At 60.5% G+C, this 115343-nt stretch carries 100 protein-coding genes, 2 tRNA genes and 3 pseudogenes (1 of these 105 running past the window's edge); 47 read left to right on the top strand and 58 right to left on the bottom strand.

Annotated features, from left to right (window positions below):
• From cydB to N554_RS0113285, 3 genes are all read right to left on the bottom strand, one after another.
• Positions 1-768, bottom strand: the 5' portion of a protein-coding gene (gene cydB, locus N554_RS0113295; RefSeq protein ID WP_029583916.1) for a cytochrome d ubiquinol oxidase subunit II. Its footprint begins 240 nt before the window's first position; the window shows 768 of its 1008 coding nt (coding positions 1-768); it begins with the start codon at positions 766-768; the stop codon falls past the left edge of the window.
• Positions 769-773: 5 nt separating this feature from the next.
• Positions 774-2201 carry a cytochrome ubiquinol oxidase subunit I gene (locus N554_RS0113290; RefSeq protein WP_036053077.1) on the bottom strand — a complete coding sequence of 476 codons (1428 nt, stop codon included), beginning with the start codon at positions 2199-2201 and terminating at the stop codon, positions 774-776.
• A gap of 492 nt (positions 2202-2693) precedes the next feature.
• A complete protein-coding gene (locus N554_RS0113285; protein WP_029583914.1) occupies positions 2694-3800 on the bottom strand; it encodes a mandelate racemase/muconate lactonizing enzyme family protein in 1107 nt (368 codons plus the stop codon).
• Between the two features lie 281 nt (positions 3801-4081).
• On the opposite strand from N554_RS0113285, the gene N554_RS0113280 reads away from it, so the two are divergent.
• Positions 4082-4909 carry an FkbM family methyltransferase gene (locus N554_RS0113280; RefSeq protein WP_029583913.1) on the top strand — a complete coding sequence of 276 codons (828 nt, stop codon included), beginning with the start codon at positions 4082-4084 and terminating at the stop codon, positions 4907-4909.
• Positions 4910-5108: 199 nt separating this feature from the next.
• A complete protein-coding gene (locus N554_RS0113275; protein ID WP_245283590.1) occupies positions 5109-5414 on the top strand; it encodes a hypothetical protein in 306 nt (101 codons plus the stop codon).
• Between the two features lie 670 nt (positions 5415-6084).
• Here N554_RS0113275 and N554_RS43010 read toward each other — a convergent pair.
• Positions 6085-6348 carry a hypothetical protein gene (locus tag N554_RS43010; protein ID WP_371259486.1) on the bottom strand — a complete coding sequence of 88 codons (264 nt, stop codon included), beginning with the start codon at positions 6346-6348 and terminating at the stop codon, positions 6085-6087.
• 170 nt (positions 6349-6518) lie between these two features.
• Here N554_RS43010 and N554_RS43005 point away from each other — a divergent pair, with 170 nt between their 5' ends.
• A complete protein-coding gene (locus N554_RS43005; protein ID WP_051677480.1) occupies positions 6519-7568 on the top strand; it encodes an OmpA family protein in 1050 nt (349 codons plus the stop codon).
• Between the two features lie 247 nt (positions 7569-7815).
• Here N554_RS43005 and N554_RS0113265 read toward each other — a convergent pair whose 3' ends face one another.
• The 7 genes and pseudogenes from N554_RS0113265 to N554_RS43000 all read right to left on the bottom strand — a co-directional run bounded on the left by N554_RS0113265 (position 7816) and on the right by N554_RS43000 (position 15461).
• A complete protein-coding gene (locus N554_RS0113265) occupies positions 7816-9573 on the bottom strand; it encodes an alkaline phosphatase (RefSeq protein ID WP_029583910.1) in 1758 nt (585 codons plus the stop codon).
• Positions 9574-9697: 124 nt separating this feature from the next.
• Entirely contained in the window at positions 9698-10927 is a 1230-nt protein-coding gene (locus N554_RS0113260; RefSeq protein WP_029583909.1) for an argininosuccinate synthase, read from the bottom strand.
• A gap of 103 nt (positions 10928-11030) precedes the next feature.
• On the bottom strand, positions 11031-11840 hold the full coding sequence (locus N554_RS0113255; protein ID WP_036053071.1) for a phosphatase PAP2 family protein: 810 nt from the start codon (positions 11838-11840) through the stop codon (positions 11031-11033).
• A 132-nt stretch (positions 11841-11972) separates the two neighbouring features.
• Positions 11973-12494 carry a hypothetical protein gene (locus tag N554_RS0113245; protein WP_029583907.1) on the bottom strand — a complete coding sequence of 174 codons (522 nt, stop codon included), beginning with the start codon at positions 12492-12494 and terminating at the stop codon, positions 11973-11975.
• Between the two features lie 64 nt (positions 12495-12558).
• Entirely contained in the window at positions 12559-13776 is a 1218-nt protein-coding gene (gene rlmN, locus N554_RS0113240) for a dual-specificity RNA methyltransferase RlmN (protein ID WP_029583906.1), read from the bottom strand.
• An 84-nt stretch (positions 13777-13860) separates the two neighbouring features.
• The gene (locus N554_RS0113235; protein ID WP_245283592.1) at positions 13861-14415 is read right to left on the bottom strand and encodes an invasion associated locus B family protein; all 555 of its coding nucleotides are present in this window, start codon (positions 14413-14415) and stop codon (positions 13861-13863) included.
• Positions 14416-14622: 207 nt separating this feature from the next.
• Positions 14623-15461, bottom strand: a pseudogene (locus N554_RS43000) (SDR family oxidoreductase).
• A 208-nt stretch (positions 15462-15669) separates the two neighbouring features.
• On the opposite strand from N554_RS43000, the gene N554_RS0113225 reads away from it, so the two are divergent.
• On the top strand, positions 15670-16644 hold the full coding sequence (locus N554_RS0113225; protein ID WP_029583904.1) for an NADPH:quinone oxidoreductase family protein: 975 nt from the start codon (positions 15670-15672) through the stop codon (positions 16642-16644).
• Between the two features lie 36 nt (positions 16645-16680).
• Here the strand turns inward: N554_RS0113225 and N554_RS0113220 are convergent, their stop codons facing one another.
• Entirely contained in the window at positions 16681-17337 is a 657-nt protein-coding gene (locus N554_RS0113220) for a winged helix-turn-helix transcriptional regulator (protein WP_051677479.1), read from the bottom strand.
• Between the two features lie 281 nt (positions 17338-17618).
• Here N554_RS0113220 and N554_RS0113215 point away from each other — a divergent pair, with 281 nt between their 5' ends.
• From N554_RS0113215 to N554_RS0113205, 3 genes are all read left to right on the top strand, one after another.
• The gene (locus tag N554_RS0113215) at positions 17619-18776 is read left to right on the top strand and encodes an acyl-CoA dehydrogenase family protein (RefSeq protein WP_029583902.1); all 1158 of its coding nucleotides are present in this window, start codon (positions 17619-17621) and stop codon (positions 18774-18776) included.
• 304 nt (positions 18777-19080) lie between these two features.
• Complete coding sequence (locus N554_RS0113210; protein ID WP_029583901.1) at positions 19081-19929, top strand: SEL1-like repeat protein; 849 nt, start codon at positions 19081-19083, stop codon at positions 19927-19929.
• A gap of 20 nt (positions 19930-19949) precedes the next feature.
• A complete protein-coding gene (locus N554_RS0113205; protein WP_029583900.1) occupies positions 19950-21128 on the top strand; it encodes a TAXI family TRAP transporter solute-binding subunit in 1179 nt (392 codons plus the stop codon).
• Positions 21129-21143: 15 nt separating this feature from the next.
• Here the strand turns inward: N554_RS0113205 and N554_RS0113200 are convergent, their stop codons facing one another.
• A complete protein-coding gene (locus tag N554_RS0113200) occupies positions 21144-21527 on the bottom strand; it encodes a YkvA family protein (RefSeq protein ID WP_029583899.1) in 384 nt (127 codons plus the stop codon).
• Between the two features lie 94 nt (positions 21528-21621).
• Positions 21622-21927 carry a 4a-hydroxytetrahydrobiopterin dehydratase gene (locus N554_RS0113195; protein WP_029583898.1) on the bottom strand — a complete coding sequence of 102 codons (306 nt, stop codon included), beginning with the start codon at positions 21925-21927 and terminating at the stop codon, positions 21622-21624.
• A 172-nt stretch (positions 21928-22099) separates the two neighbouring features.
• Here N554_RS0113195 and N554_RS0113190 point away from each other — a divergent pair, with 172 nt between their 5' ends.
• Positions 22100-23548, top strand: coding sequence for a TAXI family TRAP transporter solute-binding subunit (locus N554_RS0113190; RefSeq protein WP_029583897.1), 1449 nt, complete (start codon positions 22100-22102; stop codon positions 23546-23548).
• A gap of 306 nt (positions 23549-23854) precedes the next feature.
• Positions 23855-25426, top strand: a complete 1572-nt coding sequence (locus N554_RS0113185) for an alkaline phosphatase D family protein (protein ID WP_029583896.1) — start codon at positions 23855-23857, stop codon at positions 25424-25426.
• Between the two features lie 42 nt (positions 25427-25468).
• Here N554_RS0113185 and N554_RS0113180 read toward each other — a convergent pair whose 3' ends face one another.
• Positions 25469-25867: a response regulator gene (locus tag N554_RS0113180; protein ID WP_029583895.1), complete on the bottom strand. Its 399-nt coding sequence runs from the start codon at positions 25865-25867 to the stop codon at positions 25469-25471.
• A gap of 200 nt (positions 25868-26067) precedes the next feature.
• Here N554_RS0113180 and N554_RS0113175 point away from each other — a divergent pair, with 200 nt between their 5' ends.
• The 3 genes from N554_RS0113175 (at position 26068) to N554_RS0113165 (ending at position 30244) form a co-directional block, all read left to right on the top strand.
• Positions 26068-26832 carry a Crp/Fnr family transcriptional regulator gene (locus N554_RS0113175; protein ID WP_029583894.1) on the top strand — a complete coding sequence of 255 codons (765 nt, stop codon included), beginning with the start codon at positions 26068-26070 and terminating at the stop codon, positions 26830-26832.
• 243 nt (positions 26833-27075) lie between these two features.
• Entirely contained in the window at positions 27076-28902 is a 1827-nt protein-coding gene (gene typA / locus N554_RS0113170; protein WP_029583893.1) for a translational GTPase TypA, read from the top strand.
• 88 nt (positions 28903-28990) lie between these two features.
• The gene (locus tag N554_RS0113165) at positions 28991-30244 is read left to right on the top strand and encodes a flavin monoamine oxidase family protein (RefSeq protein ID WP_029583892.1); all 1254 of its coding nucleotides are present in this window, start codon (positions 28991-28993) and stop codon (positions 30242-30244) included.
• On the opposite strand, the gene N554_RS0113160 is transcribed toward N554_RS0113165, so the two are convergent.
• The 4 genes from N554_RS0113160 to N554_RS0113145 form a co-directional block, all read right to left on the bottom strand.
• Positions 30234-31133: an HNH endonuclease gene (locus N554_RS0113160; RefSeq protein WP_029583891.1), complete on the bottom strand. Its 900-nt coding sequence runs from the start codon at positions 31131-31133 to the stop codon at positions 30234-30236. The genes N554_RS0113165 and N554_RS0113160 overlap by 11 nt on opposite strands.
• A gap of 88 nt (positions 31134-31221) precedes the next feature.
• Positions 31222-31632, bottom strand: a complete 411-nt coding sequence (locus tag N554_RS0113155; RefSeq protein ID WP_029583890.1) for a thiol-disulfide oxidoreductase DCC family protein — start codon at positions 31630-31632, stop codon at positions 31222-31224.
• A 106-nt stretch (positions 31633-31738) separates the two neighbouring features.
• Complete coding sequence (locus N554_RS0113150; protein ID WP_029583889.1) at positions 31739-32209, bottom strand: DUF2269 family protein; 471 nt, start codon at positions 32207-32209, stop codon at positions 31739-31741.
• The gene (locus tag N554_RS0113145; protein ID WP_029583888.1) at positions 32206-33105 is read right to left on the bottom strand and encodes a dienelactone hydrolase family protein; all 900 of its coding nucleotides are present in this window, start codon (positions 33103-33105) and stop codon (positions 32206-32208) included. Before N554_RS0113145 ends, N554_RS0113150 begins: the two co-directional genes overlap by 4 nt.
• Positions 33106-33386: 281 nt before the next feature.
• On the opposite strand from N554_RS0113145, the gene N554_RS0113140 reads away from it, so the two are divergent.
• From N554_RS0113140 to N554_RS35785, 3 genes and pseudogenes are all read left to right on the top strand, one after another.
• Positions 33387-33896, top strand: coding sequence for a GNAT family N-acetyltransferase (locus N554_RS0113140; protein ID WP_029583887.1), 510 nt, complete (start codon positions 33387-33389; stop codon positions 33894-33896).
• A gap of 100 nt (positions 33897-33996) precedes the next feature.
• Positions 33997-34527, top strand: coding sequence for an inorganic diphosphatase (ppa, locus tag N554_RS0113135; protein ID WP_029583886.1), 531 nt, complete (start codon positions 33997-33999; stop codon positions 34525-34527).
• A 164-nt stretch (positions 34528-34691) separates the two neighbouring features.
• Positions 34692-36172: pseudogene (locus N554_RS35785) on the top strand (M20 family peptidase).
• A 45-nt stretch (positions 36173-36217) separates the two neighbouring features.
• Here N554_RS35785 and folD read toward each other — a convergent pair.
• Genes folD through N554_RS0113115 form a run of 3 tightly spaced genes read right to left on the bottom strand, consistent with a single transcriptional unit; the run spans position 36218 to position 37751 of the window.
• The gene (gene folD, locus N554_RS0113125) at positions 36218-37102 is read right to left on the bottom strand and encodes a bifunctional methylenetetrahydrofolate dehydrogenase/methenyltetrahydrofolate cyclohydrolase FolD (protein ID WP_029583885.1); all 885 of its coding nucleotides are present in this window, start codon (positions 37100-37102) and stop codon (positions 36218-36220) included.
• Between the two features lie 18 nt (positions 37103-37120).
• Positions 37121-37441 carry a DUF167 domain-containing protein gene (locus N554_RS0113120; protein WP_029583884.1) on the bottom strand — a complete coding sequence of 107 codons (321 nt, stop codon included), beginning with the start codon at positions 37439-37441 and terminating at the stop codon, positions 37121-37123.
• 19 nt (positions 37442-37460) lie between these two features.
• Positions 37461-37751, bottom strand: coding sequence for a YggT family protein (locus N554_RS0113115; RefSeq protein WP_029583883.1), 291 nt, complete (start codon positions 37749-37751; stop codon positions 37461-37463).
• Between the two features lie 185 nt (positions 37752-37936).
• On the opposite strand from N554_RS0113115, the gene N554_RS0113110 reads away from it, so the two are divergent.
• A tRNA-Ala gene (locus N554_RS0113110) sits at positions 37937-38012 on the top strand.
• 125 nt (positions 38013-38137) lie between these two features.
• On the opposite strand, the pseudogene N554_RS41985 reads toward N554_RS0113110, so the two are convergent.
• From N554_RS41985 to N554_RS0113080, 6 genes and pseudogenes are all read right to left on the bottom strand, one after another.
• Positions 38138-38307, bottom strand: a pseudogene (locus N554_RS41985) (enoyl-CoA hydratase); the annotation flags it as partial.
• Positions 38308-38638: 331 nt separating this feature from the next.
• The gene (locus N554_RS0113100) at positions 38639-39421 is read right to left on the bottom strand and encodes an SDR family NAD(P)-dependent oxidoreductase (RefSeq protein WP_029583882.1); all 783 of its coding nucleotides are present in this window, start codon (positions 39419-39421) and stop codon (positions 38639-38641) included.
• A gap of 268 nt (positions 39422-39689) precedes the next feature.
• On the bottom strand, positions 39690-40169 hold the full coding sequence (locus N554_RS0113095) for a tellurite resistance TerB family protein (protein WP_029583881.1): 480 nt from the start codon (positions 40167-40169) through the stop codon (positions 39690-39692).
• A 250-nt stretch (positions 40170-40419) separates the two neighbouring features.
• Positions 40420-41832, bottom strand: a complete 1413-nt coding sequence (locus N554_RS0113090) for an adenylate/guanylate cyclase domain-containing protein (RefSeq protein ID WP_029583880.1) — start codon at positions 41830-41832, stop codon at positions 40420-40422.
• 47 nt (positions 41833-41879) lie between these two features.
• The gene (locus N554_RS0113085) at positions 41880-43259 is read right to left on the bottom strand and encodes a cytochrome P450 (RefSeq protein ID WP_029583879.1); all 1380 of its coding nucleotides are present in this window, start codon (positions 43257-43259) and stop codon (positions 41880-41882) included.
• A 147-nt stretch (positions 43260-43406) separates the two neighbouring features.
• Positions 43407-44780, bottom strand: coding sequence for a hydrolase (locus N554_RS0113080; protein ID WP_029583878.1), 1374 nt, complete (start codon positions 44778-44780; stop codon positions 43407-43409).
• Between the two features lie 149 nt (positions 44781-44929).
• On the opposite strand from N554_RS0113080, the gene N554_RS0113075 reads away from it, so the two are divergent.
• Entirely contained in the window at positions 44930-46615 is a 1686-nt protein-coding gene (locus tag N554_RS0113075; RefSeq protein ID WP_029583877.1) for an MFS transporter, read from the top strand.
• A 27-nt stretch (positions 46616-46642) separates the two neighbouring features.
• Here the strand turns inward: N554_RS0113075 and N554_RS35780 are convergent, their stop codons facing one another.
• Complete coding sequence (locus N554_RS35780; protein WP_036053064.1) at positions 46643-46858, bottom strand: hypothetical protein; 216 nt, start codon at positions 46856-46858, stop codon at positions 46643-46645.
• A 177-nt stretch (positions 46859-47035) separates the two neighbouring features.
• Positions 47036-47314 carry a hypothetical protein gene (locus N554_RS0113060; protein WP_029583876.1) on the bottom strand — a complete coding sequence of 93 codons (279 nt, stop codon included), beginning with the start codon at positions 47312-47314 and terminating at the stop codon, positions 47036-47038.
• A 405-nt stretch (positions 47315-47719) separates the two neighbouring features.
• Here N554_RS0113060 and N554_RS0113055 point away from each other — a divergent pair, with 405 nt between their 5' ends.
• The gene (locus tag N554_RS0113055) at positions 47720-48766 is read left to right on the top strand and encodes a polysaccharide deacetylase family protein (protein WP_029583875.1); all 1047 of its coding nucleotides are present in this window, start codon (positions 47720-47722) and stop codon (positions 48764-48766) included.
• Positions 48767-48954: 188 nt separating this feature from the next.
• Here N554_RS0113055 and N554_RS0113050 read toward each other — a convergent pair whose 3' ends face one another.
• The 5 genes from N554_RS0113050 to N554_RS0113020 form a co-directional block, all read right to left on the bottom strand.
• Complete coding sequence (locus N554_RS0113050; protein ID WP_029583874.1) at positions 48955-49296, bottom strand: hypothetical protein; 342 nt, start codon at positions 49294-49296, stop codon at positions 48955-48957.
• Positions 49297-50777: 1481 nt separating this feature from the next.
• A tRNA-Thr gene (locus tag N554_RS0113035) sits at positions 50778-50853 on the bottom strand.
• Positions 50854-50953: 100 nt separating this feature from the next.
• Entirely contained in the window at positions 50954-52669 is a 1716-nt protein-coding gene (locus tag N554_RS0113030; protein ID WP_029583871.1) for a heme biosynthesis protein HemY, read from the bottom strand.
• 7 nt (positions 52670-52676) lie between these two features.
• Positions 52677-53813: a COG4223 family protein gene (locus N554_RS0113025; protein ID WP_029583870.1), complete on the bottom strand. Its 1137-nt coding sequence runs from the start codon at positions 53811-53813 to the stop codon at positions 52677-52679.
• Between the two features lie 173 nt (positions 53814-53986).
• On the bottom strand, positions 53987-54724 hold the full coding sequence (locus tag N554_RS0113020) for a uroporphyrinogen-III synthase (RefSeq protein WP_029583869.1): 738 nt from the start codon (positions 54722-54724) through the stop codon (positions 53987-53989).
• 229 nt (positions 54725-54953) lie between these two features.
• On the opposite strand from N554_RS0113020, the gene tsaD reads away from it, so the two are divergent.
• The 3 genes from tsaD to N554_RS0113005 all read left to right on the top strand — a co-directional run bounded on the left by tsaD (position 54954) and on the right by N554_RS0113005 (position 57516).
• On the top strand, positions 54954-56027 hold the full coding sequence (gene tsaD / locus N554_RS0113015; protein ID WP_029583868.1) for a tRNA (adenosine(37)-N6)-threonylcarbamoyltransferase complex transferase subunit TsaD: 1074 nt from the start codon (positions 54954-54956) through the stop codon (positions 56025-56027).
• 92 nt (positions 56028-56119) lie between these two features.
• Entirely contained in the window at positions 56120-57100 is a 981-nt protein-coding gene (locus tag N554_RS0113010; protein ID WP_029583867.1) for an NAD(P)H-dependent glycerol-3-phosphate dehydrogenase, read from the top strand.
• A 2-nt stretch (positions 57101-57102) separates the two neighbouring features.
• Complete coding sequence (locus N554_RS0113005) at positions 57103-57516, top strand: EVE domain-containing protein (RefSeq protein WP_029583866.1); 414 nt, start codon at positions 57103-57105, stop codon at positions 57514-57516.
• 99 nt (positions 57517-57615) lie between these two features.
• On the opposite strand, the gene N554_RS0113000 is transcribed toward N554_RS0113005, so the two are convergent.
• Positions 57616-58716 carry a DNA topoisomerase IB gene (locus N554_RS0113000; RefSeq protein WP_029583865.1) on the bottom strand — a complete coding sequence of 367 codons (1101 nt, stop codon included), beginning with the start codon at positions 58714-58716 and terminating at the stop codon, positions 57616-57618.
• Positions 58717-59107: 391 nt separating this feature from the next.
• Between N554_RS0113000 and acs the strand changes: the two genes are divergently transcribed.
• From acs to N554_RS0112980, 3 genes are all read left to right on the top strand, one after another.
• Positions 59108-61060, top strand: a complete 1953-nt coding sequence (acs, locus tag N554_RS0112990; RefSeq protein ID WP_029583863.1) for an acetate--CoA ligase — start codon at positions 59108-59110, stop codon at positions 61058-61060.
• 278 nt (positions 61061-61338) lie between these two features.
• Positions 61339-61851 (top strand): L,D-transpeptidase, encoded by a 513-nt coding sequence (locus N554_RS0112985; RefSeq protein ID WP_029583862.1) that lies wholly within the window; start codon positions 61339-61341, stop codon positions 61849-61851.
• Positions 61852-62130: 279 nt separating this feature from the next.
• Positions 62131-62436, top strand: coding sequence for a hypothetical protein (locus N554_RS0112980; protein WP_029583861.1), 306 nt, complete (start codon positions 62131-62133; stop codon positions 62434-62436).
• 19 nt (positions 62437-62455) lie between these two features.
• On the opposite strand, the gene N554_RS0112975 is transcribed toward N554_RS0112980, so the two are convergent.
• Positions 62456-62674 (bottom strand): DUF1674 domain-containing protein, encoded by a 219-nt coding sequence (locus tag N554_RS0112975; protein ID WP_029583860.1) that lies wholly within the window; start codon positions 62672-62674, stop codon positions 62456-62458.
• 191 nt (positions 62675-62865) lie between these two features.
• Between N554_RS0112975 and N554_RS0112970 the strand changes: the two genes are divergently transcribed.
• From N554_RS0112970 to purH, 3 genes are all read left to right on the top strand, one after another.
• On the top strand, positions 62866-64218 hold the full coding sequence (locus tag N554_RS0112970) for an RsmB/NOP family class I SAM-dependent RNA methyltransferase (RefSeq protein ID WP_029583859.1): 1353 nt from the start codon (positions 62866-62868) through the stop codon (positions 64216-64218).
• Between the two features lie 154 nt (positions 64219-64372).
• Entirely contained in the window at positions 64373-66088 is a 1716-nt protein-coding gene (locus tag N554_RS0112965) for a heparinase II/III family protein (protein WP_029583858.1), read from the top strand.
• 91 nt (positions 66089-66179) lie between these two features.
• Positions 66180-67772 carry a bifunctional phosphoribosylaminoimidazolecarboxamide formyltransferase/IMP cyclohydrolase gene (purH, locus tag N554_RS0112960; protein ID WP_029583857.1) on the top strand — a complete coding sequence of 531 codons (1593 nt, stop codon included), beginning with the start codon at positions 66180-66182 and terminating at the stop codon, positions 67770-67772.
• Between the two features lie 24 nt (positions 67773-67796).
• On the opposite strand, the gene N554_RS0112955 is transcribed toward purH, so the two are convergent.
• Complete coding sequence (locus N554_RS0112955; RefSeq protein WP_029583856.1) at positions 67797-69185, bottom strand: MFS transporter; 1389 nt, start codon at positions 69183-69185, stop codon at positions 67797-67799.
• A gap of 164 nt (positions 69186-69349) precedes the next feature.
• On the opposite strand from N554_RS0112955, the gene ggt reads away from it, so the two are divergent.
• Together ggt and N554_RS0112945 are read left to right on the top strand one after the other, a co-directional pair.
• Entirely contained in the window at positions 69350-71053 is a 1704-nt protein-coding gene (gene ggt, locus N554_RS0112950; RefSeq protein WP_245283591.1) for a gamma-glutamyltransferase, read from the top strand.
• A gap of 80 nt (positions 71054-71133) precedes the next feature.
• A complete protein-coding gene (locus N554_RS0112945; RefSeq protein WP_029583854.1) occupies positions 71134-72030 on the top strand; it encodes an SDR family oxidoreductase in 897 nt (298 codons plus the stop codon).
• Between the two features lie 78 nt (positions 72031-72108).
• Here the strand turns inward: N554_RS0112945 and N554_RS0112940 are convergent, their stop codons facing one another.
• Complete coding sequence (locus N554_RS0112940) at positions 72109-72774, bottom strand: glutathione S-transferase family protein (RefSeq protein WP_029583853.1); 666 nt, start codon at positions 72772-72774, stop codon at positions 72109-72111.
• 159 nt (positions 72775-72933) lie between these two features.
• Between N554_RS0112940 and N554_RS0112935 the strand changes: the two genes are divergently transcribed.
• The 3 genes from N554_RS0112935 (at position 72934) to panE (ending at position 75470) form a co-directional block, all read left to right on the top strand.
• Positions 72934-73569, top strand: coding sequence for a DUF2239 family protein (locus tag N554_RS0112935; RefSeq protein ID WP_029583852.1), 636 nt, complete (start codon positions 72934-72936; stop codon positions 73567-73569).
• A 177-nt stretch (positions 73570-73746) separates the two neighbouring features.
• A complete protein-coding gene (locus N554_RS0112930; RefSeq protein ID WP_029583851.1) occupies positions 73747-74373 on the top strand; it encodes a 2-hydroxychromene-2-carboxylate isomerase in 627 nt (208 codons plus the stop codon).
• Between the two features lie 176 nt (positions 74374-74549).
• Positions 74550-75470 carry a 2-dehydropantoate 2-reductase gene (panE, locus tag N554_RS0112925; RefSeq protein ID WP_029583850.1) on the top strand — a complete coding sequence of 307 codons (921 nt, stop codon included), beginning with the start codon at positions 74550-74552 and terminating at the stop codon, positions 75468-75470.
• A gap of 72 nt (positions 75471-75542) precedes the next feature.
• Here panE and N554_RS0112920 read toward each other — a convergent pair whose 3' ends face one another.
• Both N554_RS0112920 and N554_RS0112915 read right to left on the bottom strand, forming a co-directional pair.
• A complete protein-coding gene (locus N554_RS0112920) occupies positions 75543-76124 on the bottom strand; it encodes a c-type cytochrome (protein WP_029583849.1) in 582 nt (193 codons plus the stop codon).
• A 204-nt stretch (positions 76125-76328) separates the two neighbouring features.
• Positions 76329-77588: a PQQ-dependent sugar dehydrogenase gene (locus tag N554_RS0112915; protein ID WP_029583848.1), complete on the bottom strand. Its 1260-nt coding sequence runs from the start codon at positions 77586-77588 to the stop codon at positions 76329-76331.
• Positions 77589-78208: 620 nt separating this feature from the next.
• On the opposite strand from N554_RS0112915, the gene N554_RS0112910 reads away from it, so the two are divergent.
• The 4 genes from N554_RS0112910 to N554_RS35775 all read left to right on the top strand — a co-directional run bounded on the left by N554_RS0112910 (position 78209) and on the right by N554_RS35775 (position 82952).
• Positions 78209-79474 (top strand): tyrosine-type recombinase/integrase, encoded by a 1266-nt coding sequence (locus N554_RS0112910; protein ID WP_036053057.1) that lies wholly within the window; start codon positions 78209-78211, stop codon positions 79472-79474.
• Positions 79471-80199: a hypothetical protein gene (locus tag N554_RS0112905; protein ID WP_029583846.1), complete on the top strand. Its 729-nt coding sequence runs from the start codon at positions 79471-79473 to the stop codon at positions 80197-80199. Before N554_RS0112910 ends, N554_RS0112905 begins: the two co-directional genes overlap by 4 nt.
• Before the next feature lie 133 nt (positions 80200-80332).
• Positions 80333-80590 (top strand): helix-turn-helix transcriptional regulator, encoded by a 258-nt coding sequence (locus N554_RS38275; RefSeq protein WP_081851258.1) that lies wholly within the window; start codon positions 80333-80335, stop codon positions 80588-80590.
• Complete coding sequence (locus N554_RS35775; RefSeq protein WP_081851257.1) at positions 80583-82952, top strand: primase-helicase family protein; 2370 nt, start codon at positions 80583-80585, stop codon at positions 82950-82952. The genes N554_RS38275 and N554_RS35775 overlap by 8 nt, the downstream gene beginning before the upstream one ends.
• A gap of 681 nt (positions 82953-83633) precedes the next feature.
• On the opposite strand, the gene N554_RS39885 is transcribed toward N554_RS35775, so the two are convergent.
• Positions 83634-83972, bottom strand: a complete 339-nt coding sequence (locus N554_RS39885; protein WP_245283589.1) for a hypothetical protein — start codon at positions 83970-83972, stop codon at positions 83634-83636.
• Entirely contained in the window at positions 83941-84339 is a 399-nt protein-coding gene (locus tag N554_RS39880; protein WP_156041914.1) for a hypothetical protein, read from the bottom strand. The genes N554_RS39885 and N554_RS39880 overlap by 32 nt, the downstream gene beginning before the upstream one ends.
• A gap of 199 nt (positions 84340-84538) precedes the next feature.
• On the opposite strand from N554_RS39880, the gene N554_RS0112885 reads away from it, so the two are divergent.
• Positions 84539-85339, top strand: coding sequence for a hypothetical protein (locus N554_RS0112885; RefSeq protein WP_029583843.1), 801 nt, complete (start codon positions 84539-84541; stop codon positions 85337-85339).
• A 459-nt stretch (positions 85340-85798) separates the two neighbouring features.
• Here the strand turns inward: N554_RS0112885 and N554_RS0112880 are convergent, their stop codons facing one another.
• A complete protein-coding gene (locus N554_RS0112880; protein ID WP_029583842.1) occupies positions 85799-87055 on the bottom strand; it encodes a type 2 periplasmic-binding domain-containing protein in 1257 nt (418 codons plus the stop codon).
• A gap of 430 nt (positions 87056-87485) precedes the next feature.
• A complete protein-coding gene (locus N554_RS0112875) occupies positions 87486-89195 on the bottom strand; it encodes a hypothetical protein (RefSeq protein ID WP_029583841.1) in 1710 nt (569 codons plus the stop codon).
• 490 nt (positions 89196-89685) lie between these two features.
• Here N554_RS0112875 and N554_RS0112870 point away from each other — a divergent pair, with 490 nt between their 5' ends.
• From N554_RS0112870 to N554_RS0112850, 5 genes are read left to right on the top strand one after another with little or no spacing between them, the layout of a single operon-like run.
• On the top strand, positions 89686-90759 hold the full coding sequence (locus tag N554_RS0112870; protein WP_029583840.1) for a gluconate 2-dehydrogenase subunit 3 family protein: 1074 nt from the start codon (positions 89686-89688) through the stop codon (positions 90757-90759).
• Between the two features lie 34 nt (positions 90760-90793).
• The gene (locus N554_RS0112865; RefSeq protein WP_029583839.1) at positions 90794-92644 is read left to right on the top strand and encodes a GMC family oxidoreductase; all 1851 of its coding nucleotides are present in this window, start codon (positions 90794-90796) and stop codon (positions 92642-92644) included.
• Positions 92645-92648: 4 nt separating this feature from the next.
• Complete coding sequence (locus N554_RS0112860) at positions 92649-93908, top strand: cupin domain-containing protein (RefSeq protein ID WP_197033567.1); 1260 nt, start codon at positions 92649-92651, stop codon at positions 93906-93908.
• Between the two features lie 13 nt (positions 93909-93921).
• The gene (locus N554_RS0112855) at positions 93922-95223 is read left to right on the top strand and encodes a cupin domain-containing protein (protein WP_029583837.1); all 1302 of its coding nucleotides are present in this window, start codon (positions 93922-93924) and stop codon (positions 95221-95223) included.
• Positions 95224-95234: 11 nt separating this feature from the next.
• Positions 95235-97178: an alpha amylase C-terminal domain-containing protein gene (locus tag N554_RS0112850; protein WP_029583836.1), complete on the top strand. Its 1944-nt coding sequence runs from the start codon at positions 95235-95237 to the stop codon at positions 97176-97178.
• Positions 97179-97877: 699 nt separating this feature from the next.
• Here N554_RS0112850 and N554_RS38270 read toward each other — a convergent pair.
• Complete coding sequence (locus N554_RS38270; protein WP_081851256.1) at positions 97878-98609, bottom strand: pentapeptide repeat-containing protein; 732 nt, start codon at positions 98607-98609, stop codon at positions 97878-97880.
• 450 nt (positions 98610-99059) lie between these two features.
• On the opposite strand from N554_RS38270, the gene N554_RS41975 reads away from it, so the two are divergent.
• Positions 99060-99305 carry a hypothetical protein gene (locus N554_RS41975; RefSeq protein ID WP_245283588.1) on the top strand — a complete coding sequence of 82 codons (246 nt, stop codon included), beginning with the start codon at positions 99060-99062 and terminating at the stop codon, positions 99303-99305.
• 459 nt (positions 99306-99764) lie between these two features.
• Here the strand turns inward: N554_RS41975 and N554_RS37335 are convergent, their stop codons facing one another.
• Positions 99765-100229: a RidA family protein gene (locus N554_RS37335; RefSeq protein WP_051677477.1), complete on the bottom strand. Its 465-nt coding sequence runs from the start codon at positions 100227-100229 to the stop codon at positions 99765-99767.
• Positions 100230-100481: 252 nt separating this feature from the next.
• On the opposite strand from N554_RS37335, the gene N554_RS0112830 reads away from it, so the two are divergent.
• Positions 100482-101345, top strand: coding sequence for an FAD binding domain-containing protein (locus N554_RS0112830; protein ID WP_029583833.1), 864 nt, complete (start codon positions 100482-100484; stop codon positions 101343-101345).
• Here N554_RS0112830 and N554_RS0112825 read toward each other — a convergent pair.
• The 9 genes from N554_RS0112825 to N554_RS0112785 all read right to left on the bottom strand — a co-directional run bounded on the left by N554_RS0112825 (position 101319) and on the right by N554_RS0112785 (position 110454).
• Complete coding sequence (locus N554_RS0112825) at positions 101319-103712, bottom strand: xanthine dehydrogenase family protein molybdopterin-binding subunit (protein ID WP_051677475.1); 2394 nt, start codon at positions 103710-103712, stop codon at positions 101319-101321. The two genes, N554_RS0112830 and N554_RS0112825, sit on opposite strands and share 27 nt — an antisense overlap.
• Entirely contained in the window at positions 103712-104206 is a 495-nt protein-coding gene (locus N554_RS0112820; RefSeq protein ID WP_029583831.1) for a (2Fe-2S)-binding protein, read from the bottom strand. The genes N554_RS0112825 and N554_RS0112820 overlap by 1 nt, the downstream gene beginning before the upstream one ends.
• The gene (locus N554_RS0112815; protein WP_051677474.1) at positions 104203-104784 is read right to left on the bottom strand and encodes an amino acid synthesis family protein; all 582 of its coding nucleotides are present in this window, start codon (positions 104782-104784) and stop codon (positions 104203-104205) included. Before N554_RS0112815 ends, N554_RS0112820 begins: the two co-directional genes overlap by 4 nt.
• Positions 104785-105765: an amidohydrolase family protein gene (locus N554_RS0112810; protein ID WP_029583829.1), complete on the bottom strand. Its 981-nt coding sequence runs from the start codon at positions 105763-105765 to the stop codon at positions 104785-104787. It abuts the gene before it with no gap.
• Complete coding sequence (locus N554_RS0112805; protein ID WP_029583828.1) at positions 105765-106469, bottom strand: ABC transporter ATP-binding protein; 705 nt, start codon at positions 106467-106469, stop codon at positions 105765-105767. Before N554_RS0112805 ends, N554_RS0112810 begins: the two co-directional genes overlap by 1 nt.
• On the bottom strand, positions 106462-107190 hold the full coding sequence (locus tag N554_RS0112800; protein WP_029583827.1) for an ABC transporter ATP-binding protein: 729 nt from the start codon (positions 107188-107190) through the stop codon (positions 106462-106464). The genes N554_RS0112805 and N554_RS0112800 overlap by 8 nt, the downstream gene beginning before the upstream one ends.
• Positions 107187-108167, bottom strand: a complete 981-nt coding sequence (locus tag N554_RS0112795) for a branched-chain amino acid ABC transporter permease (protein WP_051677473.1) — start codon at positions 108165-108167, stop codon at positions 107187-107189. Before N554_RS0112795 ends, N554_RS0112800 begins: the two co-directional genes overlap by 4 nt.
• Positions 108168-108209: 42 nt before the next feature.
• Entirely contained in the window at positions 108210-109094 is an 885-nt protein-coding gene (locus tag N554_RS0112790) for a branched-chain amino acid ABC transporter permease (RefSeq protein WP_029583825.1), read from the bottom strand.
• Positions 109095-109164: 70 nt separating this feature from the next.
• Positions 109165-110454 (bottom strand): ABC transporter substrate-binding protein, encoded by a 1290-nt coding sequence (locus tag N554_RS0112785; protein WP_197033566.1) that lies wholly within the window; start codon positions 110452-110454, stop codon positions 109165-109167.
• Between the two features lie 97 nt (positions 110455-110551).
• On the opposite strand from N554_RS0112785, the gene N554_RS0112780 reads away from it, so the two are divergent.
• Both N554_RS0112780 and N554_RS0112770 read left to right on the top strand, forming a co-directional pair.
• Positions 110552-111466 (top strand): LysR family transcriptional regulator, encoded by a 915-nt coding sequence (locus tag N554_RS0112780; protein ID WP_029583823.1) that lies wholly within the window; start codon positions 110552-110554, stop codon positions 111464-111466.
• Between the two features lie 641 nt (positions 111467-112107).
• Positions 112108-112329 (top strand): hypothetical protein, encoded by a 222-nt coding sequence (locus N554_RS0112770; protein ID WP_029583822.1) that lies wholly within the window; start codon positions 112108-112110, stop codon positions 112327-112329.
• A gap of 62 nt (positions 112330-112391) precedes the next feature.
• Here the strand turns inward: N554_RS0112770 and N554_RS41970 are convergent, their stop codons facing one another.
• Positions 112392-112619 (bottom strand): hypothetical protein, encoded by a 228-nt coding sequence (locus tag N554_RS41970; protein ID WP_081851253.1) that lies wholly within the window; start codon positions 112617-112619, stop codon positions 112392-112394.
• A gap of 901 nt (positions 112620-113520) precedes the next feature.
• Here N554_RS41970 and N554_RS0112760 point away from each other — a divergent pair.
• Positions 113521-113724 carry a hypothetical protein gene (locus N554_RS0112760; RefSeq protein WP_029583820.1) on the top strand — a complete coding sequence of 68 codons (204 nt, stop codon included), beginning with the start codon at positions 113521-113523 and terminating at the stop codon, positions 113722-113724.
• Between the two features lie 1175 nt (positions 113725-114899).
• On the opposite strand, the gene N554_RS0112755 is transcribed toward N554_RS0112760, so the two are convergent.
• A partial coding sequence (locus N554_RS0112755) for an IS3 family transposase (RefSeq protein ID WP_029583819.1) occupies positions 114900-115343 on the bottom strand: 444 nt, incomplete at its 5' end.

The following is a 115343-nucleotide window of genomic DNA, read 5'->3' as shown; positions in this document are numbered from 1 at the left end:
GTGCGTCTCGTTCCGAAGCACGCGCATCATGACCCAAGTCGTCGCCACGACAAGCACGGGCACCGGCGAGAAGATGATGATGTTCGGAAATGAAAACCACCGTGTCGCGATGCTCGGATGCGTGAGCGGGGTCCACACGCTCACGATGACGATCGCCGCGACAAGGACGAGCGTCATCGTAGGCGCCAGCGCTTTCAGTCGGTGCTGCAGTTCGCCTTCGGTCTTCATGATGAGCCAGGTGCAGCCGAGCAGGGCATAGGCCACGATGAGGGCGACGCCTGTGAAGAGACTGAATGGACTCAGCCAGTCAAAACTGCCGCCGTCGTAGGAAGCCCCAGTCACCTTGAAGCCGTTGATGAAGGCGCCCAGCGCGACGCCTTGCGAGAAGGTCGCGATGTAGGAGCCCCAGGCGAAGGCCTTGTCCCAGAACGGCCTGTGCGTTTCGTCCGCCTTGAAGCGGAATTCGAAAGCCACGCCGCGCCAGATCAGACCCGCCAACATCAAGAAGATTGGAATGTAGAGCGCGCTGAGCAGTACGGAATAAGCAAGCGGAAATGCCGCCATCAGCGCGGCTCCTCCCAGAACCAGCCAGGTCTCGTTGCCATCCCAGACCGGCGCAACCGTGTTCACCATGGTGTCGCGATCGCCCCGGTCGCGAATGAACGGGAAGAGGATGCCGATCCCGAGATCGAACCCATCCATCACCACATACATCATCAATCCAAAGCCGATGATCACGGCCCAGATGACAGGAAGATCGATGCCCATCGTTCCTACCTCCTGCTGCCGCTCGGTAGTTCACTCGCCGCATCCACGCTGTCGGGGACGGCGGACAAAGGACGCGCCGGCCGACCGCTTTCCGGTTCGGGTGGATGCTCGCCATACGGCTGGGGGCCTTTCGCCACCAACTGCAACATGTACCGGATGCCCGTGCCGAAGACGGTCAGATACATGACGATGAACACGATCAGCGTTATCGAAAGTGCGAGCGCAGAGTGGTTCGATACCGCGTCCTTCGTCCGCATCACGCCATAGACCACCCAGGGCTGGCGGCCGATCTCGGTGGTGAGCCATCCGGCCAGGAGCGCCACCAGACCCGCTGGGCCCATCAGCACCGCAAAGCGCAGAAAAAGCTTCGAGCGGTAGAGCTCATGGCGCCAGCGTGCCCAGGCGCCCCAAAGGCCAAGCAGCAGCATGAGGAAGCCCAGCCCGGCCATGATCCGGAAGGTCCAGAAAACGATCGTGGAGTTCGGCCGGTCCTCGGGGGCGAACTCCTTCAAGCCGCGAATCTGGTCGTTCCAGCTATGGGTCAGGACGACGCTACCCAAGTGCGGAACCTGCAAGGCATAACGTGTCGTCTCAGCAGCCATGTCGGGCCAGCCAAACAGGATCAGCGGCACGCTCTCGCCGGGCTTGTTCTCCCAGTGACCCTCGACCGCGGCGATTTTCGCCGGCTGATGCTCGAGAGTGTTGAGGCCGTGTTGGTCACCGATGACGATCTGTATAGGCGTAACAATAAGCACCATCCACATGGCCATCGAAAACATCGTGCGCACGGCCGGCGTGTCACGCCGTTTGAGCAGGTGCCATGCGCCGGATGCTCCGACGATCAGCGCCACGGAGAGAAAGGCCGCTACCGTCATGTGCGCGAGGCGGTATGGGAATGAAGGATTGAAGATCACCTTCAGCCAATCGACGGGCACGACACGGCCATTGATGATTTCGAAGCCTTGCGGTGTCTGCATCCAGCTATTGGAGGCGAGAATCCAGGTTGCCGACATGAGCGTCCCGATCGCCACCATGACAGTGGCGAAGAAGTGCAGGCCCGGCCCAACCTTGTTCCATCCGAACAGCATCACGCCCAGGAATCCGGCTTCGAGGAAGAAGGCGGTCAACACCTCGTAGCTGAGCAGCGGACCCGTGATGGTTCCTGCGAAGGCCGAGTAATAGCTCCAGTTGGTACCGAACTGGTAGGCCATGACGATGCCGGAAACGACGCCCATGGCGAAGTTGACGGCGAAGACGTGCGACCAGAAATGATAGAGGTCGCGATAGGTGGTGTCTTTCTTCCACAACCACAGGCCTTCCAGCGTCACGAGATAGCTCGCAAGGCCGATGGTGATCGCGGGGAAGATGATGTGTGCTGATATCGTGAATCCGAATTGGATCCGCGCGAGTTCAAGTGCGGTCAGGCCGAACATGATTGCTTTCCTTCAGCGCTTGCGGCAGCGGCATCTGGGGTCCGTGCTGCGCCGAAGACCAGCGGCGCGGCTCGGACGGAGGCCGCGCTGACGATCGGTTTGCTCACGAAGTGCTCCTCTTCTTCGACGGCGAACGCAGGCTGCGATGTTGCTAAAGGCGATGGAAACTATCAGCCGATCCGTAGTGGCCGAGCATCCGCGCCACGATTGTAGGCACGCCGTCTTGTCGGCACATACTGACCTAGATCCTTGGATCAGCTTAATCTGATCAAGGCGAACGGCTCGACCCTACGGAGGGTTGTTTCGAATGTCGTGTTGGTTTGGGGTGGCCCATACCTTGGTTTAGTCGCGGTGGACTCGCTCCGGACGCTGATGGCTGCGTCGGCGTTCATGCCTCACTTGTTGGCGCTGCCGCGATGTCCATTCACGGCAGTTTCGACGCACGACACCGCCGACCGGCAAGTCGAGCACCGGGATGAAGCGCAATGCCGGTCATGAAACGCGGTAATGCTCGATGATCGCCTTGTCCGGCTCGTAGCCTAGCCCCGGCCCCTGGGGCACCGGGATGGCGCCATCAGCATCGACGTTGATGTGGTCGCCCCAAAGACAGGCAGCGCGGTTCATGTAAAACACTTCGACGAACGTGCCGTCATCGCGCAGAGACATAAGCTGCAGTGTCGCCAGAAAGCCCGGCCCGAAATAGGGGGAATGCGGCGCAAGCCTTACGCCCATTTGATCGGCCAACGCAGCGACCTTGAGGTATTCGCTAACACCGCCGACCTTGGTAACCGAGGGCTGTGCATAGCTCACGGCGCCGGCGCTCATCATTTGACGGAATTGATGGACCGTGCACGCGTTCTCGCCCGCCGCAAGATCGATCCCTCCTTCCGAGCGTACCTGCGCCAGGGTCGCAAAGTCCTCGGGTGGCCAGACCGGCTCCTCGAGGAACATCGGCGCGGCTGGCCGACAAGCGCGCGCGAAGGCAGTCGCCTCGGCTCCATCCATCGGGCAATTCATGTCAACCATCAGCGGGACCCCCGCGCCCATAGCCTCACGGGCCGCAAACACGGTCGGCGCGGTCGTCTCATGCAGCTTGATGGCCTTGTAGCCACCTCGCATCGCCGTCTCGCATTCGCGGGCGACAAGCTCCGGCGTCCCGATCCGAAGCAGGCTCGCATAGGCCGGAATCCGCGCCCGCCTGCTGGTGCCGATCAGGCGGTGCAATGGCACGCCCTTCACTCTTGCGGCAAGATCCCACAATGCGATGTCGAGCCCGGAGATCGCGAACATCGTGATGCCATAACGGCCGAACAGATGCAGGTTGCGCTGAATGCGATCCATGAAGGCGGGAATGGCCTCGGCATCGGGAACTTCGAGGCCTCGGGCCTGCGGCGCAATCATTTCATCGATCGCGGTGGCGGCAGATCGTGGACACACATAGCCAAAGGCATCGCCCCAGCCGGTGACTCCCGCGTCGGTGGAGACTTCGACGAGGACGATATCAAGCGCCGCTATGGCTGAGGCGCCTTGCCTGAAGCTCGCCACACCGGCGTCGTAGGGGATAGATACGTGATGCGCCTTGACGTTCGTGATCAGCATGATGTCAGCCTCCACGGTTCTCGAAAGTTAGCCCAGGACGATGCGGACAAGCCAGGCTAATCGCGTATGGATGCTCCGACAAAGGTAATGGGCGCAGCTCTAAACGATCGGCTCACACTCGCGGGGCCCGTCATCGCGCCGGCCAGGGCCGAATCCGTTGCCTTGCTGGCCGGGACGACGTCGAGTGTGTCGTTGGAGTCATCCGCAAAGTCGGCTATGCATGCGCCGCTTCCGCAAGTTTCCACGAGGATTTCTTGACGACACCGACACTGCCGCCTCGCATCGCCGCAGCCAACGATCCGGCGTCGCCCCCGTTCGGCGCGTTCGCGCCTACGCGCGCGCAGCAGGCGATCATCTCGCTTGCGCAACGCTCGCGGCTGAAGCGCGGCGCGTTCCGCCCGATGCTATCGCGGCTGGTCAACCTGTTGCGCGCGGGTCCGGTCGATGTCCAATATCAGGGCGCGTCGTTTCGATTTTATCACCAGGCCAGTGCCACCGAGCGCGGCGCCTTGTTCAATCCCGATTACAATCTCGAGGAGCTGGATTTTCTGCGCGCGCATACCGGCGTCGGCGGCGTGTTTGTCGATGTCGGCGCCAATGTCGGTACCTACGCCATGGTGCTGGCGCGCTACGTCGGCGCAAATGGAAAAGTGATCGCGATCGAGCCGCATCCCATCACCCATGCGCGGCTTGCGTTCAACCGAGCCGCCTCCGGCTACAGCCAGGTTACGCTGGTGGCCGTCGCCGCCGGCCCTTCCGACGGCGAGTTGATGATCGAGACCGACGGCGACAATCTCGGCGCTAGCCACATCGTCGCCGGCAAACTCTCGGGCAGTGCCATCAAGGTGCCGTCGTTGCGGCTGCAGCGCATTCTCGGCGACGCTGGGGTGGAGCGCGTCGATGCGCTGAAGATCGATGTCGAGGGTTACGAGGATCGCGTACTGACCGGTTTCTTCAAGCAAGCGCCGCCATCGCTGTGGCCGCGCGCGGTGGTGATCGAGCACCTGTCGCGCCACGAATGGTTAGAGGACTGCATTGCCGACATGCGCGCGGGCGGCTATGCCGAGACCGGCAAGACTCGCAGCAACACGCTCTTGGTGAAGCAATAACTGGTGTCTGAGACCTGAGGGAGGTTCTGATGATCGACCACGTCGGGTTTCCGATTACGATATCGAGGCGGTCTGCCACGCGCCGGGATGAATCGAATCGCTCTGATGGCGACACGATGTTCAAACCTACCGGGAACATTGGCGATGCCGCGCCGTTGATGCAGGTTGAAATTCTGGAAGAAATTCCGCAAAGGGCGACATGCCGATTGATCCGCCAGAAGAGCCGCCGATCAAGCCAGGAGAACCTTCGGAGCCGCCGCAGGAAAGCCCGCCGGGAAATCCACGGCCCGAGGTGCCGCCGCCGATGCAGGATCCCGGCGAACCACCGCGGCCTGATGAGTTGCCGGGCAACACGCCCGACGAATTGCCCGTGCGAGGTCCGCCAGGACCGCGCGCGCCTGATCCAACCGACGCTGAATCCACCGACGCTGAAATCGGCGATTTGCCGGCCTCTGAGCCCAACCTGAATCCGGGCGTATCAGACATGCCGCAGGGGAGAATATGAAAATTCGATTTCAAACAATCGTCTGAATGCGCAATGAACAACGGCTCGTCAAGGCCTTGCGTTTTCACAAATAAAAACAAGTTTGCTGTTAAGGGCCGCCACATTCCGGCCTAACGCTTATTCGTTGATCGACAAACCTTGTTGCCGAACATTTTCTCCGGGGACCACACCATCATGACAAAACTTCGCCTCGTGCTGCTTGCCACGACCGCTCTTACGGCGATGCACTTCGCAGCCTCTGCATCGCACGCGCAAACCGCGCCGTTGGTTGTCGCGCAGCGCGAGGCGCCGGGCGAAGTTGGTCCCGATGGAAGACCCAAGGCGCCACCGAAGGCTGCGCCGCCCGCGGCTCAGCCACCCGCACGTCCAGCGCCTCCCGCTGCCGCGCCCCCTCCTCCACCCCGGCCCGCGCCGCCGGCGGCAGCTCCTCCGCCGCGACCCGCGCCGCCGCCCGCTGCGGCTCCTCCGCCTCGCCCCACTCCGCCTCCTGCTGCGGCACCGCCACCGCGTCCGACGCCGCCGCCTGCTGCGGCACCACCGCCGCGTCCGGCCCCGCCGGCAGCGCAGCCGCCCGCTCAACCGAAGCAGCCGGCCCCGCCGAGCGCCGCGCCTCCAGTTCAGCAGCAGCAGAAGAGCACGCCCTCTCCGGTGCCGCCGCCGCCCGCGGGCGCTAGACAATTGCCTCCGGCAGGAGCCGCGCCTTCGGCACCCGGTCAGCCTCAGCCGAGGGTTGCACCAGGCGGACGGACGCCGCCTCCTTCGCCATCGCCCACTCCGCCAGCAGCAGCGCCGCAAACTCAAACCGCGCCGCCTGCAGCTGCGCCGCCGCCGGCGGGCGCGAAGCAATCGCCTTCACCATCGCCCACTCCGCCCGCCGCCGGTCCGCAGACTCAAACTCCGCCGCCGGCAGACGCCAGGCAAACACCTGCGGCATCGCCGAGTCCGACTCGGCCGCCATCGCCACCTCCCGCCGGCGGAGGCGCGGAGACGACGCCGCCAGCGGCGCGCACCGGACCGGCGCCGAATGGCACTCCGACGCCGAGTGCAGCTCCGGCTGCGCCGACCGCTACTCCTGCACCCGGTCGCGCAGGAGGCCAGACCGCATTGCCGCCCGGCGCAGCGGTCGCACGCCGTCCGCCGCCCACCGTCGCCGCGCCGATTCCGGCCGCGCCACCGCCTGCCCAAGCCCTGGCGCCAATTGCTCGGGGTGCGGCGGCACCGGGGCCGCGCCGCCTCGACGACTTCCGTGGTGCACGGCGGGAAACCCAGGAAGGCGGCCGCACCGTCATTACCGAGCCGGGCCGGGTCATCGTTCGCGATCCCGGCGGCCAGGCATTCATTCGTCACAACGAAGTCGATCGATTCCGTTATGGTGCGCGCGACATCCGGACCCAGCAGGTCGGCAATGAGAGGCGCACCATCGTGGTTCGCCCCGACGGCTCGCAGATCATTAACGTGAGCGGTCGCGACGGCTTGCTGCTGCGCCGAATCCGCAGGGATCCACGGGGCCGCGAGATCATCATCATCGACAACAGTTATCGCGGCCCGCGCGGAATCGGCGGATTCTATGTCGATCTGCCGCCCCCGGTGATCGGTATTCCGCTTGATCGCTATATCGTCGATGCCGAGGGTGCGCCGCCCGAACTGATCTATGACACCATGATCGCACCGCCGGTAGAACGGATCGATCGGCGTTACTCGCTCGACGAAATCCGTTACAGCGCCTCGGTACGCCAGCGCATGCCGAGCATCGACCTCGACAGCATCAACTTCGAAACCGGATCGTGGGAAATTTCGCCCGATCAGGCCTCGAAGCTGCAGGCGATCGCGGACGGACTCAATCGCGCGATTGCGGCCAATCCGCGCGTGGTGTTCCTGATCGAAGGGCATACCGACGCGGTGGGGTCGGACATCGACAACCTGTCGCTGTCAGATCGCCGCGCCGAATCCGCCGCCGAATCGCTGACCCAGCAATTCCAGGTGCCGGCGGAAAACCTGACCTCGCAAGGTTACGGCGAGCAATATCTGAAGGAGGAGACGGATGAGCCGAGCCGCATCAATCGGCGCGTCACCATCCGCAACATCACGCCCTTACTCAACGGCGGCGCCGCATCGCTGCCGCCCCCGCCGCCCGGCACCGCGCCGCCGCGGTAAATCGAAGCAACTACGAAATGAAAATGGCCGAGAGAAAATCCCGGCCATTTCTCTGGTGCGAGCTCTATCTACAGTCGTCCCGGCGAACGCCGGGACCCATACGCCGCGGCCTCTCGTTCAGAACGATGTGGCGGCCGAACGATTCGAGCCGCCTCGAACGACAGATTCTCATCTTTCGCACTTGTGTGAAGCTGATGTTCTCAGCGCCGTCTCTTTCCTGACGCGCGTGCATTTCGACAGCGCGGGGCTATTGCCCCGCTGCCGCAAGCCCAAGCGCCTCGGCCATGAGGCGAAATACGTCGGTGTTGTCCATCGAACCGTGGACCCGTTCGCTGCCTGGTCCGGTCGCCGTCAGGATGACGTCCTCTCCTGAATGCACGCTGGCGCCCATCATCGCCGGCAGATTGCCGAAGCGCAGCACGACGCCGGGGACATCCTTGTATTTCTCATTCGCCTTGAACGTGCCCGGTTCATCGCCCTTTACGGTCGGCTCGTTGGGGCTGTCGAGCTTCGGACGCAAGGTTTCGTAGTGGTCCGGCAGGCTGGCGGAGAAGATCGCGAGCCGCCGGCTGACATCCACGCGCGACGGATAGCCATCGGCATCGGGAGCCGGATAGTTGGGAAATCCGGCTTTCTCATAGACGCCCACGCGCTCGCGCAGCGGCAGGTTGGGCGTCGTGCTCATGTCGTCGCTGATGGTACCGACAAGACTGTTGGGATGATTGTGGTCGGCGAGCACCAGGATCAGGGTGTCGTCACCGCGCGCCCGCGCCCAGCCGCGTGCAAGGCTGACCGCGTTGTCGAGCATGATCGTGTCGTAAACCGCGCGCTCCATGTCCAGCGCATGCGCGTATTTGTCGATCAACCCGGATTCCACCATCAGGAAGAAGCCGGCATCGTTCTTCGACAGAATGTTCAGCGCGGTCTGCACCTGTTCGGTCAGATCGGGCTGGTCTGGAAATTTCTTGACCCCGCCGCCCTTCAGAAATTTGCGGTCCAGCGCGCCATCCATATTTCCCGTGGCGAACAGGCCGAGCAGTTTGCGCGTGTCGGATCCGGCTGCCAGCAAATCGAGTTCGGCCTTCGTCGTCACCACCGGATAGCCGGCCTCGCGAAACCGGGCGAGATAATCGATGTCGTCCTTGCGCCTGGACCCGGCCGCGCCTTGCGGAAGGAAATTCGCGCTTCCGCCGCCCATCAGCACGTCCGGCCTGGCGGCGAACAACTGTTCGACGATCTCGTCGTAGGCGGCGCGGCGGCGGGTATGCGCCACCATCGCCGCCGTCGTGGCGTCCTCGATCTCCGTGTTGGTGACCACGCCGATGCTCATGTCGAGCTGTCGTTTCGCGAGGCTGGTGATGGTTTCGACCCTTGGGTCGTCGAACGGGCTTGCGCTGCGGTCGGCATAGACGCCCATCGCATTGACGGCGGTCTTGTGGCCGGTGGCGTAGGCACTCGCCGCGTTCGCCGAATCGGTGATGATCGAATCCGAGCCCGCCGTCGCCACCAGCGCCATGTGCGGCATGTCGTCGATCGCAAGCTTGCCGAGGCTCTTTCCCTCCGCGATGCCCTTGGAGAGCAGACGGGCAGCGACGCGATGAGCAGGTGACAGCCCATCGCCGATGAACAGGATCACGTTCTTCGCCTTGCGCGGCCCGGTGTCGTAGACCGTCCAAGCGATGGACCGCTTCTGCGTGCCATCGCTGACTTCCACCGTAACGTTACCGGGCTTGCGCAGAGTGACCCCGCGAAGCGTCAGGGCCGACTGGTCCTTGCCGTCTTCGCGCTCGACGAAGGTTCCGGACTGGCCGAACACGGCGGCGAAGTCCTCGCCATTCACGGTCACCTTCAGTTTTGCGGGATCGACGCGATCCGCAAATTCGACCTTGAAGTCGAACCGCGCGCCCGCGAGAATCGCCGCGCGATCGATCGGATAGATGGTCTGGGCAAAACCCTGACTTTGCGACAGCAGGACAATCAGGGCAACGGCGAAGGGCTTGATCATGCGAGCACCGTGGTCGGAGTAAAGATGTGCCCGGGCGGCGGCTATCGGCCAGCCAAGGCATGCCCCCAGTTCACACCTTACCGGCTCCGAATGACGTCTCGATTACAACTCGCGCCGGTAACCCTCACAGCCCGAGCTTCTTCTTGCGCTGGCCGAGCGTGCGCAGCCGCAAGGCGTTGAGCTTGATGAAGCCTGCCGCGTCGCGGTGATCGTAGGCGACCGCGCCTTCCTCGAAGGTGACGAGATCCTGATCGTACAGCGAATATTTGCTCTCGCGGCCGATCACGATGACGTTGCCCTTGTAGAGTTTCAGGCGCACGCGGCCGGTGACGTATTGCTGGCTGTGATCGATCGCCGCCTGCAGCATCTCGCGCTCCGGCGCGAACCAGAAGCCGTTGTAGACCAGCTCGGCATATTTCGGCATCAGCTCGTCCTTGAGGTGCGCCGCACCTCGGTCGAGCGTGATCGATTCGATGGCGCGATGGGCGCTAAGCAGAACGGTGCCGCCCGGCGTCTCATACATGCCCCGCGACTTCATGCCGACGAAACGGTTTTCGACGAGGTCAAGCCGCCCGATGCCGTTGGCGCGGCCGAGCGCATTGAGTTGCGTCAGCAACGTCGCAGGCGACAGTTTCTTGCCGTCGATCGCGACCGCGTCGCCCTTCTCGAAATCGATTGAAATGATGGTCGGCTGATCCGGCGCCTGCTCGGGATCGATGGTGCGCGAATAGACGTAGTCGGGCACTTCCTGCGCGGGATCCTCCAGCACCTTGCCTTCGCTGGAGGCGTGCAAGAGATTGGCGTCGACCGAGAACGGCGCCTCGCCGCGCTTGTCCTTGGCGATGGGAATCTGATGCGCCTCAGCGAACGCGATCAGTTTCTCGCGCGAGCGCAAATCCCATTCGCGCCACGGCGCGATGATCGTGATGTCCGGCCTCAGCGCGTAATAGCCAAGCTCGAAACGGACCTGATCGTTGCCCTTGCCGGTCGCACCATGCGAGACCGCGTCTGCGCCGACCTTCTCGGCGATTTCGATCTGCTTCTTCGCGATCAAGGGCCGCGCGATTGACGTGCCCAGCAGATACTGCCCCTCATACAGCGCGTTGGCGCGGAACATCGGAAACACGTAGTCGCGGACGAATTCCTCGCGCAAATCCTCGATGTAGATGTTTTCCGGCTTGATGCCGAGCAGCAGCGCTTTCTGGCGCGCCGGCTCGAGCTCCTCGCCCTGGCCGAGATCGGCGGTGAAGGTCACGACCTCGCAAGCGTAGGTGGTCTGCAGCCACTTCAAAATGACCGAGGTGTCCAGCCCGCCCGAATAGGCGAGCACCACCTTCTTCACGTCCTTGCTCATGTAAATCCTGCTGAATTCGATGCCGGAATTTGCGCGGGACACGCACGTATTCCGCGCAAATTGATTACAGGCAGAACGGACCCCTGCGCAAGCCGTTCAGGGCTCAATCGTCCGCACGGGCTTCGGTGGTCGGGTTCACCAGGGATGGTTTGCCCGCCGCGCGGGCAGCGAAAAGACGTTGCCGCCAAAGGTAGCCCGGCCAGCCAAAGCGCGTCAGCGCGGCATCGATGCTCTCGTCGGATAACCGGGTCCGGCGCCAGCGGTAGATGAAGCCGTGCGCCAGCCACACCACCAGAAACGTCACCAGCCCTGCGGCTGCGACATCGGTAAAGAAGTGCCCGCCGAACGCCATCCTGAGCGCGCTGGTGATCACGCCGAACAGGGTCGCGGCGGCATAAGCCAGCGGCCGCCACGTCGGCGGCGTCAGCGCCGCGGGCGCGTAGGTCCAAAATGCGGTTGCGCCTTCGCCCGAGAAAAACGAGCAGTTTCGCGCGCAGCCGCCGCGCGGATCCCACCACGGCACGAATTGCTCCGGCCCGTTGAATTGCGTGACCACGACGGGGCGCGGCCGGCCCCAATAGCTCTTGAAGGTGAGATTGGTCAGAACGCCGGCGGCAAGGATCATAGTGACCAGCAGAAAGATGGTCGCGCGCCCTGGTATCAACAGCGGTCTGTCCGGCCGAAAAAGCTTCACCACGAGGGCAACGATCGCCGGCAGCACAAAGCCCCACGCAATCACCATCGCGGCATCGCGCGCGATACCGGCCAGCGTGTTGAATTTCAGGGGGAAGGACCTGGTCGCTGCATCGTAGAACAACGCAGCCAAGTTCAGATCGAGTTCGGGATAAATCCCGAACAGCAGTCCGACCACAAGCGACAAGCCCAAAGCGATAAAAAGTCCGGTCCGGTTCATGGCGCGGGGTTTAGCCGAGGAGGTTGGTTCTGAAAACCCCTGGCATTGGGGCGCCAGCGCGGCAATCCACAATCACCGGGTCGAACCGGATTACCTTGTCGCTTACGCCCCTCGCAATGACGGCGAATCCAATCACGACGGCGAGGACGGCGATTGTGGAGGCGCTGACGCCGGCGGCGTTTGTGACGGCAGCGGTGGCGGCGGCCGCAACGGGCGCGTTGGCTCGCGCCAGGCGCCGGCGTTACGGCCGGCGATCATCCAATAGACGAGACCTGCGACGATCCCCGCGCCGGTCATGATTTCGAGATGACGGCGCACGATGCCGTTAAAGCTGAGCGTTGCGGGATCGAACGGGACAAGACCGAGATAACACGCCAGACCGACCAGGCCGCCGCCGACCGCGTAGGTCAGCGCGCCCCTGACATAAAACGCTTCGGTGATCGCGACCACGATCATCGCCGGCAGCAGCGCAAAACCGCTGATGAAGATGAAGCCGAAGCCGAGCACGATATTCAGTGCGCCGGGATCGACCGGACCGGCCCCGAGATCGCTGAATTCCGGAAACAGCACCGCGCCGACCACGATCATCCCCGCCACCAGACACGCGGCGAGAAAAGCGAACAGAATCACGAACAGCCGGCCGATCAGAGTCATATCACCAACTTGAAGCCGCCGTCATTTGCGAGCGCAAGCGAAGCAATCCGGAAGCCCCTGCCTCTCAATCCGTCATCGCCATGGCGCGCAGCGCCTGCCGCTCGCGCACCGACAATTTCTCGGTTTCCGATTTCAATTGGCCGCAGGCGGCAAGGATATCGCGGCCGCGCGGCGTGCGCACCGGCGAGGAGTAACCGGCGTTGAAAACATACTCCGAGAACTTTTCGATCTGATCCCAGTCCGAGCACTCGTAGCGCGTGCCCGGCCATGGGTTGAACGGAATCAGATTGATCTTGGCCGGAATGCCCTTCAGCATCTTCACCAGCAGCTTGGCGTCGTCAAGCGAATCGTTGACGCCCTTCAGCATCACATATTCGAAGGTGATGCGCCGCGCATTCGACGAGCCGGGATAGTCGCGGCAGGCCTGCAGCAATTCGGCAATCGGATATTTGCGGTTCAGCGGCACCAGCTCGTTGCGCAGTTCGTCGCGCACCGCATGCAGCGAGATCGCCAGCATGACGCCGATTTCGTCGCCGGTGCGGATGATGTTCGGCACCACGCCTGAGGTCGACAGCGTGATGCGGCGGCGGGAAATGCCGATGCCCTCATTGTCGGCGACGATCAGAAGCGCATCCCGCACCGCCTCGAAATTGTACAGCGGCTCGCCCATGCCCATCATCACCACATTGGTGACGAGGCGACCGCCGGTCGGCGTATCGCGGTCGGCCCAGTCGTTGAGCCGATCGCGCGCCACCATGATCTGGCCGACGATTTCACCGGCGGTGAGATTGCGTACCAGCCGCTGAGTGCCGGTGTGGCAGAACGAGCAATTCAGCGTGCAGCCGACCTGGGAGGAAACGCACAGCGTGCCGCGATCGGTTTCCGGAATATAGACGCACTCGACTTCATGCGCCTTCTCGAGGTTGTCGCCGCTCGGCAATCGCAACAGCCACTTGCGGGTGCCGTCATTGGAAACTTGCTCGGCGGCCACCTCGGGGCGCGCGACGGTGAAATGCGCCTCAAGCTGCGAGCGCATTTCCTTGGAGATGCTGGTCATCTCGTCGAAATTCCTCGCGCCGCGGACGTAGATCCAGTGCCACAATTGCTGCACGCGCATCTTGCGCTGCGTCGGCGCTACGCCGATAGCCCCCAACCGTTCTGCGATCTCGGCCCGCGACAATCCGATCAGCGACGGCTTTGCCGGCGGCACGTAGGTTTCGAGCGCGACCTTTTCCAAAGGCGCGCTTACCCCCGAACTGGCTTCGATTGCGGTGCTGGTCATCGTCTCATTCATGGAACATCAAATAGGCCTTCCCAGACCTGCTGGAAAGGCACTAAATGCGTCTGTTTTAACCTTGAAAGCGCGTTAGCGCTTGCAATCCTGCGCCAGTTTGTCGAGCGCCTGGGAAAGCCCCTTCAGTGAGAAGGTGTCCGTGGTCTCGGTGCCCTTCGCCGACATGCCCTTGACCACCACGTCCGAAGCCTTGCGCATGGCATCGACCATCCGCTCTTCTTCGGCGGCATTCTTGATCCACAGGCCGTCGCCCTGGGTGTACATCGCATAGGAAGCGCCGCCGACCTCCAGCGCCGATTCCGAACCGGGCTTCAGCGTGTAGCCGATCATGATGGAAACTTCGTTGATGACTTTTTCAGCCGGACGCGTGGAGACGAACGCATAGGCCGGATCGCGCGGACGATTCGGCGGATTGGTTTTCGACGACGATGGCTTGGCCAGCGCGAAGCATACTTTCTTGCCGTTCGGCGTGGCCGTGTAGGCGCCCCAGGTACCGAACTGACCGATCAGGGTCGGCTCGGCGTTGCCCGCGACAGCCGCGGTGGGCTTGGTCTCCGGTTTCGCGGATTTGGCCGCGCCTTTCGACGACTCACTCTGCGCCTGCGCAAGGTTTGCAACCCCGCACATCAGCGCACTCACCACCAGAGTTGTCAGTATTCGCCGCACGTACATGACCAATCTGGCTCCCTCATCATTGTGACTGGAAGATGGCCCGACACCGGATCGTCACACGGTCGATGGATAGCCGGGAAATGTCTTTTTGGGAAGGCAGTTGCGAGACTAGGAACCGGCGCCTCAAACACTTCGTCGCGCCGCTTGCCGCACCGTTCAGCCCTACTCTTTCGACCGCGCCGCGCGCTGCTTCTCCCACTGCGCGTCGGTCCATTGCAAGAGATCCTCGGCGCCCGAACTGCGCAAATGCGCGCCGCCGTCCTGCACCACCATCTCGCCATTGATGTAGCCGGCGGAATCCGAAATCAGGAAGCTCGCGAGATTGGCAAGCTCGCCATGTTCGCCGACGCGGCCGAGCGGATTTTTCGATGCCCAGGATCGTCACGGCCCTCGGGGCGAAGCTGGCCCGATGCGCCGGCGGTCGGAAACGCCCCGGGCGCGATCGCCACCGTGCGGATGCCCTTCGGACCCCACTCCACCGCGAGGCTCTTGGTCATCGCGAGAATAGCCGACTTCGCCATCGCAGACGGCACCGTGAAGGCGCGGCCGGTGATGGTCGAGGTCGAGAGAATGCTCAGCACCACGCCTCCGTGTTTTGCCTCGATCCAACGCTTCCCCGCAGCCAGCGTGCAATACATCGCGCCGTGCAGCGTCGGCGCGAGGATCGCGTCGGCGGCGCGAAACGACAGCTGCTCGGTTTGCGCGATGAACGTCGCGGCGGCATTGTTGACCAGCACATCGAGCGGCGCAGTGCGCCAGATCGCCTCCATCATGGCGTCGACGGCAGCGCCGTCGCGGACGTCGCATCTGATCGCGCTGACCGTGCCGCCGAGATCGCGCCGCATCTGCGCTGCCGTCGCTTCCAGCAGTTCAAGCCGGCGGCCACAGATGATCAGGTCGGCGCCAAGCTCGACAAAGCGACGCCCCATCGCGGCGCCGAGCCCGGAGCCGCCGCCGGTGATTAATATGCGCTTTCCCGCCAGCAGGCCTTTTTCAAACATCGTTTGGTTCCTTGTTACCGTCGTCATTGCGGGGAGCGGAAGCGACGCTTCGCGGAGCCTGTCATCGGCCGCGCCTTCGCGCGACCCATTGGCGCGCAATGACGCCTCGCGGGCCGTCAAAAAGGCATCCGAATCAGATTGTCGCCCAGCTTCAAATCCGGCATGAAGCTCCTAGCCTTAACTGTGCGTCCGAAACTCAGGTGTGTCCATGAAAGCCATTCTCTGCTCGCAATATTGCGGTCCCGACGATCTCGTGCTGACCGACGTGCCAGATCCCGTGGCCGAGCCTGGCCATGCCGTGATCGCAATCAAATCGGCGGCGCTGAATTTCTTCGACCTGCTGATGATCCAGGGCAAATACCAGATCAAGCCGCCGTTCCCGTTTTCACCGGCGGCGGAAGTCGCGGGCGTGATCGAAAGCGTCGGCGCCGGCGTCACCGACTTGAAAGTCGGCGACCGCGTGGTGGCGTCCTGCGGCCACAATGGCGCGCGCGAGAAGATCGCGCTGCCGGCAAATTCCATCGTCAAGATTCCCGCCAATCTGGATTTCGATCGCGCCGCCGGTATTATCATCATCTACGGCACCGCGCTGCATGCGCTGGAAGATCGCGCCAGCCTGAAACCTGGCGAGACCATGGCGGTGTTGGGGGCTGCCGGCGGCACGGGTCTCGCGGCATGCGAACTCGGCAAGCTGATGGGCCTGAAGGTGATCGCCTGCGCCTCGTCGGACGAGAAGCTTGAATTCGCCAAACAACACGGCGCCGAGCTCGGGCTGAACTACGCCAAGGAAGATCTGAAAGAGGGCTTGCGCAAGCTCACGGGCGGCAAGGGCGCCGATATTATTTTCGATCCGGTCGGCGGCGCTTACGCCGAGGCCGCGCTGCGTTCGATCGCATGGGAGGGGCGCTTCCTGGTGATCGGATTCGCCGCCGGCGACATTCCGAAGATGCCGCTCAATCTGGCACTGTTGAAGGGCTGCGATATCCGCGGCGTGTTCTGGGGCGCATGGGCGCGGCTTAATCCGGAGAAGAACCGCGCCAATCTGGAAAAGCTCGTGAAGTGGACTGCGGAAGGCAAGATCTCATCGCACGTCGACCGCACCTTCCCGCTGGCGCAAACCGCCGATGCCCTCAAAGTGCTCGCCGGCCGCAAGGCGATGGGCAAGGTGATCCTGCATCCGTAGCGCCTCGTTCGCAGCGCTCGCTCATGCTGCCGCACGTCAGCTCGCGACGCGACTCTTTTCGGCCGCGAATGGACTGAGGCCCAGCCACGCGTGCATCGAACGGGCAACCGCCTTATCGCCGGTCAATTCGATGTTTCCGGCTTCGATCTCGGCCTTCAACGTCGAGATGCCCATCCAAACCGCGGTCATGCTACGTAGTGAGCTGCTCACGTAAAGATCGATTTCGTAACCCGGATCAACGCTACATAGGTCGACTTCGCCGAGTTTGTTTACGATCCACCATGATTTCCGGCCTGCGCTTAGCTCAGGGTAGGTGAACTTCACGGTGCATCGGCGATCCGGAAGCAATGAGGCCAAGAGGTTTCGGCGCATGTCCCACATCAACAGCGACGGGTCGAGGTTCTTCAGCGATAGCGAGGATTCGATCCACCGCTGACCCCAGACGCCAAGTGACATCACGACGCCGCGCAAATCCTCGCCGGCTTCCGTGAGCTTGTATTCGACCACGCCTGGCTGGCCCGTGGGCTTCACCGCGATGACACCAGCCTCGGCGAGTTCCTTCAGCCGTTTCGACAGCAGTGTCGGCGACATCAGCGGCACGCCGCGTCTGAGATCGTTAAAACGGGTCGTGCCGCAGAGCAGCTCACGCAACACCAGCGCAGTCCACCGCGAACAGATGATTTCTGCCGCCATGGCCACAGGACAGAATTGGCCGTAACTTCCTTGTTTAGCTTGATCGTCCAAAACAGCACTCCTAGGGACGCCCGGGAAGCCTGAGATCGCACGCAGTACAGATAGTGTAGCGATCTTTTCCAGCCCCGTCGCCGCCGGTCGAAAATACCAGCGATAACAGCGCTATACGTGTGGTGCCGGCTTTATCGCGGCGACCGCAGTACAGTTCGTGGACTGGTTAGGAACAGGCTTTCCGGTGACACTCGACACAATTTTAGCAACCTTACGCGAAGGAAAGCATCATGAGTGTGATCAAAACCATCGACACCGCCGCGGCTCAGCGACGCACGGTCGCGGACATTGCGCACGACCTGGGACCAATTTTTGCGCAACGCGCCAACGAAACGGCGGATGAAGATAAATTCGTAGCCGACAATTTTGCGTCATTGAAGGCGGCGGGGCTGATCGAGGGCGGGGTCCCGGCAGAGCTCGGCGGCGGCGGTGCGAGCGTCGATGAGCTTGCCGCGATGCTGCGCACGCTCGGCTATCACTGCGGATCGACCGCGCTGGCCTTTTCCATGCACACGCACCAAGTCGCCATTCCGGCCTGGCGATGGACGCATCAAAAAGCGACGGCCGTCGAACCGTTGCTAAAGCGCATCGCAACGGAGCGCATCCAGCTGGTGTCGAGCGGCGGATCGGACTGGATCGGCGGTTCCGGAAAGGCAGAGAAAGTCGACGGCGGCTATCGCATCACCGCCCGGAAGGTGTTCTCGTCAGGCTCGCCAAGCGGTAACCTTTTGATGACCAGTGCGGTGCTCGAAAGCGAGAACGAACCGCCGATGGTGCTGCATTTCGGTGTCCCGATGAATTCTCCGCAGGTCAAGGTACTCGACACGTGGCGCACGCTCGGCATGCGCGGGACCGGCTCTCATGACGTAATGATTGACGGCCACATCGTGCCGGAGGCTGGCGTTGCGGCGCGTCGCAAGGCCGGCGAATGGCATCCGTTGTTCCAGATCATCGCGACGATCGCCTTTCCGCTGGTCTATTCGGCCTATCTGGGCGTAGCCGAGAGTGCCCGTGATACCGCCATCGGATTGGCAAAACGAAAGCCGGCGAACCATCACGTCATCGAACTTGCCGGTCGGATGGAAACCGAGCTCACGGCGGCTCGCCTCGCTCATGAGTCGATGCTGGCGGCAGTACGCCTCAATGCCCCCTCGGCCGATACCGTCAATCAAGTGATGATCGGCCGGCAGCTTGTCACGCGTCACGCCATCGCGTCTGTCGATCTGGCTATGGAACTTGCCGGCGGCGCGGGCTTTTATCGGTCGGCAGGCCTCGAGCGAAAGTTTCGCGATATCCAGGGCGCTCGTTATCATCCCCTGCAATCCGGGCCGCAGGCCGAATATGCGGGAGCGATGGCGCTCGGACTTCCGATCGATCGAATTTTCTGATCGGCAGATTCTAGTTCACGAGAGCACCACAAGTGGTGGTCGCCCGGCTTGACCGGGCGACTTGACGGTGCATTGCACGGCAATCCCTCGCCAACTGCGCGAGTGTCAATTCCCCGAATTGCACCAGCTCGCCCCAATCTCGACAAAATATCTCCTGATTCGCGCCGGCCACCGTCGTTTTTTGGCCGATTCGCGGTGCGAATCTGACGGTTCAGGAGCGGGCGCTCCCGGACGACAAGAGCAACAAGAAGGAGATACCGGGGAATGCCCCTTCGTTGCGTTGTGGTCGCGGGGAGGCATCACGATGGCGGAGAACACGACGCCTATCCAATCGGACGATCCGATCGGCGAGACGCCTGAGGAAGACATCAATCATCCGCGCTTTGCGCCTTATCGTTACACGCGATCAAAGATAGCGAAAGCGGACGTCAGTTTGGACGATTCCGTTCCACTCTTCCTGTCCGCGCACGAAACGCAAAGCCCTGAAAATTGGTTCGCAGCGGAGCAAAGAAAAGCGACTGGCCGATTGCGCATCGTAACCGGCGTACTGGCTGCAGCGGCATTGGCCATCGCCCTCGCGCTGGTTCCGGCAGGCGCCATGCGCACAGTCATCGTCAACGCCCAGTCTTCGCTGCCCGGTGCATCGCCCGCCCAGTCCGGGCGGTCGCCGCTGGATCCCGCCCAACTATCTACCCGTACCGCAGAGAGGACGGGGACTGCCGCTAAGCCGCCGCTGCAAGTTCATGCCGCAGACAGCGCTCAGGCACCATCCTCGATCGCGGCGACACCGACGCGCGAGGAAATTGCCGCAGCCTATCAGGCCGCGATGCAGAGCCGAACCACGCCACCGCGCATCCCGACGCCGGCGAGACGTCTCGATCCCGACGAACTCGCATCGCTCCTGAAGAGAGCGAAAAGTTTGCTTGCCGTTGCCGACATCGCATCCGCCCGCTTGCTGCTCGAGCGAGCCGCAGACGCGCAGGAAGCCGGCGCCGCCTTGATGCTGGCGCGGACTTACGATCCTGCGGTGCTGGGAACGGCGGATGCGCGCAGCGTGACGCCCGATCTGGCGCAAGCGCGCATCTGGTACCGGAAGGCCGCCGAGCTCGGCTCTCGGGATGCACAACTGCGCCTCGCGCAAATGCAGAACTAGTTTTCGCTTCTGGGGGACACATGCGACGCTCATTTGGACCGGCCTTATTCGCCACAATGATCGTTTGGATTGTTTGCGGTTTCGCGGCCCGGGCCGAGCAAACCGAATATGACCCCGCCAAGGTCAGCGAAAGCCTCAAGGCGATTTCTCAATACGGCTCGATCAGCACCAAGCGGAGCCTGAACGAGAACACGGTGACGCTGATCTCGGGCACGATCGGCGGCACTTACGTGCAGTTCGGCGCGGACCTCGCCTCCGTGCTCGATGACGGGAACAAGCTGCGGGTCCTTCCCATTGTCGGGCGCGGTTCGGTGCAGAGCGTCGCCGACATCCTGTTCCTGCAAGGGGTCGATCTCGGCATCGTCCGCGCCGACACTCTTGATTACCTCGAAAAGAAAGGCATTGCGAAGGACATCAAGAAACAGCTCACCTATGTGACCAAGCTTTACAACGAAGAGATGCATGTCATCGCGCCGACGTCGATCCGCGATCTCAAAGACCTCAGCGGCAAGACCGTCAGCGTCGATCTCCCGGACGGCGGCACGTTCGTCACCGCGGTGATCGTATTCGAGCGGCTCGGGATCAAGCCGAAGTTCGTCTATGTGGAGCAACGCATTGCGCTGGAGAAATTGAAGACGGGCGAGATCGATGCCGTGATCGCCGTCCAGGGCAAGCCATCGAGGATCATCAGCCAGATCAAGGACGACCGGCTTCATCTTGTTCCGGTTGACTATGCCAAGCCGCTGCAGAGCGATTATTTGCCCGCGAGCCTGTCCGCGAAGGACTATCCCAACCTGATTTCGGGAGAAAAGCGCGTGGACACCATCGCCGTCCCCGCGGTGCTGGCCGCCTTTAACTGGGCGCCAAAGTCCGAGCGGTATCGCAGGCTTGCTTTGTTCGTGGATGCCTTCTTCACCAAATTTCCTGCATTCCAGAACCCGCCGTTCCATCCGAAATGGAAAGAGGTCTCGCTGTCAGCGCGGCTGCCGGATTGGCAACGCTTCCCGGTCGCCCAAGAGTGGCTCGACAGCCACGGCGTCGAGGCGGTTGCGCGCAACCGGTTCGACGAATTCCTGAAACAGAGCCCCGCGACGGCTAATCTGCAGTCGGATGCCGACAGGGAGGCGTTGTTCAAGCAGTTCCAGGCATGGGAAGCGGAGAAGAACGCGAAGGGGCAGGCCCGCCCGGCGCAGCAGTGATAGACGCGACGTTTACTACTCCGATATGTCGCCGGTCTCGATCGCCCGCTTCAACGCGACCCGGGCGGCGTCGCGATGCTCCTGCCTGATGTTGGCTGCAACCATGCGGATCGCGGTGGCGAGCACCGCGGCGTCGTCGGTGAAGCCGAGCATCGGCAGCACGTCCGGGACGAAATCGAACGGCAAGATGAAATAGGCGATGGCCCCTAACAGCGCCACCTGGACATGACGCGGCGTCTGTTTGTCGAACGCGCAGTAATACGCTGCGAGCAAATCCTCCGCGAACGGAAGTTGCGCCATGACCCGCTTCAGCTTGATCCAGAAGCGCCTGCGTACGCTTTCGCGGTCTTTCGCCAGCTCATCGGCCGGCTCAAAGCCCACGGTCTGTTCCGATGCCATCCCAGGTCCCCTCAAGCCGGCGCGGCAGATCGCGGCGGCCACTCCTAAGAATTGGGGATGCCGCGCCAGCGTTGCAAGATCGCGGCGAACTGGATCAGGCCACGCCGAGCTGTCTGGCGATCGCGTTCATCGCCTTTGCAAGCTCGATGTCGAGCGCAGTGACGCCGCCGGCGTCATGGGTGGACAGAACCACTTCCACTGTCTTGTAAACGTTGCGCCATTCCGGGTGATGATCGCTCTTTTCAGCCACCAAGGCGGCGCGGGACATGAATCCGAACGCTTCGTTAAAATCCTTGAAGGTGAAGGTTCGCGTGATCGCCTGGCGGCCCGGCGTTTCGGTCCAGCCGGGCAAGCCCTGCAGCGCCGATTTTCGCGCCTCCGCCGACAACAGCTCCGCCATGATCGCCTCCGGTTTTAGCCGAACTTCACCCTAACACCGAACGCCGTGCTGGGGATCCCTGCCACAATTAGGCGGCAAAGCCGGTCCAAGGGCGGTTGGTAACCATGACCTAGATGTTACGCCGCGCTGGCAGGAAATTTGCTACCATTATTGGTCTAACTCTATTGGCAAGATGCAATTGAACCTTAAACGCCTGTTCGCCAGATCGATCACCGACGGCCCCGATCTTGTCGGGCCGCAGGCGCCGCCCTCGGCGCGCTCGGCAAAGCGGAAGACGACATTCATCACCCTCGCGGGTATCCTCGCCGTGGTCGGCGCGCTCGCAGGCGCTTACTACTTTGCGATGCGGCCGGCGACGTTGCGGATCGCGGTCGGTCCCGCAAACAGTGACGACCTCAAGCTGGTCCAGACCCTGGCGCAGGCCTTTGCCCACAACTCCGTCCGTTTGCGCCCGATGCAAACCGATGGCCCAATCGCAAGTGCCCAAGCGCTTGCCGATGGCAAGGCCGATCTTGCCGTCATCCGCGGCGATCTTGAGGTGCCGAAAACTGCGCAAGCCGTTGCGACGCTGCGCAAGAACGTTGCGGTGCTGTGGGTGGCGCCGGCCGCCAAGGTTAAGGGCAAGAAAGCCGGCCCGAAGATCAGCAAAATTCCGCAGCTCGCCGGACACCGCATCGGCGTCGTCGGCCGCACCCAGGCCAACGTGGATCTGCTCAAGCTCATCCTGCGGCAATCTGGCGTGGATCCGAACAAGGTCGAGATCGTTCAGTTCCCGGCCGGCGAAGCCGCGGAGGCGATTCGCAAACAGAAGGCGGACGCCTATCTCGCCGCCGGACCGGTCAACAGCAAGATCACCGCCGATGCGATCACGGCATCGACGCGCGACGGCGGTACGCCGACCTTCCTCGCAATCGATTCAGCCGAGGCGATCGCGCAAAACCATCCGGCATACGAGGCGTCCGAAATTCCCGCCGGCGCCTTCGGCGGGTCGCCGGGCAAGCCTGAGGAGGAGGTGAAGACCATCAGCTTCTCCCACCACATCGTTGCGCGTAAAGGTCTTTCGGAATCAATCGTTGCCGCCTTCACCCGTCAGCTGTTTGCTATTCGGCAACAGGTGATGACCGATTTCCCACTGGCTGCAAAAATCGAAACGCCGGACACCGACAAGGACGCCATGATCCCAGTGCATCCGGGCGCCGCGGCCTTTGTCGACGGCGAGGAAAAAACCTTCCTCGACCGCTACAGCGATTTCATCTGGTGGGGGCTGATGGCGCTGTCTGCCATGGGCTCCGCCGGCGCGTGGTTCGCGGGGTACCTGAAGAAGGACGAGCGCAGCAACAACAGTTCGTTGCGCGACCGTCTACTGGACATGCTTGCGCGGGCGCGCAGCAGCGATTCCACCGAGGAACTCGACCAGATGCAGGCCGAGGCGGACGATATCCTGCGCGACACGCTGCATTGCTTTGAACATGGCGCGATCGAGCAAGGGGCGCTGACCGCCTTCAATATCGCGCTCGAGCAGTTCCACAACGCGGTGGCCGACCGCAAGGCGTTGCTGATGAGCATGCCGCAAAGCCTGCAAAGGGCGAGCGCGCAATTCCGCGCGACCGGCATGCTGTAAGCAGACATCGGTGTAATCGCCCCGTCACAGAGTCTTCCTATAGCATTTTCCGCGAAGCGCCGATGGTTCCGCGTGCACTGGAACCGTCATTGCGAACGAAGCGAAGCGATCCATAAGGAAAGCCTGAATTGCTTCGTCGCCGGCACTCTTCGCAATGACGGGAGACAGGTCCGCTGTACTTCGAGAAGATTTAGAGCATTTTCGTTTCGATTAGAATCGAAGCGGGGCTCTCGTTCTTGATTCGACGTGTTTTCTTGACGCGAACCGGGCTCCATTTCGCTTGAAAACGCTCTAGACGAGGCTTGCATGACGATCAGATTTCGCCCCCGAATTTCGCGCCGGCGCTTTCTCTCCACCGCCGCGGCGACCGGCGCCGGCGCATTCGGCGCGCTGGCGATGCCCTATCTCAGCCGCGCTGCCGACCGCCCACAAATTACCCATGGCGTGCAGTCCGGCGATGTCGGCGCCGATGGCGGCGTGGTGTGGGCACGCGCGGATCGGCCTTCGCAAATGATGGTCGAGGTTGCCACGTCAGAATCATTCAATAATGCGAGGGTTTTGCCGCCGATTGCGGCGCTGCCCGAGAGCGATTTCACCGCGAAAATGCTGTTGGAAAATCTTCCCGCCGGGCAGGATGTTTTTTATCGCGTCAGATTCCGCGACCTGTCGCACATCGACATTTCAAGCGAGCCGCTCGTCGGCCGCTTCCGCACCGCGCCTAGCGACCGGCGCGATGTCAGCTTCGTCTGGGGCGGCGATGTCGCCGGACAGGGCTGGGGCATCAATCCCGACGACGGCGGCATGGTGACCTTCGCCACCATGCGCAAGCACAGGCCGGATTTCCTGCTGCATTCCGGCGATACCATCTATGCCGACGGCGTCATTGCCGGCGAGGTAAAACTGCCCGATGGCAAGATCTGGAAGAACGTCACGATCCCCCAAAAAGCCAAGGTCGCCGAAACGCTCGACGAATTCCGCGCGGCGCATAAGTACAATTTCCTGGACGACAACGTGCGCGCCTTCAATGCCGAGGTGCCGATCTTCGTGCAGTGGGACGACCACGAAGTCACCAATAACTGGTCGGCGTCGAAACAGCTCCCCGCTGCCTACAAGGAACGCGACATCAATTTGCTCGCCGCGCGCGGCGCCCGCGCATTCCACGAGATGTATCCGATGCGCGAAAGCATCGTAGAGCCGGGCCGGGTCTACCGCACCCTGAGCTATGGCCCGCATCTCGACGTGTTCATGCTGGACGAACGCAGCTATCGCGGCCCCAATGGTCCCAACCTGCAAACCGCCTATGGTCCCGAAAGCTATTTTCTGGGCCCCGACCAGCTCGCGTGGCTGAAACGCTCGCTGTTGAACTCGCGCGCGACCTGGAAGGTGATCGCCTCCGACATGCCGCTCAGCATCATCGTCTATGACGACGCGACGAACAAAAAAGGTTCGGAAGCATTTGCACAAGGCGATGGGCCGCCGCGCGGCCGCGAGCTCGAGACCGCCGATCTCCTGCGCTTCATCAAGACCGCGGGAGTAGCCAACACCGTGTGGCTGACCGCCGACGTGCATTACGCCGCCGCGCATTACTACAATCCCGACAAGGCGCAATTTCAGGATTTCGAGCCGTTCTGGGAGTTCGTCTCCGGGCCGCTGCACGCCGGCACTTTTGGGCCGAACGAGCTCGACAACACCTTCGGGCCCGAAGTGAGGTTCATCAAGGCGCCGGGTCCCGACAAGCAAAACCTGCCGCCGTCAGCCGGAATGCAGTTCTTCGGTCATGTCAAGATCGACGGCGCAACCGGACAGATGACGGTGACATTGCGGGATCGCGCCGATGTCGCGCTGTGGTCGACAACGCTCGATCCAAAGCTCGGATAGCAAACGCGAGCCCAGAATCCCGGAACGGGCGACCGTCGGCGGTCAGCACTTGGCGCTATTGTCGGATCGCCCTTTCAACAAGGCTTGCAGCGCGTCGCTCGAAAAGGGTTTGGGCAGCCTCGGCCAGTTTGCGAACGCCGCCGGGAGCCCGACATCGGCGGCATATCCGGTGACGAAGACAAAGGGAATTTTCAGCGCATCCAGTCGCTCGGCGACCGCGAAGCTCTTTTCGCGGACCAGCCCGACATCGAGCAGCGCAAAATCCGGCGCGCGATCGGCAATCATTTCGAGCGCCCGGGCGACGCTCGCCGCGGTTCGCACCGTCTTCACCCCGAAGCCAAGAACCGTATCTTCGAAGTCGAGCGCGATGATCGGATCGTCCTCAACGATCAGCACGTCGTCGGGCAAGGCGGGCGTGCAGTTGAGAGGAGTACGTTTCATGATCTTGCCAGTTCAGATTTGGTCGCAAGCCAGGCCGAAACCCGGAAGGCGACGGCCCGCTGTCGAGGCGCGTCATAAGCGCATCGACCGGTTCCCACCAGGAAACCAACATATGGCGGCTATCTTGTCTGTTCACTTGTGCACACAAAAATCTGATATGATGAATTAGGGTGCGGGCTGCAGGCGGGCACTTTGGCATGATGACCGAACGACGCGGAAACGCTGCTGATGGCGCCGATCGGCCCTACAACAATTTGTTGCGGCGGCTCAGCGCAAGCGATTTTGCGCTGATAGAGCCGCATCTCGCGCACGAAGAGGCCCACGGCAGGGACCTGCTCTACAATCCCGGCGACGATGTCGAAACCGTCCACTTTCCATGTGGGCCGAGTCTAGCGTCCTATTTGGTCCCCAACGAGGACGGCCGCGACGTCGAAACCATTCTGGTCGGCCGCGAAGGCGCCGTCGGCGGAATCGTCAGCGAAGGCTATCTGCCGGCCTATACACGCATCACGGTCAAGTTTGGCGGGCCATTCGTGCGCCTGCACGTCAGAAAGCTGCATGCAGCAAAGCTACAGTCAGCCACGTTGCGTAACGTGTTCGCGCGCTATGCCGACTGCCTGCTCGCCCAGATATTTCAGGCGACGGCCTGCAATGCGATTCATTCGATCGAACAGCGCACCGCCAAATGGATCGTCTCGGCGATGGAACGTATTGACGGCAACGAGGTCGTGCCGCTGACGCATGAGCAGCTTGCGACCCTGCTCGGGGTCGGCCGCAGCTATACCAGCCGCGTGATTCAGACGTTCAAGGCAGAAGGCGTTCTGGAGACCCGGCGCGGTTCGATCCTGGTGCGCAACCGCGAGGCCCTGCGAATCCGGGCCTGCCTCTGCAACGAATCCGTCAGAAATCACTTCGAGGAAGTGCTCCGCGGGGTCTATCCCACCGAAGAGGCCGGTAAAGGCTGAAGATGGCGTCGATTTGCCGTCAAAATCGGCTAACCAAATCGCAAACAACGCATTGTTTTTCCGGCGATTCCTAACTATATTGCGCCGCAACGAATAAGGTGTGCCCGGTCCTTTGGCCGGGCTTCCTTTTTGGGCGCCAAGCGCCCGTCGAATTCCAGGCTTTTGAGAGCGATCCGGAAAAGTGGGCCCCCGGTTTTCCGGCGAGATCGCGCTCCAGCCATTGCACGACCCAGAAGAAGAGCCATGAACCTTCGTAACGTCGCCATCATCGCCCACGTTGACCACGGCAAAACCACGCTGGTCGATCGCCTGCTGCAGCAATCCGGCACTTACCGCGACAACCAGCGCGTGGTCGAGCGTGCGATGGATTCCAACGATCTGGAGCGCGAGCGCGGCATCACCATTTTGGCCAAGGCCGCATCGGTGCAGTGGAAGGACACCCGCATCAACATCGTCGATACGCCGGGCCACGCCGATTTCGGCGGCGAGGTCGAGCGCATCCTGAACATGGTGGACGGCGCGCTGGTGCTGGTGGACGCCGCCGAAGGCCCGCTGCCGCAGACCAAATTCGTGGTGTCGAAAGCGCTGAAGGTCGGGCTGAAGCCGATCGTCGTCATCAACAAGGTCGACCGTCCCGACGCGCGGCCGACCGAAGTGATCAACGAAGTGTTCGATCTGTTCGCGGCGCTCGACGCCAGCGAAGAACAGCTCGATTTTCCGATTCTCTATGGATCGGCCAAGCAGGGCTGGATGGCCGATAGCCCGGAGGGTTCGCACGACGCCGGCATGCAGCCGCTGTTCGACCTGATCCTGCGCCACGTCGCGCCGCCGACCGTCGAGGAAGGCCCGTTCCGCATGATCGGCACCATTCTCGAAGCCAACCCCTATCTCGGCCGCATCATCACCGGCCGCATCACGTCAGGCACCATCAAGCCCAACCAGCAAATCAAGGCGCTGAGCGCCGAGGGCAAGCTGATCGAAAGCGGACGTATCACCAAAATCCTCGCCTTCCGCGGCATCGAGCGCACGCCGCTCGATGAGGCCGAAGCCGGCGATATCGTCGCGATTGCCGGTCTCACCAAGGGCACCGTCGCCGATACCTTCTGCGATCCTTCCGTCGATACACCGCTAACGGCGCAGCCGATCGATCCGCCGACGGTGTCGATGTCGTTCATCGTCAACAACTCACCGCTCGCCGGCACCGAAGGCGACAAGGTGACCAGCCGCATGATCCGCGACCGCCTGCTGCGCGAGGCCGAGGGCAATGTCGCCTTGCGCGTGACCGAAGCCTCCGACAAGGATTCCATGGAAGTTTCGGGCCGCGGCGAATTGCAGCTCGCGATCCTGATCGAGACCATGCGCCGCGAAGGTTTTGAGCTGTCGGTGTCGCGTCCGCGCGTCGTGCTGAAAAAAGACGAAGCCACCGGCGAGTGGCAGGAGCCGATCGAAGAGGTCGTGATCGACGTCGACGAGGAACACTCCGGTGTCGTCGTGCAGAAGATGAGCGAGCGCAAGGCCGAGATGATTGAAATGCGCCCCTCCGGCGGCCACCGCTTGCGGCTGGTGTTCTACGCGCCGACCCGCGGCCTGATCGGCTATCAAGGCGAACTGCTTACCGACACGCGCGGCACCGCGATCATGAACCGCCTGTTCCATGGCTACGCGCCGTACAAGGGCGACATCCAGGGCCGCCGCAATGGCGTGTTGATCTCCAACGATCAGGGCGAGGCAGTGGCCTACGCAATGTTCAAGCTGGAAGACCGCGGCCCGATGATGATCGAGCCCGGCTGGAAGGTCTACAAGGGCATGATCGTCGGCGAGCACACCCGCGACAACGACCTTGAGATCAACATCCTCAAGGGCAAGCAGCTCACCAATATCCGCACCACCTCAAAGGACGAAGCGGTGCGCCTGACGCCGCCGATCCGGATGACGCTGGAGAAGGCGCTGGCCTATATCGAGGACGACGAACTGGTCGAGGTGACCCCAAAATCGATCCGGCTGCGCAAGAAGTTCCTCGACGCCAACGACCGCAAGCGCGCGGAAAAGGCCAAGGAAGCGGTGGCGTAAGCCAGCGAATAGGGAGTGGCGAATAGCGAATAGAGAGGCCATATAAGGGACGTTCCATTCGCTATTCGCTACTCACCATTCGCCCCTCATGACCCTCCCCTCCGAAGTCGATGTCGCCATCATCGGTGCGGGCGCCGCAGGCCTCGGCGCGGCGCGCGCGCTGGAAAATTCCGGCCTTTCGGTCATCGTGCTGGAAGCGCGCGACCGCGTCGGCGGACGTGGTCATACCATCATCGCAGCGCCCGATATCACCTTCGACCTCGGTTGCGGCTGGCTGCATTCGGCGGACAAGAATTCGTTCGTCGATATCGCCGAACAACTGGACTTCGAAATCGACAAAACCCGGCCGCCGTGGCGCGAGCAGGCTTTTGATGGCGCCTTTCCGCTCAAAGAGCGAGCTGAGTTCATCGCCGCGCTCGATGCGTTCTACGATCGCGCCGCGGAGGCCGCGAAAGCCGGCCGCGATAGCTCCGCCGCCGATTATCTGGAGCCCGGCAACCGCTGGAACCCGATGATCGATGCGATCTCGACTTATGTGAACGGCAGCGAACTCGACCAGGTCTCGATCCTCGACATGAACGCTTACGAGGACAGCGAGATCAACTGGCGGGTCCGGCGCGGCTACGGTGCGCTGATGGAGGCCTATGCGGCGTCCTGCCCGCTTGCGCTGAACACGCAGGTGAGGCTGATCGATCATTCCGGAAATCACGTGCGGATCGAGACGTCACAGGGCGCGCTGAACGCGGGTAAGGTGATCGTCACCGTGCCCACCAATCTGATCGCCGATCGGGCAATTCGTTTTCATCCTGCGCTGCCGGAAAAAGTGGATGCCGCGCGGGGCCTGCCGCTCGGCATTGCCGACAAGGTGGTGCTGGCGCTCGATGAACCTGAGGCGCTGCCGAAGGACGGCAATTTGCGCGGCGCCACCATGCGCACCGCAATGGGCACCTATCATCTGCGGCCGTTCGGCCAGCCCTGCATCGAAGGCTATTTCGGCGGAAGTTTTGCGCGACAGCTGGAGGATGCGGGCAACGGCGCGCTGGCGGCACAGGCGATCGACGAAATCGTGGCGTTTCTCGGCAATGGTTTTCGCCGCAGGCTGAAGCCGCTTGCCGAATCGCGCTGGGCGCACGACCCGTTCGCGCGCGGCTCCTATTCGCACGCGCTGCCCGGCCACGCCGGCGATCGCGCCGTGCTCGCACGCCCGGTCGACGGCCGGCTGTTCTTTGCCGGTGAAGCCACCTCGCCGAACTTCTTCTCCACCGCGCACGGGGCGCGGGACAGCGGCGAACGGGCGGCGCGGGAGGTTCTCACAAACGGAAAGTTCAGCGCTAGCCCTTGAAAACGATCTCTCGATGAAATCTCAAATAATGCGCATTTGGATAAAACGTTTGGTCTTTGGGTAAGTGGATCCCACCACTCTGATTCAGAAGGCGAACGGCATCTTCTGGAACATGATTTTTCGCAACGAGGATCTTATAATCATCGCCGATCGAAATGAGTCCACGATCAAACATCCAATGCACCGTTCCAGAAAGCGCCAATCCGTTGCGAACGGAGTCCGGTCCTTTCGACGCGACCGGCTGAATATGCGCGGCTTGAACCTCGGGACGACCACCCCCATTGATCAGGCGCAGCCCTGTGATCGCACAACGATTTGAATAGGCAGCGCGCACGTTGTACATGAACGACCGATCACGAAATGGCCGGGAGACGGTCATTTCAACGATCGGACGCTCAAATGGAGCAGGCGGCTCCGACCATCCCGGCAACCCGACTTCGTGAGATGCTAGGTTCTCGCCGAGAATCGGAGCGAAGCCAGACTTCCATATCTGGTCGAACTCGTCATCCGGAATCAGGCGTACGGCGCGCCCAAAGGCACCCTTGTTTGTAGTGCCATCTTCCTTTCTCAGGGCGCTCTCATAATATTCGCCGCTTTCGGCGAAAGGCACTGGTCGATCGAAATCGAGATAATCACCGATAAGAGCGTAATAGTGGTCAGCCAGAGCCTCGTCCTCGACAACCGCTGTGACGCGTGCGACACCGAAATAGGATTGTCGCCCGCCGAAACTTGATAGGTCTACGCTTGAGCGCCGCGGCTCGTAGTAGACGATGTAATCGCCCACGGCTTGCCTCGCCTGATTGAGATACGTGCGAGGAAAATGATATCGAACCTCGGGCAGATCATTGTAGCTCGGCGTCACCTTTGTCGTAAAAACTGCTTTGGTCATAAAATTGAAGCCTGCAGCGGCTCTAAACCCCGCGATTTCCAGCCTAGAATAAACTCCGTCGATTCGATAGGTAGCGGCGGTAGCGCGGCTAATCCATCACCCTTTCCCGAAGCGATGCATCGGGAACGAAGCACTCTTCGTACTTCCCGAAAATCCGGTAGCGATTGCGGGCGACGAGATTGTAGACGGCGTCGCGGAGCGGTTTTGGCACCGCGCGCAATACGCGCATCCAACTCCAACCCGGCAGCGCGCCCAGTACCGTCAGCGCGGCGTCGGATTTGAAGAAAACCTCGCCGCCATGGACGACCGCATTGGTGTCGGGATCGTCTGGGTTGATGCCGAACGCCTGCGCCAGCCGCGTGCCGTAGCCGGACTGGATCGCGGTGAAGCGAAACCGCCGCTGCACATCGCGCGCGGCAACGAAGCGAATCCAGCGCGAGCAGAATACGCACACGCCGTCGTAGAGAATCACGTCATCGTCCGGCCATGGCCTAGTCACAAGCAAGTTTTTCCTTTTGACGCGTTATCTGAAGCTGGGCATGCCCCTCTCCGATACCAGCTTCCACCCTCGGGCCGAGCCGGAGGGCATGCCTTCGGATCATGACTTAAAACTGCGGTTTGGCGATCATCAGCCACAGGATCGCCAGGACTGTGCCGAAACCGGGAATGCCGAACGCGAACCAGCGGCGAAACAGCGCAAAGTAGCGCGGCGGCAACGGCTGGTGCTGCGCCGCCGCCGTCCGCGCCAGATCCCGCATTTCGATCTGCATGAACACCACGGGAATCCAGAACAGGCCGGCAACCACAAATAGTCCGAGCGAAGTCACAAGCCAGCGCTCGGAAAGACCAGTCGCCGACTGCACCATCAGCATTGCCCCGGTAATCGGCTGCAGCGCCACCGCCGACGCCGTGAACAGCATGTCGGCGATCACGACAATGGCGGCGGTGCGCGCGATGAACGCGGGATCGCGGCTGCGATGCGCCATCAGCATGAAAAAGGCGGTGCCAATTCCGGTACCCAGAATGACGATGGCGCCGAGTACATGCAGATATTTGACGAGAAAATAGGACGTCATCGCTTTTTGGCCGTGGCCGAACCTGGCAGCTCCAGCGCGCGATCCAGTTCCGGTCCAGCTATTTTGATGCCGGCCTCCGACTCCGCCAGCCAGTGGCCCTCGCTGCCGGCCGCCGCCAGCACCCGAAAGCCCGCTCTGCTGCCGCCGTCACCAAACGCGGCAGCGAGCTGCCGCGAAAACACTGGCGAAAAATACGTGTCGTTGGCCGCCACCAGCCAGGTCACCGGCACGCGCGCGCCTTTGCCGAATTCGGCCGCGGAGGAAAGCAACCTATGCGGTGCGCAGACCTGATCGGGAAAGCCGTTGGCGTGGCCGCCGCGTCCCGGCGCAAATGCAATGATGTGCGAGACGCCCGACGGATTCTCGCGGGCGAGAGCCAGCGCACCCCATGCGCCGGCCGAGTGCCCGACAATGACCGCGCCGTCCTGGCGAACAAAGGATTGCCGACGCAGATAGTCCAGCGCCGCCGCGATCTGAACGGCGGTCGCGCGTCCTGCGCGAGAATAGTCGGCCTCGTCGCAGCCGCCCTGGTCTTCGAGGTAGCGTCCGCCGGTCGCGCCATGGCCTAAACGTTCCGGCACCAGCACCGCAAAACCTCGCGCCACCAGCCATGTCGCCAGCGCGCGATATTCGGGTTGCGGCATTTGCGCCCGACGCAGCACGTTTTGCGTCGAGGCGTGCGCAATCACGGCAAGCCGAAACGGTCCATCGCCGGGCGGGCGAAACAGTACGGCGTGCGCCATGGTGTCCGGATCGGGCGCGGGAACCAGCCACTGCTGCATCCGATTCGGCTCGCCTTCCGCGCCCTGTGCGCCCAAACCGGTTTGCGCCAGCGCGGCCTGAGTACAGACAGCCCCAAGCACAACCACCGCGAACAGCGCTTTGAGGGATTGCATGAATTTGCCTGACGCGGCGGGACGGGCGGGTGGGTTGCGGTCGGTGGACAGAATACCCACGGCGAATCAAATTCTGAGCATTTTTCCGTGAAGGCGCCTCGCCGAAAACGTCCGTTGCGCCCGTTGTGCCGGCCGCCAATCAGCCAAGCGCCGCTTAACCCGCCTTCCCTGTCCTCTTTCGGTACAATTAGCCGAAAAAACTGATGCAGAAAATCCACAGGTTAACCGATAATTAACGATGGACCTTGAAGCCGACGCGCTGACTTGCTTTGATCAGAATCATGAGCACAACCCTGATCGAGGTTCGGCCGGCCAAAGCTGCAGACGCAGCCGCGGTAGCGTCCACCCATGACGAGGCCTGGCGGTCGGCGTATCAGGGCATCATTCCCGGCGCCGAGCTGGAGAAGTTGATCAACCGCCGCGGCCCGCAATGGTGGGACAGCGCGATCCGCAAAGGCAGCCGCGTCAGCGTGCTGGTGTTCGGCGACAAGGTCGCCGGCTATGCCAATTACGGCCGTAACCGCGCGCGCAGCCTGCACTTCGAAGGCGAAATCTACGAACTTTACCTGCGGCCAGAATTTCAGGGTCTCGGTTTCGGCCGTCGGCTGTTCACCACGGCGCGACGCGACCTGCTGCAGAGCGGCCTGAAGAGCATGGTGGTTTGGGCGCTGTCCGACAACGATCCGGCGACGGAGTTCTACCGCGCCCTCGGCGGCCGCATGGTCGCGCGCTCGTCGGAGAAATTCGGGCCCAAGTCGCTCGACAAGGTCGCCTTCGCCTGGACCAACTAAGGCGCTCGAATCGCCGGGCTTCAAAGCGCGTCGACCCGGTTTAGGGGGGCGCCATCAGTCCTGGTCCACATATGAACCTCAAAGCTTCGCGGAGCCATCCATGCGCATTGACGCCATTTCGATCGGAATCGACCCGCCACGTGACGTCAACGTCATCATCGAAGTGCCTGTTGGGGGCGAGCCGATCAAATATGAAATGGACAAGGAGGCCGGCACGCTTGTCGTCGACCGGTTTCTTTATACCGCCATGCGCTATCCCGGAAACTATGGCTTCATTCCGCATACACTATCGGGCGATGGCGATCCTTGCGATGTGCTGGTCGCCAACACCCGCGCGATCGTCCCCGGCGCGGTGATAAACGTGCGGCCGGTCGGCGTGCTGCTGATGGAAGACGAGGCCGGCGGCGACGAGAAGATCATCGCGGTGCCGTCGTCGAAACTGACCCAGCGCTACGACAAGATAAAGACCTACAGCGATCTGCCCGACATCACGCTGCAGCAGATCCAGCACTTCTTCGAGCACTACAAGGATCTCGAACGCGGAAAATGGGTGAAGGTGTTGCGATGGGGCGGCGCTGATGATGCGCATCAGCTGATCCTGGAAGCCATCGCGCGGGCCGAGGCGAAGTAAGCCTTAGAGCGGCGCGTCATACTCCTCATCCCGAGCAGCCCGCTCTTGCGGGCGTCTCGAAGGCTGAGTTCCTACGAAGGATAAGCACCTATAAAGTGAAGAACCGCTGGCCTCATGGTCAGAGACGCGCGACCACGCGCTTCACCATGAGGAAAAAGGATCCCATGCGCCGGCTGATAAAGCTAATCCGCAACATCGCACTACTGGTGATCGCAGCAATCGGGATTGTCGCGGGCGTGCTGCTGTTCAACGTCATCACTCACGGGTCGCGGCAAATTCAGGTGTCCGCGGTGCCGCGTGTAGCCGTCGACCAGCAGGGCGCGGCAGTGCGGCTTAGCGAGGCGATCCGCTTCCAGACTATTTCGAATTTTCTCAACCCTGAACAGGGAGCCGACGCGCTGCTCGGCCTGCAGGCGCATATCGGCAAGAGTTTTCCGGCATTTCATGCCGCAGCCAAGCGCGAAATCGTGGGTCGATACAGCCTGCTCTACACCTGGGGGGCAGCGATTCCAAGTCGCCGCCGATCGCGCTACTGGCGCATCAGGACGTGGTGCCGGTCGCGCCGGGCACCGAGAAGGACTGGCACCAACCGCCCTTCGATGGCGTCGTCAGCGACGGATTTATCTGGGGCCGCGGATCGTGGGACGACAAAGGCAACCTCTATTCGATGCTCGAGGCCGCCGAGCAGATGGCCAAGGGCGGATTTCGCCCCAAACGAACCATCTATTTCGCGTTCGGCCATGACGAGGAGGTCGCCGGCACTCGCGGCGCCAAGGCAATCGCCGCTACTCTCGCCTCGCGCGGGGTCCGCCTCGACTTCGTACTCGATGAAGGCTTGTTGATCGCCGAAGGCATCATGAAGGGCCTCGATAGACCGGCCGCATTGGTCGGTGTTGCCGAGAAGGGCTACGCCACGCTGGTGTTGACGGCGCATGCAACGTCCGGCCACTCGTCGATGCCGCCGCGCCAGACCGCGATCGGCATGATGAGTGCTGCCTTGGCGCGGTTGGAAGACCATCGCCTGCCGATGCAGATTCGCGGCACTGTCTCAGAGATGTTTGACACCCTGGCGCCTGAGATGAGCGGCTTCAACCGCGTCGTGCTGTCCAATCTGTGGCTGTTGAAGCCGCTGTTGTTGCGTGAATTCGAGAAAAGCGGACCCACCGAAGCCATGGTCCGCACCACCACCGCGCTGACGATCTTCAATGCCGGCGACAAGGATAACGTGCTGCCCGGCAACGCCACGACCACCGTCAACTTCCGACTGATCCCCGGCGATACGCAAACAAGCGTGACCGATCATGTTCGCTCGACCATCGGCAACGATCGTATCTCCGTAGAACCGTTTTCCGGGAATACCGATCCGCCGCCGGTGACTGGCACCGCGAGCCCATCTTTCCAGCTGCTCAACCGAACCATTCGGGAGATTTTTCCCGACGTCATCGTTGCACCTGGCCTGATGGTAGCTGCGACTGACTCGCGTCATTACGCTGACATTGCCGACAACATTTTCCGGTTCTCGCCGGTGCGGGCCAACTCCGACGACCTGAAGCGGTTTCACGGCACCAACGAGCGCCTCAGCATCGAAGGTTATGCCGACATGATCCGGTTTTATCGGCGGCTGATCGAGAACGCGGCGGGGTGACGGCTCTATTCGTCTCCCTCTCCCGCAAGCGGGAGAGGGGAAGAGTCACGCCCTCGGCTTAGGCAACCCGTGAATCGCGCACGCCGCACGCAACGTATTGACTAACAGGCATGCCACCGTCATTTGACCGACACCGCCAGGCACCGGCGTAATCGCGCCGGCGACGTCCAACGCCTCTGCAAAGGCGACATCGCCGACCAGACGGGTCTTGCCGTCGGCGCCCGGCAGCCGATTGATTCCGACATCGATCACGGTCGCGCCCGGCTTGATCCAGTCACCGCGCACCATTTCGGGCTTGCCGACGGCGGCGTAAACCAGATCGGCACGGGCACATAGCTGCGGCAGGTCGCGCGAACGCGAATGCGCAATGGTGACCGTGGCGTTTTCATTGAGCAGCAATTGCACCAGGGGACGGCCAACCAGATTAGAGCGGCCGATGACGATGGCGTTCATGCCTTCGAGCGAGGCGTGCACGCTTTTGGTCAAGATGATGCAGCCGAGGGGCGTGCACGGCGACAACGCGACAAATCCGCCGGCGAGGCGTCCGGCGTTGTTCGGATGCAGCCCATCGACGTCCTTGGCGGGATCGATGGCGTTGATGATGGTTTCGGTATGCAGCGGTTTCGGCAGCGGCAGTTGCACGAGAATGCCGTGCACGGCGGGATCGCGATTGAGTTCTCCGATCAGCGCCAGCAAATCATCCTGCGCGACGTCGGCCGGCAATACATGCTCGAACGATGCCATGCCGGCTTCCTGGGTCTGCTTGTGTTTGCTGCGGACGTAGACCTGGCTGGCGGGGTCGCTGCCGACCAGCACCACCGCGAGCCCGGGCGTTAGCCCGTTCTCGCGCCGCACCCGCGCGACCTCGTCGGCGACGCGGCCGCGAAGCTTGGCGGCAATGACTTTTCCATCGATGATCGCGGCCGTCATCTCGATCCTTTCTTCCAATCAGTCCTGCTTGGTGGCAGCCAGCCTTCGCAAGGCATCGCCGAGCCTTGCGGGTTCGCCATCGACGGCAATCTGTTTGAGGCGCGATGTCATGCCGGAGAGAATCCGTACCCTTGCCTTGGGCACCCCGAGCGCTTTCGCAATCAGCTCCGTCACCGCGCGATTGGCCTCGCCACCGTCGGCGATGGCACGGACCCGCACCTTGAGCACGACCCGGCCGTCGGCCAGCGTCTCAACCCCGTCGATATCGTCGCGGCCGCCGCGCGGCGTGACCCGCAGCGCGACACTGATGCCCTGGGTGGAGTAACGCCAAGGGTCCATAAGCGTCCATTGGCTGCGATCAGATCACGTTTGGATAAATATAGTAGGCGATCACCCGCTGGATAAACATGATGATCAGGATCAGGATGATCGGCGAGATATCGAGCCCGCCGAGATTGGGCATGAACGAGCGGATCGGCGCCAGCAGCGGCTCGGTGATCCGGTACAGAAACTCCGCCACCGCGGACACGAAGCCGTTGCGCGTGTTCACGACGTTGAAGGCAATCAGCCAAGACAGGATTGCCGAGGCAATCAACAGCCAGACATAGAGATCGAGAACGATAATGACGATATCGAGAACGGCGCGCATGGGGGATGAGCTCGCGGGGTTTGCTGCCTGCTAGATACCGGTTCCCACCTCCGCAAACAAGGGAAGTTCCCGGCAAAAAGCCCACGAAAAGCGGCGGCTTTTCGCCGTTCTTGACTTGACCTTGACGCAGATTGTAAATGGCGCCGATTGCTGGCCGCCGATGTTGACATTGAGGCGGCTGCGGAGGGGCCATAGCTCAGCTGGGAGAGCGCGTCGTTCGCAATGACGAGGTCGGCGGTTCGATCCCGCCTGGCTCCACCACGCTCCGCCTTCGGCCACACGCGGCGCAGCCACGCAGTCGAAAGCGCACCACGCGGTCGAAAAGCGACGCGTGCCCGTCATGGCCCGCAGGGCGACGACCAGCCTCGGCAAACGAAGACGGCGCCTCTTTCAGTTCCGCGCAACCGTGGCGGCCGACCGATGCGCAGCGCTTCATCGCTCGAGACCCGGCGCGCGGACCTCAAGGAGATCTGAGCGCATTGGCGCGACCGACGGTCCGCGGCAGCATCCAGCTGATGCTGTGCTCGGCGATCGACCCGCAGCGCGCGAAAGCGGATCGCCAAAACGCGGCCGTCGGATGTCCAGCCTGTGCCCGAGCGCCCGCAACGCATTACCGACGGCCCAGCGTCGGGGTTTCCTAGTGCAGGACGATCAGCACCGGCAGCAGAGAATCGGCGGCTGAAGGCGCGGCAGCGCCGGCTTGGGCCCTGTCCGGGAAGCGGAGCACGGTTTGGCCGCTTATTTTGCCCGACTGAAAGGGCATTGATGGCTCTGTGGCGGCTATCAGGCCGGAAGCATGCCTGAGTGGTCGCTAACATCCCGTGAGTTCACGTGAATTCTTGAATTTGGATAAGCGCATCCCGGGCCAAAAATGGCTCCGAGATCATTTATTGGCGCTTCCGGAGCTGAAAACCACCGACCGCCGCCAGGATAAACGCGCGTGGAAACAGCCGGAGCAGAAACGGCACCATTTTGATGCCGAGCCCTGGCAGCACGGCCCGCTTGTTGGCCATCAGCCCGCGATACCCTGCCTGGGCGACATCAGATGCGCTGACATTCAGGATCGCGGAATCAAACCCGGGTTCGAACCCCGCCCGCGCCTGAAATTCCGTCGGCACTGGACCCGGACATAGCGCGGTTACGCGCACGCCACGGGGCGCGAGCTCCTGGTGCAGCGCCTCGCTGAAGGACAGCACATAGGCCTTGGAGGCGTAATATACCGCCATCCCCGGCCCCGGCAGGAAGCCGGCAATCGAGCCGACATTGAGGATGCCGCCGCGATGTCGAATCAGATGATCGGAAAACCGCAACGACAAATCGGTCATCGCGCGGATATTGACGGCGATAATGCCGAGCTGTTCTGGGCGATCCATTTCGATCGCCTTGCCGAACAAACCATAGCCGGCATTGTTGACGACGTATTCGACTTCCACCTCTTCGGCCGCCAAAGCCGCCGCAATTTTGTCCCCGGCATCGGGCTGCTCGAGATCGCAGGAAATCGCAATCGGCGCGGCACCGCCGCTGGCTGTGATTTCGCTCGCCAGCGTCGCCAGGCGATCCGCGCGTCGCGCCACCAGGGCTACCCGATGACCGTTCGATGCAAAAACGCGGGCCAGTTCGGTGCCTATTCCCGCCGAGGCACCGGTAATCAGCGTCACACGCTCAGTCACGATTCAATGCTCTTAAATAAATTGCACGGTATACGGCCAACTCTTGGGACGAGAGCATACGCACTAGGCGGGATGCAAGCCATCTGCAAGTATATCGGCTGTTCCAACCCACAGTACTAACAACCGAGGGGGCAATATTCGGGCTAAACGTTCCCCGGCGCAGGCGGACTGTCTGGTACATTAATGTTTCGTCATGTCCGGTACCGTGCGTTTCGACGCCTCGGAGGGTGCAACCGCAGCGTGTCACATTGCCCGCGGCCGCGATATCTCAACCGCCCGCGGCGGTGGCCGGCGGCCTGCCGGCGGCACGATGCTTGAGATCGATCCGGTCGCGCGAAGAAATCCCCAGCAGATCCGCCGCGCGCCAGACGACGTTATCCTCGAACTCGCTGACCTGGCCATCGACAAAAACCAGCTCCCACATCATCTCGATGATGCGGAGCCGGCCTTCTTCATTCACCGAACGCATGATGACGCTGGTGAAGCGATAGAGATCGACCGCCTGGCCCTCGACCAGCGTGGCCGAGGCGATCAATCGATCCGCGGTGCCTGGATCAAGCCCGAAGCGGCTTTCGATCAGGCTATGAAGCTTGCGCTTTTCGACGTCCGATGGTTCGCCATCGAGCGAAATGACGTGGATCAGCAACGCCGTCGCGGCCAGACGATAACCTGTATCGTCAAATGCTCGACTCTCGTGCGCGGTGGGAGAAACAACGTCGGCGATGAATTGGCGTAGTCCGTCCAGCATCAATCTTTCTACCGAATCGTGTGAGGCCTGTATCGTGTGAAGCCTGTCGGCCGCGACATCAGCGGCAATTGAGAATATATGGGTTGGAAAATCGTCGGACGCAATCCGTGCGATTTCGGCCACACCATTACCATTCAGCAATCCCGCCGGCATTCCGGGGCGCGCACTGGCGCGAATCAGGGATCTCGAAATTCTCCGCTGTGCAATTGCACGTCTGAGGCCTGGTGCCTGACGCACCATCCCGGATTGCTCAGGGTATTTCGTAAACCACGATCTTGTCGGCAATGCCGCGCAGCGCCGCCTGCTTTTGAATCGGCGTAATCGCTTCCTTGTCCAGGATGGCGGCTACTGCCGGTGCTTCGATCACCGGCCCCGTGATGTGGATTTCCTGCGAGGTCGACAGGCTCTGAACCCGGGCGGCGATGTTGACGGTCTGGCCGAAATAGTCCTGCCGCTCGTTGAGCATGACGGCGAGGCACGGCCCTTCGTGGATGCCGATCTTGACCACGAGATCATCTCTCCCACGCTCAACATTGAGCGCGTCCATCGCGGCACGCATCCTTAAGCCGGCGACGATCGCATGTTCGGGCCTGATGAAGGTCGCCATCACGGCATCGCCGATCGTTTTCACGACCGCGCCCTTCTCCGAGGAGATGATCTCCAATAGCGCGTGGAAATGCGCGCGCACCAGATCGAATGCAGCGAGGTCCCCGACTCGTTCGTATAGCGCGGTCGAGCCCTTGAGGTCGGTGAAGAGAAACGTCAGCGAGGTGATCTTGAGGCGTTGATCGATATTGAGATTGTCGGCCTTGAAAACATCACGGAAGGTCTGGTTGGTCAGCATCCGCTTGGCGGTGACGAACGGCTTGCGCTTGCCTATCAGGTGATGCATCGCATCTCCCGCGATAAAGACCGATGGCAGCACCCGTACGCCGGCCTGGTTCTCGAGCGACAGCCGCAGCGGTCCCGGCCGCAACGTCACCGTTGCACCGGTCGGCGACGGCGTCTTCTTGTAGACCAGCGATAGCGGTTGACGTTCCCTGGTCGGCTCGCCCTGAACGTCGATGAATTGTGCTGAGTGCGTGACCGGCTCGAACACGATGATGAATTCCTTCGGCACCTGCAGCGACAGCACTGCCTTTTCGCCCGCCGGCAGTTCAAGCGTATCCAGCGTCACCTCATCGGCAAGCGTTGCAACCGATTCGTTGTCGAAATCGAGCCCGGAACTCCAGAACACCTGTTTGTAGTATTCCCAGACCGGCAGCGTGTTGGGGTCATGCGCCGCGATGCGCCTGACCCGGGGACTGACGGTGAAGGCCACCTCGACCTGCTCGTCGACCGAGGCCTCGTAGCCGCAGGCGCATAATCCGCAGTGATAGTCGTCGTGGCGCAGCGATTTCAGCGTGCTGTGGGCATCGAGCACGCCGCCGCAACCCGGGCACAGCACGTTCCAGGTGAGATCGAACAGCCCCAGCTGCGATGCATGGAGGAAGCCGGAAATCACCCGCTCTTCGTCGAGCCCAGTACGGGCCGCGAAATCCAACAGGTTGATTCGGTTGAGTTCGTGGTCCTCGCCCTTTTCGACCAGCTCTCCGATCGCATCCGCCACCGCCGGATCAGCCGTCTGTTTCAGCAGCGAAATCTGGGCCTGAATATCGCTCATGCCCCAAGTTTAGAGCAGATTGCGCAGGCGTCCAAGCAATGCGTTCGTCACCGACGCGTGATGCGGAACATCGGCGAGCGATCGGGCTGCGTCGTCACCACGCCGACTGGCAGCACCGGCTGCTTGTCGAGAAGCTCGACGCGGAACGCGCCGATCAGCTTGCCCAGCGCCAATGTGGCCTCCACCAGCGCAAAATGCGCACCGATGCAGACCCGCGCCCCGACGCCGAACGGCAGGTAGGCAAAGCGATCGGGCGGTAGAGAAGGCGGCATGAAGCGCGGCGGGATGAACGCGTTCGGATCGCGCCAGAGCTTTTCATGCCGGTGTAACAGCCACGGCGAGATCAGGATCACATCCCTTTTTTTGACGGGCAGCCCTGCAATCGTATCCGGACCAGCGGCAGCGCGCGCGATCAGAAAGGCCGGCGGATAAAGCCGCATGGTCTCGTCGATCACCGCGCGGGTAAATTTCAGCCGCTCGACATCCAGTGCGCCATTCCCGGCAACCGCCTGAACTTCGGCGGCCAGTTCGTCTTGGGTCGCTGGGTCGAGCGCCAACAGATACAGCGACCAGAACAGCGCGGTGGCGGTGGTCTCGTGACCGGCGAGAATCATCGTCGCCACCTGATCGCCAAGCTGTTCGTCGGTGAAGGCTGCGCCGGTCTCGGGGTCGCGCGCAGCACCCATCAGGTCGAACAGGTCGCGCGGCGGGTCGCCTTCCTTCTTGCCGGCCGCACGACGCTCGGCCATCAGCATGGCAATGAAGCGCGTCCATCGCTTGCGGAAGCGTGCGCGGGAGAAATCCTGCGGACTGGGCCAGCCAAGGGGCAACAGCAGGTCGAGAAAATGCGGCCGCGCCAAACGCCGGCCGTACTCCATCACGAACTCGCGCAGCGCCGGGCCATGGCGGCCCATCTCGAACGAAAACATCGTGCGGCCGGCGATCTCGAGCGTCATCCGCTGCATGGTTTCACGCAGATCGACCGGCTCGGCACAAGCCGCGCGAAGTTTCGCGATCGTCTCATCGGTCACCGTGATCATGTGCGGGATGAGCGGGGTAACGGCGCGCGGCGTAAACGCCGGCGCCAGCGTTCTTCGCTGATGCTTCCATGCGCGCCCTTCTGCGATCAGCAGGCCTTCGCCAAGCACCGGACGCAACACCCGGATGCCGGCCGGCGTGCGCGTGTAGTTTTCGTAGTTGTCGACCAGTACATGCCGGATCGCGTCAGGCGTGTTGAGAATGAAACTGCTGCGCCCGAAGAAGCTGCCCTGGACGATGTCCTCTTCATAGGCGCGCTGCCCCCAGGTTCCGATCACGCTCTCGCGCATCGCCGCCATCCGCCCCAGCGCCGTCAGGTTATCGGAGGCGCGCGGCGGGCTCGGGGGCACCAGCGTAATCGGCATCTCGTGGGCTTCGGCTGTGCTCACTTACGACCTCGCAAATCAAAGCCCGGATGAGCTCTTGCGAAATCCGCGACTTGCTGCACTCGCGCGACCCGTTGGCTCAAACGGCTGACCAGCTAATATCAGGTCCACGATCCCGGCGCCATCAACGCGGGCGGATCGAGAAGGCAGCTAATACGTCAGCTCGGCCACGGTAATCCTGTTTTCCGATGCCGGCCACGCCCGCGCCACGATCCGCTCCTGGTTGAACAGCGCCGCAACCGGACGCCCGACATCGGTGGATGAAAGCCGCAACGTGCTGCTCGAGTCGGTCGGCACGCCAAGCTTCACATCGCTCGGCTCCTTGCCGTCGAGCAGCACCACATCGCGGGGAAGACCCAAATATCCCCGCGGCCGCGACATGATGACGACAGCGCCGGCCCCGGCATCGGCGGGCCCCAAGGCGCGCGCGGCGCGAAGATGCATGACGTCACACGAGCGCGGAAACGGAGAATGGTAGACGTGCGTGGTGGTCGAACCGGCCGACGTGAGCACGATCTCGAGATACCAGGAGGGATCAACCTGTGCCGGGCCCCAGTGTCCGCTAGCGCCGGTTTGCGAGGTGTGAATCGCAGCGCCGATGCGTTCGCCGGTTTCGGGCGATACGCGATAGACTTCCACCGATGCGCCCGCCACGGGACGATTGCTCTGAACGCCGCCAGGCATGCCCGTCACCAGGCCGCTGAGTTTGACTTCGGCTTCCGGTGTAATCGCTAGTCTGTCCGGCTCGCGGCCGGCGATGAACTTATAAATCTCGCGAAACGCGCGCGGATGATACGCCGTCTCGCGATGGTCGACCCCGCTGAGCACGAGATTGGTTGCGCCTTTCAACGCCGGGCCTTCTGCGGTGATTCCGGTCGGCACGCCGGGCTTGCCGACGAAGCGGCCATCGGCTTGCGCGTATTTATCCATGTTGTCGCTGCGCAAGGTCAGGAACGCCGTGCCCGGCGTCACTTCGCCCTCGCCTTCATTGAGGGCACGCAGGAACGGACCACGGCCGTTGAACTCATTGCCGAGATTGTCGTCCCAATCAAAGGCGCCATGATTGGGCACGCCGCACAGCACGGCGTGGCTGACATCGGTGCCGCCGCCATTCTTGATGTAGCTCCGGACGGAATAGCCGCCGCGCGAATTGGCGACGAGAGCGACACGCGCTGCACCGGTGCGGCGTTTCAATTCCTTGATGGCGTCCGCGAGTTCGCGGCGCTGATCCTCGGTCGAGGAGCGGTTTGGTTGCGACACCGAATCGTCGGACCGCGCTAACGGATCGGTAAAGTTGATTTCGAACATCCGCTCGCGCGGAACGCCATTGGATTCCATCCGCCACAGCGTCGTGATCCATAGCGCCGCGTGATCGCCATTGCCATGCACGAACAGAACCGGCGGAACTTCAGCGGCGCTCGGGACGATCGGAGGGGCCTGCGCAAAGGCTAAAGATGCGAAGCTCCCGGCTGCCCAAGGCATGGCTCCCATGCCTTGCAACAGCGCTCGCCGAGATAGGCCCATTTCATGATCTCCACTTATTTTCCGCATCTTAGCGGCCCATTGTGACCGCCGATAGCGGACTGACCACTGGACAGAGAAAGACTTTCGCGGGCATCACTTTAAATCGCCGGGAATCAGATGCCGGTCCAGGACTGGCGTATACGGAAGCTATGACGGAACAGCCGAAACGCTCCTTGTTTGCCGCCGACGGCGTCGCGGCCCCGCTGCGGTATGCGGTGTTCCGGCGCATCTGGCTGGCGAGCCTGCTCTCCAACCTTGGACTTTTGATCCAGGGGGTCGGCGCCGCCTGGGCCATGACGCAGATGACGACATCCGCCGACATGGTGGCGCTGGTCCAGACCGCTTTGATGCTGCCGATCATGCTGATTTCGATGCCGGCCGGCGCCGTCGCCGACATGTATGACCGCCGCATCGTGGCGCTGGTCTCGCTGTCGATCGCACTGGTCGGCGCGACGGCGCTTTCGGTGCTGGCGTGGCTCGGCCTCGTCACCCCGCAAATCCTGCTGATCTTCTGCTTCATCGTCGGCAGCGGCATGGCGCTGTTCGGACCGGCATGGCAGTCCTCGGTCACCGAGCAGGTGCCGGCCGAAACCTTGCCGTCCGCGGTGGCGCTGAACGGCATCAGCTACAACATCGCGCGAAGCTTTGGTCCAGCTATCGGCGGCATCGTCGTCGCTACCGCCGGTGCGGTCGCGGCCTTCGCCGCCAATGCCGTGCTCTACATCCCGCTTCTGGTCGTGCTGTTTCTCTGGCGCCGCACCACCGAGCCGTCGCGCCTGCCTCGCGAGCGCCTCAACCGGGCCATCGTGTCGGGCGTGCGCTATATTGCCAACTCGCCGTCGATCCGCATTGTGCTGGCGCGCACGTTAGTGACCGGCGTGATCGGCGGTTCGGTATCGGCACTGATGCCGTTGGTCGCGCGCGACCTCTTGCACGGCGGCGCGCAAACCTACGGCATCATGCTCGGTGCATTCGGCATGGGCGCGGTAATCGGCGCGCTGAACATCACCGCGGTGCGCAAACGAATGAACGGCGAGGCCGCGGTGCGCGCCTGCACGCTATCGATGGCGGGCGCGATCGCAGCGGTGGCCCTGAGTCGGGAACCGGTGCTGACCGCAGCCGCGCTGGTGATTGCCGGCGCGGTGTGGATGCTGGCGGTCGCATTGTTCAACATCGGCGTGCAGCTCTCCGCGCCGCGCTGGGTGGCGGGCCGCTCGTTGGCGGCCTTCCAGGCGTCGATCGCCGGCGGCATCGCGATCGGCAGCTGGGGCTGGGGGCGTCTCACCGACGCCGCCGGCGTGGAAACAGCGCTGCTGGTTTCCGCCGCCCTGATGTTCGCCTCGCCGCTGCTGGGATTGTGGCTGCGCATGCCGCCGGTCGGCGCCCGCAACGAAGATGCGGAAGTGCTGGCCGACCCCGAGGTACGGCTGCCGCTGACGGGGCGCAGCGGGCCGCTGGTGGTCGAAATCGAATATCGCGTCGATCAGGAAAGCGCCCGCGCCTTCCACAATGTGATGCAGGAAGTGCAGCTCAGTCGCCAGCGCAACGGCGCCTATGGCTGGTCGATCGCGCGCGATATCGCCGACCCCGAACTGTGGACCGAGCGCTATCATTGCCCGACCTGGCTCGACTATCTGCGCCAGCGCAATCGCACGACGCAATCGGAACGCGCGCTGCATCAGCGCGCGATCGATTTTCATCTCGGGCCGGATCCGATACGCGTCCGCCGCATGCTGGAACGGCCGTTCGGATCGGTGCGCTGGAAGGAAGACACTCCTGACCGCGCCGCGAACGAGGTGCTGCCGGTCGCGACAGCGGCGGGCAGCAGCACGTAAAATCCCACCACCGTCATTCCGCGGCGCTTACTGCCCGTGATCGGCCAAAATCTTCGAGCAGGCCCGGCTGAGCCGACCACGGTGCTGCTTCAGGCACGCCAGAACGATCTGGTCGCCCTCATTCATCTGAGCGCGGCAAAAACGCGAGACATCCCGCGCGCAGGCGTCATGTCCCGGCCGCTGCTGCGCTGACGCCGCTGAAGCGATCAGAACAAGCGGAATGATGAAAAGAAATCTGGCCATCTTGTCTTGCCTTCATACGCGTCCATGAAAGCAATCAAATTCTGATGCAGCATTCGTGTCAATGCGCCCCAACGCGTCACATCCGCGTCGCGGCGCATTGTGCAATGCCGAACCACGTTGCCGTGGGGAACGCCGGCGATGCGGCAGGCGTACCGAGTGCCTGTGCAAAAGCTCGCATTATTGTGCGGCGACCTTGCGGGACTGCTTGGCCAGATCGCCGTCCATCACAGCCCGGCAACCCGTGCTCAGCTCGGCCTTGTGCTTGACCATGCAGGCGGTAATTTTCGGAATGTTGGGGATCTCGGAGCTGCAGAGGCGGAAGGCGTCGCCGGTGCACATCTGCTGCGCCTCGGCGCTGAAGGCAAAGCCTGAGGTCGAGGACAGAGACGAGAAGGAGACGGCGAATGCCAACACCAAACCGGCCTGGCGGATTGTCTTGGAGAAGGAAGCGGTCATTTTCGGCACCTCGGTTAGCCGCAGGTCGCGGCGCGTTGTTGATGTCCATTAGTGCCCCAACGACCTCGTTCGAGCTGTGATGTCCGTCACTGCCAGGTTGGACTGTGACGTGCATCACGTCCCGATGGCAGGCTCCCGCGGAGCAATCCAGAGCCGTCCGGGGCGATGCCAACGGGTCCGCGCAAGGCGCGGCCCGATGGCAGGCTCCGCCCCGAACGCGGAATCCCGAGATTTCCCGATATGCAATCGCACTTCTGAGGTCTGGCGCTAACTCACCATCCTGGAATGACAAAGAACGTCCTGCGCCCAAAATTAGTTCGTCAAATGAAGCCCGCGTTGGTGCGGCGTTAACAACTATTTTCCATTAATGGCTTGGCTAAAATCTTATTCGTGGAAAGAGTACCGATGCGCAATGCGTTAGGGCTGATGCTGGCGAGTGTTGTTACGGCGGTTGTCATCGCCGGAGTGTGGTTCTGGACCTCTTCGCCTCGTGCCGACGTCGCGGCCCCGCAGACCATCAGCGCCCGCGAAGCCGATCGGCTTCCCGCGACCGCCGCCGCCAAGCCGGCTTCGGCCCGTGACAATGACGTCGAGGTCACCGCGGCTCTTTCGGCCAAAGTCTCGGAAAAGCCGACTGCTCCTGCGGCTCCGGCCACGCCGAAGACCGCCTGTGCAAATCCGGATGCACTCGGCGTCGGCCGCATCGTGGAAATCGACACCACCGGGGGACCGGGCTTCGGCTTCGATCATTTCAAGCAGCTCGACTTCCTGGCGGACAAAGAAGTCGTGCTGACATTCGACGACGGCCCGTGGCCGGTGAATACGCCTGCCGTGCTCAAGGCGCTCGCGGACGAATGCACCAAGGCGGTGTTTTTCCCGGTCGGCAAGCACGCGACCTACCATCCCGCAATTCTCAAGCAGGTCGCCGCGGCCGGCCATAGCGTCGGAAGCCACACCTGGTCACATGCCAACTTGAACGGCAAAAAAATGACCGAGCAGCAGGCCAGGGACGAGGTCGAAAAGGGTTTCAGCGCCGTCAAGTTCGCGTTAGGCGCGCCGCCGGCACCGTTCTTTCGGTTTCCGCAACTGCAGCACAACCCCGCGGCGATGGCCCATCTCGGGTCGCGCAACGTCGCGATCTTCTCCTGCGATGTCGACTCCTTCGACTTCAAAGCGAAGGACGCGACGCAAATCGTCAGCACCGTCATGACCAAACTGGATAAGCAGGGCAAAGGCATCATCCTGATGCACGATTTTCAGAAGCACACGGCGGAAGCAATGCCCACGCTGCTTCGCCGCCTAAAGGCCGGCGGCTACAAGGTCGTGCAGATGAAAGCCAAGACGTCGTTGCAGACCTTGGCCGAATACGACGAAGGCCTCGTCAAGGACATGAAGCTGCCGACCGCCGGCAGCCGCCCGGTTGGCAACGTGGTGCAGACGGTTTTGCAGTAGCGGTTAGCCGCGAAATCACGTTGCTTGTTTGAATCGTCATTGCGATTCAACGCGTCGCGCAAAGCGGCCGCGATGACAGGCTCCGCGAAGCAACCCACAGCTTACAAGAAGCAAGGACTGGATTGCTTTGCCGCTTTGCTCCTCGCAATGAGGGCGAGTAAAATTCCCGTTCGTGTTCGAAACTCGCCTTACCAATAAATCCCGTGGCGATGCAACTCGCGAACGACGCGGGCTTCGGTCGATTCACGCTTGGGCTTCGGCTTTTCGGTCTTGGCCGTAGGAGTGCTTTTCGCGGCGACCGGATTGGCCTTGTCAGCCGTCGGTCGTTGCACCGTGGTATCGACCGCCGCCGGCCGCTCGACATATTTCGGCGTCTCGACAGGCTTTGGTGCTTCCACGGCTTGCGGCGCTTCGACAGCCTGCTGCTCAGCGGCAGGCGGCTCGTTCGATGCCAGCGCCAAGCCGCGCGTCGCAGCCTGAGCCGTTGCGGATACCAGAACCATCGCTGCGACCAGAACGAATTTGCGCATGTTACGTCTCCTGTAATTGCCGGTTGTTGGCTGATGCGGGAAGGAGACTAAGCCAGTCGATGAGAGAGTTCTGTGAGAGAGATCACGGAGCGCTTTGGAGCGGACGCAGCGACGCTTCTCAACCCGTTCCGGCAAGAGGTTGTCACCTGTGTCAGGTACGACCCGTTGCCTATGTCTCCGGGCCGCACAGTTTGCGCGTCACGCGTTTCGTTTTCGATCTTTTGCCATATTCTTGTGCCATCTTAAACACGCGGAAGCAGCCCGGCATTTCTGAGCAGCGCAATGGCTGGCTCGAGGCTAGACTCGATCTCGATCCAGCGCAGCTTGTTAAAGGAAACGCTCGCCGGAGATCGTGCCGTCTTCCGATGACCTCTCAACATGAATTCTGACAGGAGAACGCAATGGCACGGCTGCCAGTGATTGCTGCAGCAGTTCTCGCGATTGCTGCATCTGCCCCAGTGATTTGTACGACAACAAGCCCAGCATCAGCTCACGAATGGCGTGACAGAGATGGCGATGTGGACCGCGATCTGCGCGATCTTCTCAGGGACAGGATACGGACCCGGCAGGATTTACGGGATCTCGTCGTCGACCTTCTTCAAGACCGGCAAGAATCACGGGGTCGCCTCCGCGAGCGGATGAGCCACTGGCGAGACCGAGACGAAGATGAGGATGATGGAGGCTGGCGCGAGCGCCTGCGCGGGCGGATCGCCGAGCGCATAGCCGAGCGGCGCCGTGGGGGCGAGGACGGAGACGACGATGATGGAGGCTGGCGCGGGCGCCTACGCGGGCGGATCGCCGAGCGCATAGCCGAGCGGCGCCGTGGGGGCGAGGACGGAGATTGTTATTTCCTCACCCGGAGCTTGCGGGCCGAGGACGGGGATTTGCTCGTCATCGTTCGCCGGCGCGTCTGTCGCGACTGAGCATGGCTCCGAAGCGGCCTGCTCTGATTTGATCGGGCTTGGCGCCGGTGTTCGGGAAACATCATGCTCCTGCAATGAGCCAGAGCGGGATGATGATCCGACGAAAGTCATCACGCTCTGGAGTAGTGCCGCTCAACTTGCTCAAAAGTGGAGACCTCGGATGAACAGAGCCTTTGTCGTCACAGCTGTGCTTTTACTTAGTCCGTTCCCCGCCTTCAGCCAGACCGCCCCCGGCGGCGAGGGGCGTGACTCTTCCTACTCCCGAAAGGATCGTGATCTGGAGGATATCCTCCGCGGGATTGGCGACCATGGTCGCGAGGGGATGCGCCGCGGCGGCGGCGCCTCCTTCTTTTTGCGCAGCGGCGACGGGACGGTGGCCGTACGCTGCGATCCGCAGGATTCCATGAAATCATGCGTAGATGCCACTCTCACGCTATTGGATCGGGCCCGCTCGATGCAGCCGTCAGGCGCGGCGCCGGGCGGCACTCCCGGGGGGCAAGCTCCGTCCCGATAAGTTCAACGCCAAGCTCTATGTCTCCGGGCCGGACATCAAAAAAATGGTGCCGCAAGAGGGATTCGAACCCCCGACCCCGTCATTACGAATGACGTGCTCTACCAGCTGAGCTATTGCGGCGGACCATTGGCTTGCGTTCGGCAAGGGCCTGGAAACGCTCGCCCCTGATATCGGGCACCGCCTTGCTTGGCAAGAAAAACGCGCCCGCGCGACGCGCAAATCACCCTCCCCAGCGGGACAGAAAACCGCGCCAGCCGCCGGCCTGGGCTTTGGCCGGACTGATTTGTTCCGCGAATTCGTCTGCGACGGGCTCGTCATCGATCCCGGGATCGTCGGGCGCGCGGACGATTGGAATCACCGCGGGAATGCTGGGCGGAGGGTTTTTCGGGATATCCTGCCGCTGCCGGAACAACGGCGCCGCCGCGACAACAGGCGATTCGGTTTGCGGCGGCGACGGCGCAGCCGCCGCGGGAGCTGCTGTGGGAGATGGTTCGGCCGGAACCAACGCCGGTGAATTGTCCTGCGCCGGCGGCGACGTCGCTGGCGGTGGCGTCACGTCTGCCGGAGGTTCGCGGGGTGGCTCGACGCGGCGCGGCGGCGCGAGCATCGCTTCCTCGAAGGGGGAAGGTTCGACGGTCGTCTGTTTATCCGAAGGCAAGGCTGCAAGCGGCGTCTGCCATTGAAAGGCGTCGAGCCGGCCCGACACCGGCGACACCGGCCGCCAGCGGTCCGAGACATATCCATCCGCGGTCCAGACCGGATCGTGCAGCGCGCGCACCGCGCGCAAGGTCCACGCCCGCGCCCGGCCGCTGTCGCCGTGTTCGGTGCGTTCGATTTCCGCCATCAGCATCGCCACGCGTTGTGTCGGCACTGCTGTGAACGGCGCCAGCGCCTCGCGCGCGCGTGCAAACTCCGAGGCGTCGATCGCGGCACGTGCAACCGCGAGTGCGCTCTCAAGATGCCCGGGCGCCTTGGCGGCCAGCGTCTCGACGCGGATCAGCCGCTGGCGGGCGGAATCGCCTAGCTTCACATGCGCGTAGGCATCGGCGAGATCGGGATGCGGATGCGCCAGCCAGGCGGCCTCCACGATCCGCATCGCACGCCGCACCTGGTGCGCCTCGCTCTCATATTTGCTGGCGAGCACCGCGGCCGGCACCAGGGTCGGCGCGAGCTTCACCGCTTCCATCACGCACTCACGCGACTTATCGCGGTCGACGTGTTCCAGCTCCAGCGCGCGCGCCGTCAGCAACACGCCGCGTTGACGCCGATACACCGCTTTGTCGATCAGCCCGGATGCGAGATTGTCATCGAGGATGGTCAGCGCGCCGCTCCAATCGCCCTTGGCGCAGCGAAATCCCAATACCGCATGCGACGCCCAGGTCGATCCCGGCGCCAGCTTCAGCGCTTCTTCCGCGATCATCACCGCGGCGATGGGATCGTCGGCACGCTGCGCTTCGATGAACAAGCCGCGCAATCCCAACAGCCGCGTGTCGCCGCGTTCGGCCATGGTGCGGAACGCCGCTCTCGCCCCTTCGCGGTCGCCGTCGAGCTGCGCCGATTGCGCGTGCAAGAGTAACGCAAGCGGATCATGCGCGGCATTGCGGCGCGCGACATCGGCGTGCTGGCGGGCCGCAGCGGAATCGCCCTGGCCGATCGCGAGCAGCCCCTGGGTGATGGCATGCCGGCCGCGCGCCTGACGGCGTTCGCGGCGGCCGCGCCGGATTCGCTCGGGCATGCGCCAGAGCGCAAGCAAAATCGTCCAGGCCAGCATCGCGGCGACGACGGTGATGCCTAGCGCCAGTGCGAATACCGGCAGCGAAGCTTCGATACGCCAGCCGCTGATAGACAGCGTGACTTCGCCGGTGTGATCGGCCATCCACGCCGCACCCGCGGCAGCGAGCGCGATCAACACCAAAAACAGAATGATCCGGTACATCGAGTTCCTATTGCCGCGGTTTGGCGAGCGCCGCCATCGCATCATCTGCAAATTGACGTGATGCGGCGAGCGCCGCGTCGCGCGCATCGGCTTTCTCGATCCATGATTGGGCTGCGGCGCGATCGGCAGGCGCCAGCGTCTTCAACTCGCGCCGCGCCTCGGCGAAATCGTTGCGCAGCGCCGCCGCCGTGACCCGTGCGACCACAGCGCCGCGATCGTTGCCGACACCATCGGTGCGTTCGATGCGGACAAGCTTTGCGGCGCCGGCCTGCAGGCGATCGACAATGCTTGTGCCGGTCGTGGAATTCTCCGGCGCCGGCGGCGACAGCTTTGGTACCAGGGTCAGCAGCTCGCGGCTGAGGCCAGCCGCGCTCGGCACGCCCGAGGCCGCAAAGCCATCGAGCGGCTTCACCGCATCTGCGTTCTCCGACAGTGATTTCGCCGCTGCCAGTGCGGCGGGATAGGGATCGCCGGTCCGAACCAGAACATCGAGCAAGGCTGCCGCCACGATCCGGCGCAGCGGCACATCATCTGCAGCCCTAGCGCTTTCCTGGGCGATCTCGGCACCCTGGGCGCCCGTAGCGCGCTCTAGTCCGGCGATGCGCTCGTTGATCGCAGAAAGATCCACCGGGGATGCTGATTCGAGCGGCGCTGCTTTCACGTCATCGACGGCAGCGGCCAACTTCGCCGACTGCGCGCGCGCAGTTGCGAGTTCGCTACGCAGCGAGGCCAAGGATTTTTCCAGTGCCTCGATACGGATGGCTGCCGCCGGGTCGGGCGCTGCGGCCGGAGGCTTGCTGGTCTTGGACTCGACGCTCGCGACACGCGCGGCGAGATCATCGATTGCAGCCGCGTTGACCTGAGGCGCGACTGGCGTCGCTGGCAAAACCGCAGGCCATCCGAGAATCCAGGCCACAGCGATCACCAGTGAGGCGGCGACTGCGCCGGAAACGGCCGCAATGACCCAAGACGAAATCGCCGCGGCCGTGGACTGCTGGGAACTGCGCTCTGGCTCGGCTTCACCGCCCACCTTCCCGGTCTCGCCGGGCACTTCGGTAGCTTCCAGGTCGATGGTCGGCGGCGCGCGTTTGGCACGGCCCGGATCCGGCGATTGATCGGTAGGTTCGGGGTTGTCATCGACCATCCCTGCGGTTCCCTAACTGTTACAGCCGAACGTACCAGATTCGGCATGTCCTCTCTGAGTCTCGGTTCTGATTGAATCGGAACCTAATGGACTGTTTTGACGCGTTTTCTTGACGCGAGCGGTATCGGATCAAGTCCGAGGGCATGCTTCGCTCGAAAAGCTTTGTAGCGCGATCAGGAGCGCAAAGCACGATCGAGCGCCTCGAACAAGGCATTTTCATCCGGCGACGCCGCCACCATGACTTGCATGGCTCCGGCGTCGCGGACCACGGAGGCTACCGTAGCGGAGATGCAGCATTGCGGGATCGCCAATGCCGATATTTCGACGCCGGCGGCCCGCACGGCTTCCAGAAACACGCGCGCGCTGCGCTGTGAATAGTGCAGCACTGCTTCGATCCGGTTGGCTGCAAAGGCGTCACATACTTCGCGCGGCAGGCTGGACATGGCTACCATCCTGTAAGTCGTCCGGGTGACGATGTTGAAGCCGTGATCGCCGAGTTCGCCGGCCAGATCGCGCGATAGATCAGCACCCGCCAGATAAAGCAGCGGGCTCGCTTTCTTCAGCTGCTTCGCCTTCACGCCTGCGAGCACCAGATCGCGCAACCTCGCGGCATCGCCATTTGCTGCGATCACGTTTTCGAAGCCGGCGCGGCGGGCGGCGGCGGCGCTATGTTCGCCAACTGCAAACAGCGGCAGCTTGAGCAATCGACTGCCCTCGAGGTGAGGCTCGATGCCGCGCACCGCATTGGCGCTGGTGACGATAACCGCGCCGTAGCGCGCGTCCTCGTCATCAGGGAACGCGACCGGCTCGAACCGCAGCAGCGGCGCCAGCAGCACCTCAAAACCTTTGGCACGCAGCGCAGAGGCTGTGGCCTCATCGTCAGGATGCGGGCGGGTGACGAGAACAGCCATACATTAACCTCTCGCCAGCAGGCATTCTGCATCAGCGGACGATTGCACCTTGCGACCTCGCAATGCTAGAGCCTGATCGGCGCTGACAGAACCGAGGCTCTAATCTCTTTATTTCGACGCGTTTTCGTTGCGCGACCGGTATCCACTTCGCTTGAAAAACGCTTAGGGTGATACCGAAACGCCGCTTTGGCCGATAGCGCAAGGGCTCAAATTGGATAACGACACGTCAATGCTGGTGTTGGGGATCGAGACCACCTGCGATGAGACCGCAGCCGCCGTGGTGGAACGCCAGAGCGACGGCAGCGGGAAGATTCTGTCCAACATCGTGCGCTCTCAAACCGAGGAGCATGCCGCCTTCGGCGGCGTGGTGCCGGAGATCGCGGCGCGCGCCCATGTCGATGTGCTCGACGGCATCGTGGGCAGTGCGATGAAAGAAGCAGGCGTTGGCTTTGCGCAGCTTTCGGCGGTCGCTGCCGCCGCCGGCCCCGGCCTGATCGGCGGCGTCATCGTGGGCCTGACCACCGCAAAGGCGATCGCGATGGTGCATAACACGCCGCTGCTCGCGGTGAACCATCTCGAAGCCCACGCGCTCACGCCGCGGCTGACCTGCGCGCTGGCGTTTCCCTATTGCCTGTTTCTCGCCTCCGGCGGTCACACCCAGATCGTCGCGGTTGTCGGCGTCGGCAAATATGTGCGGCTTGGCACGACCGTCGATGATGCCATGGGCGAAGCCTTCGACAAGGTCGCCAAGATGCTCGGACTGCCTTATCCGGGCGGACCTGAGGTCGAGCGCGCAGCTGGCGGTGGCGATGCGAAACGGTTTGCGTTTCCGCGGCCGATGCTCGGACGCGACGACGCGAATTTTTCGTTGTCGGGACTGAAGACCGCCGTGCGAAACGAGGCCAGCCGGCTGGCCCCGTTGGAGCCGCAGGACATCAGCGATCTCTGCGCCAGCTTTCAGGCCGCGGTGCTGGAATCGACGGCTGACCGCCTCAGCGTCGGCCTGAGACTTTTTCACGAACAATTCGGCCCGCCCCGCGCCCTGGTCGCCGCCGGCGGCGTTGCCGCCAATCAGGCGATCCGTGGCGCGTTGCAGGATGTCGCCGCAAGAGCGCAGACCACGCTGATCATTCCGCCGCCCGCCTTGTGCACAGATAACGGCGCGATGATCGCCTGGGCCGGTGCCGAGCGGCTGGCGCTCGGCATGACTGATACAATGGACGCACCGCCCCGCGCACGCTGGCTGCTCGATGCAAACGCCACCGCGCCGGCCGGATTTGCAAATACGCGTGCGGGTTTCTAGAGATTTTTGGATGAATGGGGAATCTTGCCGCGATCGCCTTCCTTACCTCTCTCCGCAGGAGCGGGGCGAGGGAGCATAGCTGAGGCTTTCCGATGTCGTCGTTCAATTCAGTCGCGGTGATCGGCGCCGGCGCGTGGGGCACGGCGCTGGCGGGCGTTGCCGCACGGGCCGGACGCGATGTCGTTCTCTACGCGCGTAGCTCGGAGAGCGCGGCACAGATTGCGGCAACGCGCGCCAATCCAAAATTGTCCGGCGCGCGGCTGGAGGCGAGCGTCAGGCTGACGGACAATATGGCCGTTGCCGCACGCGCAGACATTATTTTGATTGCGACGCCCGCGCAGAATTTACGCGAGGCCGTCACGGCGCTTGCCCCTCATCTCGTCACGGCGACGCCTGTTATCGCCTGCGCCAAGGGTATCGAGCGCGGCACGCACAGGTTCATGACCGAAGTGATCGCGGAAGCCGCCCCCGACGCCATGCCGGCGATCCTGTCAGGGCCGAGTTTTGCTGACGACGTCGCACGCGGCCTTCCAACTGCCGTCACGCTGGCCGCCAATGATGAGCAGCTCGCCGGCTCGCTGGTGCAGGCGCTGGGCTCGTCAACCTTCCGGCCCTACCACACCACAGATGTCCGCGGCGTCGAGATCGGCGGCGCGGCGAAAAACGTGCTGGCGATCGCGGCCGGTATCGTGGTCGGCAGGAAGCTGGGTGCATCGGCGCAGGCCGCATTGACCACGCGCGGCTTCAGCGAACTGATGCGGCTCGGGCGCGCCTGCGGCGCGCGCAGCGAAACCATGTCGGGTCTTTCAGGCCTGGGCGACCTGATCCTGACCTGCTCCAGCCCCCAATCGCGCAATCTCGCACTCGGCATCGCGCTCGGGCGTGGCGAGCGGCCGCCACGCGACAGGCTTGCCGAAGGCGAATTCACCGCACCGGTGCTGATCGAACTGGCGGCTTCGCAAAATGTCGATATGCCGGTATCAAATGCCGTCGCGGCGATCCTAAGCGGCGCAATGACGATCGACGCGGCGATCGAAAGCTTGCTGACGCGCCCATTCAAGGCGGAGGGATGACCATGGCGTACTGGCTGGTGAAATCCGAACCTTCGAGCTGGTCATGGGACCAGCAAGTGGCGAAAGGCGCCAAGGGCGAGGCCTGGACCGGCGTGCGCAATTTCACCGCACGGCAGAACCTCGTGAAGATGAAGAAAGGCGACCTCGCCTTCTTCTATCATTCCAACGAGGGCAAGGAGATCGTCGGCATAGCGGAGGTGATCAAGGAGGCCTATCCCGATCCGAGCGACAAGACCGGCAAATTTGTTTGCGTCGACCTGAAGGCGGACAAGCCCCTGAAGACGCCGGTGACGATGGCCGCCATCAAGGCGGACAAGCGGTTGGTCGACATGGCGCTGGTGAAATATTCGCGGCTGTCGGTGCAGCCGGTGACCGCGGAGGAATGGAAGATCGTCTGCAAGATGGGTGGGCTCTAACCCCGCCTCATCCCGAGGAGGCGCGCTGGCGCCGTCTCGAAGGATGCGCGGTCATGGTTCGAGACGCAAAGACGTGCTCCTCGCCACGATGAGGAAAGATTAAGCCGCAGCGGTCGCGACCACCTGGGCCAGGAGTTGCTCGCGCTTCGATTGCGAGCGATAGCCCTTCATCGTTGCCGCAAAGCGCTCGAGGATGCCATCTTCGAAGGCGGTGACGATGGTATCGTGCACGTAGCTCTTGCGGCAGATCGCCGGCGTATTCGATAGTTCGTCCGCGGCGGCGCGCACGGCTTCCAGCACCTGCTTGCGGCGGCCGCGGGCGCTCGCCGCCGGCGAAATCCGCGACAGCGATTCCAGCACCACGGCGGATGCCATCAGGGTGCGAAAATCCTTGAGCGAAATCTTGATGCCGGCAATCTCGCGCAGGAACGCGTTGACCGACGTGGTGCTGACACCGCGGACGTTGCCGGAATTGTCCCTGTACTGAAACATCCGCTTGCCCGGCACGCCGCGCAGGATACCGATGGCGCGAACCAACTTGGCCGCGTCGCATTCCTTGCGCACGGCCTTGCCGCCCTTGGCCTTGAAGGTCAGCACCACACAATCGTCTTCGAGCACGACGTTCGATTTCAGAAGCGTGGTAGCGCCGCGGGTACCGCTGAGACGGGCATAGGACTCATTGCCTGGACGGATCGCGGTGCGCGCGATCAGTTCGATTACCGCTGCCAGCGCGAATTCCCGCGTCGGCGCGTCACCCGACAGATGCATCGAGACGTTGCGGCGAATTTTCGGCAAGGCCGCGACCAGCCGCGCCAGCCGATGTGCCTTGCGCTGTTCGCGAACCTTTTCCCAATCGGCGTGATAGCGGTACTGCAGTCGGCCCGCGGCGTCGCGGCCGACGGCCTGCAGGTGCGAGGCCGGATCCGGCGAATAGCGGACCTCGGCATAGGCCGGGGGCACCGCCATCGAGTGAAGGCGCTTGATCGTGCCGGTGTGCCGGATTGCAGTACCGTTGGCGCGAACGAATGAATAGCTTTTTCCCCGCTTGATGCGGCGAATGGTCAATTTATTCTGGTCGCCGAGCTTCAACCCGAGCTCTTTGGCGAGGAATTCAACTGAGGTGCGGGCTCCCGGCGTTACGACAACCTGCGGATCGGCGGAAGCGGGCCGCGTAGCCTCGAAATTCTGCTGATCCATCATGACCTTAGACGCCTTGCTCCTGGTACGCCCTGCTAATGCCGATTGTTGGTCTTTGGTTCCGGCAGGCCGCCTGGGCCCGGGGAGGCCATTTAGGGGGTATTCGCCCCGGGCGCCAGCCCGTCATCGAAAAATTGCGGTTTCTGGTTACCGTTTAACCAGCAGGCAAGCGCCGCGTGCGGCTTTTTGACCTTCCGAAACCGATTCGTGATGGCAGCCAGGCCGCCGGCCTGCGCCGCCTCGCCTGCAATTGATCGCGCGCAACAATCAAGCCCCGCCAAAGGTTGTATCTGTTCCGCTTGTCGGCGCTGGCCGCGCCGACGCATAATTGTTTTGACAATGAAGACGGCTTGCAGTGTCGCCTTCACTGGCCGCAAGGGTGGGAGGATGTGAGATGTCCGAGAAGATCTATGATGTGCCCGCCGAATGGGCCAAGCGCGCCTGGGTCGATCAGGCCAAGTACCGGGAGATGTACTCGCGCTCGATCAGCGACCCCAACGGATTCTGGGCCGAGCAGGCCAAGCGCATCGGCTGGATCAAGCCTTTCACCAAGGTCGAGAACGTTTCCTTCGCGCCCGGCAATATTTCGATCAAATGGTTCGAGGACGGCGTCCTCAATGTCGCCTGGAACTGCATCGATCGCCATCTCGACAAGCGCGGCAACCAGACCGCCATCATCTGGGAGGGCGACGACCCCTCGGAGTCGAGGCACATCACCTATCGGCAACTGCACGACGAGGTCTGCAAATTTGCCAACATCCTGCGCACCCGTAACGTCAAGAAGGGCGACCGCGTCACAATCTATCTTCCGATGATTCCGGAGGCCGCCTATGCAATGCTGGCCTGTGCGCGGATCGGCGCGATCCATTCGGTAGTTTTCGCCGGCTTTTCGCCCGACAGTCTCGCTCAGCGCATCACCGACTGCCAATCCAAAGTGATCATCACCGCCGACGAAGGCCTGCGCGGCGGCAAGAAAGTGCTGCTCAAGGCCAATGTCGATGCCGCGATTGCCAAATGCGGCGGCGTCGATTGGGTCGTCGTCGTCAAGCGCACCGGCGCTGCCGTCGACATGAACCCGGTGCGCGATTTCTGGTACCACGAGGCGGCCAAGATGGTGACGACGGAGTGCCCGTGCGAACACATGCACGCCGAGGATCCGCTGTTCATTCTCTATACGTCGGGCTCGACCGGCCAGCCCAAGGGCGTGCTGCACACCAGCGGCGGCTACCTGGTGTTCGCGTCGATAACGCATCAATACGTGTTCGACTATCACGACGGCGACATCTACTGGTGCACCGCCGACGTCGGCTGGGTCACCGGCCACAGCTACATTCTTTATGGGCCATTGGCGAACGGCGCCACCACGCTGATGTTCGAGGGCGTGCCGAATTATCCCGATAGTTCGCGATTCTGGAACGTCATCGACAAGCACAAGGTCAACATCTTCTACACCGCGCCGACCGCGATCCGCGCGCTGATGCAGAGCGGCGACGAGCCGGTCAAGAAAACCTCGCGAAAGAGTCTTCGATTGCTCGGCAGCGTCGGCGAGCCGATCAATCCGGAAGCGTGGGAATGGTATCACCGCGTGGTCGGTGACGGCCGCTGCCCGATCGTCGATACCTGGTGGCAGACCGAGACCGGCGGCATTCTGATCACGCCGCTGCCCGGCGCCACCAAGCTGAAGCCGGGTTCGGCGACGCAGCCCTTCTTCGGCGTTGTGCCGGAAATCGTCGATGGCGACGGCAACGTGCTGTCAGGCGAATGTCAGGGCAACCTCTGCATCGCCAAATCCTGGCCGGGGCAGATGCGCACCGTCTTTGGCGATCACGCCCGCTTCGAGCAGACCTATTTCTCGACGTACAAAGGAAAATACTTCACCGGCGACGGCTGCCGCCGCGATGCCGCTGGCTACTATTGGATCACCGGGCGCGTCGACGACGTGATCAACGTCTCCGGTCACCGCATGGGCACCGCCGAGGTCGAAAGTTCGCTGGTGGCGCACGCGAAGGTCTCGGAAGCCGCCGTCGTCGGCTACCCCCATGACATCAAGGGCCAGGGCATCTATGCCTATGTGACCTTGATGAGCGGCACCGAGCCGAGCGAGGAGTTGCGCAAGGAATTGGTGGCGTGGGTACGCAAGGATATCGGGCCGATCGCCTCCCCCGACCAGATCCAGTTCGCACCGGGACTGCCGAAGACCCGCTCCGGCAAGATCATGCGCCGCATCCTGCGCAAGATTGCCGAGGACGAGCCGGGCAGTCTCGGCGATACCTCGACCCTGGCGGATCCTGCCGTGGTCGACGACCTGGTGCGGCACCGCCAGAACAAGAAGGATACGGCGGCGTAGGAGCTCAAAGCCTGAGGACGGGCAACTTCATCGTCAGAGCAAGCCGCTCAGGGCAGCCCGTTCCTGGCGGGTGTTGTTTTCCGGTCATTTACTTTGTTTCCAACATTTTCTCTCAATGGCCGCGCTGGATGCACGACGCGGGCTCGCGGAAAACCTCTCGGTTAGTGCGAACGACTAAATTGCGTCGGCAAAGCTGGCGGCAAACCTTCATTTTGCAGGTTTTGCGGTACACTTCACGGCCCTTGGCGGGGGGTGGCCGAACGCGGGTGGAGAGATTGATGTCGTTGAGGATTGCGGTGGCGGTGGCGGCCACCATCGGGGCGGGTATGTTGGGTGTGACTGCGGCCGAGGCGCGGCCGGACGTGGTCGACTTCCAGGGCGATTATTCGCCGGGAACGATCGTGGTGAAGACCAACGAGCGCCGGCTCTATCTCGTTGTCGATGAGAGCCGCGCGGTACGCTATCCGGTCGGGGTCGGCAGAGCCGGCAGGCAATGGACCGGCGTCACCCGGATCGACGGCAAGTATCGCAATCCGGCCTGGTCCCCGCCGAGCGAAGTGAGGCGTGACAAGCCGTCAATCCCGGACGTAATTCCCGGCGGCTCGCCGCGCAACCCGATGGGCGTCGCGGCGCTGACGCTGGAGGGTGGAGCATATGCGATCCACGGCACCAACGTGCCGGGCTCGATCGGCGGCTTCGTGTCCTATGGCTGCATCCGCATGCTGAACGAGGATATCACCGACCTGTATCGGCGCGTTTCCATCGGAACGAGGGTGGTGGTATCGCACTGATCCGCGTCCAGGCGATTTGAAATGCGAAAAGCCGCCCGCTGCGCGGTCTTTTTTGCTTGAAGAATCTGCTCGCGGCTTCGGCGGCCGCCGACGAGGCGTCTGATTCTGGGGCGGGCAAGCGGCAGATGATCACTCAAGCGACCGGCCACGGCGCGCCCGAATGGCGGACGGCTCAAAACCATCGGAATGCGATCTTCCAGGTTCGTACTTCCTTCAAACCCGGAGTGCTACGCCGATCGGTCGTCCAGCAATCCTCAACCAACCGAAGAAAATTTCCTAATGAAGCCGATTCGTTCAATGCCCCTGCTGGTAGCGATCGCCATCATCAGCGGCCTGATCATTGTCGTAACCCAGCTTAGGCTTCATGGATTCGTTTCGTTGCAAACAGGTCAACTGGCCGCCTATTCGACAATTTGCCTCAACGCCGTGGTCGCCATTCTGGTATTTTGGACACAACGCCGTGCCGCTTGGGGAGCCTATTTGCTCGTCAGCTTTTTAGCCCTGTTCTTGATCGGTGCGGCAACGCCCATCGGCGGCCTTTGGATCTTAATGGTGGTTATCTTTGATTCGCTGGCGCACGGCTAAGCATTCGCTGGCGTCCGGCTCAAAAATCGGAGGCGATGCCTTTGTTTTCCCAGTCGCCATACCGCGTCGGTTCCGGACCTTTCGGGCCCTGAAATTCCTTTGCCGCAGGTTTTGCGTTTGCCTCGGCGGCTTTTCTCCGCGCTTCGGCTTCGGCGAGCGCGCGCTCGGCCGCCGGCGTGAGCGGCTTGCGTTCCGGTGGAGGTGCCGACCTAACAGGCAGTGATGGATCGTCAGGCATCATAAATTTCCAACGAGGTTCAACCGATTGAGATACAGATCATATGGCGATCGCAAAAAAGGAAGGGCGATTCTTACATTTGGCATATTCCCGTGGCAAACGTGCTTCGCCTTCCGATGGCAGCCTTTCCTTCCGATGGCGTGAGCGACAAACGCTACTCCCCGTCCATTTTTCCGAGATGTTCCCGCTCCATGCCTCCACAACGATTCGTAATGCCATCCGAGGTGCCCGGTCTTTCGGCGCGGCGGATCGCGGCGGACATCCTCGACGGCGTATTGCATAAGCATCGGACGCTGGACGACCAGCTCGATGGCGCCGCCGCGCACCCCGGACTGAAGTCGCTCGCCGATCGCGACCGCGCTTTGATGCGGCGCCTGGTGGCAACGATTTTGCGGCGGCTCGGCACATTAGGGCATGTGCTGTCGCGGCTGCTCGATCGCGGCATTCCGACCGACGCGCCGCGCGCGCAAAGCGCGCTCCTGATCGGGGCTGCGCAGATTCTCTGGATGGATGTGCCGGATCACGCCGCGGTCGATCTGTCGGTGCGGCTGGTGCAGTCGGATCGGCGGGCCGCGAAATATGCCGGACTAGTCAACGCGGTACTGCGCCGCTGCGCGCGCGAGGGGCAACCGCTGATCGACGAGGTGAAATCGCAGACGCTCGATGTTCCGCCGTGGCTATTGGCGCGCTGGATCGCTTATTACGGCGAGACTGTCGCTCGCGACATCGCGCTGGCGATCAGCCACGAGCCGTCGCTCGATATCACCGTAAAATCCGATGCCGCGCAGTGGGCGAGCCGCTTGCATGGCGAAACCCTGCCGACCGGATCGGTGCGCACGCTGCTGCAGGGGTCGGTGACCATGCTGCCAGGCTTCGCCGAAGGCCAATGGTGGGTGCAGGACGCCGCCGCCGCACTGCCCGCGCGCCTGTTCGGCGACGTCGCCGGCAAAACCATCGTCGATCTCTGCGCCGCGCCGGGCGGCAAGACGGCACAGCTCGCACAAGCCGGCGCACGCGTCACCGCGGTCGACCGTTCACCCCATCGCATGGCGCGGCTGCGCGATAATTTCGCGAGGCTGGCGCTGCAGGCAGAGCTCGTGGTGGCCGACGCCACCGAGTGGGCTGGCGGAAACAACAGCGGCGGCTTCGACGGCATTCTGGTCGACGCGCCCTGCACCTCGACCGGCACCATCCGCCGCCATCCCGACGTCGCCTGGCTCCGGCAGGAAGCCGACCTCGGCGCGCTGACGGCGCTGCAGGGACGCTTGCTGCAAAAGGCGGTCGCGCTGCTCAAGCCCGGCGGCACGCTGGTCTATTGTACCTGTTCGCTGGAGCCGGAAGAGGGCGAGCAGGCCATATCCGCCCTTCTCAGCGCCGAACCAGCCGTGCGCCGCGCGCCGATCGATGCCGGCGAGGTCGCGGGCCTCAGCGAAATCCTGACCGTGGAAGGGGATTTGCGTACCCTGCCCTGCCACCTGCCGCATCAAGACCCCCGGCTGGGCGGGCTCGATGGATTTTACGCGGCCAGGCTGATCAAATCCTGACTTTATATCGTATTTCCGCGATCCCTCCCTGATTCGCGCATTTTCAAGAGGGTGTGTTGGCCGCGTTTCCGGATTAAAAAGGATTCGCAGCAAATTCTCCCAATCAAGGTAAGGCGTGTCCGTCGCTCAACGCAGACGCATTTCGACGCTGATCATGGGCCGCTTCGCGCGGAACATGATGGCGCGCGCGAGCGGCGGCTCGGTCGCGCTGTCTCGGCTGTGGCCGGGCCGGGCCGATCGCCTGATCATCGCTCCGCATGACCTGCGCACCGCCGACGCCACCCGCGCCTCCGAGATCTATGCCGGCCGCTTTGTATTCGCCGGCAAGATCGTGACCTGCCACGGGCGCTCGATCTTCGATCTCGAGCCGCCGTCGGAAGATTGGGAGGTGGCGCTACTCGGCTTCGGATGGCTGCGGCACCTGCGCGCGGCCGATACCGCGCTGACCCGCGCCAACGCCCGTGCGCTGGTCGACGACTGGATTTCAAATCTGGCGCAGAAACGTCGCGTGGGCCGCCGCGCCGACGTGCTGGCGCGCCGCGTGATTTCGCTGTTGTCGCAGGCGCCGTTGGTGCTCAGCGACACCGACAACAAATTCTATCGGCGGTACTTGCGCGGGCTGACGCGGGAAATCCGCTATCTGCGCTACACGACGTTCGATATTTCCGACGGCGTGCCGCGGCTGCAGGCGCTGATCGCGCTGTGTTACGCCTCGCTCTGCCTCGCCAACCAGGCGCGCCACATTCGCGCCGCCACGCGCAAGCTCTCGGACGAACTGCAGCGGCAAATACTTCCCGATGGCGGGCACATCTCGCGCAATCCCGGCGCGTTGATCGAATTGCTGATCGACCTGTTGCCGCTGCGGCAGACCTTCGCCGCCCGTAACATCGCGCCGCCGCCGGCGCTGTTGAACGCGATCGACCGCATGATGCCGATGCTGCGCTTCTTTCGTCACGGCGACGGCAGCTTCGCGCTGTTCAACGGCATGAGCAGCGCGCCATCGGATTTGCTGGCAACCCTGCTCGCCTATGATGACACCCATGGCGCGCCGATGGCGAACATGCCGCACACCGGCTTTCAGCGGCTGGATGCCGGCGCGATGACGGTCATCATGGACACTGGCGCCCCGCCGCCACCGGGTGTCAGTCACGACGCTCACGCCGGCTGCCTCTCGTTTGAACTATCGTCCGGACCGAGCCGGATCGTGATCAATTGCGGCATGCCCGCTACCGGCCGTGACAACTGGCGCAGCTTTGCGCGCGGCACGGCGGCGCATTCGACGCTGACCTATCATGATACGTCGTCCTGCCAGTTCGTCGAGCTCTCGGCCATGAAGCGGCTGTTGCAGGGCGCGCTTTTGGTCAGCGGGCCGGTCAACGTGGAAAGCTATCGCGAGGTGGTCGCCAACGGCGTCTTGCTGACCACATCACATGACGGCTACCTGGCGCGGTTCGGCGTGGTGCACCGCCGGGTGCTGTTGGTCGCGGATGACGGTTCCAGGCTCGACGGCGAAGATACCATGTCGCCGGCGCCGGGCGGCCGGATCAAGGGCAACGAGGCCGACTTCGCATTGCGCTTTCATCTCCACCCTTCCGTGAAGGCGAGCCGGCTCAGCGACGCACGCGGCGTGATGCTGGTGCTGCCGAACCGCGACGTCTGGACCTTCGAGGCGCTCCACGACAAGGTCGAGCTGGAAGACAGCGTGTTTCTGGCGGGAAACGACGGCCCGCGCCGTACCGCTCAGATCGTGATCCGGCAGGATTCGCGGCACGCCCCCGCGATCCGCTGGAGCTTTGTGCGCTCGACGGCTTCGCCGTCCGCGACGTCGGCGCGACGCAACGCCCGCCGCGAGCCGGAACTGCCGCTGTAAACTGTGGCCCGGGAATCAGATAGTCGCCAACGCCGGTTTCGTGGCTGGCGAAACCGTGCTACCCGGCGGGCGTATTTGCAGGACCAAACGAATGACCGACCATCCGCGCCGCGTAACCCGCGCTCTGTTGTCCGTATCCGATAAATCCGGACTGTTCGAATTCGCCCGCGCGCTTGCAAGCCACGGCGTCGAACTCGTCTCCACCGGCGGCACCGCGAAGGCGATCGCGGCTGCTGGGTTGAAGGTCAGGGACGTTTCGGAGCTCACGGGTTTTCCGGAAATGATGGACGGGCGGGTCAAGACGCTGCACCCCAAAGTGCACGGCGGGCTGCTCGCGATCAGAGACAATGCCGAACATGCGCAAGCGATGAAGGCGCACGGCATCACGCCGATCGACCTGCTGGTCGTCAATCTCTATCCGTTCGAGGCCACCGTTGGTAAAGGCGCCGGTTTCGAGGAATGCATCGAGAACATCGACATCGGCGGCCCCGCGATGATCCGCGCCGCGGCGAAGAATCACGATGACGTCGCTGTCGTCGTCGAATCGCAGGATTATCAATCCGTGCTCGACGAACTCGCCGCCAATCAGGGCGCGACCACGCTGACGCTGCGCCGTCGTCTTGCGGCGAAAGCCTACGCCCGCACCGCCGTCTATGACGCCGCGATCTCGAACTGGTTCGCAGGTGAGCTTGAAACCGAGGCGCCGGATTTCCGTGCCTTTGGCGGAAGGCTGCTCCAGCCGCTGCGCTATGGCGAGAACCCGCATCAAAATGCTGCGTTTTATAAGACGCCGGATCGCCGCCCCGGCGTGACGACAGCGCGGCAACTGCAGGGCAAGGAACTATCCTACAACAACATCAACGATACCGACGCGGCCTATGAATGCCTCGGCGAATTCGATTCCGCGCGCACCGCGGCCTGCGTTATTGTCAAGCATGCCAATCCCTGCGGCGTCGCCGAAGGCGCCGACCTCATCAGCGCCTATCGCAAGGCGCTGGCCTGCGATTCAACGTCTGCCTTTGGCGGCATTGTCGCGTTGAACCGAACACTGGATGCGGCAGCCGCGCGCGCCATCACCGAAATATTCACGGAAGTGATTATCGCGCCGGATGCGACGGAAGAAGCTATCGCCATCGTCGCCGCGCGAAAAAATCTGCGGCTGTTGCTGGCAGGCGGGCTGCCCGATCCGCGCGCTATTGGATCAACCGCAAAGACCGTTGCCGGCGGCTTGCTGGTGCAGAGCCGCGACAACGCCGTGGTCGACGACATGACGCTGAAGGTCGCGACCACGCGCGCGCCGACCGACGCCGAAATGCGCGACCTCAAATTCGCGTTCCGCGTCGCCAAGCACGTCAAGTCCAACACGATTGTCTACGCCAAGGATCTCGCCACCGTCGGCATCGGCGCCGGGCAGATGAGCCGGGTGGACTCCGCGCGCATCGCCGCGCGCAAGGCGCAGGATGCCGCGGATGAATTGAAACTCGCCGCGCCGATGACCAAGGGCTCGGTCGTGGCGTCGGACGCCTTCTTTCCGTTCGCCGATGGACTATTGGTGGCGATCGAAGCCGGCGCTACCGCTGTGATTCAACCCGGCGGATCGATACGCGACGATGAAGTCATCAAGGCCGCCGACGATGCCGGCATCGCCATGGTGTTCACCGGCGTCAGGCATTTCAGGCATTGAGACGACTTATCGCGCGACTGATAGTCACTTGTCCCGCACCCGGGCCAATAGCGCCAATCCCGTTGCAAAGAACATCACCAGCACCGCCATGCCCGCCTTCTGGCTTGCGGTCACCGCCGTGATCGCGCCGATCAGCAGCGGCCCGACGAACGAGGTGACCTTTCCGGTCAGCGCGAACAGCCCGAAATGTTGGGCAACCCGGTCTTTCGGCGCCATGCGGATCAGGAGTGTCCGGGATGCGGCCTGCAGCGGGCCGCCGGCCGCGCCGATCAGGCATCCCAGCACCAGATAAGCGCGCTCCGCGGCGCCGGAAAACAGCGGCGCGCCCGGCTCCGGCGGCGCGACCTTGACGAACAAAATCGAATCCTTGTCCACGAGCAGAATTGCAACAATCGACAGCAGCAGGATCAGCAGGCTGCCGGCGATCACTCGTTTCGGTCCGAGCGAATCGTCGAGCTTGCCGCCGAGCCATGCGCCGAACGCACCGGCGACGGCCAGCAGGATACCGAAGGTGCCGATCTGTATCGTATGCCAGCCGAAAGTGCCGGCGGCATAGATGCCGCCGAACGCAAACAGCGACACCAGCCCGTCAGTGTAGATCATGTTGGCGAGTAGAAACGTCGCCATCGATCTGCGTTGCGGCAATTCGCGGAGCGTCTGCCTCAGTTCGATCAATCCCTCGCGCAGCGCTGCGCTCACGGGGCGTTTGGCAGGATAATCCGGGGTCAGCAGGAACATCGGCAGCACGAAGACGGTGAACCAGATGCCGCTTAAGGGGCCGGTGATGCGGTCGCCCTGGTGCGTAACGGGATCGAGACCGAAAAGTGGCGTGAATCCGAACAGCGTGCGCCCCGTATCGGGATTGGCGGCGAGAAAGCCGAGCACCAGGATGAGGCTCAGGATGCCGCCGATATAGCCGGTGGCCCATCCCGTGCCGGACAATCGCCCGATCTTGTCCGGCGGCACCAGCGACGGCATCATCGCGTTGTTGAACACGATGGCGAATTCGACGCCGATGGTCGCGATCCCGTAGGCCAGCAGCAGCGCCGGAATCACGCTGGCGTCGCCGGGTCTACCGAACCACATCAAGCAGGAGCCGATCACCAGGAGCGCGCCGAACCCCGCGATCCATGGCTTGCGGCGGCCGCTGGCGTCGGCAATCGCACCCAAAACCGGCGACATTAGCGCGATCATCAAACCTGCCGCCGCCGTCGTGAACCCCCATAGCGCCTGCCCGCTGGCCGGATTCGATGCCACATGGGTGGCGAAGTAGGGCGCGAAAACGAAGGTGGTGATCAGCGTAAAATAAGGCTGCGTGGCCCAATCGAAGAAGATCCAGCTAATAACGGCGGCACGGCGCGGGAAAATCTGCGGCATTCCAGCCGTGTCTGCATCCGACGCCATTATCGCCATGCCCAAAATATTCCTGCCGAATCACAAAGACGGGTTTTGCCTACTGTATCGGAAACCATATAGCATTCACGACTGCGATACCCCTTACGTATTTTCGCGAGCGCCGCGGCGGCATTTTGATGAGCTTCTTCAGGATCGAACGGCGCGGGATACTCGCAGGCCTCATGCTCCTTGTCGCGTGCTGGCTGCCCGCGAGCGCTCAGGAGCGCCGCGGCGTTTACACGCCTGCCGCCGTCGACGCCGTTCATGCCGTTGTTGCCAGGCACGGCATGGTGGTCGCGCAGGAGAAAATCGCGGCACGCATCGGCGCCGATGTACTGAGGCGTGGCGGCAATGCGGTCGATGCCGCGGTGGCAACCGGTTTTGCCCTGGCCGTGACGTATCCGCGCGCGGGCAACATCGGCGGCGGCGGCTTCATGATCATTCATTCGGCGGAGCGCGGCGAGGACGTCGCCATCGATTATCGCGAGACCGCGCCGGCCGCGACCACGCCAGAGATGTTTCTTGGGCCCGATGGCAAGCCCGAGCCGGCCAAGTCGCGCGATTCCGCGCTCGGCATCGGCGTCCCCGGCACGGTCGCCGGCCTTGCCATCGCGCTCGATAAATACGGCTCGGGCAAATTCACGCTTGCGGATCTAGTCAGGCCGGGAATTACATTGGCGGCCGATGGCACTGAGATCACCGACGACAGCGCCGACACGCTGCCGGACTGGCACCGCCGGCTGGCGCGCTGGCCCTCGTCGGCGAAGATCTTTTCCCGCGCCGACGGCAGCTCCTTGCGCGAAGGCGACAGGCTGATCCAGAGCGATCTGGCGGCGACGCTTGCCGCGATTGCCGAACGAGGGCCGCGCGGCTTCTACGAAGGCCCGGTCGCTGAAAAACTGGTAAAGGCTGTTCGCGACGCCGGCGGCATCATGACGCTGGACGATCTCAAATCGTATCAGGCCGTGATCCGCGCGCCGGTCCGCGGCACGTATCGCGGATATGACATTATCTCGATGCCTCAGCCTTCGTCCGGCGGCGTCGTGCTGCTCGAGACATTGAATATCCTCGAGGGTTTTCCGATGCGTGAGATGAAGCGGGGCTCCGCGCCATCGCTGCATGTCATGATCGAAGCTATGAAACGCGCCTATGCGGACCGCGCGCGCTATCTCGGCGATCCCGCCTTCGTCAAGGCGCCGATTGCAACTCTGACTGCGAAGGACTACGCGGCGAAGCAGCGCGCCAGTATCGATCCCGATCGCGCGACGCCGTGGACCGATGCGCTGTCGGCGACGCCGCCGCGCGAAGGCAGCAACACAACGCATTTTTCGGTTGTCGATAGTTTAGGCAATGCGGTCAGCAATACCTATACGCTGAATTTCAGCTACGGCGTCGGGCTGGTTGCCGACGGCACCGGTGTGTTGCTCAATAACGAACTCGACGATTTCACCGCGGCGCCCGGCGCGTCCAATGCCTTTGGCCTCGTCGGATTCGAGGCCAACCTGCCCGGCCCCGGCAAACGGCCCTTGTCGTCGATGGCGCCGACCATCGTACTGAAGGACGGCAAGCCGGTTCTGGTGACGGGATCGCCAGGCGGCAGCCGAATTATCTCGGCGGTGCTGCAGGTTGTCGTCAACGTGCTCGATTACGGCATGGATGTCGCCGCCGCAGTTGCGGCGCCGCGACTGCACCATCAATGGCTGCCGGACGAGGTGCGGATCGAGCGCGGCTTTGCCGACGACACAATTGCGGCGTTGAGGGGAAAGGGCCATCGCGTGATTGAACCGCTCGGCCAGACTTCGGCCAATTCGATCGCCGTGACGGCGAATGGATTGCTCGGCGCTCCCGATCCGCGCACCCGTGGCGCGGAAGCGGCGGGACAATAGTTGCGGCAATGGAAGTGCACTCCCCTCTCCGATGAGAGAGGTGTAGAAGGGATTGCCACTGACCAACCGGAGTTCGCCTGATGACCAGTCTTAGGGGCAAGACCCTGTTCGTATCCGGCGGCAGCCGCGGCATCGGACTTGCGATCGCGCTGCGCGCCGCGCGCGACGGCGCCAATATCGCGCTTGCCGCGAAAACGGCGGAGCCGCACCCGAAACTCAAAGGCACGATCTACACCGCCGCCGATGAAGTCCGCGCCGCCGGCGGCAAGGCACTGCCGATCCTGTGCGATATCCGCGAGGAGGCCCAGATCATCGCAGCGATTGATCAGACCGTCGCCGAATTCGGCGGCATCGATATCTGTGTCAACAATGCCAGCGCCATCAGCCTGACCAATTCGCAAGCAACCGACATGAAGCGCTTCGATCTGATGATGGGTATCAACACCCGCGGCACCTTCATGGTGTCGAAATACTGCATCCCGCACCTGAAGAAAGCCGAAAGCCCGCACATTCTGATGTTGTCGCCGCCGCTCGACATGAAAGCGAAATGGTTCGAGCATTCCACCGCCTACACCATGGCGAAGTTCGGCATGAGCATGTGCGTGCTCGGCCTGTCGGCCGAACTGAAGGCCGCAGGCGTGGCGGTCAACGCGCTGTGGCCGCGCACCACCATCGCGACCGCCGCGGTCGGTAATTTGCTCGGCGGCGACGCGATGATGCGGGCCAGCCGTACCCCGGAGATCATGGGCGACGCGGCCCATGTCATTTTCACAAAACCGTCGCGCGAATTCACCGCCCAGTTCTGCATCGACGACAAGGTGCTTTATGAAAGCGGCGTGCGCGATTTCGAACGCTACCGCGTCGATCCTTCGGTGCCCCTGATGTCGGATTTCTTCGTGCCCGATGACGACGTGCCGCCACCCGGCGTCACCGTGAGGGCACTTCCTTCCGTCGGCGAGGTCCAGAAGTCGCGCTAGCTAACGCACCATCCGGAAAGGACGGCGACTGGATTGGTTTGTCGTTTTGCACCTCGCCACGACGGAGGCGACGATCCGCTACCGTCCCACCGCATACGGTCCACCTTTCTCCAGCGCGCGTTTGTAAGCCGGCCGCGCGTGAATGCGCTCGAGAAACGCCATTGCCCTGGGATGACCCTGTTCAAGCGTGCCGCGCGCCGCGGCGGCTTCCAGCGGAAAGCTCATCTGGATGTCGGCGGCGGTGAATTCGTTGCCGGCGAACCAGTCGCTCTTGCCGAGTTCGCCTTCCCAGAACGCCATGTGCTGCTTGAGCTGCGGATTGACGAGCGTGGTCAGCGCCTGATTGCAGACCTTGCGCACCAGCGGGCGCAGCAATGCCGGCGCACGCTTCGGCATCAGCGTGAACAATAGCTTCAAGAGCAGCGGCGGCATTGCGGAGCCTTCCGCATAGTGCAGCCAATAGGTGTAGCGCAGCCGCTCCGGCGTTTTGGACGGCGGGATCAACCGTCCCTCACCATAGGTGTCGATGATGTATTCGGCGACCGCGCCCGATTCCGCGATGGTGTTGCCGTTGTCGATGAGAACCGGCGATTTTCCGAGCGGATGAACCGCACGCAGCTCGACCGGCGCGCGCATGTCCGGCTGACGCTGGTAGCGGACAATCTCGTAAGGCACGCCAAGCTCTTCGAGCAGCCACAGCACGCGCTGCGAGCGGGAGTTGTTGAGATGATGGACGGTGAGCATGGCGATTCCCCCAGCGGATTTTGGCGCGTCTCGCTGCGCCTTGGTCGTGCCAGCCGTGCGCCGGAAAGTCGAGATATCCGCAGCAGCATATATTACCCGGATGTTATTGACAGATCAAATTACCCGGGTATATCTGCCGCAGAAGCTAAGGAGTTTGCTATGAATTCGGGGTCTGACACCGCTTACATCGCGTTTGCGGGCGACCGCTGCATCGCGGCCGGCGATCTCCGCGACGTCGCCCGCGCCGCGAAGGAGATGCTCGAGCGGCGCCAGGATTCCTCGGTTCTGGTGTTCGATGGCAGAACCAGCGGCCCGGTCGAGATCGATTTTCGTGGCACTGTCGACGATGTGCTGGCGCGCCTGCCTGACATCGCCGCCGCGCCCGCCGCGGCCGAAGACGCCGAAAACACGGAGGTTCCCATCTCGCGCGGTCCCGGACGTCCGAAACTGGGCGTGGTCGCACGTGAAGTCACGCTGCTGCCGCGGCACTGGGAATGGCTGGCGCAGCAGCGCGGCGGCGCTTCAGTGGCGCTGCGCAAGCTGGTCGACGAGGCTCGGAACGCCAACAAGGAGAAGGACCGGATCAGGCACGCGCAGGAAGCCGCCTATCGCTTCATCGCGGCGATGGCCGAAAACAAGCCGCATTACGAGGAAGTGGCGCGCGCGCTGTTCGCAGGCGATGCCGGGCGGTTCGAGGCATGGACGGCGTTATGGCCTGCCGACGTGCGCAATCACGCGCGCCGACTAGCCGCGGCGGCACTCGAGCGCGCGGCGCCTGTGGATTCAGCCGGTTGATCCCACAAATGTGAACCGCCGGAGCGTTTTCAAGCGAGCTGGCGACCGGTTCGCGTCGAGAAGACGCGTCAAATCAAGAATCGAGAGTCCCGTTTTGATTCCATCGAAACGAAAAAGGCCCTAGGATGGGTGGAATGATAAGGATCATATAAGAACCGTCATCTCAGGGAGATCGCCGTGAGCCCACCCGTCCCGCAATTCCTGTTCGACGTCGGCAGTCCGAACGCTTTCCTCAGCCACGAGGCGATCCCGGCAATCGAAACCCGAACCGGCATGAAATTCGAATACCTGCCGATTCTGCTCGGCGGCATCTTCAAGGCCACCAACAACAAATCCCCGTTCGAAACCCTTGCCGGCATCAAGAACAAGCCCGAGTTTTATGCGCTGGAGACTGAGCGATTTGTCCGACGTTTTAAGGTCAAGCCCTACACGATGAACCCGTTCTTTCCGGTCAACACGCTCAATTTGATGCGCGCCGCCATCGCGGCGCAGTTCGAGGGCGTGTTTGAGAAATACGTCGACGCTGCGTTTCACCATATGTGGGTGGAACCCAAACAAATGGACGATCCCGAAGTGGCGATGAAAGCGTTCGCTGCGTCCGGGCTTGATGCTGCAAAACTGTTCGCGCGCGCGCAACACCCCGACGTCAAGGCGAAGCTGATCGAGAACACGCAAGTAGCAGTCGAACGCGGCGTATTCGGTACGCCGACCTTTTTCGTCGGCAAGGAAATGTTTTTCGGCAAGGAGCAGTTGCGCGAAGTCGAGGAACTGGTTTCCAGCAGCCAATTCGCCGCGCGCGCCTAGGCCTTTGAAACTTGAGATTCGCCCGCTCGGTGAAAAGTGGTAGCGTGAGGACGCGAATAGCGAATGGCGAGTGGAAATTTCCCTACTCGCTACTAGCTATTCGCCACTCGCTACTCACCTGCCTCATCCCATCTCGAGAATTTTGAGACCCAACCAGAACAAAAAGGAATTGAGCTATGCGCATTCTCGTGGTCGGCGCCGGCGCCATCGGCGGATATTTCGGCGGCAGAATGCTGCAGGCCGGCCGCGACGTGACGTTTCTTGTCCGCCCGCGACGCGCCGCGGAACTTGCTGACGCGGGCCTCGTGATCAAAAGCCCCAACGGCGACGTGACGTTAAAAAAACCGCCAACGGTGCAAGCGGACAGACTTAACGAGAAGTTCGACGTCGTATTGTTGAGCTGCAAGGCATTCGATCTCGACGACGCGATCAAATCGTTTGCGCCGGCGGTGGGGCCGCAGACGGCGATCATCCCGCTGCTCAATGGCATGCGGCATCTCGATGTGCTCGACAATGAATTCGGCCGCGAGCGCGTGCTCGGCGGCCTCTGCGCGATCGCCGCAACCCTCAATGACAAGCGCGAAGTGGTTCAGCTTCAACCGATGCAGTCGCTCAATTTCGGCGAACGCGACGGCAATCTGTCGGATCGGGTTCGCGCCATCGCCGAGGTGATGGCGAGCGGCAAATTCGGCGCGGTCGCCAGCGAAAATATTCTGCAGGAGATGTGGGAGAAATGGGTGTTCCTCGCCACGCTCGCGGCCTCGACCTGCCTGATGCGAACCTCGGTCGGCAACATCCTGAGTTCTCCCGGCGGCAAGGATTTCATCCTCGGTACGCTTGATGAATGCAGCGCTGTCGCGACGGCCGAAGGCTACGCGCCCAGCGGTCCGTTTTTCGAGCGTGCGCGCGGCATGCTGACCGCAGAGGGATCGCAGATGACCGCCTCGATGTTCCGTGACATCAAAGCAGGCGCGCCGGTCGAGGCCGATCACGTGATCGGCGATCTGATCGCGCGCGGCGACGCGGCTAAAGTCCCGGTGCCAAAACTGCGCACCGCCTACACGCATCTCAAGGCGTATGAGAAGCAGCGGGAGTGAGATTTTCATGCGCGCAGCCGTGCACAGTATCTACGTCATCTACCTCGTCCCGGCGAACGCCCGAACGAAAATCTAAAGATGCGCGAGATAATGCGCGAGCGCGGTGATTTCTTCTTCGCTTAGGGGATAGGCGACCTCGGCCATCGCTGCCCCGGCGCCGCCGGATCGCTGGCCCGACTTGTAGTCATGCAGCGCCTTCACAAGATACTCCTCGCGCTGGCCGGCGAGACCTGCCACCGCTTTCGTTCCCACATACGTATCGGTGTGGCATGACGCACAGCGCCGCCCCGCGGCAGCCTCCGCGCCTTTACGGGATAAATCGGGATTGTCGTCGGGCTTTGATGCTTTGGGCGGAGCGAGCGAGGCAAAGTAGGCGCCGAGATTGCGAATATCCTCATTGCTGATTTGTTCGACGATCGGCTGCATCTGCTCGTTCTTGCGCGAACCGCTGCGGAAGAACACCAGCTGCCACTGAGTGAATAGATCGGGCTGGCCGGCAAGCGAGGGAATGTTTTCGATCTGCGAAATGCCGGCTTCGCCGTGGCAGCCGGTGCACAGCTCAGCCTTCTCCTTGCCCGCGGCGACGTCGGCGGCGTGGGCAAATGAGCCGCAGAGAATGGCAACCGATAGCGCCCCAACCAAGGCAATTCGCATCACCGCTCCTCTCTATCCGTCATTGCCGGGCACAATAGTCTGCCTGCGCAGACTACGTAAACTTGTCCGCGCTCGCGGCAATCCATCTTACAAGACAACTTCTTTTGATTCATGCCCGGATCAAGCCCGGGCATGATGACATGAATAAACAGAGGCTGCGGCCACTCGTTCCCGAGCAACCGCAGCCTCCGATTATTCCAACTCCTACTTGCTGTAACTGATGCGGTAGATCGCACCGGCCCAGTCGTCGGCAACGAGGATCGAGCCATCCTTGGCTAGAACGATATCGGCTGGGCGGCCGAGATAACCCTGGTCGCCCTCGAGCCAGCCGGATGCGAAAATCTCCTGCTTGGCATTCTTGCCGTCCGGATCGGCGATGACGCGCTTGATCCGTGCACCCTGATATTTATGGCGGTTCCAAGAGCCGTGCTCGGCGATGAAGATGTTGTTCTTGTACTCGGCGGGGAATTGATCACCGGTATAGAACTTCATGCCGAGCGGGGCCACATGCGCGCCGAGATTAAGCACCGGCGGGGTGAATTCCGAACATTTGTGACCCATCGCGAACTTCGGATCCGGCATGTCACCCTGGTGGCAATAGGGATAGCCGAAGTGCTCGCCGATCCTCGAGATCATGTTGAGCTTGTCGCTCGGCATATCGTCGCTGATCCAGTCGCGTGCGTTCTCGGTGAACCAGAGTCTTCCGGTGCGCGGATCGACGTCGCCGCCGACGCTGTTGCGAACGCCGAGCGCCCAAATTTCGGCATTGCCGGTCTTTGGATCGACGCGACGAATCTGCGACACGCTGGTCGGCGGAATCCCGATATTGAAGGGAGGTCCGAACGGCAGGTAGAACCAGCCGTCCTTGTCGACGGCGATATACTTCCAGCCATGCGCGGCATAGGACGGCATGTCGTCATAGACCACCTTGCCTTCGCCCAGCTTGTCGAGATTGGCTTCGGCGTTCTCGTATTTGATCAGCTTGTCGACCGCGATCACGTACAGCGCACCATCGCGAAATGCGAGGCCGGTGGGCATGTTCAGCCCTTTCAGGATGGTCTTGACCTCTTTCTTGCCACCGCTGTCGGTGATGGCGTAGACGTTGCCGAGGCCGAAAGAACCGACGAACAGCGTGCCCTTGTCGCCCCAGGCCATCTGTCGTGCGGCCAGCACCCCCGGTGCGTAAACTTCGATCTTGAAGCCGGGCGGCAGCTTAATCTTCTTCATCATCGCGGCGAGTTCGGCGTCCGATGCGCCGGTCGGCGGACCGGACGGCGGTGCCTGCCCCTTCTGGGCTTCGGTCTCATCGCCGAGGAACCAGTCGTCCGGCGGATGGGTCCAGAATTCCTTGGTGCCGGACTCGTATTTTTTCAATGGTTTTTGCTGGGCGCTGGCCTGACCGGCCCCCGCGACAACGAGAATTGCTGCGAGCGCAAGAATGGATCGATTGAAAGCCGATTTCATCGCGTCACTCCCTATGCAGCCGGGTGGCTGCGCATGTTATTTTTTCTGAACGTTTCGAGAGACGTATTTTGGTGGTCGAGCGTGAGATAGATCAGAGTGGAAAATGTTATCACATCGGCGCGGGGAGAGAAGCGCGCACCGCGCGGCCCTGTCAGACCGAAATCAAATTGAGAAGGAATTTCCTTGAATCGATTTTATCCGACGCGATCTGCGCGCGCGGTGCAGTGCGGTATCCGACATTGCTAATTCTTTAAGCGATGACTCGCTCAACCCGCCGGCGACGATTTCGCAAAGCTCCGTGCGCAAAGCTCCGTGAGAGGGCAGGTTCGATCATCTGCTGTCTGCCGCGCGTCCTTTCGAAAAACGAAAAGCCCGCTGTCGACAGCGGGCTTTCATCAAACTTTGCCACTTCAAGAAAGTCTGGAGCGGGCGAAGGGGCTCGAACCCTCGACCCCGACCTTGGCAAGGTCAAGCTCTTTGGTTCCGATTAGTAACCATAAGAAAAGTAGCGCGTTGCCAATAGCTTGATGATGTTCGAATATTTCGTCCGGAGGAGTTCGGACGAGTTCGCGTCGGAAGCGTGGATTTCCACTCCCCCAGTACTCCCCGGGGGAGCAGAAATGAAGACCCTCAACCGAAAACGGTTCACCCAGCAGGGCATTGAACGGCTGTGCTATGACAAGGCCGTTGCCCCGCCCAGCGGTCGCATCGAGATTGAGGATGAAGCCTGTCCCGGTCTGTTGCTCCGCGTTACGCCCCGCAACGTGAAATCGTTCAGCGTCATATACCGCGTGATTGGCGAAGGCGGCACTAGTCCAAAAGGGCGGCTGCTCGCTGGGAAGCAGCATCGAATTACCCTCGGGGCGTCCCCGCCGCTGGAACTTACGGCAGCGCGCCGGCAGGCTCGGGACATCATCCAGGCTGCAACAGAAGGCCGGGATCTCCGGACTGAAAGACGCGAAAAGAACCTCGTCCGGTCAGTCAACACCTTCGAGGCGGTCTTCAAGCGATTTATGGAGATCGAAATCATCCCGAACGTGGAGGCTTGGAAGAACGTTGACGGCGTCCTGCGCCGTCACGTGCTGCCTCATTGGGCGAGAACACCCGTTCATGATATCCGGCGCTCGCATATACACGAGCTGATCGATGAGCTCGTCAAACAGGGCAAGCATGGGAGTGCGCGAGAAGTGCGCAAGCATCTCTCCCGATTTTTCAATTGGGTCGTAGATCGTGAAATCATTGCGGACAACCCCATCCATGGTCTGAAGCGAGGCGACCTTCAGGCGAGTGAGGAAGCAGGGCGAGCGCTCAGCGACCATGAAATCCGATACATCTGGCGAGCCAGCTTGTCATTGGGCTATCCCTTTGGGTCGCTTTATCAGCTGCTGCTACTCACGGGCCAGCGTCGCACGGAGTGGGCCGCCGCAAGCCGGTCGGAGATCAACGCTGATAAGCGTTGGCTTGAAATCCCTAAGGCGCGATACAAAGGCGACCGCGACCACCTTGTGCCCTTGGGTAGCACGGTATGGTCGATCGTAGAGAAATTACCAACCTGGACGGGAAACGATTATTTCCTGTTTTCCTCGAAAGACGGCAAAGTGCCGGTATCTGGCTTCTCAAAAGCAAAAATTCGATTGGATCAAGAGATCCGCCGAATGATAACTGAAGATCCGGCCGCTAGCATCCTTCCCTATCGTATCCACGACTTACGGGTGACTTGCGAGACCAGACTCGCCACGCTTGGTTTTAATCAAGATGTCCGCGATGCCCTGATTGGACACGCAAAGTCAGGACTTCAGAAAACCTACAACAAATATGATTACTTGAGGGAAAAGTGCGAAGCGGTCGTGGCTTACGAAACTCACATCTTGAGCCTAGTTGCATGAGCAGATTCTCTGATGAAATTGCGCGCCAGCTCGCCAGGGACACGTTCACATACCGGATCAAACACTATGCTTCGCCGACAGAGCAAGCTGAGGCAGAAAGCCCGGGCCCGCTGGTCGGCAAAGAGGACGAGTTATTGCACGCGCTCCAGGCCGCCGAGCAGATTTACGATCAATTTCTCGAGGAATTTCTATGTCTAGAGAAGATGCGGGCGTTGGACGCCGCGATGCCCAAACGGTGCGAAGAACTAGCAACCCACCTAGAGCGGGCGCTAAGCTGTTGGTCGGAGATGGCCGGTAGGCAGCTCGAACTCATCTATACTTTCGGTGAACCACAGCCGGAGCGCGCAGTTCAGCGGTTCGAACAAGCTCTGAGGCAGATGATTTCATGTGCTCGATTTAGGGCCGAAGAACCGCGATTGCCCCCTAAGGTCGGGCGTCCCCGCGGTAAGGGCCTTTCGGGCGTGCCGCTCCTACCATTAGAAGAGTTCACCAAGGTGCTGCGCCAATTTTGGATACAGGAAACTGGGTCTCGATTTTGGTTCGCCGAGACGAGCATGGATCATATTGATTCAGAACTGCGTGAGCCGACCAGTGCCGCAGCGCGGCTGGTTTGGGGCGCAGCTAAAATTCTCGACGAGCGATGCACGCTTTCCAACATCAAGGAAGTTATGGCTGCCGTTTCAAAGTATCCCCAATTGCGAGACGACATATTAGACCGATCTTGAAAAAGACCGCCGGTCTAAACGGAGCGAGTCAAGCCCCTAAACTCATCGGCATTCGCTGCATTTACGAGTTAGAAATTCTTCGCTGACGCTGCTGTAACTCCCTCGTCGCATCACGACGAGAAAGGAACAGCACATGCGATTCTTGAGAGTTCGAAAAGTCGTCGAAATGGTCGGCTTTTCTAAAACCACGCTTTACGCCCGCCTGAAAAACGGCACGTTTCCAAAGCCTGTTATCCTGGGCCCTCAAACTGTGGCGTTTGTTGAATCAGACGTTCTCGACTGGATGAGGCGTCAGGTTGCGCAGCAGAATGCAACAGCGACAATCAACTCTGCACGAGATTCGCAGGTTGGTAAGGCGGCGCCTTCTTGCCAAGGGGGTTCCGATGTCTGAAAACGAGTTCAGCACGGCCTCGTCCGACAATGATGCTGCAATCGAGTTCTTGCAGCAATTCGAACCATCTGGGCCGTGGGTGTTAACCGCAATCCGCCCCGATCGGAAGGGAACCGAGACAAGGACCTTCTATCCTAGCGCGCTCGATGCGCTTACCGAATGGCTCAATTCGCGAAACGGAAATTTGAATATTTACTTCCACGTTAACCACCCCATTCGCGATTTGATGAAGAAAGCGGAACGCGAGGACATCAAAGAAGTCCGGTGGCTTCATGTTGATATCGACCCACGCGTAGGGGAACCCCTTGCAGAAGAACAGCAGCGTTTACTGTCACTGCTAACCGATAAAATACCACCTGGAATACCGAAGCCGACTGCCATTATCTTTTCCGGCGGTGGTTACCAAGGCTTTTGGCAACTCAAGGAACCTATCCAGATTGATGGCAATTTAGAGCTGGCCGAGAACGCCGCGAGATATAACCTCGCGTTGGAAAAAGCTTTCCAGGCCGATCACTGTCATAACATAGACAGAATAATGCGGCTGCCGGGCACGGTGAACATCCCCGATGAACGCAAAAAGAGAAAGGGACGACAACCATCTCAGGCGAGGCTGATCGAGTTTGATGCGGCCAGATCGTACCCGGTAAACGCGTTCTCACAAGCGCCCTCGGCTCGTGGTGACCAGACTGCTGCACTAGGGCGGCCTGGTCAAACAAGTGGCTCAGTGAAGATTAGCGGCAACATTCCCAGGATCGCGGACCTCTCCGAACTCGATGAATGGGGTGTGTCGGACCGGTTGAAGGTCATCATTGCGCAAGGTCGCCACCCGGATGAGACTAAACCGGATGACAACAGCAGATCCGCATGGCTGTTCGATGCAGTGTGCAACCTTGTACGGTATAAGGTGCCGGATGATATTATTTTTTCTCTCTTAAGGGATAACGCATGGGCCATTTCTGAAAGCATTTTAGACAAGGGCGGCAATGCCGATAAGTATGCAATTCGGCAAATTGAGCGCGCGAAAGAAGAAGCAATTAGTCCGGAACTGCGGCAGCTCAATGAATCCCACTTCGTGATTGAGAATGACGGCGGAAGGTGCCGCGTTGCTGAGTGGGTTCCCTCTGAGGGCGATGGGCGCGAACAGCTAACGAGCCAATCGTTCGAAGATTTCCGAAATCGCTTCATGCATATTCAAGTATGCCTCGGAGCCACTGCGCAAGGAGCGCCGGTAACAAAGCCGCTTGGAGAATACTGGTTGAGAAATCCACAGCGCCGGCAATTTCGCGGCCTTGTGTTCCGCCCCGGAAGAGAGCGAGTTATCAATGGCTTCTTAAACCTTTGGCGCGGGTTTGGGGTAGAACCGGCACAAGGCGACTGGTCACTGATGCAAAAGCACATCGAATCCGTCCTAGCCGCGTCGGACCCTGTATGTGCTGATTACATCACCAAATGGGCAGCATGGGGCTTGCAGCATCCTGATCAGCCTGCAGAAGTTGCATTGGTTTTTAGGGGTGGCCAAGGCACTGGCAAATCCACCTTCGGCCGCGCGATGGCCAAATTATTTGGACAACATGGATTGCAGGTAACCGCCCCCGGTCAATTTGCAGGTCGCTTCAATGCTCACCTACGAGACGTGTGCTTGCTATTCGCGGACGAAGCAGTGCGGCCTGATGATAAGTCAGCTCGAGGCATTCTCAAGGCTCTGCTGACGGAGAAGAATCTCCCGATGGAAGGTAAAGGACGCGACATTATCCAGATGTCGAACTATGCGAAAGTAATTATGGCTTCCAATGATGATTGGGTTGTCCCTGCTGACATCGACGACCGACGTTTCGCCGTATTTGCAGTTGCAGAGGATCGCAAACAGGACGAACCATATTTTGCTGCTCTCAATAACGAAATGGAGAATGGTGGCCTAGCAGCGATGCTACATGATTTGCTTTCAATGGATTTGGGCGATTGGCATCCTCGCAGAGGCATCCCTCAGACCAAGGAAAGAGATATTCAGAAAGCAGCGTCTCTTGCCGGGTTTGAGGCTCTGTTTCTTGACATGCTTCGCGAGGGTGAAACAATCGTGCATCATTGGGTCAACAACGATGAACCCTTTGTCGCAACCTCTGAGCTTACAGATTATGCCCAAAAGCGATTGCGCCGAGAGGACATGACGTTCAACAAAGTCAGCAGTCTCTTTCGTAAACTAGGGTTCAAAAAGGACGACCGAGCAAGGCCACGCGGGTTCGTGCTGCCAGCATTGGGGCCTGCCCGAGAGGCTTGGGACCGGGCCTTCGCGAAAGTTGCTTGGGATGACGCCCAGGACTGGGCTTCAATCGAGCCTTCGCGTCCCAAGGACGCTCCCTTTTGACTGAGACAAACTCAGGAACCACGATTGCCGACTTGCCGACCCACCGACCCCGAAAAATTCCGTGGGCTCGAGAGGTCTCCACGAGCCTTTTCCAAGCTGCTGAATACGTAATTGTTTTAGGTCGGCTAGGTCGGCAAGTCGGAATCTAAAGGCTAAAACAAAAGGTTAGCTGAGCCGTCCTTTCACCGCATTAACCGACCTGCAACAAGACGAGCAAAGCGATTGGTCATGCCCCCTGTAAACGAAACAAGGTGCGATATTTCAACTCATCAAAATTCATTGGCGCAGCTGTAGTTTAGGGCAATTTGCCGTCTCGGAATTGTTGTCGGATGGGGTTTTTTTGAAAGTAACTACCCGTTGCTCGACTTCAAAGTCTCACTTCGTGTGAGCTATTTGTTTGGGCTTGAAAAGCCCTCGTCGGTTTCGCCGGTATCAATTGGAGTTCCTACGCGCGCGCGCGAAAGCCCAATATCAGATTGGCGCGTCTCCTTGCATGAGGCCTAGCTTTGGCCGGAATTTACTCCTCTCAAGGTTAGGGCCGAGCGAAAATAGTTGTTGAACTGTAGCCCGAACTGCCATTTGAAATTGTACGGGGGAGCAAAGGGGGAGCGTTAGTTCGGCGGAAAGGTTGTGGGGCCGAGCGTTGCGCAGAGCCTAACCAAGCCGGCCATCTATCAATGCCTATGTCATCATGCTCGGGCGCAAATGAGTGTCTTTACTCTCACGGTCGCCATCCAGATATCGAGCTAGCGCGCCGGCCTCACCGTCAAGAAACATTTCGAGAGCCACCTTGCTAACGCTCCATTTGCCCCCGATTCGGCCGCCGAGGCCCTCGCTTTCACACCAGTTACGGATCGTACCTGGCGACCTTCTGGCGCGGCCTGCCACCACCGCGCGATATGCCCCGGCGGCTTCCTGCATCAGCGTCAAAGCGTCGGACGCACTCGGCAGGACAAGCGTTGCCCGGACGACTTCTGTCTTCACATCTTCAAGACCACTGTCCTTTATCAAGCGTTCCAAGACGCCCTCGCCTCCCAACGCGAATATTCCAGGCTGCCCGGGCGCGGGGGGCGACTTGCCAGCACGACGCAGAAGGATCGCCATCGGCTGCGCCATGAAAGGATTGATGGCCGGGGTCGTAAAGACCAACGCCGAGAAACGCGCACCAGGCTTCAACGCGCGTCGGAGAGACACCGCGTTTCGCCGATGCGGAACCCGCAAGTCGCGCCGGATCGATGCCATCGGCCTTGAGGTTCTCAATTACGCTCTGCCGTATGTATTCCGATTTCGATTGAAAATGCTGGTTCGCCGCGGCGTCGATCGCATCGGAAAGATGCTCAGTCGCTCGAAACTGCACTAATCTTTGAAATCTGGTCGCGTTGTCCATGGTAAGTTCCAATAGCATGCGTATTGCATGCGGTTGAACTTAGGCTGATTGGGAGGCCGGCATGCGCAGGCTTTGCCAATCCTTTAAACGTTGTTGCATTTGTTGGAATTAGCAGGGGGCGAAACGCCGAGAGTAAGGCCGTCCCCTCGTGACCGCGACTCGCAATAAGACAGATCTAAGTACAATGGGAGCTGCTAACATGGACTTCGTTGCGCTCTGGAAAGCTGCGTCGATTGTCGTAACTGGCATTTTTGGTGTGCTGGCTCTGCTGACTGAATATAGAGACAAGCAGACAAATAAGGTTACCAAGTGGGGCTATATTTCGCTGGTTGGGATTTTGGTTTCGGCGGGATTTGGCGTTGCTGCACAGCTCATAGAAAATTCACAGCAGGAAACCGCGCGTGAAACGGTAGCTAAGCAGACCCTCACGCTGCTGGAGAACACTGGTCGTGCGGTTGGTGATATACAGCGGATTTTGAGTTCGATTGACGATCCTGCAATTTCGATACAGATCAAGATCCCATGTACAGATGCTGAGTTTGTCAAATTCTGCCAGCTTCCCGCTGTAATTTTGCTTGGGCATTCGATTCCGGAAAAGTTGCGGCCCAAGTTCGATCTGGCGCTAGGATTTTGCTTCATCAAGGAGGCCTCGGCCACCAATCGAGCAGCGGAAGAACTTTCACACGATTGCGATCTGTCCTTGTTCGCAAGCTTATCGGAGTCTGCTAGTCGAGGCACATTCGAGCTCACAAGAACCAAACATGGTTTGGTGATCGACATTTGGGCGAAGACTAGCGTTAGTCAAAATACTGGCAAAATTGTCAGCCTTCGAGACATGTACGGTTCGACCGTCGAGGTGTTCGGTTTTCGCGATGGCTGGACGCCCGGTCGATTTAAGGTAAGAACGAGAAGCGCGCAGGAAGTATCATTTGAACCTCAATTTAGCCCTATCAAAGATACGACTGGATACCGAGCAGTTGTCCCAGCGAGCAAATCCTAACATGGAAAGCGCACCGCCGGATCAGACGGCATAACCGCGCATGTATCGCTTATGACGCAAATGAGGTCTCGGAGTCGTCAGGACTGAGCATTACCCGTTCACTGGATTTTTTGCTGGCAGCCCAAACCTATTGAAGTAAGACACCACGTCTTAACGAGGAGGCGGTCAGCGCGTTGTATGCTTGTGCCGCTGATGATCACATCGTCCAAGGTGAGGCCAAGAACATCAGCCCAATTTTAGTCTCAGGGCTTCTCCAAAGACGAGCCTGCCTGTGATTGGATATAGCCTGCGGTATGGGTGTGGTGACCCGGCTCGCAGCGAGTGGACCGCACCGGGAACGTGTCGGTAGTGACGGCATGCTAGCCTTCGTTGCCACCACATCTTCCGACCTGCCCACAAGTGCACCGATCGCGCGCTAGCAATTTCGACCTCTTGCATCGCGGATTTTAGGGACTTTTCTTAGTTCCCGGGAAGTGCACCATCCAATGCCGCCCCCATCGCACGCAAACGCTCGTTCAACTTTGGAGCTGATACAGAAATTGCATTGTTGATTGCCTTGCGAAAACTAGTATAGAGCGGCGCAGCTGCCAGGACGTCGGAATCGGAATAAACATCCTCACGAGCGGGCAACAAATATCTAGGTGCTTCTCTGATATTCAGATCGGGAATCAGCAACATGCGATAAGTCTCATTCTCGATCATAAAGCTGATAAACGCCCGCGCGTCCCTGAGTCTTTGACCTTTAACAGCTACGTCGACAACAAACAGATCGACCCACCCGATAGGCTGAGATCCCTCGTCAGCCAACGGCCATTCCGTAACGGCAATTTGTGACGCATGCTTGCCTCTAGCGGGATCAACGCACTTCTCGTCATGTAGGCAGGACTGCGAAGCTTCGGTCAGCACGTAGTGGAGTAGTTCAGAATAGCCCACAAGCGCCCTGCCATTTCCTCTAGCAAATTGTCGGCCATAGAAGCCGGAACGCTGATGATAGTCTTCATCTCGCCCGAAACGAGACTGCGATAGTTTGATCACACGCTCCATCGCATTCAGAACGCTTCGATCTGGATTTTGAGCATCGAGGCGCTGCAAAGCAAGAGCTGTTGACTGGTAGAGATCCATTAGGCCGTCAAGGTACATCTCGCCAAGGGTTGAGCTGCCCTTCAGATCAATCAACAAACCACCACGCTCTCGAAGCGGCTGCGAGAAAGCATTTTCAAGGTCGTGTAGTGTACGCACTTCCCTTAGCGCCGTATCGGGTGATCGATAGATCAAAAAATTTCCACATACCCAGTGCGGCGTCCCATACGTAACGCCCTTATGCGAGGCGGCGCGTTCTGCGAACGGAATCATTGCTGCAGCTGCCGCTTTTACCGGCTGAAGTCTGTTGGCTTCAACGAAATCAGCGAGGAATATTGAATCAAGCTCATATACGTCAGCAACTTCATCGATCACTCCTCCCTTGCCCGGTCGATGATCGTAATAGCGTGGCGCAAACGAAATCCGCAGGTCAATCGTCGGATACCTTCGTTCAAAGGCTTCCTCGATGATCCAAGCCGCGCTTTTGGCGTCCGGAATGAATGGATATAAGGATACGCGCAGTATTCGGCGCGATTGAACTGATTCTGGATCGGCCAATAAATCGGCACCAGTGACCGCTCCGGACGAGATCACGAGCGTTTGAATGCCAAGCCAAAGAATAGCCCCCAATCGCATCTTTCTTTCCTCCAACTAGCACCGAATCGCGCAGCTCGCTACCACTGCAACAACTCCGAAAAGAAATCCCTCCCGCAGCACAGAGGCGCGAGAATCGCACAAGTTGCGAGTCCCGACGGCGACCTCCCTACATTTTCACCCCACCGGCCTCCCAAGTCTTGAAGAGATCAAAGTAGGTGTTTGAAATTTACAACATAGCGTTTGAAAATTGCACAAGTTGTCAACCGCGCAAACGTTCTTGTCGATGAAGTCAGTACCTACCTGTCGAGCGCGCGCGTATCGATGAGCTGCAGGCTCTCAGCCGTTACTACAGTGCGGCGGCCAATTCGCTGCTTCGGCGCGAAACTGCCCATGTCGACTTTGTCCCACGCTTCAACATTTCGCTTTCAAAGATTCAGCGTAAGCGTCAGGCGCTCGAGGTGCGCCACCTTTAGATTTCTGATGAGCGCGCCACGAGATCGTCGCGATAATGGCGATATCCCCGTGGAATAATCAATCCGACACATAGCCCGGTTGCAAAAACCACAGGTAATACAAATCGCAGGATCTTGAGACCTGGATTCTTTTCTATCGCTTCCGAGTCAAATGTCAGAAGCGCAAAATAGCTCTCTACATCAACATTGGTTTGAGCGACCACGGCTACAACGGCGAGGGCAGCTGCAATCACCCCCGTAGCAAGACCATCAAGGACAAATCGGAACGGAAAGCGCAGCGGAATGTCGATGAGGATCGCAGTAATCATCCCGATGGCGGCTGCGACGAGGCCAAATGGCGCCACCTTTAACAAGGCTAGAGCGGCCTCTTTGAGTCCAATCATTTGGGGCAACGAACTCATGCTGGCGCTCAGCAAACTCAGAATCGTGATCATAAGGACAGCCATCAAGCCTCCCGTGATCGCAATCACAAGATACGCGAGAAAGTGACCGACTCGCCTCCTCTTCAGTGCTGGCTTGCTTAACTCTTGTTTCTCTACCGACCGTTGCCAAATGAGAACTGGCAGTACAGATGCGATCGCAAGAATGGCTAGCTGGCACGGCCAAACGAATACCGTATCAAGGAAGGTGTTGTCGGGCTTCCATCCCCTATACCTAGCAATGAAGTAAACGAGCGGATAGATCGTTACCACAAGGAAGAAAACCATTTGAGCCATGTCTTCGAGCATGTAACGAAACATGGCGGAAGGATTCACCCGGTCTTTGATGCGGAAGCCGAATTCGGACAGGAACTTCCGATGATCCCCCGAGTTTCTTGATGATTGCAGAATGCCGCAGCAGAATGGCAGATACTGCCGCTTGATCAAAGCCGAGAGGCGTTCCTTGATCTCAACTGAGCGCTTTCCGCGATCTAACTGAGCCTCCGCGTTGTCAGGCTCCGGGGACTTTAGAAGCGCTAGATAGTAACCGAAAACCTCCGCGATCGAGTTGAATTCAGTTGAGAGCAGTTTCGTTAGTTCTTCGTTGTCTCGGTACAGGTCGTTGAACGCTGACTCGGAATTCTTCCACTCTTGAAAAAGTAGATCCAACGATCCCGCGCGCAAGAGCAAAACCTTGAGATCCTTGTCGTCCACAAGCGCCATGAAATCAGCATCGTGGCGTGTGTGCTCCGCTATGTGCGACAGAACACGCACTCTCCTCTCGAGAGGAAGGCCGAATTCGGCTTCCTCGAGCTGAGAGATCATGGTCCGGACTTTGGTTGGAATTGAGGCCCATAGCTGCAAAATTTCCCGAACCGATCTGTCCGCAAATGCTAAAGGACTTTTTTCAAACCCAAACAGCGCGATGGTCGCAAGACCCGCCAGAATGGGAGCGACCCATTCACGAGTTGAATCGGCTGCTAACCTCTCAAGCGAGCCCTCAAGAATGTCCTCGCTTGCTTTCGCAACGTCTTTCGAGAAGGCCGAAATTATTGCGATTGTTAGGTCGGGAAGATTGTCGAGTGTAGCGAAAACGATAGTGGCAAGGCTGACGTAAAGTATAGCCGAAAAGACAAAGTTGTAAGGAGTGGTCCACGATCTCGCATCTTTAGGATACTCTGACAGATTGCGCGCAATTGCGAGAACATGAAATTTTCGTACGCTCAAAATCACAATAAGGAGCACGATTAGACCGGTTAGCGTCGCGATGTACGGCTTTTCGAGCATCGATCTCGCCCCTGAAGCTGTACTGATGCATTTGTAGCATCTTTGCCCTGCTCAAGGCGTCAGGGCACGTCATTTTGCGCTGGCTCGGCTGGCGTACTTCTGCTTTTCAAGCGGACGATCGGGACCGAATACTGCAGACGCTCACGGGAAAAATTCTCTAATATCTCAATCGGGCATTCTACGGTTGTCTTGTTGTTCCTGCAATCGTAAATAAGTCCTCATTAGTTGAGAGTTCACCCTAAGCCGGCTCACTATTCGTGATCGGCTCTGGGCTTTCGTTACGGCAGGTTACAAGCGGAACTCAGATTGAATTGCGTGTTGTCAATGTAGATCGGTTAGCGGGTAGATGCCGTGGGCTTCATAGGCAATAAGGGAACTTGGATTTTTCCATAGACAATCTTAGGTGGCCTTGCCAAACTGATTAGACCCGATCCCTGTTTTCGGGCACAGCGGATGCGGCTCTGTGGACACCGCCCGGTCTGGGTGAGCTGTGACAGTTACGGTTTTCGAACCGGGCAGCGAGTACGTGCTGAATCATTGCACGAAGTATTTGGCGCGCGCCGGCGCTCCGCCGCCACCGAACGACGAAGCGGCCGCGGAGGCTTTCCGAGCCAAGATCGCCGAGGCTTGGCGGTTTCCTATCATCGGGCTCATGCGGGTCGCTGACGCACATCCCGAACTCAACCTAGTCACCTTCGTCTACAAAACGGTGGCTGGTGACACGGGCTCCATTCAGGTCCTCGGCACGTTCGGCGAACTCTATCGCCCTATCCCTCTCCAACCGGTCATGTTCGAAGGGGAAGATACTGGCTATCGCGCCGTTTCAGTCGGTATTCCGAAGGCGCAAGTGCACACCTACAAGTACGTGCTGGACGGTCACTACTTCGTCGATCCCGTTAATTCCCAACGCGTCACCCTCGGCAATGGACGAGTCTGGTCGCGCTTCTTCACCGACGGATATCTGCAGCCGCTCGTGCTCGAGCCGTGGGAGGTGCGCATTCTCTATCGGCTGATCGAACAGATCCTGCCGTTCCGCGGCAAGGAGGCCGAGAATTTCCTCAAGCGTTACTATTTCGGGCTGAACCGGGAGCAGCGGAAAGCCGACATGCCGAAGGCCTTCCGGCTTGACGACTCGGTCGGCGAGGTCAACGCCATCGACAAGTTGTTGGCGCGTGAAGAAGCGCACCGTCTAACCGATTATCGGCTCTGCCTTCGCCAGATCGACCGCGTGCTACGCAGGCAGAACCCGTTCCTCGATCCCGCCGACACACCGGCCGAGGAGTTCGTCGAACTTTACGAGAAAATGGCGAAGAGCCACGGCAGTGGCGACAATCCGATCCCCGGCTGGGATTACGGCGAATACGGCAATCCAGCCTTCTTTCTCTACATCCTGCGTCGCCATGCAGTGACGTGCGCGTTCTCGCACCCGAAATATGCCGGCAACGTCGGCGCTGCCGGCTGGGCCTTCCTGTCCGAACGCTATTCCGATCCGGCGACCGGGACACTGTTCGACTGGCGGCCTGCCATCGAAGCGCCGCTCGGCACCAGCCCCTACTATCGATGATGGCTCTTGCGGGTGCCGGTGATGAGGATCAAAGATGCAGGACTCCTTTGATGTGATCGTGGTCGGCAGCGGGGCGGGCGGCGCCCCCATTGCGCATCGTCTCGCTCAGGAGGGTAAAAGCGTCCTCGTCATCGAAAAGGGACCGCTGCTGCGCCCGCACTACCAAGTCCCCGGGGAGCGCAGCGACTTCCGGCGCGACGAGATCTATGCATCGAGCGCCGAGAAGATTCTGCGCGTTCCCGGTCTCGCCAACACCGGCGTGTCCTACTACAGCAGCCATGTCGAGCCGGACATTAATGATGAGCCGCATGTATATAAGGGGGCGAAGGGACAGGACTACGGTACGATGGAGGGTTACACCGCCCAGGTGGTCGGCGGCGGCACCCAACTCTACGGCAGCGTGTCGCTGCGCTTCACGCCGACCGACCTAATGCTGAAAACCTTCAACGACGACCGCCGTAGCCCCATCAATAACGACCCCAATGGGGACGTGCGGGGTGAGGCGCGGGACTGGCCGATCGACTACGCCACCCTCGAACCGTACTATGTCATGGCCGAGGAAATGATCGGTATCAACGGAACGCGCGACAATCAGCAGAAGCCCTTCAGCGCGGTGAAGTATCAGAAGCCCCTGAAACCCAACCCGATTAGCGCCTTCGCGCACGACGGAATGGTCGAACTCGGCAAGCGGCTCGGCACCAACATCGAGCCCTATCGGGCCCCGCTGGCCGTCATTACCGAGGATCATCTCTCAAGCGGTCGCAAGATCCCGCGCGATGCGAGCGGAAACCCCGATCCGGAGTCTGCGAAGACCAGCTACGTGAACCGCTACGGGGATCCGCTCGGTTTGAAGTCGAGCACTTGGGTGGCGCTGCTGAGCCCCGTCATGGAGAAGCCGAACTTTTCCATCTGGCCGAACTGCGTCGTCACCCATCTGGTCAGCGACGGCGCCAAGGTGACCGGGGTTCGGCTCCTCGATCCGGGCGGCGCCGAGCGCTTTATCAACGCCAGGATCGTCGTCGTCGCCTGCTCGGCGATCGAAAGCGTGCGCCTGCTCAAGCTGTCGGCGGCGGCGGACGAGAATTTCGACCGGCGCATCAATAGGAATCCGCTGCTCGGTCGCTACTTCCTCACCCATTGCTTCGGCGGCGCGCGGGCCTTGATGCCGAAGCCCTTCGACAAGTCGAAGGCCCTGGACGCAGACTGGGCGACCGACTGCTGCGCCACCGACGACTTCCTGGAGGCCAATGGTCTGTGGGCCGGCGCGGCCATCTACAACAACACGTCCGATCAGGCGCTGCCGCTGTCGCTGTTCCGCACCTACGGGAGCCAGGACCTCGACACGCTATGGAACGGCTTCATGAGCGCGACCGAAATGCGCGGTGACAAATTTATTGATTTCCTCGACAATGAGTTCGGCCGCGGGCTGTCGATCAGCTTCATGGCAAACCAGGTGCCCCAGTTCGACAACCGCATCGAGTTGCACCCCCGCGTGAAGGATAAATGGGGGCGGCCGGTTGCCTATGTGATCAAGGATTGGCATGCGCACGACCGCTACCTTATGGACGTGATGGCGCAACAATGCGGCAATGTGCTGCGCTACGGCGGCGATCCGGTCAATCACGACTATCCGATCCAGGGACAGGGCTCGATCTACATGGCGGAGAACGCTCTTGCCCGCATGGCCAACCACATCCTAGGCGGGGCGCGCTTCGGCAACGACCCGAACGACTCCGTCCTCGATCCACAGTGCCGGGCGTGGGATTTCGACAATCTCTACGTCACCGATGGCGCCTTCATGCCGACTTCCGGCGGCGCCAATCCGACGCTCACCATCCAGGCGAACTCGTTCCGGGTCGCCGACCACCTCCTAAGCAGGATCTAGCGCCATGGATCCACGGCTCAACCTGATCGCCGACGACGCTGTCATCCCGGCCGCGGTACGGACCGCTGACGCCGCGCCGGCCTTCAACGCCAACGTCCCGGCGCCGTGGAATGAGGTCTTCAAGATCGTTTTCTACCCCGATCGCATCTATCATGCGCAATACCTTAACGCGACGCGCAGCCCGCGCTACCGATACAATGTGCTGGAAGTGCGTGGGCGGGCCGACTTCATTGCGCTCAAGTGCGAGGTATATCTGGACGGCAAATTTCTATGCAACGCGCTGCGCCTCGAATATCGCGGTGGCCGCCTCGCCGAGCAGACGCGTGAGCGCGGCCGCCTGCTAGGCGACGAGGTGCTCGCCTGGGTCGAGATCAACCATGCCGATGCCCGCTTTAACAAAGGCATCAGGCGCTACGTCAAGATGTTCTTTGATCGTTATGTCGACGCCTATCAGGTCGAGATCTGGGAGACGCTCGAGCCGCCGCAGACCGTGTCTCACTCCTTCAAGGTGCTCGACCAGATGGGCCTGCACAAGCCAATCACGGCAATTCCGAGTTTCAAGGCCGTACTCAGGGATATCCGCAGCGTCAACCGGGTGCAGGTCTCGTTCCGAGAGGCCGATCTCGATCGGCCATTCAACTATCGCACCGGCAATCCGGGCTGGGACAACGATTTTGCCCAGTCGCACCAGGAGCCCAACAAGCCCGCACCTAACTCGGGCGAGAACACGGTCGAGGACCGAAATTACGCGATTTCGTTCCAGCGCGGCTGGATCAAGGATGCCAAGGCTGTTACGCCCGTCCTCTACCAGAACGCCATGATGGAGCCCAGCAGCGCCGACTATTTCAGAGGCGACGCGCCGACGCCCGGTATAATGGACGGCATCAAGAACGTCATGGGCATGCGCTGGATCATTCAGCGCGAGCTCGGCGGGACCATCGTGTATTTTCACGAGGTCGAGCTGCCGCCGGGAGCAGTCGAAGGCACGCATCAGCATGTCGGGTCCGAGGAGCTCTATTACTTCATTGAGGGCGAGGGCATCGCCTATCTGGGCGACGGCGACGACCCGTCTGTCGATGCCACGTTCCCCTTGGTGGACCCGACGCCCGATATCTATGGTCTTGGACTTAAGCCCTGCCGGGAAATCCCGGTCCGCCCCGGAATCACGCTGTTCACTAAGAGCGGCGGGATCCACGGCGTCCGCAATCCCAAGGGCAACGCGAGATCGCTCAAGTTTGTCGCCTTCGGCTATCACTCCTCCTAAGCGCAGGTCTCGCATGTCCTCCCTTATGATGTCCGACACGGTTCTGCGGGTGACGCCCGGCCAAACGCCGGACTACAACAGCCGCAATCCACTGACGAAGCTTCTCGGGATGGTCGAGACTCACCGCCTGGCCGCTGAGCGGCACTTCTATCTAACAGACGAACTGCAGGCGCTGGTGCCGTTCAGCCATCTCGATTTCGCCGGTCCGCAGGGCGCCGACGCCGATATCCTCGACCCGACCCGCCAAGACAACAAGACCGACTTCCAAAAGCAGAACGTGCGGGACTTCCTTGTGACCGACACCTATCTGCTGCGCGGCTGGGTCACGCCACGGGCCTGGAAGGACGTAGAAGCATTCGATCCTATGCCGGAACGGATCGTCCCGTTCCTTAAGCTCTCCTATCGGGCCGGGCCCGATTCCAAGCTCGCGGAAGCGCTGGGACGCTTACCTGGGCAGAGCATTCGTCTGTTCCTCAAGGTTAATGGCCGGGAAGCCGGTGGTCTGATCACGGTGCCCTACAACGAGGCGACAGACCGCTACGAGATCGAGTTATGGGGGGATCACGGCAGCGACTTGCGGGCGATCTTTTCGAGCGGTGGCGACGAGCGCGGTCTTGCCTCGCTCGACCGCGGCGAACTTATCACCCGCCCCGATATGATCCGCGGATTGCGCAGCGACTTCGATCGCGAGGGCAAGGACGACGTTGACGTCCGAATCGTGTCGTCGGACTGCACCATGCATCCGCTGCTGCCCACCCGCATTGAGGTCGCCTGGGCGGACGAGACCGGGCAGAGCTGGGATTCAAATGAAGGCGCCAACTACCATTATGAATTCAATATGATGCTGCGGGGCTGGGACGCCTACCTGAAGGCCGGGATCAGCGCCAACCCGCACGGCGGGCTGGGCTTCCTCCACTATCGCAATCTTCTATCTAATTATTTCGGCTTTGCCGGGAGCGGCGAACTCGGACGCACCGTCGAACCCTGGCAGTTCGACGCTATGGGCGGTAAGGCGGACGGCGAGCGCAGGGAAGGATTCTTCGCGATCGATTATGCCGACCTACACATCCTCAAGAACAACTGCGGCATCGGCATCCACCGCCATCGCGACAACCAGGAGATCTTCTTTCTTCTCGAGGGACAGGCCGTGATGGTAACGGGCGACTGGTACAGGTTCCCCGACCGCGAGCGCTGCTTCGAGCTGCGAACGCTACGGCCGGGCCATTTCGCGCTGCTGAAGCCCGGCGGCCTCCACGGCATGATGAACGCGACCGACAGCGACATCCATCTGCTCATGTTCGGTGGCTACGACTAGGACGAGACGAGATGCCCGCAGACCAGACTAGAGTCGCCCCGCACACGCCAATGGGCGCGAATCTCGTCGCCGGCGGCTGCACGTTTCGCGCCTGGGCTCCGCGCGCGACAGCGATCTACGTCTCGGGATCGTTCAACAACTGGACGAAAGACGACGAGACCTGCCGGCTCGAGCGCGACGGCCACGGATACTGGGCCGGGTTCGTGCCGGGCGTCGGTGAGGGTGTGGAGTACAAGTTCTATGTGATGGGGTCTGGCTCGCGCGGATACAAGCGTGACCCTTACGCGCGCCAAATTGCTCCTCCGACATGGAATTGCGTCGTCTCCGCTGCGTCAGCCTACCCGTGGCACGATGCGGGCTTCCACCCGCCGGCGTACGAAGAGCTGATCATCTATCAGCTCCACATCGGCACCTTCTACGCCGCCGATGCTCATGGCGGTGATCGGCGCAATGGTAGGGTCGCCAAGTCTCTTGATGTCCTCGATCGCGTCGAATATCTCGCCGATCTCGGCGTGACCGCGGTACAGCCGCTACCGATCGCCGAGTTCCCGACCGCCTTTAGCCTAGGCTATAATGGCGTCGACTATTTCTCGCCGGAGTTCGACTACGCCGCTCCCGCAATGGAGCTGCAGCGCTATGTCGAACGCGCTAACGTTCTGCTTGCCGCCCGCGGCCAAAGCTCAGTCTCGGTCACCGACATTCGCGGCGCCGACGACCAGCTACGGCTCCTAGTCGATGTGCTTCACGTCTACGGGATCGCGGTGATCTTCGACGTCGTCTACAACCATGCCGGCGGCGATTTCGGCGATGAGAGCCTGTATTTCTTCGATCGCGTTTCGCCCGGCAACAACAACGACAGTCTCTATTTCACCGACAAGGGGTGGGCCGGTGGGCTCGTCTTTGCCTATTGGAACGCAAGTGTCCGCCAATTCCTGATCGACAACGCCGTGGCGCTGATGACCGAGTTCCACGTCGATGGCTTCCGCTACGACGAAGTGAGCGTGATCGACCGGTTCGGCGGCTGGCACTTCTGCCAGGACTTGACCAATACAGTGCGGACAGCAAAACCATCGGCCATTCAGATCGCCGAGTTCTGGAATCCCGGTCCCGACTCCGCTGTCCGGCCGAGCGGCGCGGGCGGAGCAGGCTTCGACATGGTTTGGCACGACAATATGCGTGACAGCGTGCGCAGCGTGATCGAGCAGGCAGCACACGGCATGTGCGCACCGATCAACCTCGAACGCATACAGGCCGCGCTGGCGCCTCCTGCCGGCTTTGATAGAGCTTGGCGCGCCGTCCAGATGCTCGAGAACCACGATGTCCTACTAACATTCCATGATCCAAGGGATCAGAAGCCGCGTATCGCCAGGATCTCCGATCCGTCGAATCCACGCTCGTGGTACGCGCGCAGTCGCGCGCGCGTGGCTAACGGAATCCTTCTCACTGGTCCCGGCGTGCCGATGTTGTTCATGGGACAGGAGTTCTTGGAGGATAAGTTTTGGAACGACTCGCCCAACGATCCCGATCATCGGATATGGTGGGAAGGACTCGGCAGCGACCGGGCGATGAGCGATCACCTTCGCTTCACGCGCGAGCTTATCGCGCTCCGTCGCCGTTTGATTGCACTGCAGCGGGGCCGCATCAACGTCTTCCATTGTCACAATCCCACTCGTGTCCTCGCTTTCCACCGCTGGATGGACGGCAGCGGCGAGGATGTAGTCGTGGTCATGAGCCTCGCCGAGAACACCCAGTACGGATACCGGGTCGGATTTCCGAACGGCGGCACCTGGCGCGAAGTCTTCAACAGCGACGTTTACGATAATTGGGTCAACCCGATCGTCGCCGGCAACGGCGCCGGCGTATTCGCTGATGGGCCGCCGATGCACGGTATGCCGACTTCGGCGGAAATTGTCATACCTGCCAACGGATTGATCGTCTTTGTGCGAGGCTCCTGATGCGGTGATAGGCAACAAGCTCTTACAAGATGAGGGCCGCGAAAAATTGCCTCGAACCGCGTGAGTTCGAAATCCGCCCGTCAATGCTGGCCGTACACCGTTTGGGGGACGATTGGTCAGCTACACATCGGCAGCTATTCGCGACTGAGGCGTCGGCATCGCCGCGATTTCACTTAAGACTTCAAGCGTCTCTGCTATCATAGACGGCTCATCAGGTCCCAACAAAGAACCATCTGATTGGGACTTTGCCCGAGATACTATTTCAGCTTTGAGAGAGTGACAGTCTAAGGAGATTATCGATGAATGTTTTTGAGCTAACAAAGTGGTTCAGGCCATGGGCGCTCCGGCCAAAGTTTGTGGTTTCATTTTTTGCACGCGACTCGAAACATTGAATGTCCGCAACGGCCACCGGGTTTTTCAGAAAGTTTTGTAAACGTGAACTGACTTACTTTTTGCGCACTTGTAGTGGAGGTTGTGCAAACAGCCTGTGCGGCCTGTTCAACAGATGTACCGCACGAAAACCAAGGGCCGCCACCCTCGCAATAATTGCGGTCCCCAATGCAAACAGTATACACCTCCTCCGCATGCGCGGGTGCAAAAACCAGCTGAACAAGGCACAAAATTAACGTATGTACGATGAACTTTAGTTTGCCTTTAGATCGGTCAGCACTTGCGATTAACATAGTTCACCATTCCGGCCTATTCAGGCTTTTGCCCTTGAGGCGCACAGCTCGTGTTGTTGGTGGTTCCGTTCGGCATGAGTGTTCGACAAAAAGTCGCCTGATCAACCGTTGTTCCAGTTAAGTCGGCCTTGAAAAGGCTCGCTCCAAGCAAATTCGCGCCGGTCAAATTTGCCGAAGCCAGTTTGGCCTCATTGAGATTGGCACCAATCAAGTTAGCATTGATCAATTTAGCGGAACCCAAATCTGCTCCCTGCAGTTGAGCACGGGCTAAATTTGCGTTCGTCAGGTCAGCGAGAAATAGATTTGCATTTGCGAGGCTCGCTTCGAGCAAGTTTGTTTCGGAGAGTGACGCGCCAATTAGTATTGCCCGCTGCAATTTTATTCCTATCAGATAAGCGTTAGAAAGCGGAGCATTCGCCAAAGAAACACCATCAGCGTTTAGATCCTGCAGTGCATCTTTTCGCCCACCGTCGCCCGCTGCACCCCTAGCTGAATTTACAATCTCCCAAGCCCTGTAGTGTCGCTCCTTTGCGCGATTTCCAGATTCAAGAAACCACTGAACTATAGCAACGATGATCACAAACTTTCCGGCCGCATCGAGAATCTTTAGAAAGCTCCATTGCTGACTCCAAAATACAAGCCAGGAGTAAGCCCATTGCGGGGCGCTGCGCCAACAGCCTCGTTGCTCGGTGCGCAACCTTGCCCAACTTACCGGGCGAACGGGTAAGACCTTCTGTGCATCAGACATGATAACCGTCCAGCGGCCTACTAAACATCGTTGTTTGTTGTTGCGCAACTCACTGAGTTGGCTTGCCAAAAGTCGTCCCGGTGATGGCCCCGAACAGGCTCAACGGTGCAGCTCACACAATAGGATGCTTTCTTCACTCACAACAGCGTTTACGTGACAGAAGCCCACTTTATATTCCCACATAGGCCCTTCAATGTTGCGGATATTTCCGCTGGGAAGGAATCTCCAAATCGGAGTACATGTTCAGGATCCATGCGCGTGCCGCGAGGCTCGTGCGACTCCGACGAATGCTCCTCCACAGCCTCAATGTCGGTGTCTTGATCCCACGATCTGTTGCGCGTTCTCCACCTTAATAATCAGCATGATGCAGACGCGAGACTGACTGCGTACATTTTTACACTTAGGACCTCGCGGCAAGCCGACTAGCCAATTCGGAAGGAGTTGCAGACGATGCCTGAAGTGTCCATCACCCGACCTGCCGCGCCGCGGGTTGAAGATTATTCTGTTGTTCAAGGCTCGTTAGGTCCTCGCCGTGATTTTCGCATCAGCGTGGGCTTGCGCGAGGGCTGGGACGCCGATGGCCGTGTCTTCGACGTTTCGGAGGTCGTCCGCACCGCCCGCGCTTGGATGAAACGCCGCGTGGAAGCAGGCCAGCCCGCCCTATCCGGCATGTTCACCCGCGCGGAAGTCACCTAGGCGTGGCCCGCCCAGATATGGCTCGGTCGGCTCGGACCGTGAACCGGCGCTATTTACTGGTGAAGCTGTCCATGCCTATCTAGGTCATCTGTTCGACGAGACAATTGAAGCGATGTTGAACGAGCTGTCGATTGAGCCTGGCGCTGCGCTCGGGCAGGAGCGAATTTATGTAGCTTCGCTGACCGGACGTGGATTTTGGATGCTGGAGGACGTCAGAAGTAGAAGTGCCCGCGCACAGGGCGACGGAAGCGCGGCACGTAATGCGCAGCTCCCCCTTGGCTCCCCCAAACGTGAGCTACGGTGTCCTTATCCAACAATTGTGAGCCTTATTGTGTGGACCTTGCCCCTACAAGGGGCAAGGTCTCGTTTGATAAGAGATCTATATGTGGGCAGTCAGGAATCGCCACTTCAACAGCTCAGGAGGGCCGCTGTTAGGCTACAGCTACATTATTGTGCGATTTACATGGATGCCGGAAAAGCGGCGATCATATCCAACTCGATACGAGCACCCGGTGTTGATAACTGGTTTATGCAAATGGTGGTGCTGGCCGGCGTCCAAGATCCGAAATATTCCTTGAGAACGGACACCATTCCATCCTGATCCCGAATGTCGGTCAGATATTTCGTAACTTTCACGACGTCAGTCCACGTCAGCCCTTCATGATCAAGAATCGCCTTGATCGTTTCCATTGCCCGCCGGGTCTGATCCTCGATCCGGTTGGGATGGTCATGCTCTTCGAGCACGTGAGGGTGCTTGTGATAAAGCGGAGATGGCGTTGCGCCCGAAATGAAAAGCAGCCCGCACGGGCTCTCCACACGGATCGCCGGCGCATACGGCATGTCAACTCGCCGCTCGGGGATTGTCTGAATCTCTTTGATGTTCGGATTGGAAGGCGAAGATTGAAAAGCTGGCTTCTTGGTCACGGCCGAGACTCCGATATGATGACGAATGAGAACAACCTCTGCTCGGCGATGTATCCAGCCCCAGCGATTAATAGTGCACGCTCGATCGCGTTACCTACAACAGACGGCGTCGTCAATATTGCATAAATCCATCGTACCTAAGCTGGTAATACGTTATATCCGATCCGAAATACCTCATATTCATTGACCCGCTCAATTTTTACTTGCTAACATCTAAATGTAATCAGGGATCCACAGGGCACCATCTCGCCAATGAAAACAGCGGCATTCGTTCGTCACGCCCCCCGCACCGTCGAAGAAACTCTTGCAATCCTTGCCGACGTTGCTCCGAAACATGGTCGTATTCTTGCCGGCGGACAAAGTCTTGTACCGATTATGGCCTTTCGGATGGCAGATCCTGCGCACCTGGTCGACATAAATAATGTCGACGGACTTGATCGGCTCTCAATCGATGGAGATGAGCTTTCCATTGGCGCCCTCGTGCGTCATGCCGCCTTCCATCGCCCGGTCGTTGACGGCCCGCTGGGGCGCCTGATGTCCGTTGTCGCCCACAACATTGCTCACTATGCCATCCGCAGTCGTGGCACCTTCTGTGGCAGCTTGGCGCATGCCGATCCAGCTTCGGAATGGTGCCTCGTCGCAGCAACTCTTGGCGCCAAACTTGTGGTCAAAAGCAAGCGCGGCGACCGGACGGTTATGGCCGATGATTTTTTGTCCGGGATCATGTCAACATCGCTTGCGGAAGATGAGTTACTCGCAGAGGCAAGGATACCTCTCCTGCCCGAAGCCACACGATTTGGTTTCTACGAATTCAGTCGTCGCGCAGGTGACTTCGCAATGGCCGCGGCTCTTGTCACCTACCAAGTTGAAGGCGGCTTGGTTGTCGAGCCCCGCCTTGGAATTGGCGGCGCCGAAGGAAAATCTCGTCGCATCCCCGAAGCCGAAGCCGCTTTGAAAGGTCAAGCACCGAGCTTTCAGACTTTCAAGATGGCTGCCGACGCGGCAGCCGATGCGATCGAGCCCCTCGAAGACCATCTGACCAGCGGCGAATACAGACGGGATCTCGTCCGCGCCGTTACGGAACGCGCATTACACCGTGCGCTTAACGCCAATTGAACAAGCCATTATAGCCTCTTCCCGAGCGATCGGTGCTGTTTCACCAGATATTGTCGCCGCCTTGATCAATTGACGAAGGCGAGCGGGAGAGATGGGATGCTCCGTTAAACGAACGTTAAACGGCGCAATGGCATTCTCAATAGCTGAGATAATGCATGCAGCGGCGGGAATCGTCCCTCCTTCACCTGCGCCCTTGACACCGATCGGATTCAGCGGCGACGCGGATTCAAAGTGAATGATCTCGATGCGCGGCACTTCTGGAGCAGTCGGGAGCAAATAGTCGGCATAATTGGTCGTCACCGGCTGCCCGTTTTCATCATGGATCATACGTTCAAACAGCGCGTTGCCGATGCCGTGCACGACGCCGCCTCGAACCTGTCCATCCACTAGCATGGGATTGATCAGCCGCCCGCAGTCGTGCCCGACGACATAGCGCCGAATCTCCACCCGTCCCGTCTCGACGTCGACTTCGACTTCGGCGAGATGCGTTCCGCTCGCAAATGTCGATTTGCGGGCTTCATAGAAAGCCGTCGCTTCAAGCCCAGGCTTTATCCCTGAAAACATCGGGATGCCTGACATTCCATTTAAGCGAAAGGCAAGCTGGCCAAGCGTCACTTGCGCGTCGGAGCCAGCCACTCGGACAACGCCGTCCTCAAGCACAAGATCGGCTTCGGCTGCTTCCAAAATTTCGCTCGCGACCTTAATCGCCTTGTCGCGGACGGCCACTGACGCCTGGTGAACAGAGGATCCGGCAGTCACCGCTGTCCGACTTGCGATGGCACCAATTCCCAGCGGGAATGTTCCAGTGTCGCCAGCCTCAACGACTATGTCTTCAATCGTGACGCCGACCGCGTCCGCGCAAATCTGTGAAAATATCGTCGCGTGCCCCTGTCCCTGGCTTGCCGCGCCGGTCTGGATTACGATTTTTCCGCTCGGTTGCACGCGAACGGTCGCGCCTTCGAACGGTGCCAAGCCGGTATCTTCGATATAGCTCGCAATGCCCCGCCCGAGATAACGCCGCCGGTCAAGCGCAATCTTTTGCCGCTCAAGAAAGTCACTTCCGCCGCGCTCAAGCACAGCTTCAAGGCACGCGTGATAATCGCCACTGTCATAACTGACGGGTGAACCATCACGGGCTTTCATGCCCGTAGAATAAGGGAACTGTTCTTTGCGCACAAAACTGCGGCGGCGGACGTCGGCCGGGTCCAACGATAGCTCACGTGCGACCCGGTCCGCCAGCCTTTCAAGCACGAAGCATGCAGTCGGCCGTCCGGCACCGCGGACCGGCGTATTCGGCACGAGATTCGTGAAAACCACGTCAACTTTGACGTCGACCGCTTCAAGCGCGTAAGGCCCTGGAAAGGCGCTGAGCGACGTCACGGCCGCAACGAGACCATAAGGAACGTAAGCGCCGTTATCGTGCACACATCGGCCGCGCACGCCCAGCAGGCGCCCGCTGTTGTCGGCGGCAACTTCGAGCTCCCACGCCTGGTCGCGCTGTTGCGTGGTTGAAAGAAAATGCTCGGTACGGTCCTCAACCCATTTTACTGAACGCTGCAACTTGATCGCGGCGAGCGGAATGACGATTTCTTCGGGATAAAGCGAACATTTTGGTCCAAAGCCGCCGCCGACATCCGGGGCAATGACTCGAACCGTTTGCTCGTCGCGGCCCAAATGTTCCGCGATCAGGCGCCGTACCATGTGCGGCGCCTGTGTCGAACTCCAAACGTTGAGCTCTCCACCAAAAGGAGCAAGTGCAGCCGCGACCCCGCGGCATTCCATTGAATGGCAGCCGCCCCGATGGGTTTCGAATGTTTCAGCAAAGACATGGGGGGCTTTGGCGAAAACGTCTTCCACAGCACCGAAGCGGCCATGGAGACCGGCGACAAGATTGTCGGGAGCGCCCGAATGGGCACGCGGAGCATCTGGATCAAGCGCCTTGCGCCAGTCGATTATCGCCGGGAGCAGCTCGAAATCGACATCGACGATCGCAGCTGCGTCCTCCGCGATAGACCGGCTTTCGGCAATGACCACGGCAATCGGAACGCCGACATGGCAGACTTCGCGGTCGGCAAGCGGTTGGTAATTCAAAGGCTGTTTAACAGCCGCAACAGGAACCATATGCGGCATCATCTTGCCGCCCTGCTCGCCGAAATCAGCTGCCGTCAAAACAGCGATAACACCGGCCATCTTGCTCGCGCCTGAGGTATCGATGGCGCGGATGCGAGCGTGTGCATGACTGGAGCGCACAAAAGCCGCGTGCAAAACGCCGGGGATTTGCAAATCATCCAGATAGTGGCCCTGGCCGGTGATGAGCTTCGGATCCTCGACACGCCGGACTTCGGCACCGAAATAACGAGCGCCCATCAGGCTTCTCCACGCAGCACGCGCCCCGCGTCAAGGGCGGCATCGACGATCGTTTCATATCCGGTGCAACGGCAGATGTTTCCAGAAATTGCATCCCGGATATCAACTTCATCTGCCGTTGGACTCTCAGACAGAAAAGCGACGATGGTCATCAACATTCCCGGCGTGCAGAAGCCGCACTGCAGTGCGTGCCGGTTCCGGAATGCCTCCTGGACGGGATGCAATTGTCCGTCTGCTCTGGCGAGGCCTTCCACCGTGGTGATGCGTGCGCCATTGGCTTGCCCCGCGAACATCAGGCACGACCGGACAGGGGCATCATTGAAAATGACCGTGCAGGCGCCGCACACGCCGTGCTCACAACCGATATGGGTCCCGGTCAGTTTCAGCTCGTGCCGCAGGAAATCTCCAAGATGGAGACGCGGTTCGACATCCCGCTCAAATAGCTTTCCGTTCACTGTAACTTGGACGTGCTCCAGTCCGGGACGATCGCTCATGTTATCCTCGCCCTGTCACCCACCGCTGCTGCAGGCGGAACTGCGCCCGCTTTGGAAACACGGGGACGCGGCCGTCCACCATCCGCGAGAGCAACGACAACTACAATTTCGTCAGGACGCGGAGCATTAGGCACCATCACGGTGATCGTATCGATCTGATCAAAGGACCAGACGTCATCCTTGTGGCCGAGAGGAACGTCGATCCCGGCACCGACGGATCCAATTTTGACATTCGAAGGGATGATGGCCTGGCCGCCGCCAATGGCATCCCTGATCGGTTTGCCCATCCGCGGATGCAGAATAGCCGCCGCATGTTCGATGTCTCCGGAAACACCAACGATGGCAGCTTTTCCATAAGACATCACCTGCTTCTCCAGCATGCTCAAGGCTTCGCGGGTCAGCAGTTCGCCCAATTCGGCGCCCAACGGAATAAGCTCCCCCAAATCATCGACGGCGCGGCCTGCAAGTGGATTGGCGATCACAGCACAGGCGGCCACACGAGTAACGGGCACGACGGAGGGGAGACCGCCTTCCGCGTAGACAACATCCTTCACCAGCAGCAATCGCCGAATGTCCATTTACGCTCCAATCAAACGATCGAAATTCCGGTTCAGAATGAGATCAACGTGATCGGCCGGCAATGCATTCCGAACAAAATTGACGGGGTCTGGCTCGCCCAGCGGGAACGGCGCATCGCTTCCTAGCATCAGGTGCTCCACCTGAACAACGTCCGTAACATAACGGAGTATCGCCGGCTCGAAGCAAATGGTGTCAAAATAAAGTCGACGAAGATAATCGCCGACCGGCGCCTTGAGCGTGCTCTTGAGCTGAGGATTGGTATCGACTTCGCGTTGCATCCGCGCCCTCAATATCGGGCTAAAGGCTCCTGCATGCGCGCAGAGCAGTTTCAGATTAGGCCACCGGTCAAGAAACCCGGAACAGATCATCCTGAGAATATTGATCGTGTTGTCGAAAAGATAACCGGCCACAATGGTGAGCTCATAATCTTTGGTTCGGTCCTTTCCGAGCGGATCCGCCGGATGGATAAACAACGGCACATTGAGATCGACCGCGGCTTGGAAGATCGGCTCGAACTGTGCGTCGTGCAAATAAATACCGCGTACGTTAGATGCGACATGTCCGCCGACAAACCCATGATCCCGGACACAACGGCGAAGCTCTTGAGCCGCAGCAGCCGGGTCCTGCATGGGCAACATCGCCCAGCCGCCAAATCTGGCTTTATCGGACGCAATCGCGGACGCCAACGCATCGTTGAATACGCGGGCAGCTTCGACGGCAAGCTTGGGGTCGAGATGATAATCAATGAACGGTGTTGCGAGAGACAGGATCGAACGTTCCACGCCATCCCGTTTCATGCGCTCGAGCTGCTTGGACATTTCAAAGAATGTCGTGTTCAGGCCAAAATGCATGCCGCGGATGTCGAGATCGACGGCTTCATCCTCCCTGCGCTTGACCCTTATTCCGAACTCTTCTTTCGTACTTGCAAAGCGGAAAAATTCATCCGGCACGAAGTGACAGTGCACATCAGTAATCATCATCAAAGCCCTAGATAAGCAGTCTTAAGTCTTTCATCGTTCAGAAGAGCACTGCCTTTCCCTTCCATGACGATGTGGCCATTTTCAAGTACGTAAGCCCGGTCCGCCGTATGCAGGACGTGGTGTACGTTCTGCTCCACGATTAATACCGTCAGGCCCTTAACACGAAGATTGACGATCAGATCGAAGAGCAGCTTCACGTAGATCGGCGCCAGACCTTCAGTCGGCTCATCGAGCAGCAAAACACGTGGCTTGGCCATCAGAGCGCGGCCAATCGCAAGCATCTGCTGCTCGCCACCGCTCATGGATCCGGCGACTTGCTTGCGGCGCTCCGCCAACACGGGCAGAAGCTCAAAAACCTCATCGAGAGTCTTCCGCGCAACCGAACGGGCAGCCGGGCAATAAGCGCCCACTTCCAGATTTTCGAGGACGTTCATAAACGGGAACAGGCGCCGTCTCTCGGGCACCAGCACAAGGCCACGCGATGGCCTCTCATACGCCGCAAACGGGTCTATCGCGACGCCATCAAGCAAGATCTCGCCGGTGTGCGTTGTCCGCAATCCTGCGAGCGTAAACATCAGGGTGCTTTTGCCTGCGGCGTTCGCGCCGACAAGCGCGACGATCTCGCCCGCAGCGACGGACAAGCTCACATCGTGCAGGACCTGAACCGGTCCGTAAAACGCGTTCAGATGCCTTACCTCAAGCAAGGTCCATCTCCTCACCGAGATAAGCCTTCACAACGGCCGGGTCGCGCGCGATCGCCGCGGGCGCGCCTCCGGCAATGACTTCGCCGCGATTGATCACAACCATGCGCGTTGCCGTTTTCATGATCGCGTAGAGTACGTGTTCAACCCAAACAACCGTAATGCCGCGCGATGGCAGCGACGCCACAAACTTCGTCATGGCGCCAACCTCAGTTGGCGTCAGTCCCGCCATGATCTCATCAAACAGCACAAGCTTCGGACGCATCGCCAGCGCTCTTGCGACTTCAAGGCGCTTAAGGAGGCCAACGGTCAACGAACCGACCGGCGTTCCGAAGTAATCGGATAGTCCAACATCCGCGAGCGTTGCTTCCGCAAGCGAACGCGCGCCGGCTACCGACTTCTCACGCAAAAACGCACTCAGCATTACATTCTCGACAACCGAAAGTTGGCGGTAAGGCTTCGGAATCTGAAACGTCCGTGCGATGCCGATCCGCGCAACTTCGTAGGGCTTGCGACCGGTAACGGGCTTCCCCTCAAAAATGATTTCGCCCGCAGTCGGAGCCAGCACACCGGCAATCAGATTGAAAAGCGTGCTCTTGCCGGCACCGTTGGGGCCCATCAATCCGAGCAGCTCGCCTTGCTGTACCGCGAAGCTAACGTCCTTGACCGCCATGGTTGAATTGAAGGCCCGGCTGACGTGACGAACTTCAAGAAACGCGCTCACGAGAATGGTCTCCAGCGCGCTAGCTTGGCTAGTGCACCCGCCAGGCCACTTGGAAAATACAGCATCACCACAACCAGCCCAAGGCTATAGATCACGAGATGCAGCCCGGCGGCGGAGTTTCCGAAATAGGAACGGAGGAGCTCCGATAGCGGTGTAATTAGAAACGAACCCAACACCGGGCCAATCGCCGTACCTAAACCACCGACCGCAGGCAGCAGCGCAAACTGAAATGAAAGCTCTGGGGAGATTACGTAAGTCGGATCAAGATAAAGAAAATACTGCGCAAACAGCGACCCACCCACCCCGGTCAGGGCAGCACTCAGGGCCATCGCCAACGTGCGTCCAAGAAGAGGGTTCACTCCTGCTGCGCTGGCGGCGTCCTCGTTGTCACGGATCGCGAACAGATAGTAACCGAACCGCGATGCCTCCAGCGCCTTGGTGATCGCGTAGACCACGACGAGATAGCCAAGCATCAGCCACGCGTAAGTCGCCTTTGACGCGAACACCATCGACGCGAGACCTGGCGTCGGCATGATTGACAGACCTTCCGGACCTCCGGTCAGCGACGACCAGTTCAGGGCGCCAATGCGGACCACTTCGGCGAACGCTAGCGTCGATAAGATAAAGAACGGGCCGCGCAGCCGCGCGCATATCAGCGCGAGAGCGGCCCCGAACACGCCGGCGATTGTCCCGCCAAACCAAATCCCGATCCAAGGCGTGATGTCATAGTGCACCAAAAGAATCGTGGACGTGTAGCCGCCAACGCCGAAAAACGCAGCATGCCCGAATGAGATCAGCCCGGCATAGCCGCCGGCAATATTCCAGGCGAGCGCGAGGCCGCCGAACAAGAAACTCAGCAGAATGACATCCCGCAGACTTGAAGGGATGCTCGCGACCACAAGTCCAATGCAGACAAGCAGCAGAACGAGTTCGAACCAGGACAGTCGGCCGCGTTCCGGAAGAATTGGAACACGCATTGGCTTTTTAGTAGAAACAGCACCGGTAACCAACATCAGTCCCTACTCATTCATGCCGATGGTTGCCGCGCCCTTCTGACCGAGTAATCCGTTGGGACGAAAAATCATCACAAACAAGAAAAGAACGAAGAAGAACATCTGGCCGAAGGCTGGCGCGACATAATAGCTGCTCAACGATTGCACCACGCCGACGCAAATGCCGCCAAGCAGCGCTCCTTCGATGCTTCCCATGCCGCCCAGCACCACGATCACAAAGGCGATGAGGACAAAGTTCAGCCCCACCGTTGGAAAGACGGAGAACAACGGCATCATGACGCAAGCAGCAAGCCCAACCAACGCCGATCCGCCGGCAAAGGTAATCAGAAAAATGCGGGGCACTGGAATACCCATCAGCATCGCGGCTTCTCCGTCCTGCACCGTCGCTCTGATCGCCTTTCCCAGATAGGTCGTCTTGATCATCCATTGCAGCGCCACTGTGCAGAGAATGGTGATGATAAAGCCGAGTAGAAGTTCAACCTTGATATAGATCGGACCGATCGTGATGGAGCGACCGAAGATCGGCGGCACATCCATGAGATCAGCAGTCATCATCATGAGTGCCACATTCTGCATGAAGATCGATAGCGCCATGGTTGCAAACACGACAACGAGATGCGGCTTGTCGAGCGCCGGATTAATGATCATCCGATAGACTATCGCACCGAACAGAAACATCGCCGGAACGATCGCGACAGCAGCGACATAGGGATTGAGCCCGAGGAGACGCGTGATTGCCCACGCGCCGTACATCGCGACCATTAAGAACTCACCATGCGCGAAATTCACGATGCGCAGTACGCCGAAAATCAGGGTCAAGCCGATGCTCATCAGGGCATAAATGCCACCGATAAGGATGCCCGAAATGACGAGTTGTCCTAATGTGCTCATGACATTCGCTTCACAATGAGAGCAAAAGATGCGCGGATCCAAGCTCCGCGCACCTGATGACTACGCGTTGTCAGCGCTTGTCCCAGCCGGGCAGCGGCACCTGTATGGGCTCGTGGGTCGCAAGGCTCGGCGGAAACACCTGCTCGTTGCCGTCCTTCGTCCACTGCCAAACGCCGATCGATGCACGCAGGTTTTGGCCTGCATCCTTTGGATCATCCGGCCAATCGAAGTTGGTAAACTTGATGCCGCTGCCGTTGACGAGCGATCCCTCCGGAAGATCGAGTTTCAGCACGATGTCTCGTAGCTCGGCCGGCTCGTAGGTCTTCGCCTTAGGCAACACTTCGGTGAACAACGCCCAGACGGCCGAGAAGCCCGCTGCGGCATGTCCGGCCGGAGCACGCTTCAACTTGGCCTCATAGCGTTTGTAGAACTCTTCCGCGACTTTCTTCACTTCAGGCTTCAGCACGTTGGCATTTACCTTCGGGGGGAAATCGGCGACGAAAATTCCCGTGACGGAATTTCCGATCGAATCTCGCAAATCGGGAGCCGAGTACCCAGCACTCACGCCGATAAACGCGTTGACATTGAAATCAAGCTCCTTCGCCTTCCGCTGAAACAGGATGGCATCATTGGGAAACGAGATCGCAATCAGTACATCGGGCTTCACGTCCTTCAACTTTTGCACGATGGGCGTCATGTCCGTCGCTGTTTGGTCGTAACCCTCATCGTAAACGAGCTTGATGCCTTTCTTCTCGGAATATGCCCGAATGCCATCACCCACTGACTTCCCGAACGCCCGGTTTTCCCACAGAAGCGCCATCCGGAGGTTGCTCATCGGCTTTTTCAGGCGAGCCGACAGGTCTTCAACGACGAAGTCCACTGCCGCTTGTCCATATTTCCGGGCTGGCGCGCCCACCTGAAAGGTATGCTTGAACCCACGGCGGGTAATGATTTCTGCAGCGCCTGTCGTTTCCCAGTGGAATACACCGTGACGCTCCGCCGCTTGGCTCACCGCAATTGCGAGCGGCGATGCAAATGAACCGGTGGTGATCTTGATCCCCTCCTTGGTGATCAATCGCTCCGTTTCACTGATTGCCGCATTCGGAGTGGTTGCGTCGCCCTGCACATATTCGACCTTGCGCCCGTTGAGCCCTCCGCGCTCGTTGATCATATCGCGCGCGATCTGCATGGCCTCCCAGTTCTCGATCCCGTTTTTGGCCAGTGGCCCGGTAAACGGCAACAATACCCCGATCCGGATTGGTTCCTGAGCACTCGCATTTGTTCCGAGCATCAGCACTATGCTGGCGAACATTGCACTCAAGCGGAGAAAAGATCGCATGGTAGCCCCCAGTTCGTTCAAATCAGCGAAAGCGTAGCAACGGCCATCACATGCAGCAATCGAAGTTTCTCCATACGTTCCATTCAAAAAACGTATACCATGCTCGGGGAGGCAGTGCATGGACCTGCGAAAAATCCAATACTTCTTTGCTGTCGTGGAGCACGGCAATCTCAGCAGCGCATCTCGATCCTTGCGCGTGTCACAACCAACGCTTAGTCGACAGATTCAGGCCATTGAGGAGCAATTTCAGACTCCCTTGTTTCTGAGAGGCGGCCGCGGCATGATGCTGACGGACGCCGGCAAACAATTGCACGAGGGATTGCAAAGCATCGAGCGGCGATTGCGCTCACTGAAGGACGACGTAGCGGCAGCGTCGGTCGAACCGTCCGGCGAAGTTGCATTCGGCATACCTCCTTCGCCGCGCGGGTTGATTGCCGTCCCTCTGATCAAGACCTTTAACAAGGTCTACCCTCGCGTCGTCGTCCGCATCATTGAAGAAACGAGCGCCCAACTGCGCGACCAAGTCGCCAGTGGCATCATCGACGTCGCAGTCACCAATACGCACGAGCCCGTCCATGGTGTCACTGCACAAGCGCTTGGGCGTGAGAGAATGCTCCTGGTTGGAGCACCCAGTGCAAAATTATCGATGCGGAAGGAGACGCCCATACAGGCCCTTGAGGGACTGCCTCTCGTTCTAACAACGCGACCCAACAGTTTACGTCTGACGATCGAAGCGGGTTTGGCCGAGCATGGTCTGCAGCCAAATGTAAGGTTTGAGGCCAACACCTTACCTTTGATGACAGATCTCGTGATGGCTGGGCTCGGCTATACAGTGCTGCCTGCTTGTGGCGTTCGTTCGCTGCTCAAGCACGAACACATTACGGCAAGCCCGATTACCGGTCTTTTCATCACCTGGCTTGTTGCGCGGCCAAAGACTCGTTCCCTCAGCGTAGCCGCTGAACGTTTCTACGACGGCTTATGGGCTATTGGGGCCAAGCTGGTACGGGAGGGCATATGGCAAGCACCGCAGTAAAGCAGGCGTAACTTACTAACTCTCTGACATTCAAGATCCACGCATGGGACCTCACCCTTCTCAAGGTTAGAGCCGTGTACATATAGTTGTTTGAATTGTGCCCTGAACTGGCACGCGCGAGTGGATTGGGGAGCGGAGGGGGAGCGGATGTCCTTGCGCTTGAAATAGGCCACTCGAGTGGCGGTCTTTACGTGATCACAAACACGACCGCATTGCGCGGACGAGCTTCGCGGCGGGCGACCGTATGTTTATCTTATCGCCACCAGAAACCCAACACACCTGCTACACATGCTATCAAGGCTTACCACCAGAACAATCGGGGCCGAGCTGCATTTATCGAGCGCAGGTATAGAATTGCTCCGACAAGCAGTCCGTAATTCTTCCTGAAGTCGCCGTTGCGCTTGGCGATCTCGACCAAATCCGATTGCGCCACATCCCGATCTGACACCGTCGACCTCTCGTTTGCTCGAACGTGGTTGCTGCCGGCGACTTTAGACCACTGATTTGGGTTGGGAGTCGAGTAAAATTCTGATTTTCCGAAATTACCAACCTCGCGGCCTGGTCATATCCTCGCCAAGAGAGCTTCCATTTCTGGCCACGAATCGGGTTCACGCAGGCGTTACCAAGCAGGGGAGCGCGACATGCGATCAAGCACGGTTTGGAAGCCAGTTGGGCCGGTCAGGAAGAACGCGGAAATCGAACGCCTTTACCTTGAGCTAGCCTCATTCAACGAACGTATCCAAGAGCTTGAAAAGCAGCATCCCGAAGCATCGAAGATCGAGGCACTAAGGGTAAGCGCGCTCGCGCTGGCGCGGCAGATTGATGAGATTTGCTGTTTGAATGTGAATGAGCTAACCGATTAGCCTCACGCAGCACAGCAATGGCTCGAGAACACCTTGGCGGCGTCCTTACACTTAGATCCGATTCACGCTGGGCGGCACTCAGGTGACGCCACCGATTTCCAATATCGCGCCTGTTCGCCGCTGGTCCGTTCAAAGTAGGCTTCCAACTCCGCCAAGGCCCGACGCTCCCATTCCTTAGCCTGCCCCAGTAAAGACCAGCTTTGGGCAGGCCGGAAGGCCGCGGTTTGTCGGTATAACGAAGCGATCGCGCGATATCGGCGCACGTTCTCTAAGGCGGCTTCCCCGTTCATGGTCCGAACTCCATCTTCACCCCTTTGGTTGCCACTAACGTCCGCCAGAACGATTTTAGATTCGTTAGCGGGATGCGCCGGTAGGTTGAGTGGTTTGCGAACCGTTTCCGATTTCCCAGACGCCGAACTCAGCCGCTATCAGGCTGGAGCTAGCTCGATCTTCTCACTGCGCTTTGTTTCCGCATCGTAAACCTTGATCTGAAGGTTTGGAAAACGCTGCTTCAAATCTTTGGCTGCTTGGATGGCGGAATCCTGGATCTTGAACTCTAGCTTGACATGGCCGTCCACAATGAGGGCGTAGCCACTTGTTGGAGGATCGGTCGGCGCCCGGAGCTTGCCGGCGCAAATCTACCGCTCACTCAAGGAGCGGTAAGTCGGAAGTCCCGGAGGCTTTCGTGATCGCAGATGAGGAGGGCCGAGCGCTCGCCCTCGTGCCGTTCACAGCGGTTCTGCCGAGGCCCTTGAGGCAGTAAGGCCCGCCTCAGTTGGCGGCCTCTTCCAACCGCACCATGCGGCGCCGTGACGAGGATGAGCCGATGCCGAGCAAGGAACGAGAGATTTACCGGAGCGACAACGGTGACCAATGGCTACTATGCCGTGACGACAATCAGGTATTCGTTCTGCACAGGGCAACGAGCCTTCTGGCGGTAAGCTCACCCGCATCGAGCTTGGGGACTTTCTGCGAAAAAGCAATGCTGGATCCGAGCATCAAGCGCTCGTCCGACTGATCGGCAGTTTAGTCGACAATGAATAAAGCTTCCCCTGAGATCGCCGCCTTACGTCTGGGTGTGTCCGGACGAGGAGCGGTAAGCTCAAGGCTTTTTCTTTTTGGGAGCGCCACGGAACGAACTCAACCTGGGACCCGTTGGCTTCTGTCACGGAAAAAGGGGGAGGGTAAGCAATGGCTCAGAAAGCCAATCTCACTCCGGTCGACAAGTATGAGTCGGATCGCCGGGAGGCCGAGAGGCTCGACCTGGAAAAGCATGCGCGATTGGAAGCAGGTTTGATCGGTCCGGTGAGCGCCATTCCGCCGGCGCCACCCGCTGAGCATCAACACCGGGAAGGCCTATCGTTCTGGCAGGCGATCAAGACGATGTTCAAGTAGACGTCGTGATGCCGCAGGGTCATAGCCTCCGGGCGTGGCGGCTTCTCTCGATCCCGCTATTGATTTCTTCAATGCAGGCGGCAACAGCGGCCTCCCGCGACCGGTACTTCGCTTCACTAATCACATCCGGACCGGCTTCCGGATAGATGGTCCAGTGCCACCACGACGGCGGGCCTTCCTCAACGTCAAATTCAGTGCCGCGATGTCTCAAAGAGTCCTCCTGCTCTTTGCCGCCATTCCACTACCGAACGCAAATCAGCGGTAAGGCATCCGGTGGGATAACAAAGTTACATTGTAATTCGGCCTTGAACTTGCCGAATCGCAAGTCGGCAGGCGGTCAGCTTGATTGCGCGCGCCGTAAGGCCGCCTCAGTTGGCCCTCTTTCATTTCCGTCGCGGACCGTTCAGTCATTGGTCCCTCGCCAGCTTCCGACGTCCCCAGTGAGGATCTTTGCGCGTCGGGTCGAACACGCGTCGACGTTGCGGTTGATGGCCTTGCATCCGATATCTCACCGCTCGTAGATTGGCTATCGTGCCGTCAGGCGATCGACGGTCTATCTCGAGACGAAACGCGCCTCCCTTTCTCGCGAAATGCGGTAGTGCCTTCGCGTATGTCTTTCGTTTGCCGAGATCGTAGTCTACCGCATCGCTACATTACTCCTCGTCATTGGCGCGATCCGCATGATCTGAAGGCCAGGGCGGCAAAGCAGAAAGCCAGCAGCGTAAAGCAGTCAAAGAAAGCCTCCGCTGACAGCCCCCCAAAACAGGTTAGCGAGGTGAAGCAGTGTCGTTCAGACGGCTTAGACCCACTCTTAAGGAAGCTGAACTTAGCGCCGTCGTGCGATTCATGACCTAACTTGGGACCATCCGGCACCACTACGATCAAGAGCGCTCTGTGGTTTACGGAGTTCGATCTAGCAATCGTTCATGTTGCGGCTGATTCGCCGTTAACGTTTGGTTTAGCTCCAAGCATGATCATTGGGGAGCCACAAGGCATCCGATCATGCAATTGCACCAGGCGAATACCTTGGAAAAGATCGAGTCGGCAGGAGATGAAGTTGGCAGCGAAGTCCCAACGATGCCTGCGAGCATGTACCCATGGGATTTCTTAAGTCCCAATCGAGATGAGGTTCTGGCCTTATTGAATGAGCTGCTGCCGGTTTCGTGGACGCGACGTTAAGCTAATCCCACCTTGCGCTCGAACTCAACAGGGCTGAGGTATCCGATCGTCGAATGACGTCGGGTCGCATTGTAGAACCGCTCAATGTAATCGAACACATCAGCTCTGGCCTGGTTTCTCGTGCGATAGGTTTTGCCAGCTGTGCGTTCGGTCTTGAGCGACGAGAAGAAGCTTTCCATCGCCGCGTTGTCCCAGACATTGCCGGATCGGCTCATGCTGCAGACAATGCCGCTGTCGGCCATCAGCCGCTGGAACTGCTCGCTGGTGTACTGACTGCCTTGGTCCGAGTGATGCAACAGGGCATCCGGCTTGCCGCGCCGCCACACGGCCATCAGCAGTGCGTCCGTAACGAGTTGGGCTGTCATGCCGGCGCTCATCGACCAGCCAACCACCCGGCGCGAGAATAGGTCGATGACCGCTGCCACATAGAGCCAACCCTC

Origin of the sequence: Bradyrhizobium sp. URHD0069 (assembly GCF_000701345.1) — a bacterium.
Lineage (GTDB): Bacteria > Pseudomonadota > Alphaproteobacteria > Rhizobiales > Xanthobacteraceae > Bradyrhizobium.
Note: the sequence above shows the minus strand (reverse complement) of the source record. Positions and strands in the feature narration are given on the sequence as shown.

What these genes read in the sequence shown, in the direction of transcription:
- N554_RS0112955 (WP_029583856.1), bottom strand. Translation starts at nt 69,185, where the DNA reads ATGGCGATAATGGCGTCGGATGCAGACACGGCTGGAATGCCGCAGATT.
- N554_RS0112935 (WP_029583852.1), top strand. Translation starts at nt 72,934, where the DNA reads ATGAATTCGGGGTCTGACACCGCTTACATCGCGTTTGCGGGCGACCGC.
- N554_RS0113080 (WP_029583878.1), bottom strand. Translation starts at nt 44,780, where the DNA reads ATGGGCCTATCTCGGCGAGCGCTGTTGCAAGGCATGGGAGCCATGCCT.
- N554_RS0112945 (WP_029583854.1), top strand. Translation starts at nt 71,134, where the DNA reads ATGACCAGTCTTAGGGGCAAGACCCTGTTCGTATCCGGCGGCAGCCGC.
- N554_RS0112795 (WP_051677473.1), bottom strand. Translation starts at nt 108,167, where the DNA reads ATGCGTGTTCCAATTCTTCCGGAACGCGGCCGACTGTCCTGGTTCGAA.
- N554_RS0112910 (WP_036053057.1), top strand. Translation starts at nt 78,209, where the DNA reads ATGAAGACCCTCAACCGAAAACGGTTCACCCAGCAGGGCATTGAACGG.
- ppa (WP_029583886.1), top strand. Translation starts at nt 33,997, where the DNA reads ATGCGCATTGACGCCATTTCGATCGGAATCGACCCGCCACGTGACGTC.
- N554_RS41970 (WP_081851253.1), bottom strand. Translation starts at nt 112,619, where the DNA reads ATGAACGGGGAAGCCGCCTTAGAGAACGTGCGCCGATATCGCGCGATC.
- N554_RS39880 (WP_156041914.1), bottom strand. Translation starts at nt 84,339, where the DNA reads ATGGACAACGCGACCAGATTTCAAAGATTAGTGCAGTTTCGAGCGACT.
- N554_RS43010 (WP_371259486.1), bottom strand. Translation starts at nt 6,348, where the DNA reads ATGCCGCAGGTGTTTGCCTGGCGTCTGCCGGCGGCGGAGTTTGAGTCT.
- N554_RS0112815 (WP_051677474.1), bottom strand. Translation starts at nt 104,784, where the DNA reads ATGGACATTCGGCGATTGCTGCTGGTGAAGGATGTTGTCTACGCGGAA.
- N554_RS0113005 (WP_029583866.1), top strand. Translation starts at nt 57,103, where the DNA reads ATGGCGTACTGGCTGGTGAAATCCGAACCTTCGAGCTGGTCATGGGAC.
- rlmN (WP_029583906.1), bottom strand. Translation starts at nt 13,776, where the DNA reads ATGACCAGCACCGCAATCGAAGCCAGTTCGGGGGTAAGCGCGCCTTTG.
- N554_RS0113145 (WP_029583888.1), bottom strand. Translation starts at nt 33,105, where the DNA reads ATGCAATCCCTCAAAGCGCTGTTCGCGGTGGTTGTGCTTGGGGCTGTC.
- purH (WP_029583857.1), top strand. Translation starts at nt 66,180, where the DNA reads ATGACCGACCATCCGCGCCGCGTAACCCGCGCTCTGTTGTCCGTATCC.
- N554_RS0112940 (WP_029583853.1), bottom strand. Translation starts at nt 72,774, where the DNA reads ATGCTCACCGTCCATCATCTCAACAACTCCCGCTCGCAGCGCGTGCTG.
- N554_RS0112850 (WP_029583836.1), top strand. Translation starts at nt 95,235, where the DNA reads ATGCCCGCAGACCAGACTAGAGTCGCCCCGCACACGCCAATGGGCGCG.
- N554_RS0112875 (WP_029583841.1), bottom strand. Translation starts at nt 89,195, where the DNA reads ATGCTCGAAAAGCCGTACATCGCGACGCTAACCGGTCTAATCGTGCTC.
- N554_RS0112965 (WP_029583858.1), top strand. Translation starts at nt 64,373, where the DNA reads ATGGGCCGCTTCGCGCGGAACATGATGGCGCGCGCGAGCGGCGGCTCG.
- N554_RS0113220 (WP_051677479.1), bottom strand. Translation starts at nt 17,337, where the DNA reads ATGGCGGCAGAAATCATCTGTTCGCGGTGGACTGCGCTGGTGTTGCGT.
- acs (WP_029583863.1), top strand. Translation starts at nt 59,108, where the DNA reads ATGTCCGAGAAGATCTATGATGTGCCCGCCGAATGGGCCAAGCGCGCC.
- N554_RS0113050 (WP_029583874.1), bottom strand. Translation starts at nt 49,296, where the DNA reads ATGCGCAAATTCGTTCTGGTCGCAGCGATGGTTCTGGTATCCGCAACG.
- N554_RS0113285 (WP_029583914.1), bottom strand. Translation starts at nt 3,800, where the DNA reads ATGCTGATCACGAACGTCAAGGCGCATCACGTATCTATCCCCTACGAC.
- N554_RS0112970 (WP_029583859.1), top strand. Translation starts at nt 62,866, where the DNA reads ATGCCTCCACAACGATTCGTAATGCCATCCGAGGTGCCCGGTCTTTCG.
- N554_RS0113140 (WP_029583887.1), top strand. Translation starts at nt 33,387, where the DNA reads ATGAGCACAACCCTGATCGAGGTTCGGCCGGCCAAAGCTGCAGACGCA.
- N554_RS0113185 (WP_029583896.1), top strand. Translation starts at nt 23,855, where the DNA reads ATGACGATCAGATTTCGCCCCCGAATTTCGCGCCGGCGCTTTCTCTCC.
- N554_RS0113255 (WP_036053071.1), bottom strand. Translation starts at nt 11,840, where the DNA reads ATGAACCGGACCGGACTTTTTATCGCTTTGGGCTTGTCGCTTGTGGTC.
- N554_RS0113060 (WP_029583876.1), bottom strand. Translation starts at nt 47,314, where the DNA reads ATGACCGCTTCCTTCTCCAAGACAATCCGCCAGGCCGGTTTGGTGTTG.
- N554_RS0113055 (WP_029583875.1), top strand. Translation starts at nt 47,720, where the DNA reads ATGCGCAATGCGTTAGGGCTGATGCTGGCGAGTGTTGTTACGGCGGTT.
- N554_RS0112865 (WP_029583839.1), top strand. Translation starts at nt 90,794, where the DNA reads ATGCAGGACTCCTTTGATGTGATCGTGGTCGGCAGCGGGGCGGGCGGC.
- N554_RS0113180 (WP_029583895.1), bottom strand. Translation starts at nt 25,867, where the DNA reads ATGAAACGTACTCCTCTCAACTGCACGCCCGCCTTGCCCGACGACGTG.
- panE (WP_029583850.1), top strand. Translation starts at nt 74,550, where the DNA reads ATGCGCATTCTCGTGGTCGGCGCCGGCGCCATCGGCGGATATTTCGGC.
- N554_RS0112825 (WP_051677475.1), bottom strand. Translation starts at nt 103,712, where the DNA reads ATGGGCGCTCGTTATTTCGGTGCCGAAGTCCGGCGTGTCGAGGATCCG.
- N554_RS0113175 (WP_029583894.1), top strand. Translation starts at nt 26,068, where the DNA reads ATGACCGAACGACGCGGAAACGCTGCTGATGGCGCCGATCGGCCCTAC.
- typA (WP_029583893.1), top strand. Translation starts at nt 27,076, where the DNA reads ATGAACCTTCGTAACGTCGCCATCATCGCCCACGTTGACCACGGCAAA.
- N554_RS0112985 (WP_029583862.1), top strand. Translation starts at nt 61,339, where the DNA reads ATGTCGTTGAGGATTGCGGTGGCGGTGGCGGCCACCATCGGGGCGGGT.
- N554_RS38270 (WP_081851256.1), bottom strand. Translation starts at nt 98,609, where the DNA reads ATGTCTGATGCACAGAAGGTCTTACCCGTTCGCCCGGTAAGTTGGGCA.
- N554_RS0113010 (WP_029583867.1), top strand. Translation starts at nt 56,120, where the DNA reads ATGTCGTCGTTCAATTCAGTCGCGGTGATCGGCGCCGGCGCGTGGGGC.
- N554_RS0112770 (WP_029583822.1), top strand. Translation starts at nt 112,108, where the DNA reads ATGCGATCAAGCACGGTTTGGAAGCCAGTTGGGCCGGTCAGGAAGAAC.
- N554_RS0113275 (WP_245283590.1), top strand. Translation starts at nt 5,109, where the DNA reads ATGCCGATTGATCCGCCAGAAGAGCCGCCGATCAAGCCAGGAGAACCT.
- N554_RS0112880 (WP_029583842.1), bottom strand. Translation starts at nt 87,055, where the DNA reads ATGCGATTGGGGGCTATTCTTTGGCTTGGCATTCAAACGCTCGTGATC.
- N554_RS0113160 (WP_029583891.1), bottom strand. Translation starts at nt 31,133, where the DNA reads ATGACCAAAGCAGTTTTTACGACAAAGGTGACGCCGAGCTACAATGAT.
- N554_RS0112790 (WP_029583825.1), bottom strand. Translation starts at nt 109,094, where the DNA reads ATGAGCACATTAGGACAACTCGTCATTTCGGGCATCCTTATCGGTGGC.
- N554_RS0113205 (WP_029583900.1), top strand. Translation starts at nt 19,950, where the DNA reads ATGCGACGCTCATTTGGACCGGCCTTATTCGCCACAATGATCGTTTGG.
- N554_RS0113120 (WP_029583884.1), bottom strand. Translation starts at nt 37,441, where the DNA reads ATGGACCCTTGGCGTTACTCCACCCAGGGCATCAGTGTCGCGCTGCGG.
- N554_RS0112810 (WP_029583829.1), bottom strand. Translation starts at nt 105,765, where the DNA reads ATGATGATTACTGATGTGCACTGTCACTTCGTGCCGGATGAATTTTTC.
- N554_RS0112920 (WP_029583849.1), bottom strand. Translation starts at nt 76,124, where the DNA reads ATGCGAATTGCCTTGGTTGGGGCGCTATCGGTTGCCATTCTCTGCGGC.
- N554_RS0113030 (WP_029583871.1), bottom strand. Translation starts at nt 52,669, where the DNA reads ATGTACCGGATCATTCTGTTTTTGGTGTTGATCGCGCTCGCTGCCGCG.
- N554_RS35775 (WP_081851257.1), top strand. Translation starts at nt 80,583, where the DNA reads ATGTCTGAAAACGAGTTCAGCACGGCCTCGTCCGACAATGATGCTGCA.
- N554_RS0112915 (WP_029583848.1), bottom strand. Translation starts at nt 77,588, where the DNA reads ATGAAATCGGCTTTCAATCGATCCATTCTTGCGCTCGCAGCAATTCTC.
- N554_RS0112885 (WP_029583843.1), top strand. Translation starts at nt 84,539, where the DNA reads ATGGACTTCGTTGCGCTCTGGAAAGCTGCGTCGATTGTCGTAACTGGC.
- N554_RS0113290 (WP_036053077.1), bottom strand. Translation starts at nt 2,201, where the DNA reads ATGTTCGGCCTGACCGCACTTGAACTCGCGCGGATCCAATTCGGATTC.
- N554_RS0112860 (WP_197033567.1), top strand. Translation starts at nt 92,649, where the DNA reads ATGGATCCACGGCTCAACCTGATCGCCGACGACGCTGTCATCCCGGCC.
- N554_RS0113090 (WP_029583880.1), bottom strand. Translation starts at nt 41,832, where the DNA reads ATGAGCGATATTCAGGCCCAGATTTCGCTGCTGAAACAGACGGCTGAT.
- N554_RS0112830 (WP_029583833.1), top strand. Translation starts at nt 100,482, where the DNA reads ATGAAAACAGCGGCATTCGTTCGTCACGCCCCCCGCACCGTCGAAGAA.
- N554_RS0113195 (WP_029583898.1), bottom strand. Translation starts at nt 21,927, where the DNA reads ATGGCGGAGCTGTTGTCGGCGGAGGCGCGAAAATCGGCGCTGCAGGGC.
- N554_RS0113165 (WP_029583892.1), top strand. Translation starts at nt 28,991, where the DNA reads ATGACCCTCCCCTCCGAAGTCGATGTCGCCATCATCGGTGCGGGCGCC.
- N554_RS0113200 (WP_029583899.1), bottom strand. Translation starts at nt 21,527, where the DNA reads ATGGCATCGGAACAGACCGTGGGCTTTGAGCCGGCCGATGAGCTGGCG.
- N554_RS0112905 (WP_029583846.1), top strand. Translation starts at nt 79,471, where the DNA reads ATGAGCAGATTCTCTGATGAAATTGCGCGCCAGCTCGCCAGGGACACG.
- N554_RS0113215 (WP_029583902.1), top strand. Translation starts at nt 17,619, where the DNA reads ATGAGTGTGATCAAAACCATCGACACCGCCGCGGCTCAGCGACGCACG.
- N554_RS0113150 (WP_029583889.1), bottom strand. Translation starts at nt 32,209, where the DNA reads ATGACGTCCTATTTTCTCGTCAAATATCTGCATGTACTCGGCGCCATC.
- N554_RS38275 (WP_081851258.1), top strand. Translation starts at nt 80,333, where the DNA reads ATGCGATTCTTGAGAGTTCGAAAAGTCGTCGAAATGGTCGGCTTTTCT.
- N554_RS0113245 (WP_029583907.1), bottom strand. Translation starts at nt 12,494, where the DNA reads ATGACTCTGATCGGCCGGCTGTTCGTGATTCTGTTCGCTTTTCTCGCC.
- N554_RS0113025 (WP_029583870.1), bottom strand. Translation starts at nt 53,813, where the DNA reads ATGGTCGATGACAACCCCGAACCTACCGATCAATCGCCGGATCCGGGC.
- ggt (WP_245283591.1), top strand. Translation starts at nt 69,350, where the DNA reads ATGCTCCTTGTCGCGTGCTGGCTGCCCGCGAGCGCTCAGGAGCGCCGC.
- N554_RS0113115 (WP_029583883.1), bottom strand. Translation starts at nt 37,751, where the DNA reads ATGCGCGCCGTTCTCGATATCGTCATTATCGTTCTCGATCTCTATGTC.
- N554_RS41975 (WP_245283588.1), top strand. Translation starts at nt 99,060, where the DNA reads ATGCCTGAAGTGTCCATCACCCGACCTGCCGCGCCGCGGGTTGAAGAT.
- N554_RS0113000 (WP_029583865.1), bottom strand. Translation starts at nt 58,716, where the DNA reads ATGATGGATCAGCAGAATTTCGAGGCTACGCGGCCCGCTTCCGCCGAT.
- N554_RS0112760 (WP_029583820.1), top strand. Translation starts at nt 113,521, where the DNA reads ATGGCTCAGAAAGCCAATCTCACTCCGGTCGACAAGTATGAGTCGGAT.
- N554_RS0113225 (WP_029583904.1), top strand. Translation starts at nt 15,670, where the DNA reads ATGAAAGCCATTCTCTGCTCGCAATATTGCGGTCCCGACGATCTCGTG.
- N554_RS0113260 (WP_029583909.1), bottom strand. Translation starts at nt 10,927, where the DNA reads ATGAGCAAGGACGTGAAGAAGGTGGTGCTCGCCTATTCGGGCGGGCTG.
- N554_RS0112855 (WP_029583837.1), top strand. Translation starts at nt 93,922, where the DNA reads ATGTCCTCCCTTATGATGTCCGACACGGTTCTGCGGGTGACGCCCGGC.
- N554_RS0112975 (WP_029583860.1), bottom strand. Translation starts at nt 62,674, where the DNA reads ATGCCTGACGATCCATCACTGCCTGTTAGGTCGGCACCTCCACCGGAA.
- N554_RS0113265 (WP_029583910.1), bottom strand. Translation starts at nt 9,573, where the DNA reads ATGATCAAGCCCTTCGCCGTTGCCCTGATTGTCCTGCTGTCGCAAAGT.
- tsaD (WP_029583868.1), top strand. Translation starts at nt 54,954, where the DNA reads ATGCTGGTGTTGGGGATCGAGACCACCTGCGATGAGACCGCAGCCGCC.
- N554_RS0113235 (WP_245283592.1), bottom strand. Translation starts at nt 14,415, where the DNA reads ATGTGCGGGGTTGCAAACCTTGCGCAGGCGCAGAGTGAGTCGTCGAAA.
- N554_RS0113020 (WP_029583869.1), bottom strand. Translation starts at nt 54,724, where the DNA reads ATGGCTGTTCTCGTCACCCGCCCGCATCCTGACGATGAGGCCACAGCC.
- folD (WP_029583885.1), bottom strand. Translation starts at nt 37,102, where the DNA reads ATGACGGCCGCGATCATCGATGGAAAAGTCATTGCCGCCAAGCTTCGC.
- N554_RS0113095 (WP_029583881.1), bottom strand. Translation starts at nt 40,169, where the DNA reads ATGCTGGACGGACTACGCCAATTCATCGCCGACGTTGTTTCTCCCACC.
- N554_RS0112980 (WP_029583861.1), top strand. Translation starts at nt 62,131, where the DNA reads ATGAAGCCGATTCGTTCAATGCCCCTGCTGGTAGCGATCGCCATCATC.
- N554_RS0113210 (WP_029583901.1), top strand. Translation starts at nt 19,081, where the DNA reads ATGGCGGAGAACACGACGCCTATCCAATCGGACGATCCGATCGGCGAG.
- N554_RS0112780 (WP_029583823.1), top strand. Translation starts at nt 110,552, where the DNA reads ATGGACCTGCGAAAAATCCAATACTTCTTTGCTGTCGTGGAGCACGGC.
- N554_RS35780 (WP_036053064.1), bottom strand. Translation starts at nt 46,858, where the DNA reads ATGGCCAGATTTCTTTTCATCATTCCGCTTGTTCTGATCGCTTCAGCG.
- N554_RS0113075 (WP_029583877.1), top strand. Translation starts at nt 44,930, where the DNA reads ATGACGGAACAGCCGAAACGCTCCTTGTTTGCCGCCGACGGCGTCGCG.
- N554_RS0112820 (WP_029583831.1), bottom strand. Translation starts at nt 104,206, where the DNA reads ATGAGCGATCGTCCCGGACTGGAGCACGTCCAAGTTACAGTGAACGGA.
- N554_RS0113190 (WP_029583897.1), top strand. Translation starts at nt 22,100, where the DNA reads ATGCAATTGAACCTTAAACGCCTGTTCGCCAGATCGATCACCGACGGC.